At 32.3% G+C, this 111,955-nt stretch carries 133 protein-coding genes, 1 tRNA gene and 1 other RNA gene (2 of these 135 cut by a window edge); 81 read left to right on the forward strand and 54 right to left on the reverse strand.

The genetic code is table 11. The features are described 5' to 3' along the window. The 19 genes from ccmC to SAR11G3_RS02140 all read left to right on the forward strand — a co-directional run. Window positions 1-530: the 3' portion of a heme ABC transporter permease CcmC gene (gene ccmC, locus SAR11G3_RS02050; RefSeq protein WP_013695082.1), read on the forward strand. 187 nt of this gene lie to the left of the window's left edge; 530 of the gene's 717 nt are visible here — the last part of the coding sequence; its start codon lies beyond the left edge, outside the window; the stop codon is at window positions 528-530. Continuing rightward, window positions 527-976, forward strand: a complete 450-nt coding sequence (ccmE, locus tag SAR11G3_RS02055; protein ID WP_013695083.1) for a cytochrome c maturation protein CcmE — start codon at window positions 527-529, stop codon at window positions 974-976. Before ccmC ends, ccmE begins: the two co-directional genes overlap by 4 nt. Beyond that, on the forward strand, window positions 966-2,870 hold the full coding sequence (locus SAR11G3_RS02060) for a heme lyase CcmF/NrfE family subunit (RefSeq protein ID WP_013695084.1): 1,905 nt from the start codon (window positions 966-968) through the stop codon (window positions 2,868-2,870). Before ccmE ends, SAR11G3_RS02060 begins: the two co-directional genes overlap by 11 nt. Continuing rightward, entirely contained in the window at window positions 2,854-3,369 is a 516-nt protein-coding gene (locus SAR11G3_RS02065) for a DsbE family thiol:disulfide interchange protein (protein ID WP_013695085.1), read from the forward strand. The genes SAR11G3_RS02060 and SAR11G3_RS02065 overlap by 17 nt, the downstream gene beginning before the upstream one ends. Then, on the forward strand, window positions 3,366-3,749 hold the full coding sequence (locus tag SAR11G3_RS02070; protein ID WP_041862311.1) for a cytochrome c-type biogenesis protein: 384 nt from the start codon (window positions 3,366-3,368) through the stop codon (window positions 3,747-3,749). The genes SAR11G3_RS02065 and SAR11G3_RS02070 overlap by 4 nt, the downstream gene beginning before the upstream one ends. Window positions 3,750-3,794: 45 nt before the next feature. Continuing rightward, window positions 3,795-4,313: an acyloxyacyl hydrolase gene (locus SAR11G3_RS02075; RefSeq protein ID WP_013695087.1), complete on the forward strand. Its 519-nt coding sequence runs from the start codon at window positions 3,795-3,797 to the stop codon at window positions 4,311-4,313. Between the two features lie 6 nt (window positions 4,314-4,319). Then, window positions 4,320-5,468: an alpha-hydroxy acid oxidase gene (locus SAR11G3_RS02080; RefSeq protein WP_013695088.1), complete on the forward strand. Its 1,149-nt coding sequence runs from the start codon at window positions 4,320-4,322 to the stop codon at window positions 5,466-5,468. Window positions 5,469-5,473: 5 nt separating this feature from the next. Then, window positions 5,474-6,634 (forward strand): pyridoxal phosphate-dependent aminotransferase, encoded by a 1,161-nt coding sequence (locus SAR11G3_RS02085; protein ID WP_013695089.1) that lies wholly within the window; start codon window positions 5,474-5,476, stop codon window positions 6,632-6,634. 63 nt (window positions 6,635-6,697) lie between these two features. Further along, entirely contained in the window at window positions 6,698-8,185 is a 1,488-nt protein-coding gene (locus SAR11G3_RS02090) for an FAD-linked oxidase C-terminal domain-containing protein (protein WP_013695090.1), read from the forward strand. Next, window positions 8,185-9,417 carry an FAD-binding protein gene (locus SAR11G3_RS02095; RefSeq protein WP_013695091.1) on the forward strand — a complete coding sequence of 411 codons (1,233 nt, stop codon included), beginning with the start codon at window positions 8,185-8,187 and terminating at the stop codon, window positions 9,415-9,417. The genes SAR11G3_RS02090 and SAR11G3_RS02095 overlap by 1 nt, the downstream gene beginning before the upstream one ends. Further along, the gene (glcF, locus tag SAR11G3_RS02100; RefSeq protein WP_013695092.1) at window positions 9,417-10,715 is read left to right on the forward strand and encodes a glycolate oxidase subunit GlcF; all 1,299 of its coding nucleotides are present in this window, start codon (window positions 9,417-9,419) and stop codon (window positions 10,713-10,715) included. Before SAR11G3_RS02095 ends, glcF begins: the two co-directional genes overlap by 1 nt. Before the next feature lies 1 nt (window position 10,716). Then, window positions 10,717-11,670, forward strand: a complete 954-nt coding sequence (locus tag SAR11G3_RS02105; protein ID WP_013695093.1) for a 2-hydroxyacid dehydrogenase — start codon at window positions 10,717-10,719, stop codon at window positions 11,668-11,670. Window positions 11,671-11,806: 136 nt separating this feature from the next. Next, complete coding sequence (locus tag SAR11G3_RS02110) at window positions 11,807-12,970, forward strand: TRAP transporter substrate-binding protein (protein ID WP_013695094.1); 1,164 nt, start codon at window positions 11,807-11,809, stop codon at window positions 12,968-12,970. A gap of 78 nt (window positions 12,971-13,048) precedes the next feature. Next, window positions 13,049-13,633 (forward strand): TRAP transporter small permease subunit, encoded by a 585-nt coding sequence (locus tag SAR11G3_RS02115; RefSeq protein ID WP_013695095.1) that lies wholly within the window; start codon window positions 13,049-13,051, stop codon window positions 13,631-13,633. Further along, complete coding sequence (locus SAR11G3_RS02120) at window positions 13,623-14,984, forward strand: TRAP transporter large permease (RefSeq protein ID WP_013695096.1); 1,362 nt, start codon at window positions 13,623-13,625, stop codon at window positions 14,982-14,984. The genes SAR11G3_RS02115 and SAR11G3_RS02120 overlap by 11 nt, the downstream gene beginning before the upstream one ends. A 10-nt stretch (window positions 14,985-14,994) precedes the next feature. Continuing rightward, window positions 14,995-16,329, forward strand: coding sequence for an amidase (locus SAR11G3_RS02125; RefSeq protein ID WP_013695097.1), 1,335 nt, complete (start codon window positions 14,995-14,997; stop codon window positions 16,327-16,329). Next, window positions 16,322-16,501, forward strand: coding sequence for a hypothetical protein (locus tag SAR11G3_RS02130; protein WP_013695098.1), 180 nt, complete (start codon window positions 16,322-16,324; stop codon window positions 16,499-16,501). The genes SAR11G3_RS02125 and SAR11G3_RS02130 overlap by 8 nt, the downstream gene beginning before the upstream one ends. A 77-nt stretch (window positions 16,502-16,578) precedes the next feature. Next, window positions 16,579-17,418 carry a DMT family transporter gene (locus SAR11G3_RS02135; RefSeq protein ID WP_013695099.1) on the forward strand — a complete coding sequence of 280 codons (840 nt, stop codon included), beginning with the start codon at window positions 16,579-16,581 and terminating at the stop codon, window positions 17,416-17,418. Next, a complete protein-coding gene (locus tag SAR11G3_RS02140) occupies window positions 17,415-18,212 on the forward strand; it encodes an alpha/beta hydrolase (protein ID WP_041862313.1) in 798 nt (265 codons plus the stop codon). The genes SAR11G3_RS02135 and SAR11G3_RS02140 overlap by 4 nt, the downstream gene beginning before the upstream one ends. 2 nt (window positions 18,213-18,214) lie before the next feature. Here SAR11G3_RS02140 and ftsY read toward each other — a convergent pair whose 3' ends face one another. Then, window positions 18,215-19,123 (reverse strand): signal recognition particle-docking protein FtsY, encoded by a 909-nt coding sequence (ftsY, locus tag SAR11G3_RS02145; protein WP_013695101.1) that lies wholly within the window; start codon window positions 19,121-19,123, stop codon window positions 18,215-18,217. 2 nt (window positions 19,124-19,125) lie between these two features. Beyond that, a complete protein-coding gene (dapF, locus tag SAR11G3_RS02150) occupies window positions 19,126-19,938 on the reverse strand; it encodes a diaminopimelate epimerase (protein ID WP_041862314.1) in 813 nt (270 codons plus the stop codon). A 170-nt stretch (window positions 19,939-20,108) separates the two neighbouring features. Here dapF and ffh point away from each other — a divergent pair, with 170 nt between their 5' ends. The 19 genes from ffh to lpdA all read left to right on the forward strand — a co-directional run bounded on the left by ffh (window position 20,109) and on the right by lpdA (window position 40,890). Then, on the forward strand, window positions 20,109-21,470 hold the full coding sequence (ffh, locus tag SAR11G3_RS02155; protein ID WP_041862472.1) for a signal recognition particle protein: 1,362 nt from the start codon (window positions 20,109-20,111) through the stop codon (window positions 21,468-21,470). A gap of 11 nt (window positions 21,471-21,481) precedes the next feature. After that, window positions 21,482-22,069, forward strand: a complete 588-nt coding sequence (gene rpsP / locus SAR11G3_RS07870) for a 30S ribosomal protein S16 (protein WP_013695105.1) — start codon at window positions 21,482-21,484, stop codon at window positions 22,067-22,069. Between the two features lie 7 nt (window positions 22,070-22,076). Further along, on the forward strand, window positions 22,077-22,766 hold the full coding sequence (gene trmD / locus SAR11G3_RS02165) for a tRNA (guanosine(37)-N1)-methyltransferase TrmD (RefSeq protein WP_013695106.1): 690 nt from the start codon (window positions 22,077-22,079) through the stop codon (window positions 22,764-22,766). Between the two features lies 1 nt (window position 22,767). Continuing rightward, window positions 22,768-23,151 carry a 50S ribosomal protein L19 gene (gene rplS, locus SAR11G3_RS02170; protein WP_237697297.1) on the forward strand — a complete coding sequence of 128 codons (384 nt, stop codon included), beginning with the start codon at window positions 22,768-22,770 and terminating at the stop codon, window positions 23,149-23,151. Window positions 23,152-23,243: 92 nt separating this feature from the next. After that, entirely contained in the window at window positions 23,244-24,644 is a 1,401-nt protein-coding gene (gene leuC / locus SAR11G3_RS02175) for a 3-isopropylmalate dehydratase large subunit (RefSeq protein WP_041862315.1), read from the forward strand. Further along, a complete protein-coding gene (gene leuD / locus SAR11G3_RS02180) occupies window positions 24,644-25,249 on the forward strand; it encodes a 3-isopropylmalate dehydratase small subunit (RefSeq protein ID WP_013695109.1) in 606 nt (201 codons plus the stop codon). Before leuC ends, leuD begins: the two co-directional genes overlap by 1 nt. Beyond that, window positions 25,250-26,362 carry a 3-isopropylmalate dehydrogenase gene (leuB, locus tag SAR11G3_RS02185; protein WP_013695110.1) on the forward strand — a complete coding sequence of 371 codons (1,113 nt, stop codon included), beginning with the start codon at window positions 25,250-25,252 and terminating at the stop codon, window positions 26,360-26,362. Then, window positions 26,359-27,369, forward strand: a complete 1,011-nt coding sequence (locus tag SAR11G3_RS02190) for an aspartate-semialdehyde dehydrogenase (RefSeq protein ID WP_013695111.1) — start codon at window positions 26,359-26,361, stop codon at window positions 27,367-27,369. The genes leuB and SAR11G3_RS02190 overlap by 4 nt, the downstream gene beginning before the upstream one ends. Then, window positions 27,370-27,750, forward strand: coding sequence for a succinate dehydrogenase, cytochrome b556 subunit (gene sdhC / locus SAR11G3_RS02195; RefSeq protein WP_041862319.1), 381 nt, complete (start codon window positions 27,370-27,372; stop codon window positions 27,748-27,750). Further along, complete coding sequence (gene sdhD, locus SAR11G3_RS02200; protein WP_013695113.1) at window positions 27,747-28,082, forward strand: succinate dehydrogenase, hydrophobic membrane anchor protein; 336 nt, start codon at window positions 27,747-27,749, stop codon at window positions 28,080-28,082. Before sdhC ends, sdhD begins: the two co-directional genes overlap by 4 nt. 3 nt (window positions 28,083-28,085) lie before the next feature. After that, a complete protein-coding gene (sdhA, locus tag SAR11G3_RS02205) occupies window positions 28,086-29,870 on the forward strand; it encodes a succinate dehydrogenase flavoprotein subunit (protein WP_013695114.1) in 1,785 nt (594 codons plus the stop codon). Between the two features lie 3 nt (window positions 29,871-29,873). After that, window positions 29,874-30,647, forward strand: a complete 774-nt coding sequence (locus SAR11G3_RS02210; RefSeq protein WP_013695115.1) for a succinate dehydrogenase iron-sulfur subunit — start codon at window positions 29,874-29,876, stop codon at window positions 30,645-30,647. An 83-nt stretch (window positions 30,648-30,730) separates the two neighbouring features. Continuing rightward, entirely contained in the window at window positions 30,731-32,224 is a 1,494-nt protein-coding gene (locus SAR11G3_RS02215) for a CoA-acylating methylmalonate-semialdehyde dehydrogenase (protein WP_013695116.1), read from the forward strand. A gap of 2 nt (window positions 32,225-32,226) precedes the next feature. Next, complete coding sequence (gene mdh, locus SAR11G3_RS02220) at window positions 32,227-33,189, forward strand: malate dehydrogenase (RefSeq protein ID WP_013695117.1); 963 nt, start codon at window positions 32,227-32,229, stop codon at window positions 33,187-33,189. A gap of 89 nt (window positions 33,190-33,278) precedes the next feature. Further along, window positions 33,279-34,439 (forward strand): ADP-forming succinate--CoA ligase subunit beta, encoded by a 1,161-nt coding sequence (gene sucC / locus SAR11G3_RS02225; RefSeq protein WP_013695118.1) that lies wholly within the window; start codon window positions 33,279-33,281, stop codon window positions 34,437-34,439. Window positions 34,440-34,441: 2 nt separating this feature from the next. Continuing rightward, the gene (gene sucD, locus SAR11G3_RS02230; RefSeq protein WP_013695119.1) at window positions 34,442-35,317 is read left to right on the forward strand and encodes a succinate--CoA ligase subunit alpha; all 876 of its coding nucleotides are present in this window, start codon (window positions 34,442-34,444) and stop codon (window positions 35,315-35,317) included. Between the two features lie 19 nt (window positions 35,318-35,336). After that, entirely contained in the window at window positions 35,337-38,288 is a 2,952-nt protein-coding gene (locus SAR11G3_RS02235; protein WP_013695120.1) for a 2-oxoglutarate dehydrogenase E1 component, read from the forward strand. Beyond that, on the forward strand, window positions 38,281-39,486 hold the full coding sequence (gene odhB, locus SAR11G3_RS02240; protein WP_013695121.1) for a 2-oxoglutarate dehydrogenase complex dihydrolipoyllysine-residue succinyltransferase: 1,206 nt from the start codon (window positions 38,281-38,283) through the stop codon (window positions 39,484-39,486). Before SAR11G3_RS02235 ends, odhB begins: the two co-directional genes overlap by 8 nt. 6 nt (window positions 39,487-39,492) lie before the next feature. Next, a complete protein-coding gene (gene lpdA / locus SAR11G3_RS02245; RefSeq protein WP_013695122.1) occupies window positions 39,493-40,890 on the forward strand; it encodes a dihydrolipoyl dehydrogenase in 1,398 nt (465 codons plus the stop codon). Here lpdA and fsa read toward each other — a convergent pair. Further along, the gene (gene fsa, locus SAR11G3_RS02250) at window positions 40,887-41,540 is read right to left on the reverse strand and encodes a fructose-6-phosphate aldolase (protein ID WP_013695123.1); all 654 of its coding nucleotides are present in this window, start codon (window positions 41,538-41,540) and stop codon (window positions 40,887-40,889) included. The genes lpdA and fsa overlap by 4 nt on opposite strands. A 44-nt stretch (window positions 41,541-41,584) precedes the next feature. Here fsa and SAR11G3_RS07315 point away from each other — a divergent pair, with 44 nt between their 5' ends. The 7 genes from SAR11G3_RS07315 (at window position 41,585) to atpC (ending at window position 48,468) form a co-directional block, all read left to right on the forward strand. Then, complete coding sequence (locus tag SAR11G3_RS07315; RefSeq protein ID WP_013695124.1) at window positions 41,585-41,962, forward strand: hypothetical protein; 378 nt, start codon at window positions 41,585-41,587, stop codon at window positions 41,960-41,962. Window positions 41,963-42,003: 41 nt separating this feature from the next. Continuing rightward, on the forward strand, window positions 42,004-43,557 hold the full coding sequence (gene priA / locus SAR11G3_RS02255; RefSeq protein ID WP_237697307.1) for a replication restart helicase PriA: 1,554 nt from the start codon (window positions 42,004-42,006) through the stop codon (window positions 43,555-43,557). Window positions 43,558-43,636: 79 nt separating this feature from the next. Beyond that, window positions 43,637-44,185 carry an ATP synthase F1 subunit delta gene (gene atpH, locus SAR11G3_RS02260; protein WP_013695126.1) on the forward strand — a complete coding sequence of 183 codons (549 nt, stop codon included), beginning with the start codon at window positions 43,637-43,639 and terminating at the stop codon, window positions 44,183-44,185. Window positions 44,186-44,194: 9 nt separating this feature from the next. Continuing rightward, window positions 44,195-45,730 carry a F0F1 ATP synthase subunit alpha gene (atpA, locus tag SAR11G3_RS02265; RefSeq protein ID WP_013695127.1) on the forward strand — a complete coding sequence of 512 codons (1,536 nt, stop codon included), beginning with the start codon at window positions 44,195-44,197 and terminating at the stop codon, window positions 45,728-45,730. A gap of 6 nt (window positions 45,731-45,736) precedes the next feature. Beyond that, on the forward strand, window positions 45,737-46,618 hold the full coding sequence (locus SAR11G3_RS02270) for a F0F1 ATP synthase subunit gamma (RefSeq protein ID WP_013695128.1): 882 nt from the start codon (window positions 45,737-45,739) through the stop codon (window positions 46,616-46,618). Between the two features lie 17 nt (window positions 46,619-46,635). After that, a complete protein-coding gene (gene atpD / locus SAR11G3_RS02275) occupies window positions 46,636-48,060 on the forward strand; it encodes a F0F1 ATP synthase subunit beta (protein WP_013695129.1) in 1,425 nt (474 codons plus the stop codon). A 6-nt stretch (window positions 48,061-48,066) separates the two neighbouring features. After that, the gene (atpC, locus tag SAR11G3_RS06960) at window positions 48,067-48,468 is read left to right on the forward strand and encodes an ATP synthase F1 subunit epsilon (RefSeq protein WP_013695130.1); all 402 of its coding nucleotides are present in this window, start codon (window positions 48,067-48,069) and stop codon (window positions 48,466-48,468) included. Here atpC and SAR11G3_RS02285 read toward each other — a convergent pair. From SAR11G3_RS02285 to gloB, 11 genes are all read right to left on the reverse strand, one after another. Then, window positions 48,461-48,928, reverse strand: coding sequence for an RNA pyrophosphohydrolase (locus SAR11G3_RS02285; protein WP_013695131.1), 468 nt, complete (start codon window positions 48,926-48,928; stop codon window positions 48,461-48,463). The genes atpC and SAR11G3_RS02285 overlap by 8 nt on opposite strands. 5 nt (window positions 48,929-48,933) lie before the next feature. Further along, window positions 48,934-50,067, reverse strand: a complete 1,134-nt coding sequence (locus SAR11G3_RS02290; RefSeq protein WP_013695132.1) for a S41 family peptidase — start codon at window positions 50,065-50,067, stop codon at window positions 48,934-48,936. A gap of 5 nt (window positions 50,068-50,072) precedes the next feature. Next, window positions 50,073-50,513, reverse strand: coding sequence for a 23S rRNA (pseudouridine(1915)-N(3))-methyltransferase RlmH (locus tag SAR11G3_RS02295; RefSeq protein ID WP_041862320.1), 441 nt, complete (start codon window positions 50,511-50,513; stop codon window positions 50,073-50,075). Then, the gene (gene rsfS / locus SAR11G3_RS02300; protein WP_013695134.1) at window positions 50,514-50,870 is read right to left on the reverse strand and encodes a ribosome silencing factor; all 357 of its coding nucleotides are present in this window, start codon (window positions 50,868-50,870) and stop codon (window positions 50,514-50,516) included. It lies immediately after the preceding gene. A gap of 8 nt (window positions 50,871-50,878) precedes the next feature. After that, window positions 50,879-51,466: a nicotinate (nicotinamide) nucleotide adenylyltransferase gene (gene nadD, locus SAR11G3_RS02305; RefSeq protein WP_013695135.1), complete on the reverse strand. Its 588-nt coding sequence runs from the start codon at window positions 51,464-51,466 to the stop codon at window positions 50,879-50,881. Then, window positions 51,463-52,722, reverse strand: a complete 1,260-nt coding sequence (locus tag SAR11G3_RS02310) for a glutamate-5-semialdehyde dehydrogenase (RefSeq protein ID WP_013695136.1) — start codon at window positions 52,720-52,722, stop codon at window positions 51,463-51,465. Before SAR11G3_RS02310 ends, nadD begins: the two co-directional genes overlap by 4 nt. Next, window positions 52,709-53,833, reverse strand: a complete 1,125-nt coding sequence (proB, locus tag SAR11G3_RS02315; protein ID WP_013695137.1) for a glutamate 5-kinase — start codon at window positions 53,831-53,833, stop codon at window positions 52,709-52,711. Before proB ends, SAR11G3_RS02310 begins: the two co-directional genes overlap by 14 nt. Continuing rightward, entirely contained in the window at window positions 53,833-54,801 is a 969-nt protein-coding gene (cgtA, locus tag SAR11G3_RS02320; RefSeq protein WP_013695138.1) for an Obg family GTPase CgtA, read from the reverse strand. Before cgtA ends, proB begins: the two co-directional genes overlap by 1 nt. A 49-nt stretch (window positions 54,802-54,850) precedes the next feature. After that, window positions 54,851-55,105, reverse strand: a complete 255-nt coding sequence (gene rpmA, locus SAR11G3_RS02325; RefSeq protein ID WP_013695139.1) for a 50S ribosomal protein L27 — start codon at window positions 55,103-55,105, stop codon at window positions 54,851-54,853. Between the two features lie 17 nt (window positions 55,106-55,122). Beyond that, window positions 55,123-55,575 carry a 50S ribosomal protein L21 gene (rplU, locus tag SAR11G3_RS02330; protein WP_013695140.1) on the reverse strand — a complete coding sequence of 151 codons (453 nt, stop codon included), beginning with the start codon at window positions 55,573-55,575 and terminating at the stop codon, window positions 55,123-55,125. 70 nt (window positions 55,576-55,645) lie between these two features. After that, window positions 55,646-56,407, reverse strand: coding sequence for a hydroxyacylglutathione hydrolase (gloB, locus tag SAR11G3_RS02335; RefSeq protein WP_013695141.1), 762 nt, complete (start codon window positions 56,405-56,407; stop codon window positions 55,646-55,648). A 29-nt stretch (window positions 56,408-56,436) separates the two neighbouring features. On the opposite strand from gloB, the gene SAR11G3_RS02340 reads away from it, so the two are divergent. Further along, complete coding sequence (locus tag SAR11G3_RS02340; RefSeq protein ID WP_013695142.1) at window positions 56,437-57,150, forward strand: methyltransferase domain-containing protein; 714 nt, start codon at window positions 56,437-56,439, stop codon at window positions 57,148-57,150. Between the two features lies 1 nt (window position 57,151). On the opposite strand, the gene metW is transcribed toward SAR11G3_RS02340, so the two are convergent. Together metW and metX are read right to left on the reverse strand one after the other, a co-directional pair. Beyond that, a complete protein-coding gene (metW, locus tag SAR11G3_RS02345) occupies window positions 57,152-57,751 on the reverse strand; it encodes a methionine biosynthesis protein MetW (RefSeq protein WP_013695143.1) in 600 nt (199 codons plus the stop codon). After that, the gene (gene metX / locus SAR11G3_RS02350) at window positions 57,741-58,874 is read right to left on the reverse strand and encodes a homoserine O-acetyltransferase MetX (protein ID WP_013695144.1); all 1,134 of its coding nucleotides are present in this window, start codon (window positions 58,872-58,874) and stop codon (window positions 57,741-57,743) included. Before metX ends, metW begins: the two co-directional genes overlap by 11 nt. A 172-nt stretch (window positions 58,875-59,046) precedes the next feature. Here metX and SAR11G3_RS02355 point away from each other — a divergent pair, with 172 nt between their 5' ends. From SAR11G3_RS02355 to SAR11G3_RS02360, 3 genes are read left to right on the forward strand one after another with little or no spacing between them, the layout of a single operon-like run. After that, a complete protein-coding gene (locus tag SAR11G3_RS02355; protein WP_013695145.1) occupies window positions 59,047-59,916 on the forward strand; it encodes a pyridoxal phosphate-dependent aminotransferase in 870 nt (289 codons plus the stop codon). A 32-nt stretch (window positions 59,917-59,948) separates the two neighbouring features. Next, complete coding sequence (locus SAR11G3_RS07475) at window positions 59,949-60,119, forward strand: hypothetical protein (RefSeq protein ID WP_013695146.1); 171 nt, start codon at window positions 59,949-59,951, stop codon at window positions 60,117-60,119. Beyond that, on the forward strand, window positions 60,119-61,021 hold the full coding sequence (locus SAR11G3_RS02360) for a prephenate dehydrogenase/arogenate dehydrogenase family protein (RefSeq protein WP_013695147.1): 903 nt from the start codon (window positions 60,119-60,121) through the stop codon (window positions 61,019-61,021). The genes SAR11G3_RS07475 and SAR11G3_RS02360 overlap by 1 nt, the downstream gene beginning before the upstream one ends. On the opposite strand, the gene SAR11G3_RS02365 is transcribed toward SAR11G3_RS02360, so the two are convergent. The 4 genes from SAR11G3_RS02365 to argH are packed head-to-tail and all read right to left on the reverse strand — an operon-like array spanning window position 61,018 to window position 64,428. Next, entirely contained in the window at window positions 61,018-61,710 is a 693-nt protein-coding gene (locus SAR11G3_RS02365) for a lysophospholipid acyltransferase family protein (RefSeq protein ID WP_013695148.1), read from the reverse strand. The two genes, SAR11G3_RS02360 and SAR11G3_RS02365, sit on opposite strands and share 4 nt — an antisense overlap. 7 nt (window positions 61,711-61,717) lie before the next feature. After that, a complete protein-coding gene (gene lysA / locus SAR11G3_RS02370; protein WP_013695149.1) occupies window positions 61,718-62,953 on the reverse strand; it encodes a diaminopimelate decarboxylase in 1,236 nt (411 codons plus the stop codon). A gap of 3 nt (window positions 62,954-62,956) precedes the next feature. Continuing rightward, complete coding sequence (locus tag SAR11G3_RS07650) at window positions 62,957-63,082, reverse strand: hypothetical protein (protein ID WP_013695150.1); 126 nt, start codon at window positions 63,080-63,082, stop codon at window positions 62,957-62,959. Then, a complete protein-coding gene (gene argH / locus SAR11G3_RS02375) occupies window positions 63,079-64,428 on the reverse strand; it encodes an argininosuccinate lyase (RefSeq protein WP_049775443.1) in 1,350 nt (449 codons plus the stop codon). The genes SAR11G3_RS07650 and argH overlap by 4 nt, the downstream gene beginning before the upstream one ends. Before the next feature lie 62 nt (window positions 64,429-64,490). On the opposite strand from argH, the gene SAR11G3_RS02380 reads away from it, so the two are divergent. After that, the gene (locus SAR11G3_RS02380; RefSeq protein ID WP_013695152.1) at window positions 64,491-65,036 is read left to right on the forward strand and encodes a TlpA family protein disulfide reductase; all 546 of its coding nucleotides are present in this window, start codon (window positions 64,491-64,493) and stop codon (window positions 65,034-65,036) included. Here SAR11G3_RS02380 and SAR11G3_RS02385 read toward each other — a convergent pair whose 3' ends face one another. Beyond that, a complete protein-coding gene (locus tag SAR11G3_RS02385) occupies window positions 65,037-65,240 on the reverse strand; it encodes a twin transmembrane helix small protein (protein WP_041862323.1) in 204 nt (67 codons plus the stop codon). A gap of 45 nt (window positions 65,241-65,285) precedes the next feature. Between SAR11G3_RS02385 and SAR11G3_RS02390 the strand changes: the two genes are divergently transcribed. Both SAR11G3_RS02390 and SAR11G3_RS02395 read left to right on the forward strand, forming a co-directional pair. Beyond that, a complete protein-coding gene (locus SAR11G3_RS02390; protein WP_013695153.1) occupies window positions 65,286-65,933 on the forward strand; it encodes an alpha/beta hydrolase in 648 nt (215 codons plus the stop codon). A gap of 46 nt (window positions 65,934-65,979) precedes the next feature. Further along, the gene (locus tag SAR11G3_RS02395; protein WP_013695154.1) at window positions 65,980-66,549 is read left to right on the forward strand and encodes an HNH endonuclease; all 570 of its coding nucleotides are present in this window, start codon (window positions 65,980-65,982) and stop codon (window positions 66,547-66,549) included. Window positions 66,550-66,552: 3 nt separating this feature from the next. On the opposite strand, the gene SAR11G3_RS02400 is transcribed toward SAR11G3_RS02395, so the two are convergent. Genes SAR11G3_RS02400 through SAR11G3_RS02410 form a run of 4 tightly spaced genes read right to left on the reverse strand, consistent with a single transcriptional unit; the run spans window position 66,553 to window position 68,160 of the window. Beyond that, complete coding sequence (locus tag SAR11G3_RS02400) at window positions 66,553-67,083, reverse strand: demethoxyubiquinone hydroxylase family protein (protein ID WP_013695155.1); 531 nt, start codon at window positions 67,081-67,083, stop codon at window positions 66,553-66,555. Continuing rightward, window positions 67,073-67,432 (reverse strand): disulfide bond formation protein B, encoded by a 360-nt coding sequence (locus SAR11G3_RS02405; RefSeq protein ID WP_049775410.1) that lies wholly within the window; start codon window positions 67,430-67,432, stop codon window positions 67,073-67,075. The genes SAR11G3_RS02400 and SAR11G3_RS02405 overlap by 11 nt, the downstream gene beginning before the upstream one ends. After that, window positions 67,363-67,542 carry a disulfide bond formation protein B gene (locus SAR11G3_RS07875; protein ID WP_081456280.1) on the reverse strand — a complete coding sequence of 60 codons (180 nt, stop codon included), beginning with the start codon at window positions 67,540-67,542 and terminating at the stop codon, window positions 67,363-67,365. The genes SAR11G3_RS02405 and SAR11G3_RS07875 overlap by 70 nt, the downstream gene beginning before the upstream one ends. Then, the gene (locus SAR11G3_RS02410) at window positions 67,543-68,160 is read right to left on the reverse strand and encodes a YqaA family protein (protein ID WP_013695157.1); all 618 of its coding nucleotides are present in this window, start codon (window positions 68,158-68,160) and stop codon (window positions 67,543-67,545) included. 227 nt (window positions 68,161-68,387) lie between these two features. Here SAR11G3_RS02410 and SAR11G3_RS02415 point away from each other — a divergent pair. From SAR11G3_RS02415 to SAR11G3_RS07260, 4 genes are all read left to right on the forward strand, one after another. Continuing rightward, window positions 68,388-68,473: transfer RNA gene (locus tag SAR11G3_RS02415), tRNA-Leu, on the forward strand. Window positions 68,474-68,481: 8 nt separating this feature from the next. Next, window positions 68,482-69,453 (forward strand): AMP-binding protein, encoded by a 972-nt coding sequence (locus SAR11G3_RS07655; protein WP_013695159.1) that lies wholly within the window; start codon window positions 68,482-68,484, stop codon window positions 69,451-69,453. Between the two features lie 56 nt (window positions 69,454-69,509). Further along, the gene (locus tag SAR11G3_RS07660) at window positions 69,510-70,187 is read left to right on the forward strand and encodes an AMP-binding protein (protein ID WP_255346864.1); all 678 of its coding nucleotides are present in this window, start codon (window positions 69,510-69,512) and stop codon (window positions 70,185-70,187) included. Between the two features lie 254 nt (window positions 70,188-70,441). Continuing rightward, window positions 70,442-70,618 carry a hypothetical protein gene (locus tag SAR11G3_RS07260; RefSeq protein WP_013695161.1) on the forward strand — a complete coding sequence of 59 codons (177 nt, stop codon included), beginning with the start codon at window positions 70,442-70,444 and terminating at the stop codon, window positions 70,616-70,618. 52 nt (window positions 70,619-70,670) lie between these two features. Here the strand turns inward: SAR11G3_RS07260 and SAR11G3_RS02425 are convergent, their stop codons facing one another. The 7 genes from SAR11G3_RS02425 to SAR11G3_RS02455 all read right to left on the reverse strand — a co-directional run bounded on the left by SAR11G3_RS02425 (window position 70,671) and on the right by SAR11G3_RS02455 (window position 76,317). Then, window positions 70,671-71,492 carry a CarD family transcriptional regulator gene (locus SAR11G3_RS02425; protein ID WP_013695162.1) on the reverse strand — a complete coding sequence of 274 codons (822 nt, stop codon included), beginning with the start codon at window positions 71,490-71,492 and terminating at the stop codon, window positions 70,671-70,673. 58 nt (window positions 71,493-71,550) lie between these two features. Then, window positions 71,551-71,895 (reverse strand): ferredoxin FdxA, encoded by a 345-nt coding sequence (gene fdxA, locus SAR11G3_RS02430; protein WP_041862324.1) that lies wholly within the window; start codon window positions 71,893-71,895, stop codon window positions 71,551-71,553. Continuing rightward, window positions 71,892-72,317: a tellurite resistance TerB family protein gene (locus tag SAR11G3_RS02435; RefSeq protein ID WP_013695164.1), complete on the reverse strand. Its 426-nt coding sequence runs from the start codon at window positions 72,315-72,317 to the stop codon at window positions 71,892-71,894. The genes fdxA and SAR11G3_RS02435 overlap by 4 nt, the downstream gene beginning before the upstream one ends. 2 nt (window positions 72,318-72,319) lie before the next feature. Beyond that, entirely contained in the window at window positions 72,320-74,791 is a 2,472-nt protein-coding gene (locus SAR11G3_RS02440) for a helicase-related protein (protein WP_013695165.1), read from the reverse strand. Between the two features lie 110 nt (window positions 74,792-74,901). Then, a complete protein-coding gene (locus SAR11G3_RS02445; RefSeq protein ID WP_013695166.1) occupies window positions 74,902-75,189 on the reverse strand; it encodes an acylphosphatase in 288 nt (95 codons plus the stop codon). Next, on the reverse strand, window positions 75,189-75,932 hold the full coding sequence (locus tag SAR11G3_RS02450; protein WP_013695167.1) for a C40 family peptidase: 744 nt from the start codon (window positions 75,930-75,932) through the stop codon (window positions 75,189-75,191). The genes SAR11G3_RS02445 and SAR11G3_RS02450 overlap by 1 nt, the downstream gene beginning before the upstream one ends. 1 nt (window position 75,933) lies before the next feature. Further along, window positions 75,934-76,317, reverse strand: a complete 384-nt coding sequence (locus SAR11G3_RS02455; RefSeq protein WP_013695168.1) for a hypothetical protein — start codon at window positions 76,315-76,317, stop codon at window positions 75,934-75,936. Window positions 76,318-76,477: 160 nt separating this feature from the next. On the opposite strand from SAR11G3_RS02455, the gene SAR11G3_RS02460 reads away from it, so the two are divergent. Continuing rightward, entirely contained in the window at window positions 76,478-77,956 is a 1,479-nt protein-coding gene (locus SAR11G3_RS02460; RefSeq protein ID WP_013695169.1) for a sodium:solute symporter family protein, read from the forward strand. Window positions 77,957-77,983: 27 nt separating this feature from the next. Beyond that, window positions 77,984-78,736 (forward strand): sulfite exporter TauE/SafE family protein, encoded by a 753-nt coding sequence (locus SAR11G3_RS02465; RefSeq protein WP_013695170.1) that lies wholly within the window; start codon window positions 77,984-77,986, stop codon window positions 78,734-78,736. Here the strand turns inward: SAR11G3_RS02465 and SAR11G3_RS02470 are convergent, their stop codons facing one another. Genes SAR11G3_RS02470 through SAR11G3_RS02480 form a run of 3 tightly spaced genes read right to left on the reverse strand, consistent with a single transcriptional unit; the run spans window position 78,737 to window position 81,204 of the window. Further along, window positions 78,737-79,111 carry an EF-hand domain-containing protein gene (locus tag SAR11G3_RS02470; protein WP_013695171.1) on the reverse strand — a complete coding sequence of 125 codons (375 nt, stop codon included), beginning with the start codon at window positions 79,109-79,111 and terminating at the stop codon, window positions 78,737-78,739. It lies immediately after the preceding gene. A 35-nt stretch (window positions 79,112-79,146) separates the two neighbouring features. Continuing rightward, window positions 79,147-80,619, reverse strand: coding sequence for an AmpG family muropeptide MFS transporter (locus tag SAR11G3_RS02475; protein WP_013695172.1), 1,473 nt, complete (start codon window positions 80,617-80,619; stop codon window positions 79,147-79,149). 42 nt (window positions 80,620-80,661) lie between these two features. Beyond that, window positions 80,662-81,204 carry a c-type cytochrome gene (locus SAR11G3_RS02480; RefSeq protein WP_013695173.1) on the reverse strand — a complete coding sequence of 181 codons (543 nt, stop codon included), beginning with the start codon at window positions 81,202-81,204 and terminating at the stop codon, window positions 80,662-80,664. A 91-nt stretch (window positions 81,205-81,295) separates the two neighbouring features. On the opposite strand from SAR11G3_RS02480, the gene kdsB reads away from it, so the two are divergent. The 9 genes from kdsB to truA all read left to right on the forward strand — a co-directional run bounded on the left by kdsB (window position 81,296) and on the right by truA (window position 87,839). Next, on the forward strand, window positions 81,296-82,021 hold the full coding sequence (gene kdsB / locus SAR11G3_RS02485; RefSeq protein WP_041862325.1) for a 3-deoxy-manno-octulosonate cytidylyltransferase: 726 nt from the start codon (window positions 81,296-81,298) through the stop codon (window positions 82,019-82,021). Then, window positions 82,011-82,853: a prephenate dehydratase gene (locus SAR11G3_RS02490; protein WP_013695175.1), complete on the forward strand. Its 843-nt coding sequence runs from the start codon at window positions 82,011-82,013 to the stop codon at window positions 82,851-82,853. Before kdsB ends, SAR11G3_RS02490 begins: the two co-directional genes overlap by 11 nt. A 52-nt stretch (window positions 82,854-82,905) precedes the next feature. Further along, an RNA gene (ffs, locus tag SAR11G3_RS07140) (signal recognition particle sRNA small type) lies at window positions 82,906-83,003 on the forward strand. A 7-nt stretch (window positions 83,004-83,010) separates the two neighbouring features. Then, window positions 83,011-84,678 (forward strand): DNA polymerase III subunit gamma/tau, encoded by a 1,668-nt coding sequence (locus SAR11G3_RS02495; protein WP_041862330.1) that lies wholly within the window; start codon window positions 83,011-83,013, stop codon window positions 84,676-84,678. A 1-nt stretch (window position 84,679) separates the two neighbouring features. Beyond that, on the forward strand, window positions 84,680-84,997 hold the full coding sequence (locus SAR11G3_RS02500) for a YbaB/EbfC family nucleoid-associated protein (protein WP_013695177.1): 318 nt from the start codon (window positions 84,680-84,682) through the stop codon (window positions 84,995-84,997). Between the two features lie 6 nt (window positions 84,998-85,003). After that, a complete protein-coding gene (gene recR / locus SAR11G3_RS02505) occupies window positions 85,004-85,624 on the forward strand; it encodes a recombination mediator RecR (protein WP_013695178.1) in 621 nt (206 codons plus the stop codon). A gap of 46 nt (window positions 85,625-85,670) precedes the next feature. Continuing rightward, entirely contained in the window at window positions 85,671-86,183 is a 513-nt protein-coding gene (def, locus tag SAR11G3_RS02510; protein WP_013695179.1) for a peptide deformylase, read from the forward strand. Between the two features lie 4 nt (window positions 86,184-86,187). Further along, on the forward strand, window positions 86,188-87,102 hold the full coding sequence (fmt, locus tag SAR11G3_RS02515; protein ID WP_013695180.1) for a methionyl-tRNA formyltransferase: 915 nt from the start codon (window positions 86,188-86,190) through the stop codon (window positions 87,100-87,102). Beyond that, entirely contained in the window at window positions 87,102-87,839 is a 738-nt protein-coding gene (truA, locus tag SAR11G3_RS02520; RefSeq protein ID WP_013695181.1) for a tRNA pseudouridine(38-40) synthase TruA, read from the forward strand. The genes fmt and truA overlap by 1 nt, the downstream gene beginning before the upstream one ends. On the opposite strand, the gene dapE is transcribed toward truA, so the two are convergent. The 8 genes from dapE to rpmH are packed head-to-tail and all read right to left on the reverse strand — an operon-like array spanning window position 87,819 to window position 93,782. Continuing rightward, entirely contained in the window at window positions 87,819-88,979 is a 1,161-nt protein-coding gene (gene dapE / locus SAR11G3_RS02525) for a succinyl-diaminopimelate desuccinylase (RefSeq protein WP_013695182.1), read from the reverse strand. The two genes, truA and dapE, sit on opposite strands and share 21 nt — an antisense overlap. Next, window positions 88,980-89,807, reverse strand: coding sequence for a 2,3,4,5-tetrahydropyridine-2,6-dicarboxylate N-succinyltransferase (gene dapD / locus SAR11G3_RS02530; RefSeq protein ID WP_013695183.1), 828 nt, complete (start codon window positions 89,805-89,807; stop codon window positions 88,980-88,982). Between the two features lie 4 nt (window positions 89,808-89,811). Beyond that, window positions 89,812-90,480, reverse strand: a complete 669-nt coding sequence (locus SAR11G3_RS02535) for a pyrimidine 5'-nucleotidase (protein WP_013695184.1) — start codon at window positions 90,478-90,480, stop codon at window positions 89,812-89,814. Next, window positions 90,477-91,331, reverse strand: a complete 855-nt coding sequence (argB, locus tag SAR11G3_RS02540; RefSeq protein ID WP_013695185.1) for an acetylglutamate kinase — start codon at window positions 91,329-91,331, stop codon at window positions 90,477-90,479. The genes SAR11G3_RS02535 and argB overlap by 4 nt, the downstream gene beginning before the upstream one ends. Then, the gene (gene yidC, locus SAR11G3_RS02545; protein ID WP_013695186.1) at window positions 91,332-93,026 is read right to left on the reverse strand and encodes a membrane protein insertase YidC; all 1,695 of its coding nucleotides are present in this window, start codon (window positions 93,024-93,026) and stop codon (window positions 91,332-91,334) included. It lies immediately after the preceding gene. Further along, a complete protein-coding gene (yidD, locus tag SAR11G3_RS02550) occupies window positions 93,016-93,273 on the reverse strand; it encodes a membrane protein insertion efficiency factor YidD (protein ID WP_041862333.1) in 258 nt (85 codons plus the stop codon). Before yidD ends, yidC begins: the two co-directional genes overlap by 11 nt. 10 nt (window positions 93,274-93,283) lie before the next feature. Next, window positions 93,284-93,643 carry a ribonuclease P protein component gene (gene rnpA, locus SAR11G3_RS02555; protein WP_013695188.1) on the reverse strand — a complete coding sequence of 120 codons (360 nt, stop codon included), beginning with the start codon at window positions 93,641-93,643 and terminating at the stop codon, window positions 93,284-93,286. A 4-nt stretch (window positions 93,644-93,647) separates the two neighbouring features. Continuing rightward, entirely contained in the window at window positions 93,648-93,782 is a 135-nt protein-coding gene (gene rpmH / locus SAR11G3_RS02560; protein ID WP_013695189.1) for a 50S ribosomal protein L34, read from the reverse strand. An 88-nt stretch (window positions 93,783-93,870) separates the two neighbouring features. Here rpmH and SAR11G3_RS02565 point away from each other — a divergent pair, with 88 nt between their 5' ends. The 4 genes from SAR11G3_RS02565 to SAR11G3_RS02580 are packed head-to-tail and all read left to right on the forward strand — an operon-like array spanning window position 93,871 to window position 96,318. Continuing rightward, window positions 93,871-94,581 (forward strand): TVP38/TMEM64 family protein, encoded by a 711-nt coding sequence (locus SAR11G3_RS02565; protein WP_013695190.1) that lies wholly within the window; start codon window positions 93,871-93,873, stop codon window positions 94,579-94,581. Window positions 94,582-94,584: 3 nt separating this feature from the next. After that, window positions 94,585-95,178, forward strand: a complete 594-nt coding sequence (locus SAR11G3_RS02570; protein WP_013695191.1) for a superoxide dismutase — start codon at window positions 94,585-94,587, stop codon at window positions 95,176-95,178. A gap of 44 nt (window positions 95,179-95,222) precedes the next feature. Next, window positions 95,223-95,606 carry a CidA/LrgA family protein gene (locus tag SAR11G3_RS02575; RefSeq protein ID WP_013695192.1) on the forward strand — a complete coding sequence of 128 codons (384 nt, stop codon included), beginning with the start codon at window positions 95,223-95,225 and terminating at the stop codon, window positions 95,604-95,606. Next, window positions 95,590-96,318, forward strand: coding sequence for an LrgB family protein (locus SAR11G3_RS02580; protein WP_013695193.1), 729 nt, complete (start codon window positions 95,590-95,592; stop codon window positions 96,316-96,318). The genes SAR11G3_RS02575 and SAR11G3_RS02580 overlap by 17 nt, the downstream gene beginning before the upstream one ends. On the opposite strand, the gene SAR11G3_RS02585 is transcribed toward SAR11G3_RS02580, so the two are convergent. Then, on the reverse strand, window positions 96,304-96,984 hold the full coding sequence (locus tag SAR11G3_RS02585; protein WP_013695194.1) for a uracil-DNA glycosylase: 681 nt from the start codon (window positions 96,982-96,984) through the stop codon (window positions 96,304-96,306). The genes SAR11G3_RS02580 and SAR11G3_RS02585 overlap by 15 nt on opposite strands. Window positions 96,985-97,136: 152 nt before the next feature. On the opposite strand from SAR11G3_RS02585, the gene SAR11G3_RS02590 reads away from it, so the two are divergent. Then, entirely contained in the window at window positions 97,137-97,799 is a 663-nt protein-coding gene (locus SAR11G3_RS02590; protein WP_013695195.1) for a DUF6134 family protein, read from the forward strand. Here the strand turns inward: SAR11G3_RS02590 and SAR11G3_RS02595 are convergent. The 4 genes from SAR11G3_RS02595 to SAR11G3_RS02605 all read right to left on the reverse strand — a co-directional run bounded on the left by SAR11G3_RS02595 (window position 97,792) and on the right by SAR11G3_RS02605 (window position 100,547). Then, on the reverse strand, window positions 97,792-98,019 hold the full coding sequence (locus tag SAR11G3_RS02595) for a hypothetical protein (protein ID WP_041862335.1): 228 nt from the start codon (window positions 98,017-98,019) through the stop codon (window positions 97,792-97,794). The genes SAR11G3_RS02590 and SAR11G3_RS02595 overlap by 8 nt on opposite strands. Window positions 98,020-98,166: 147 nt before the next feature. Further along, window positions 98,167-100,005 (reverse strand): carbamoyltransferase family protein, encoded by a 1,839-nt coding sequence (locus SAR11G3_RS02600; protein WP_013695197.1) that lies wholly within the window; start codon window positions 100,003-100,005, stop codon window positions 98,167-98,169. Next, window positions 100,006-100,155 (reverse strand): DUF5989 family protein, encoded by a 150-nt coding sequence (locus SAR11G3_RS07480; RefSeq protein WP_013695198.1) that lies wholly within the window; start codon window positions 100,153-100,155, stop codon window positions 100,006-100,008. Window positions 100,156-100,157: 2 nt separating this feature from the next. After that, complete coding sequence (locus SAR11G3_RS02605) at window positions 100,158-100,547, reverse strand: SxtJ family membrane protein (RefSeq protein ID WP_013695199.1); 390 nt, start codon at window positions 100,545-100,547, stop codon at window positions 100,158-100,160. 100 nt (window positions 100,548-100,647) lie between these two features. Here SAR11G3_RS02605 and SAR11G3_RS02610 point away from each other — a divergent pair, with 100 nt between their 5' ends. The 5 genes from SAR11G3_RS02610 (at window position 100,648) to typA (ending at window position 104,701) form a co-directional block, all read left to right on the forward strand. Beyond that, window positions 100,648-100,989, forward strand: a complete 342-nt coding sequence (locus SAR11G3_RS02610; RefSeq protein ID WP_013695200.1) for a thiol-disulfide oxidoreductase DCC family protein — start codon at window positions 100,648-100,650, stop codon at window positions 100,987-100,989. A gap of 55 nt (window positions 100,990-101,044) precedes the next feature. After that, window positions 101,045-102,142: a hypothetical protein gene (locus SAR11G3_RS02615; protein ID WP_013695201.1), complete on the forward strand. Its 1,098-nt coding sequence runs from the start codon at window positions 101,045-101,047 to the stop codon at window positions 102,140-102,142. A 216-nt stretch (window positions 102,143-102,358) separates the two neighbouring features. Beyond that, window positions 102,359-102,565: a cold-shock protein gene (locus SAR11G3_RS02620; protein ID WP_013695202.1), complete on the forward strand. Its 207-nt coding sequence runs from the start codon at window positions 102,359-102,361 to the stop codon at window positions 102,563-102,565. Between the two features lie 76 nt (window positions 102,566-102,641). Continuing rightward, entirely contained in the window at window positions 102,642-102,818 is a 177-nt protein-coding gene (locus SAR11G3_RS02625) for a hypothetical protein (RefSeq protein ID WP_013695203.1), read from the forward strand. Between the two features lie 71 nt (window positions 102,819-102,889). Next, window positions 102,890-104,701 (forward strand): translational GTPase TypA, encoded by a 1,812-nt coding sequence (typA, locus tag SAR11G3_RS02630; RefSeq protein ID WP_013695204.1) that lies wholly within the window; start codon window positions 102,890-102,892, stop codon window positions 104,699-104,701. A 121-nt stretch (window positions 104,702-104,822) separates the two neighbouring features. Here the strand turns inward: typA and hemA are convergent, their stop codons facing one another. From hemA to SAR11G3_RS02645, 3 genes are all read right to left on the reverse strand, one after another. Further along, window positions 104,823-106,043 (reverse strand): 5-aminolevulinate synthase, encoded by a 1,221-nt coding sequence (hemA, locus tag SAR11G3_RS02635; protein ID WP_013695205.1) that lies wholly within the window; start codon window positions 106,041-106,043, stop codon window positions 104,823-104,825. Between the two features lie 37 nt (window positions 106,044-106,080). After that, window positions 106,081-106,323 (reverse strand): hypothetical protein, encoded by a 243-nt coding sequence (locus tag SAR11G3_RS02640; RefSeq protein WP_013695206.1) that lies wholly within the window; start codon window positions 106,321-106,323, stop codon window positions 106,081-106,083. Window positions 106,324-106,542: 219 nt separating this feature from the next. Then, window positions 106,543-106,740, reverse strand: a complete 198-nt coding sequence (locus SAR11G3_RS02645; RefSeq protein ID WP_013695207.1) for a hypothetical protein — start codon at window positions 106,738-106,740, stop codon at window positions 106,543-106,545. 354 nt (window positions 106,741-107,094) lie between these two features. On the opposite strand from SAR11G3_RS02645, the gene SAR11G3_RS02650 reads away from it, so the two are divergent. Continuing rightward, window positions 107,095-108,000, forward strand: coding sequence for an AEC family transporter (locus SAR11G3_RS02650; protein ID WP_013695208.1), 906 nt, complete (start codon window positions 107,095-107,097; stop codon window positions 107,998-108,000). Window positions 108,001-108,208: 208 nt separating this feature from the next. Here SAR11G3_RS02650 and SAR11G3_RS02655 read toward each other — a convergent pair whose 3' ends face one another. From SAR11G3_RS02655 to SAR11G3_RS02665, 3 genes are read right to left on the reverse strand one after another with little or no spacing between them, the layout of a single operon-like run. Further along, on the reverse strand, window positions 108,209-108,511 hold the full coding sequence (locus tag SAR11G3_RS02655; RefSeq protein ID WP_013695209.1) for a hypothetical protein: 303 nt from the start codon (window positions 108,509-108,511) through the stop codon (window positions 108,209-108,211). Between the two features lie 48 nt (window positions 108,512-108,559). Further along, window positions 108,560-108,895: a hypothetical protein gene (locus SAR11G3_RS02660; RefSeq protein WP_013695210.1), complete on the reverse strand. Its 336-nt coding sequence runs from the start codon at window positions 108,893-108,895 to the stop codon at window positions 108,560-108,562. Window positions 108,896-108,920: 25 nt separating this feature from the next. Continuing rightward, a complete protein-coding gene (locus SAR11G3_RS02665) occupies window positions 108,921-109,247 on the reverse strand; it encodes a hypothetical protein (RefSeq protein WP_041862339.1) in 327 nt (108 codons plus the stop codon). A gap of 559 nt (window positions 109,248-109,806) precedes the next feature. On the opposite strand from SAR11G3_RS02665, the gene SAR11G3_RS07265 reads away from it, so the two are divergent. The 3 genes from SAR11G3_RS07265 to SAR11G3_RS02680 all read left to right on the forward strand — a co-directional run. Then, a complete protein-coding gene (locus SAR11G3_RS07265; RefSeq protein ID WP_013695212.1) occupies window positions 109,807-109,989 on the forward strand; it encodes a hypothetical protein in 183 nt (60 codons plus the stop codon). A 147-nt stretch (window positions 109,990-110,136) separates the two neighbouring features. After that, complete coding sequence (locus SAR11G3_RS02675) at window positions 110,137-111,570, forward strand: protein adenylyltransferase SelO (protein WP_041862341.1); 1,434 nt, start codon at window positions 110,137-110,139, stop codon at window positions 111,568-111,570. A gap of 255 nt (window positions 111,571-111,825) precedes the next feature. Further along, window positions 111,826-111,955, forward strand: the 5' portion of a protein-coding gene (locus SAR11G3_RS02680; protein ID WP_013695215.1) for an FAD-dependent oxidoreductase. It continues 1,214 nt past the right edge of the window; only the first 130 of its 1,344 coding nucleotides appear in the window; the start codon lies at window positions 111,826-111,828; its stop codon lies beyond the right edge, outside the window.

Consider the following 111,955-nt stretch of genomic DNA (forward strand, 5'->3'; position numbering starts at 1 on the left):
CGCTCATGATTTTTGCTGCAATGGGTATAAGCTCAATTATAACTTTAGTATTTAAAATTAGAGTTTTTACTATTTATGCTAAAAGTTTAGCGCCTATTGGCTTCACTTTTTCATTAATCTCTATTTTTACAGGTTCGTTGTGGGGACAACCTACCTGGGGGACTTTCTGGACGTGGGATGCAAGATTAACTTCCATGCTTGTTTTGGTTTTTTTTTATATTTTTTATATTCTATCTTGGAAATTCATTAGTAACTTTTTTGTAGCTGAAAAATATTCTTCTATTTTAGCTATTATGGGCCTAGCCAATCTTCCAATTATTAAATTTTCTGTTGAATGGTGGAATACTTTGCATCAACCGGCTAGTATCAAACTTACCGAGTCTCCAGCTATACACCCATCCATGCTCATGCCTTTACTAATTATGTTTTTAGGATTTTCTTTATTTGCACTATTTATTTTTTTCATACGATACAAAACTGAAGTTTTGCAGCTACAAGAAAACAAACTAAATAAAATTTTAAAAAAATGAATCCATCCAGAAAAAAAAGATTAGCTTATTTTTTGGTATCTGTAGTAGTGGTTTTGCTATTAGTAAAGTTTATTTTTAATTCTTTGCAAAAAAATACTATATATTTTTTCTCACCAACGGATTTGTCTCTAAGCGTTGAAAATCCTAAAGGGCTCATTAGAGTTGGGGGTCTAGTTAAGAAGGGCTCAGTTCAAGAAAAGAAAAACGAAGCTATCTATGCTTTTGTAGTAACTGACCTAAAGAATGATATTTACGTTGAATACAAAGGGATATTGCCAAACTTATTTCAAGAAGAAAAAGGAGTGGTCGTGGAAGGAACCTTGAAAGATAAAAAATTTTTATTAGGTAAAACTATTTTAGCAAAACATGATGAGAATTATATGCCACCAGAAGTAGCTGAGGCTCTAAAGAAAAGTGGAAATTGGAATAAAAAATATGATCAGTAATTTGGGTGCTGTACTGCTAATTGTATCTTTTTTAACCACTTGTTCTACGCTATTTCTTTATATTAAAAACAATATCATTCAAAAATCATCAATTTATTTTCAATTTTTTTTATTTTATAAAGTTAGTTTTTATTTAATTCTATTTTCATTTTTGGTTTTAATAGTTTGTTTTACTATTTCAGATTTTTCAATAATTTCTGTTTATGAAAACTCTCATACAGATAAACCCTTGTTCTATAAAATATCTGCTGCTTGGGGAAACCACGAAGGTAGTATGCTTTTATTTATTCTTGTCATTTCCCTGTATGGAGTTTTATTTTTGTTAAATAGTAAAAATATTAATGACCCCTTGAGAGCTTGCACTATTTTTTTCCAAAGCATTATTCAGCTAATTTTTTTATCTTTTTTAATTTTTACATCCAATCCTTATAATAAAATATTTCCTATCCCGGCCCAGGGGCTCGGATTAAATCCTATTCTGCAAGATCCTCTATTAGCGATACACCCCCCTTTTTTATACTTGGGGTATGTGGGATTCTCTTTGGTTTTTAGTTTGTTATTAGCAGCTCTTATTTTGAAACAGTACAATTCCGGTTGGGCCTCTATTGCTAAAAAATGGATCATGTTACCTTGGTCATTTCTTTCTTTTGGAATAGCACTTGGGTCCTTTTGGGCTTACTACGAGCTAGGTTGGGGAGGTTACTGGTTTTGGGATCCTGTTGAAAATGCTTCTTTAATGCCATGGATTGCGTCTACAGCTTTAATTCATTCGATTGTGGTTATGGAAAAATTGAAAAAACTTTTTGCCTGGACAGCAATTTTAACCATACTTACTTTCTTGCTAAGTTTATTTGGAACTTTCTTGGTGAGATCGGGAGTTTTGAACTCTGTACATGCATTTGCTAACGATCCGGAAAGAGGAGTTTATATACTTCTAATTATTTCCGCTATTACCCTAGGATCTTTAATAGTTTATATTTTAAAATTCCCAAAAGAATCAGCAAGTAATAATAGTTTTGTTTTATTCAGTCGAGATTTTTCTATTTTACTAAATAACTATTTTTTAATTTTTATTCTAACTGTAGTAATAGTTGGCACCACATACCCAATATTGTTATCAGTTTTTACGGGAGAAACCATTTCTGTTGGGCCGCAGTACTATAATACAATTTTAGCACCTTTCATCTTTGTTTTTCTTATTCTAATGGCCATAGGGCCCTTGATGAAATGGAATGGTAACTCACTAATTCCAACGAAACAAAAAATATTTTTATTTTTTCTAGTTTCTATTTTTTTAACAATCTTAATCAGCTTCTATTTAAGTAAGTCTAATTTTATTTTTTTATTAGGGGTTTTGTGCTCTGTGTATTTGATCACATCAGTTTTTTACGAGATAATTATGTATAAAAAAAATTCTTTTATTAAACAAAATTTTTCAAGGTTATTTTCTCATTTAGGATTTGGATTGTTAATACTGGCAATCACACTCAATCATTTTTTTTCTAAGGAAATAACTACTAAAATAGATCTAGGAGAATCTTTTTTTAAACAAGGAGTTAAAATTAATTTTTTAAAATTAGAATCTAACAAGGAAAAAAATTTTGAAGAGTTATTTGGAAGTTATGAGATAATAAAAGACAATAAAACTTTTATCCTTAAACCTAGTATAAGGAAGTATAAACAGCCTCAGCAATTTACCTCAGAGACAAGTATTCAAAGCGATGGTCTTAGCGATGTTTATATTGCCATGGATTATGCTGGGGACCCAAATGCAGGAATAGGAGTGAGGTTTTATTATAACTATTTTGTCAGGTTAATATGGGTTTCATTCGCCTTAATTACTATTGGGGGAATTATGAGTTTTGTTAGGAGGGGAAATGAAAAAACAATTTAAAATTTCTCTTTTTGTATCTATCATCGTTATTTTTTTTGTAATTTTTTACCATTCTTTAAAAGCCAATAATAAAAATAATCCCAATGTAATGTTGAACAAGGTGTTACCAACAATAGAGCTTACTTCCTTTACCAACTCCAACCTCAAGCAGGTAATGCCCATTATTAATAAAGATAAATATTATTTAATTAATATTTGGTCTTCTTGGTGTGTACCTTGTAGGGAAGAACATCCAATACTAATGAAGCTAAAAAATAAAATAAAAATTTATGGAATTAATTATAAAGATAAAAAGACAAATGCTACCTCCTTCCTAAATAAATTGGGTAATCCATTTTATTTTACTGGATCTGATAAAGATGGTAGTGTTTCTATAGAAATAGGAGCTTATGGTATTCCAGAAACATATGTTGTTAACTCTCAAGGTTTAATTGTTTTTAAGCATGTGGGTCCTCTTAATAAAAAAATTTACCTAAGAATAAGTGAAATGATAAAGTGAGAAATATATTTTTAATTATATTATTTGTTTTTTTCATTCCAGCCCAAATTGCAATGGCATCTGATGAAAGAGAAATAAATATTTATAAAAATATAAGGTGCCTAGTCTGCCAGGGTCAGTCACTCAATGATTCAAATTCTGACTTTGCTGTTGATTTAAAGAAAGTAATTAAGAAAAAAATAACCAACAAACAATCAGATAAGGAAATTTATAAATATTTAATAGAGCGTTATGGAGACTGGATTCTTTTTAACCCTCCTTTAAAAATAAATACCCTGCTATTGTGGGCATTACCCTTTCTTTTTCTTTTTGTGGGGGGACTTTTGATTTATCAAAAATACGTATTTCTTGATAAAAAGCACCAAAACCAAAAATTGTAGAAAATTCACTTTTTTTTTCTAAAATTTAATAGTAGATAGCTAATAATGAAGTACATTTTTAAATTTTTTATTCTTTTGATTTTGATCAGTGGAGCAAAGGCTCATGCAGGTGAGCTGAAAACTTCATTATTTCAATTTGATGTTGAACACGAAGATCAGCAGGCAATTTCATTGGGCTTTAATTATAACTTTGATCGCTCTTATGAAACACCAGTTGGAAAAGTAGAGCCATTGTTAGGTGCATTTATGACAGAATATTATGCCGGAATGGTATATGCAGGAGCTAAAATAGATTATAAAATTGGAAGATTGATTGTTACTCCATCCTTTTCACCTGGGATTTATTCGTATGGGTCTGATAAACGTCAGGAAGAAGGAACAAAAAAAGGGAGATCCAAGAATCTGGGACAAATTCTAAATTTTAAATCTCAGATTGATATAGGGTTTGATATTGGCTCTTTGGGAGTATTATCTTTGGGTCTTAGCCATATTTCTAATGGTGATTTGGCTGAACACAACCCAGGCGTAAATAACTATCATTTTAATTTTTCAAAAGAGTTTTAAGTTTCTATGAAACTCAGTGACTGTCACAATGTCATTGACTTTCGAAAACTTGCAAAACAAAAACTTCCTTCTCCCATATTTCATTATATAGATGGCGGAGCTGACGATGAGGTTACTTTAAAGAGAAATACAGAAGCTTTTGAAAATTGTGATCTGATACCCTCTGTATTGACAGATGTCAGTAATATAGATTTGTCTACAAAAGTATTGGGACAAAAAATAAAATTTCCTCTCTTTTTTTCACCAACGGCAATGCATCAAATGTACCATCATGATGGAGAGGCAGCGACGGCCAAAGCTGCTGAAAAATTAGGAACTTTTTTTAGTTTATCTACGATGGCAACTACAAGTATCGAAGATGTTTCTAAAGCATCTGATGGTCCCAAAATGTTTCAATTGTATATTCATAAAGATCAAGGTTTAACAGACAATTTAATTGAAAGATGTAAGTCATCAGGATTTAAAGCAATGTGTTTAACGGTAGATACGATTGTTGCAGGAAATAGAGAAAGAGACCATAGAACTGGTTTTACTACTCCACCATCTTTAACATTATCTAGTCTCTTAAGTTTTGCAATGCATCCAGAATGGAGTCTTAAATATTTATTAGGAAAAAAGTTTTCTTTAGCAAATATAGCTCACATGACGAACAAAGGAACTAACATTGAAATGTCTATTATGGATTATATCAATCAACAGTTTGATACTACTATGAACTGGAAGCATGCTGAATATGCTATTAAAAAATGGAATGGCCCCTTTGCTTTAAAGGGGATTATGTCTGTAGAGGATGCAAAAAAAGCAATTGATATTGGAGCTTCTGCCATTATGATTTCTAATCATGGAGGAAGACAATTAGATGGCTCTAGAGCCCCCTTTGATCAGCTGCAAACTATAGTAGATGCAGTAGGAGATAAAGTGGAAGTTATATTAGACGGAGGAGTTCAAAGAGGAACACACGTATTAAAAGCTTTAGCTTTAGGAGCCAAAGCTTGTTCTATAGGAAAAGCATATTTATATGGACTTAGTGCTGGAGGACAAGTTGGAGTAGAGCAAGTAGTTGGTAAATTAAGAGATGAGATCCAAAGAGGAATGACCCTGATGGGCTGTAGATCGGTAAAAGAATTAACTAAAAATAAAGTTTTGTTTAGGTAAACGATATGAAAATTGCTCAAAGTTTTTCTAGATTAGGAACAGAGTCGGCTTTTGAAGTTTTAGCTAAAGCTAAAAAGTTGGAATCGGAGGGACAAGAAATAATAAATCTTGGAATTGGCCAACCTGATTTTAGAACTCCACAGCATATTGTGGAAGCAGGAAAAAAAGCTTTAGAAGATGGGCACCATGGCTATACAGCTGCCAATGGAACTCTAGAGTTAAGACAAAGTGTGTCTGTGCATATTAAAAAAATGTATTCAGCCAGCATTGACCCATCCAGAATACTAATTACACCTGGCGGAAAACCAACCATATACTTTGCCACGATGCTTTTTGGAGAGCCTGGTGGAGAAATTGTTTATCCAGAACCTGGATTTCCTATTTATGAATCTATGATTAATTATTCTGGAGCCAGGGCAGTTCCTATGTATTTATCAGATAAAAACAATTTTTCTTTTAATGCCAAAGAAGTCTTGTCCTTAATTAATGATAAGACGAGGTTATTAATTCTAAATAATCCTCAAAACCCGACAGGAGGATTAATTCCGAAAGAGCAAATTGATGAACTGGCCAAAGGATTGGAGCAATATCCTCATGTGGCTATCATGAGCGATGAAATTTATAGTAGACAAATTTATGATGGAAACCAAATGCCATCTTTCTTTTATTATCCAAAATTATATGACAGGTTAATCGTATTGGATGGTTGGAGCAAAACATATGCCATGACCGGATGGAGACTTGGTTGGAGTGTTTGGCCTGAACAATTAATTGAACACGCAACACGAATGGCAATTAACAGTTATTCCTGTGTTTCTGCAGCAAACCAAGTTGCTGCTATAGCAGCTTTAGATGGCCCACATGATTTTCTTGAAGACATGATGAATAAATTTAATAAAAGAAGAAAGCTAATCGTAGAGGGATTGAATTCTATTGATGGAATTAGGTGCAACAATCCAGGAGGGGCATTTTATGTCTTCCCCAACATCAGCAAAACAGGCCTAACAGGAGCTCAGTTTGCTGATAAATGCCTCTATGAAGCTGGTGTGGCAATTGTTCCAGGTACTAGTTTTGGAAAATCAGCCAATGATTTTGTAAGATTTAGCTTTGCAAATTCTTACGAAAACATTGAAAAAGCGCTAGAAAAAATAAAAAAAATTTTATAATTTTCTTCACAATTTGCACGGAATTATCTGTAAAAAGTGTAAAATTTATTATAGTTTTGTGAAATGTCTTTAGTTATGCCAAAGCCTGACGACGCTATTTTATTGAAATCAAGTAGCATTATTAATGGTCTTAAAAAAATTTCCAAACACGTGCTTTCGGAAGAAGAAGAAAAGTCAGTTTATGAAACTGACGGCTTAAGTATTCATCGTCAAAAACCAATTGCGGTAGTGTTGCCAGAGAATACAAAAGAAGTGAGCCAGATTTTAAAATATTGTTTTCATAATAATGTAAAAGTAGTCCCTAGAGGTGCCGGAACGGGCCTTTCTGGAGCAGCATTGCCATTAGAAGATTCGGTATTAGTGGTTTTGGGAAAATTTAATAAAATTTTAGAGATTGATTTTGAAAATAGGTGCGTAGTTACCCAGCCAGGGGTAACGAACTTATCAATTACAGGGGCCGTTCAGCATGAAGGTTTTTACTATGCTCCAGATCCATCTAGTCAGATGGCTTGTTCTATAGGAGGAAATATATCGACTAATGCCGGAGGCGTTCATAGCCTAAAGTACGGAGTTACCACCAACAATGTTCTAGGGGTAGAAATGGTTTTAATAGATGGAACCATTATACGCTTAGGAGGAAAAAATTTGGATGCAGAAGGTTACGATTTGTTAGGAATTGTTACTGGTTCAGAAGGATTGTTAGGTGTTATTACGGAGATTACAGTTAAGATTTTAAAAAAACCACAATCAGTTCGTGCTGTTCTAATTGGCTTTGACACTAATGATGACGCTGGCAACTGCGTAGCAGACATCATTAGCGCTGGTATTATTCCTGCAGGAATGGAAATTATGGACAAACCATTAATCATTGCTACAGATAATTTTGCTAAAGCAGGATACCCAAGAGACGTAGAAATATTGTTAATAGTGGAATTGGATGGAACAGAATCTGAGGTGAATACGTTAATAGAAAGAGTTTTGGAAATTGCAAACAAAAACAAAGCTTCCTACAACCGTGCAAGCGAAAGCGATGAGGAACGTTTGCGTTTTTGGAAGGGAAGAAAGGCTGCCTTTACTGCTTTGGGTGCTATTTCACCAGATTACATATGCATGGATGGTTCTATACCAAGAAAAAAATTAGGTATTGTATTAAACGAAATAACTCGTTTGTCTAAAAAATACGAATTAGCTGTCGCGAATTGCTTTCATGCAGGAGATGGTAATTTACATCCTCTAATTATGTTTGATTCAAATAATAAAAAAGAATTAAAGAAAGCAGAGTCGTTTGGAGCTGATATTTTAAAATATTGCGTTAAAGTTGGCGGTGTTCTTACTGGAGAGCATGGCGTAGGAATTGAAAAAAGAGAGCTTATGTGTGAGATGTTTAATAATGATGATATTCAACAACAGCTCAATTTAAAGAAAGCTTTTGATGAGAAAGGCCTTTTAAATCCTGGTAAAGTTTTCCCAATCTTACATAGATGTGCAGAGGAAGGAAGAGTTCATGTTCATAAAGGAAAAACAAGATTCCCAGACCTTCCCAGCTTTTAATGCCTGGTATTTATTGTCCAAATAATCAAGAGGAAATTTCTCAGTTTATTTATGATTGTTATGAATCGAATAGACCCATAGAAATTACAACTTTAAATTCCAAGCCCATAGGCAGAAGTGTTCAATGTTCACAAACATTAGACCTAAGAAAAAATAGTGGAATTATAGAATACCAGCCAGAAGAACTTTATATTAAAGTGAAAGCCGGAACGCCTTTAATTGATATTCTAGAAGTTTTAAAATCAAAAAATCAAATATTAGGTTTTGAACCGGTAGATCTTGGATATTTGTACAATGGAAAACCAAATTATGGATCCATAGGTGGGATAGTGTCTTGCAATCTATCAGGACCAAGGAGGTTTAAGTCTGGATCTTTAAGAGATCACTTATTAGGATTTACCGCAGTTAATGGAAAGGGAGAATGTATTAAATCGGGGGGAACAGTAGTTAAAAATGTTACTGGATATGATCTTAGCAAATTATTAGCTGGGTCTTATGGAACATTATCAGTTCTGACTGAGCTAACTCTTAAGGTGGTGCCCAAGCCAGAATTTTCTGAAACTTTTGTGATGTATGGTTTGACACCAAAAGAAGCTTCGGAAGTTTTTTCTAAAGTCATGAAAACTTCTTTAGAGATTTCAGGAGCATGCTATTACCCAAAAAAGAATATTGATTTTCTCCGTTTAAATGATTTAGACAACTCAAAAACAATCACTGCTTTGAGAATTGAGGGTCCAAAAAACTCAGTACAAGAAAGAATTGAAAGTTTAAATAAAATGTTCAAAGACACAAAAGAAAAAACAATTTTAGAAATTTATCAGTCAGATTTATTCTGGAAGATTAGCGCAAACCTTGAATGCTTTAACAATTCACAAAAGATAGTAGCCAAAATCTCTCTTCCACCAACCGAAACTACTGGTTTTATCAGTCAATTTTGCGAAGATGAAATGATGGATATTAATAATAAATATTTTGTAGAGTGGGCGGGTGGATTAATTTTCTTAGAGATTGGTAATGAAGATCCTTCTTATCTGATATTAGAAAAAATGAAAAAATTTTGCAAAGAAAAGAGTGCACATATTACGATTATGAAAGCCGACAATACATTTAGAACCACTGGATTTTTTCTTTCTAGCTCTGATGAAAATATCAAAATTTTAGCATCTAGAGTTAAAACTAGTTTCGATCCAAAAAGTATTTTAAACCCAGGGAAAATTTATGCAGGTATTTAATGCAAACTAATTTCACAAAAAAACAGCAAGAAGATCCCGAAATAAAAAATACGGAAGATATCTTAAGAAAATGCGTTCACTGCGGAATGTGCAACGCAACCTGCCCGACATTTCAAGTATTGGGAGATGAATTGGATGGTCCAAGAGGTCGAATTTATTTAATCAAAGATATGATTGAAAACAACAAGGCTCCTACTGAAAAAGTAGTAAAACACATAGACCGTTGCTTATCTTGTTATGCATGTATGACCACTTGTCCCTCCGGTGTAAATTATATGCACATTATAGATCATGGAAGAAATCACATTGAAAGAAATTACAAAAGGCCTTTTTTAGATAGATTCTTAAGGAACATGCTCTCCTATGTTCTTCCTAGACCCAATATATTTCTTTTGCTTGGTTGGTTAACTAAAATTACAAAGCCACTCTCATTTTTTATGCCAGGAAAAATTAAAAATATGGTTGCATTGATGCCAACTAATTTTCCAAAGGCACAACATAAAGCAAAAAATATTTTTAAACCTGAAGGCAAGACAGTTGCTAGAGTAATTTTATTAACTGGATGTGTTCAAAAGGTAATATCACCACAAATCAACGATTCTACTATAAATATTTTAAACAGACATGGTGTAGAGGTTCATGTGTCCCAAGAGGTGAGCTGCTGCGGTTCATTAAATCATCATTTGGGAAAAGAAAAATTAGCTCACAATTCTTTTATTCAAAACATTAATGCTTGGACAAAAATTTCTGAAAAAAACCCTATAGATGCAATTATTGTTAATACATCAGGGTGTGGGACAACTTTAAAAGACTATGGCTTTATTTTTAAAAACCATCTAGATACAAATCTTAGAAAAAAAGCCAAGCAAGTTTCGGAATTGGCAAAAGATGTTACGGAATACTTAGGAAAAAATATAAAACTTAATTTTATTGAAAATAAAAAACAATATAAAATTGCTTATCATTCCGCTTGTTCCATGCAGCATGGTCAAAATGTTCACCAACAACCAATAGATTTATTAAAAAAATCAGGGAATACTATTTTGGAGATACCCGACGGACATTTATGCTGCGGTTCTGCTGGAACTTATAATTTGTTACAAGAAAAAATGGCAAGTGAGCTTCTGAAGAGAAAAGTAGAAAATATTGATAAAATTAAACCAGATTTTATTTCAGCAGGAAATATTGGCTGTATTACACAAATTGCAACAGGCTCATCCATACCAATAGTGCATACTATAGAATTATTAGATTGGTTTACGGGTGGCATCAAACCAAAGCAAATAAACACGGAATAAAATGAAAAAAATATTAGTGACCAGAAATTTATTACCAGAAAATGAAAAAAGAGTTTTAGATTTATTTAATGCAACACTAAACAAAGAAGATAAAGTTTTATCACCAGAAGAAGTAATTTCTTTATCTAAAGACTGTGATGGAATTTTGTGTGTTGGCGGAAATAAATTCGATAAAGAAATTATAAGCAAACTTTCGTCTAGTGTTAAAATAATAGCAAATTATGCAGTAGGATATAACAATGTAGATGTTGATGCTGCAGAGGAACGAGGAATAGCAGTAACCAATACGCCAGAAGTTTTAACAGACGCTACTGCAGACATATCTATTTTACTTTTACTTGGAGCTTCTAGAAGAGCTTATGAAGGAAGAAAGCACGCGGAAGCACAAAGTTGGAACTGGTCTACTAATTTTTTAATGGGTAAACAAATGTCGAACAAAAAATTAGGAATTTTAGGAATGGGCAGGATTGGAAGAGCAGTAGCCCAAAGAGCCAGAGGTTTTGGAATGGAAATACATTATCATAACAGAAATAAATTAAGCAGTGATTTAGAATTGGGTGCTATATATCATAAAGATGCCAAGTCTCTTTTTGTAGAAAGTGAATTTTTATCTATTAATTGTCCTGCAACTGCTGAGACTACAAATTTACTTAATGAAGAAACAATTAAATTTTTGCCAGATAAAGCTGTTGTTGCGAATGCTGCTAGAGGAGACATCATCGATGATAGGGCTATGATCCAAGCAATGAAAAGCGGAAAAATTTTTGCTCTTGGTTTGGATGTTTATAATGGAGAGCCAAGAATAAACAAAGAGTATCTAAAGCTTGATAATCTTTTTCTACTTCCGCACCTTGGAAGCTCCACTAAAAGAACTAGAATCGATATGGGTGATAGAGCTATAGATAATTTAGAAGTTTTTTTTTTAGGGAAAAAACCTAAAGACCAAGTTAACTAAACAACTTTAAGTTGAAAAACAAAAAAATTTCATTCTTTAGTGTTTTTTTTATAAAAAATATTATTATTTATGAAGACTCGGGCAAGCTTAAGTGATTAAATATTCTTAACTTAAAACTAACACGGGAGAAAACAAAATGTCAAAAAAAACTATTTCGTCTAACTCAAGACGAAAATTTTTTAAAGTGGCAACTAGCGCAGTTGTTGCTGGAGGATTGCTTGCAGCCTGTAAGCCAGAGGATAATACGAAAAAGTCTGGTGCTGCAGAAAAATCCGTTAAACTAACTATGCAGGCAGCTTGGCCATCTGGAGCTAATATATTCTTTGAAATGGCTCAAGATTATTGCAACATGGTGAGAGATATGTCTGGCGGAAGCTTGACGATCGATCTTAAGCCAGTTGGTGCGGTAGTTAAAACTTCAGAAATTGGACAGGCAGTAAGTTCAGGCATAGTTGATATGGGTCACTGGGTGACTGCATATTGGTATGGTAAGAACGCTGCAGCCTCTCTTTTTGGAACCGGTCCTTCATATGGAATGTCATCACAAGAAGTAATGGCATGGATGGAGTACGGCGGAGGAAGAAAGTTATATGAAGAAGCAACTGCTAAAGTTGGGTTCAATTATACTGGGTTCTTTCATATGCCTATGCCAGCACAACCTTTTGGTTGGTTCAAAAAGAATGTAACTAAAGTGTCTGATGTTAAAGGAATGAAATACAGAACAGTTGGTCTAGCGACTAACGTTTTGACTGCTATGGGAATGGTCGTAAGACAATTACCAGGTGGTGAAATTCAACCAGCAATGAAAACAGGTTTGATTGATGCTGCTGAATTTAACAATCCAACATCTGACTCACAGTTTGGAATGCAAGATGTGTCTAAACATTATCACTTAGGAAGTTTTCATCAATCTCAAGAGATGTTTGAAATTCCTTGTAATACGAAAAGACTCAAAAGCCTTTCACCTGCTCATCAAGCTATCTTAAAAAACGCTGCTTATGCTGCGAACTCAGATAACTACTTTAAGGCACTAAGCAGATATTCTGAGTCTTTATCTATGTTGATGAACAAGCATAATGTTAATGTATACCAAACATCTGATGAAATCTTAGCTGCACAATTAAAAGGCTGGGATAAAGTAATCGGTGATTTTGTTAAGAAAGATGCATTCTTTGCAAAAGTGGTAAAATCTCAAAAAGACTATGCTCGAAGAACTATGAAGTATTTGCTGATGAATCAGCCGAACTACAAGTTAGCATATGAAAATGAGTTTGGACCTATCGGACAAGTTAAAATCTAATTAACTTTACAAAATTAAAAAGGGGAGATACCAATCTCCCCTTTTAAATACACTACAAAAATATTTTTTAGAAAATTAATGAAACATTACATCAAGTTTGCAGATGCTTTGAGTACCTCAATGGGGAAAGCGTTTTCATGGTGCATAGTAATATTAATGGGTGGAACTGTGTATGAGGTGATTATGGCGTATGTATTTAACGCTCCCACACTTTGGAATTTTGATTTTAGCATGCAGATGTATGGAGCAATTCTTATGATGTCTGGAGCTTATACTTTAGCTCAGGAAGCTCATGTACGAGGAGACGTTATTTACAGATTATTTACCAATAGAGTTCAAGCTTCAATCGATTTCGTACTTTATTTTATTTTCTTTTTTCCAGGAGTGATAGCTCTTGCATTTTATGGGTATGAATATGCTGCGTTAGCTTGGAAAATAAAAGAAACAAGCTGGAGCAGTCCTGCGCAAATTCAAATTTATATGGTAAAGGCAATGATACCATGTGCGGGAGTTTTATTAACAATTCAAGGACTTAGTGAACTATTTAGATGTATCATTTGTATTCGCACAGGACAGTGGCCTGCAAGAATGGTAGTTGCCGAAGAAACAGAAAAAATTTTAATGAAAGCAGCTGAAGAAGGAAACGTAAAAGATGTTGTTTAGTTTAACCAACCCAGAAGTGGCCATCTTGATGATGGGTATATTCCTATTTACAGTTCTGCTTGGTTTTCCGATTGCGTTTACATTAATGGCAATGGGAATTGGCTTTGGATACTATGCTTATTATGATTCAGCCTTAATGGAGCATCTATTTGACAATAGGATTTTTTCTTTATTTGTTCAGAATACTTATACGGTTATGGATAATAATGTCTTAACCGCCGTACCTCTATTTTTATTTATGGGATACTTAGTTGAGAGAGCTGGAATTGTAGCAAAATTATTTTTTGCAATAAGGCTAGCTGCTCATAAATTGCCAGCTTCCATGGCGGTGGCTGCGTTAATAACTTGCACTTTATTTTCTACAGCAACTGGAATTATTGGTGCTGTTGTAACTTTAATGGGTCTACTTGCTTGGCCAGCAATGATAAAAGCTGGGTACGATAAAAAATTTGCTTCAGGAATAATTTGTGCGGGGGGATGTTTAGGAATTTTAATACCACCTAGCATTATGTTAATTGTTTACTCTGTTATTGCTCAACTATCTCCACTAAGATTATTTGCAGCTGCAATTTTCCCTGGATTGTTGCTTGCAGGCTTGTATGTGACTTACGCTATTACTAGAGGGTGGTTAGATCCTTCTATCGCTCCCAAGCCTAAAGCAGAGGACATACCTCCACAATCTGAAATTTTAAAAGAAGTGCTAGTTTCATTTTTACCCCTCTTTGGTTTGATCATGTTAGTGCTTGGAACAATATTAGCAGGTATTGCGACCCCTGCAGAAGCTGCAGCAGCTGGAGCATTCGGTGCACTTGTGTTGTCTTATTTTTACAAAACATTGAAGTGGAAAAGTTTTAAAGAATCGGTTTTTTTAACAGCTAAAACTACAGCAATGATTATGTGGCTGTTTATTGGTTCATGGACATTTTCTTCAGTATTTTCTTATCTTGGAGGACATGAAATATTTGAGTATTTCTTTAAATCTATAGACATAGCTCCTTGGCAGTTCCTGGTTATTACACAAATAATTATTTTTCTTTTAGGTTGGCCATTAGAATGGACAGAAATTTTAATTATTTTTGTTCCAATCTTTTTACCACTGTTAGAAGTCTTTGGAGTGGATCCTTACTTCTTTGCTATGTTAATCGCTTTAAACTTGCAGACATCCTTCTTAACACCTCCCATGGCCATGTCCGCCTACTACTTGAAAGGTGTTCAAAAAAGCAATGTTGAGCTAATGGAAATTTTTGCTGGCATTATGCCATTCCTTGGAATTGTTATTTTTGCAATGGTGCTCATGTACATGTTCCCTGGCATAGCTTTGTGGTTACCAGAAACATTATTTCCAAATTAAATAATATATTATGCCAGACATTTTATCTCTTTCGGCCAATGAATTAGCTGCACAACTAAGAGAAGGCGAAATTTCCTCTGTCGAAGTTTGCTCGCAGTATATTGAAAGAATAGGTAAGTTTGAAAAAGATGTGAAAGCTTGGTCACATTTTAATAAAAAACTACTTTTAGAAAAGGCTGCAGAAGCAGATGAGCATAGAATTTCAGGAAAACCATTGGGATTATTACATGGATTGCCTATAGCTGTTAAAGACATAATTGGAACTTTAGATATGCCGACAGAATGTGGAACTACCATAAGAAAAAAAATGACAGCCTCCCAAGACTCGGAAGTTGTTAATCTCCTTAAAGTAGCGGGTGCTATTATTATGGGAAAAACAGAGACAACAGAACTTGCCTATTTTCATCCAGGAAAAACTACCAATCCTCATGACTACAAAAGGACTCCCGGAGGTTCTTCAAGTGGATCTGCAGCAGCAGTGGCAGCCTATATGACACCCCTGTCAATTGGTTCGCAAACTAATGGCTCAACTATTAGACCAGCATCTTACTGCGGTGTTGTTGGGTACAAACCATCATATGGCCTAATCTCTAGATACGGAATTTTAAAACAATCAGATAAATTAGATCAAGTGGGTATTTTTGGAAAATCTGTAGAAGATGTGGCGCTATTAGCAAAGGTGTTAATTAAAAAAGATTTATTTGATCCATCAACAATTCATTATTCCGCGGAGGAAATGATGGATGTGTGCAGAAAAGGTCCACTTTTTGATCCCAAATTTATTTTTTACAAAACTAAGAACTGGAAAAATCTTGATAAAGAATCCCAAGAATCTTTTGAAATTTTTATAAAGACTTTTAAAAAAAATATTGAAGTATTTGATACCCCTTCTTATTTTGATGACATTCCAAAATATCATAAAATAATTCATGAGACGGATATGGCTAATAATTTCCAACTATATTATAAAAAATATAAAAAAAAACTTTCCAAAGAGATGGTAAGCGCAATTGAGCGAGGTCTTAAAAATTCTGCAACAGAATATGCAGAAGCAATTGATTTTATGAAGAGAAGTTATGATTCTTACAAAGAGGTATTTGAAGATTACCATGGAGTTTTAACACCAGCTTCTTCTGGGGTCGCTCCTAAGGGATTGGGAAATACTGGTAGTCCAGAATTTAGTACAGTGTGGACTTACTTGGGTCTTCCATCAATTTCATTACCTTTACTTACCGGAAAAAATGATCTACCATTAGGCATCCAATTAATCGGCGACAAGTATGATGATTTAAGGTTTTTGGGTGTTGCTAGTTGGGTAGAAAAAAATTGCAAACAAAATGATTAATAAAATAACAACAACTTTAGGAGTAGGTCTAGCAATTGCCTTCCTAGTAGGCTTGGCTACTACATTGCAGAGATCTTCCATGATTGGTTTTTTCGATGTTTTACCTGTTTTTATTTTAATGGCTATCGCTATTGGCATGATGGTCTACGAGGCTTTCTTCGATAAAAAATAATTATTTTCTTTACCGTTGTGTCTAATCTTAAAAACAACTTTTTACATTTCTCTTTACTATTTATTCAACCAATCTTTATGACTAGCAATATTGCTATTGGTAAAGGAGCTCTTGGTTTTATTCCTCCTATCTCATTGGCATTTTGGCGCTGGTTTATAGTTTTTTTGTTTATGCTTCCATTTGTACTTAAGGAAATAAAAAAGAAAAGGGATTGCCTAAAAAGCGAACTTCCCAATCTGGCAATTCTTGGGTTCACAGGTTTTTCAATTTGTGGTGCATTTCCATACATTTCAGGATTCACAACTACCGTAACCAATATGAGTATTATTTATGCATTAGCTCCAATTATAATTGTCCTGTTGTCTTCGGTGTATTTTAAGGAAAGGTTAAAGTTAATTCAGCATTTCGGTATATGGATTAGTTTTGGAGGAGTAGCCTTTGTGATATTTAAGGCTGATATTGAAAATTTATTAAGTTTAGTCTTTACCTATGGAGATTTGTGGATGCTTATATCTGCAACCAGTTGGGCAGTTTTCTCTATCAGTCTAATTCATCGCAAGAGTCAATTTTCTATTCTTGCAAGGTTTACTTTAATGAGCTTTATGGGAGCTGTATTTCTTTTACCTTTTCTTATAATAGAAAATATTTATTTTATTCCTACAACTTACGATTTAGGATTTCTTTTTTTTGTATTACTAGCAGCAGTATTTCCAGGCGTAATAGCATTTACTATGTACACTAAATTACAACAATTAATTGGAGCTTCTCTTGCGGGACTAACGGTATATTTAATGCCAATTTATGGATCAATATATGGCATGATTTTATTTGGGGAAAAGCTAGAAGTTTATCATTTTTATGGAGCTTTGCTGGTGTTAGTGGGAATTTATCTCGCAAATAAAAAATACTCTAAATGATTTTTTATAAAAAAATTCTAATTTTACTACTCATTTCTTATTTTGCTATCTGTCTATTTATGTTTTTGTTTCAGAGAACTTTTATGTACCATCCAGATATTAATAGCTATGACGACACAGGTATTCAGTTTGAGTTTAAAAAAGTTGAAATCTCTTCAACAGAAAATATTGTTCTAAATTCTTGGTATTCTTTTAAAAATTCAAACTACAAGACACTAGTTTTTTTTCACGGCAATGCTGGAAATCTTAATAATAGAATTTATAAACTTAACAAAATTAATCAATTAAACTTAAATTTTTTAATTATTTCTTGGAGGGGATTTAGCGGTAACCAAGGAAAACCAACAGAAGATGGATTATATCAAGATGCCAAAAGTTCAATACGTTGGTTAGAGCAGAAGGGTATAATAAAAACAAATATTATTCTTTATGGAGAATCTTTAGGAACAGGCGTAGCTTTAGAGCTTGCTAAAGATTCTAAATATGCAGGAATAATCTTGGAATCTCCCTACACTTCCATGGTGGCAATGGCGAAAAAGATTTATCCATTTCTTCCAGCGTCCATCCTTGTAAAAGATCGGTTTGAATCTCTTTCTAAAATTAAAAAAAATGTGTCTCCTATTCTAATCATGCATGGAGAAATGGACACACTTGTTCCAGCTCATATGGGGAAAACATTATTTCAAGAAGCAAATAATCCAAAGTATTCTTATTTTCCAAATTCTGATGATCATATGATGAAATACGATATAAAATTAGTATCCGTATTGAGAGATTTTATTAGCGCTCTTTAGATTTATTTTATCAGGGCCTGGCTATATTCTGAGGCAATAAATTGATTCAAATCTTCTTCTTTTTCTCCAACACCAATAGCAACAATTGGAATTTTAAATCGATCCGCTATGGCAACCAAAATACCACCTTTGGCAGTACCGTCTAGCTTGGTCATAACAATTCCAGTTAAAGGAGTAATCTTTTGAAATTCTTCAATTTGCGTAATAGCATTTTGTCCTGTCGTCGCATCTAAAACAATCCATGTTTCTTGCGGAGCATCAGGGTCAATTTTTTTTAGAACCCTTACAATCTTTGCAAATTCTTCCATCAAATTCTTTTTATTTTGAAGGCGTCCAGCAGTATCAATTATGCATAAATCTTTATTATTATTTTTTGCGTATTCAAGAGTCTTAAATGCTACAGAGGCAGGATCTGCACCAACTTCCGATTGAATCATCTCTGTATTATTTTTGTCACACCATACCTTAAGCTGGTCTATTGCAGCAGCTCTAAAAGTATCTGCAGCTCCAACAACAACTTTTTTATTATGATTTTTAAATAGTTTAGATAACTTTCCAATGGTGGTTGTTTTTCCAGTACCATTAACACCACATACAATAATTGTCTTAAAGTCCGATTCAGTGTTTACAATTTTTTTTTCGAGAGGTTGTAAAATTTTTATCACTTCTTCTGAAAAAATATTATAAAAGTTTTCTTTTTTTAGCTCTTCTTCAGAAAATTTTTTATTTGCTAAAATTAATTTAAACTTACTTGCAACATCAATTCCAAAATCACATTGAATCATAAAATCTTCAATCTCTTCTAATATTTTTTCATTAGGCTTAGACTTTAGAAAAATATTAGAGACACCCTCAGATATGTTTGATGAAGATTTAAACAACCCTTCTTTTAAATTTTTTAAGAATCCCATTTTTAGATACTAATATTAACTTCTTGGATATCAGAAACGGGCCCAGACATGTGTATGCGATTGTTTTTTTTCCAATCAATAGATAACTTTCCAGTTTGAAAATGTATATTAACAAGTCTTTCAGTAAGATTTTTTTTAGCAGAAGCCACAGCAGTAGCACATGCGCCAGTTCCACATGCTTTTGTTAGCCCTGCGCCGCGTTCCCACACATTCACTTTAATATTATTTTGATCTATGATTTTAGCGAATGTAACATTACACTTTTTGGGAAAAGTTTTATGATTTTCAATTTCAGGACCAATTATTTTTAATTTATCTGTTTCAATATCATTAAAGAAAATTATGTGTGGATTTCCCACACTCAGAGCATAACCATCAAAACTAGAATTGTCTTTAAGTGTTATACAAACGTTGGAAGGATCCATTTCTTCAGATAATGGAATTTTTTCCCAATCAAATATTGGCTCACCCATATCTATAGTTATATTTTTGTTTCCATTATCAATAGAATTTAAAATACCACTTTTGGTATTTATAGAAATTTTCTTTATTTTTTTTTCTTCCATTAGAAAGTGCGCCACACACCTACTCCCATTTCCGCAGGCCTCAGCTTCTTCACCGTCGGAATTATAAAATAAAATATTATGAGCAGAATCATTCCCAGATTCAATTATGATTAGTTGATCAAAACCAATATTATTTCTATTGGCCAAATGCCTAATCTGCACATTAGATAGAATGGTAGGCTTGGTTCTATTATCCAAAATTAGGAAATCATTGCCTAAGCCATTCATTGTATAACCTTTAAAATCCATAACTTTAGGTATTACTCCAGTTTTCTTGACATTTAAATTGTTACTATATAGCTTCTAAACACTTCCACAAATTATTACAATTTTGTGGTGTCCTCTTTGGAGGAGATCAACACTAGTCAGCGAGGATTCGCCCACTAGTGCCTTTTTTGTTGGGAGAAAGAAAGAAAATTATGTTTGAGAGTTTAACAGATAAGATTGAAAGTGCTTTTTCGTTTTTTAACCGAATAACACGACTAGACGAAAAGCAGGCTGACGAAGGATTGCGGAAGATTAGGCAAGCTTTACTGGAGTCAGATGTTTCTCTTTCTGTAGCTAAAGAATTTATTAATAATATTAAGCCTAAAATTGTCGGGCAAGAAGTTTTAAAATCTGTAACGCCTGGACAAATGATCGTCAAAATAGTTTTTGATGAATTGGTAAAAGTTCTTGGAGACGAAAAAAAAGAACTTAATTTAAAAGCAGTGCCCCCAATTAAAATTCTAGTAGTTGGTTTGCAAGGGTCTGGAAAAACCACGACATCTGCAAAGTTAGCTAAATATTTAGAAAAACAGTATTCAAAAAAAAGTATGTTAGTAAGTTTGGATATTTACCGACCAGCAGCACAAAGACAGCTGGAGGTACTCGGAAATAGCAATTCTATTAAAACACTTCCAATAATGGACGGACAGTTTCCTCTAGAAATATCTAAAAGAGCTATTAATGCAGCCTCTCTATCCGGAGAAGATGTAATCATTTTTGATACTGCAGGTAGAACTCAAATCGATCAACAAATGATGATGGAGTTAAAACAATTAGAAAACGATATTCAGCCAAGTGAAATTATATTAGTGGCCGACTCTTTAACAGGTCAAGATGCAGTCAATATTGCTTCTGAGTTTAAAAAAACTGTCTCCCTAAGTTCAATTATATTGACCAGAATTGATGGAGATGGAAAAGGTGGTGCTGCATTAAGTATGAAATCAACAACCGGATGTCCAATAAAATTTCTTGGAACTGGAGAGGGTATTGATGAAATGGAAGTGTTTCATCCAGATAGAATAGCCAATCGAATTTTGGGTATGGGGGATGTTGTTTCCCTTGTAGAAAAAGTTTCAGAGGGATTGGAAAAAGAAAAAATCGAAGAACTTGAAGAAAATTTTAAAAAAGGATCTTTTACTTTTAGTGACTACCTAAAACAAATTCAACAAATGAAAAAAGCAGGGGGTATGAGTGGGGTATTGAGTATGTTGCCCGGTGTTTCTAAAATTAAAAAACAAATGGAAGACTCTGATCTGGATGAAAGTTTGCTTGCAAAACAAGAAGCTATTATTTTATCTATGACAGAAAAGGAAAGAGATAACCCAAGAGTTATAGATGGTTCAAGAAAAAAAAGAATTGCAAATGGATCTGGCACAGACATTTCAATGGTAAATAAGCTTCTAAAGCAACATAAAATGATGACAACTATGATGAAAAAAATGTCAAAAGGCGGAAGAGGTGCTCTTGAGGGAATGGATAATGTTCCTCCTGAGTTATTCAATAATCTAAAATAGAAAGGAAACGTATGTTAAAAATAAGAATGTCCAGAGGAGGAGCTAAAAAAAGACCCTTCTATAAAATTGTAGTAGCCGATTCTCGAAGACCAAGAGACGGTAAATTTATCGAGAAAGTTGGTTTTTTTAATCCATTACTTCCCAAGGACAAAAAGGAAAGACTAAATCTTGATATCGAGAGAATAAAGTATTGGTTAGCACAAGGCGCACAACCGTCGGAAAGAATAGCAAGATTTTTAGGTCAAGCAGAAGTAATACCTATGCCGGCTCAAAGAAATAATCCGATTAAAGCTAAGCCAAAAAAGAAAGCTCAAGAAAAATTAAAAGCAGCAGCTGAAGCAAAAAAAGCAGCAGAAGCAGCACCAGCAGAGACTCCAGCAGCAGAAGCAGCACCAGCAGAGACTCCAGCAGCAGAAGCAGCACCAGCAGAGACTCCAGCAGCAGAAGCAGCACCAGCAGAGACTCCAGCAGCAGAAGCAGCACCAGCAGAGACTCCAGCAGCAGAAGCAGCACCAGCAGAGACTCCAGCAGCAGAAGCAGCACCAGCAGAGACTCCAGCAGCAGAAGCAGCACCAGCAACTGAGGAGGAAAAAAAATAAAGATATAATGTGGTCAGCTAAAATATTTACGCTTTATCCAGATTTTTTCCCAGGCTTACTTGATATGGGTATGTACAAGAGAGCTAGGGAAAAAAAAATTTGGAATTTAGAAACTATAAATATAAGAGACTACGCCATAGATAAGCATGGGTCTGTCGATGACAAACCTTTTGGCGGAGGTAGTGGTATGATAATGCGAGCAGATGTTATTAACAACTGTTTGGAAAAAAATCTAAATACCAATTCAACTATTTATCTATCTCCCAAAGGTAAAAAATTAACACAACAAATGGCAAAAAATTTTTCTTTAGAAAAAGGATTAAATATTTTATGTGGTCATTTTGAAGGTGTGGATCAGAGAGTAATTGATAAAAATAATATAGAAGAAATAAGCATTGGAGACTATATCCTGTCAGGAGGCGAAACAGCATCAGTTGTTTTGCTAGATAGTATTTTAAGATTATTGCCAGGTGTTTTAGGTGGGGAATCTTCCTTACGAGAAGAAAGTTTTAATGGACATTTATTAGAATATCCTCAGTATACGCAACCTAGAGAATGGGGGGGTCAAAAAGTTCCAGACGTTCTATTATCGGGAAACCATGCGGAAATAAAGCACTGGCGTTTAGAACAGTCCAGGGGTATAACACAGCGCCTAAGGCCAGATTTATGGCAAAAGTATAACAAAAATAAAAATTAAAATGAGTTTAGACATGAAAAACATTGAAGACATAAATAAAGAAGAGATTAAAAAATTATTAGCTAACAAATCAATTACAGACTTCAATCCTGGAGATACAGTAAAAGTAAATGTTAGGATAATTGAAGGTAAAAAACAAAGAATTCAGGCTTATGAAGGTGTTTGTATAGCAAAAAAAAATAGAGGAATTAATTCAGCTTTCACAGTTAGAAAAATTTCATTTGGAGAGGGTGTGGAAAGAGTATTCCAGCTTTACAGTCCAAACTTAGACTCTATTGAATTAATTCGTTCTGGAAAAGTTAGAAGAGCAAAGCTTTACTACTTAAGGGATAGAAAAGGTAAATCTGCTAGAATTAATGAGAAAATTAAAAAAAGATTGGTTTAGATCTTACTAAGAAGGAAGATAGCGTAAAAATTGAAGAGAGTATTAACGAAAAGTCTCAAGATAAAAAAGAAGATTTAAAAAAATAAGGTCTAATGCCCCAAACCCTATACGATAAAATTTTTGAAAGTCATCTAGTCCACAAACAAGATGACGGTACTTGTTTAATTTATATAGATAGACATCTTGTGCATGAAGTCACAAGCCCCCAAGCTTTCGAGGGACTGAGAATGAACAACAGAAAAGTTTTTTCTCCAGAATCAACTTTGGCAGTTGCGGATCATAACGTCCCTACTACAGACCGTTCAAAACCAATTGAGAATAAAGATTCTAAATTACAATATGAAACTTTAGAAAAAAATTGCAAAGATTTTGGTCTTAATTTTTTTGCTCTTAATGATATTAGACAGGGCATTGTTCATGTTATTGGTCCTGAGCAGGGTTTTACACAGCCCGGAATGACCATTGTATGTGGTGATAGTCATACAGCTACCCACGGAGCTTTCGGAGCCATAGCAGCTGGCATAGGCACTTCAGAAGTTGAGCACGTTTTAGCTACTCAAACGCTATTACAAAGTAAGCTTAAAAATATGAAAATTGAGGTTAATGGAAAACTATCTACCGGAGTAACCGCTAAAGATATTATTTTGACAGTTATTGGAATTTTAGGAACAGCTGGAGGAGGAGGATATGCCCTTGAATTTTCTGGAGAAGTTATAAAAAGTCTTACTATGGAAGAAAGAATGACGGTTTGCAATATGGCAATTGAAGCCGGTTCAAGAGTTGGGATTATAGAACCCGATGAAAAAACATTTGAATTTTTAAAAGGAAAACCTATGGCCCCAAAAGGTGAACAATGGGACAAAGCGATGGAACATTGGGTTACTTTGAAATCAGACCCAGATGCAAAATATGATAAAACTATTACATTAAAAGGCGAAGAAATTGTTCCTTCAGTTACATGGGGTACAAGTCCCGAAGATGTTTTGCCAATTAACGCAAGCATCCCCAGTCTAGATGAAATTCATGATAAAGATAAAAAACAAGCTGTAATAAGATCCTTAGAATACATGGGTCTCAATCCCAAGGATAAATTAGAAGATATTTCTATTGATAAAGTATTTATTGGATCCTGCACCAATGGAAGAATTGAAGATTTAAGAGCAGCAGCAAGCATACTAAAAGGCAACAAGGTTTCAAAAAATGTTACTGGTTATGTTGTTCCAGGATCAGGATTAGTAAAAAAGCAAGCTGAAGAAGAGGGTTTGGATAAAGTGTTTATTGATGCAGGTTTGGAGTGGAGAGAGGCAGGATGTTCTATGTGTTTAGGGATGAATCCGGACCAGCTTAAACCAAAAGAAAGATGCGCATCTACTTCAAATAGAAATTTTGAAGGAAGGCAAGGCATGGATGGTAGAACTCATTTAATGAGTCCTGCTATGGCAGCTGCAGCTGCAATTGAAGGAAAACTTGCAGATGTTAGAAAGTTTTTATAATGGAAAAGTTTAAAAATATAAAAAGTATACCAGCGTACTTACCTATTGTTAATGTGGATACAGACATGATTATTCCAAAACAATTTCTCAAAACAATTAAAAGAACAGGACTTGGTGTAAGTCTGTTTTTTGAAATGAGATATGACAAACAAACACACGAGCCTATTAAAGATTTTGTTTTAAATGTTGACCCGTACACTAGTTCAAAAATTCTTATTGGAGAAAATAATTTTGGATGTGGATCTTCAAGGGAGCATGCTCCGTGGGCGCTGTTAGATTTTGGAATTAAAGTAATTGTAGCCCCAAGCTTTGCAGATATTTTTTATAACAATTGTTTTAAAAACGGAATCTTACCAATTTCTTTGCCAGAAGAAAAGATAAAGGAATTGTCAAAATTTTCATTAGAAAAAAAAGAAATAGAAGTTAATTTAGAAGAACAAAAAATTACAAAAGGTGACAACCAACCTATTGAATTTGAAGTAGAACAATTTAGGAAAGAGTGCCTAATCAATGGCTATGATGACATTGCTTTAACTTTAAAAAAACAAACTCACATAGATAGTTTCATAGAAAAACAAAAATCCAAAACACCTTGGCATTTTTAAATGGCTAAAAAAGATATTTTGTTATTAGCCGGTGACGGCATTGGACCTGAAATAATGAAAGAAGCTAAAAAAATAATTAGCTGGTTCAATAAAAATAAAAAATTAGAGATTGAAATATCAGAAGAATTAGCTGGAGGAATTTCTTATGATGAAAATGGGACTCCTCTAACAGATCAGGTTTTGTATAAAGCCATGGATAGCGACGCAGTCCTTTTGGGAGCTGTAGGTGGCCCTAAATGGGATAATCTTGAATTTTCAAAAAAACCAGAAAGAGCACTTCTTAGATTGAGAAAAGAAATGAGATTATTTGCGAATTTAAGACCAGCTATTTGTTTTTCTGAACTCGTAAGCGCATCTAGTTTAAAAGCAGAAATTATATCCGACCTGGACATCCTGATAGTCAGAGAGCTTACAGGAGGAATTTACTTTGGAGAACCAAGGGGAATCGAGCCAATTGAAAATGGAGAAAGAAAAGGTGTGAATACCCACACGTACACTACTAAAGAAATTAAAAGAGTCGCCAAAGTTGCTTTTGATTTGGCCCTAAAGAGAGGTAAAAAAGTTACTTCAGCTGACAAATCTAATGTAATGGAAGCAGGACAGCTGTGGAAAGAGGAAGTTCAGGCTCTCTACGATGAAAATAAAGCCTATAAAGAGATTGAGTTAAGTCATATGCTAGCAGATAATTGTGCTATGCAATTAGTAAGAAATCCAAAACAGTTTGATGTTATCGTAACAGATAATTTGTTTGGAGACATGCTATCCGACGAAGCTGCAATGTTAACAGGGTCTCTGGGTATGTTGCCATCTGCATCTCTTAGCGAAAAAGACAAAAATGGAAGAATTCGATCAATGTATGAACCTTGTCATGGATCGGCACCTGATATTGCTGGAAAAGGAATAGCCAATCCAATCGCAATGATATTAAGTTTTGCTATGGCTTTAAAATATTCATTAAATTTTGATAAAGAATCTGAGTTATTAGAATCTGCTATTAAACTTGTATTAAAAGATGGTTTAAGAACAGCTGATATTATGGAAGACGGAAAAAAAAATGTATCAACTTCAGATATGGGTGATGCGATAGTTGCAAAATTAGAACTTCAAAAATGAAATTAAATATAGCAATTGCTGGAGCAACGGGAAACGTTGGTAGGAAAATAATAGAAGTTTTAGAAAAAAAAAATTTCCCCGTTGATAATCTTTATCTATTGGCATCCAAAAATAGTGAAGGTAAAAAAGTCAAATTTTTTAAGAAAGAAATTGTAGTAGAAGATTTAACTAATTTTGATTTTTCCAAAGCTGCCATTACTTTTTTTTGTTGTGGATCGGAAATGAGCAAAGAGTGGGCTCCTATAGCTGCAAAAAAATCTATAGTTATTGACAATTCTAGCTTATTTAGAATGGATCAGGAGATACCCCTGATAGTTCCAGAGGTGAATGCTGATGATATTATGCAGTTTAAAAATAAAAATATAATTGCGAATCCAAATTGTTCTACAGCCCAATTGGTGGTTGCGCTGAAACCACTGCATGATTTGCTAAGTATTGAAAGAGTGGTTGTCTCAACTTATCAGTCTGTATCTGGAGCTGGCAAAGACCCTATGAATGAATTAGCAAAGCAGACCAAACAATTTTTAAATAAGGAAAAAATTATTTCAGAAAATTTTACAAAACAAATAGCATTTAATGTTATTCCCCACATAGATGAATTCACAGATGAGGGCTATACAAAAGAAGAATTGAAAATGGTAAATGAAACCCAAAAAATTCTAAGCGATAAAATTAAATTGACAGCAACCTGCGTTCGCGTTCCAGTTTTAGTCTCTCACTGCGAATCTGTAAATATTCAATTCGAAAGATCATTTACTTTAGATCAAATTTACTCAACTTTATCATCTGCCAAGGGTTGCAAAGTTATAGATGAAAGGAAAAACGGAGGATATATTACTCCTATTGAAGCCGAAGGTCAGTTTGATACTTACATCTCTAGGATTAGAATAGATTCAACCCAAAAAAATTGTTTGAATATGTGGGTTGTGTCAGATAATTTATTAAAAGGAGCGGCATTAAATGCAGTTCAAATCGCAGAAACATTAGTAGATAAACAATTAATCTAAATGGATGATTTAAACAAAAATAGACCGCTATCGCCTCATCTGCAGGTTTATAAGTGGCAATTATCTTCTCTTCTTTCTATTACTCACCGCTTAACATCAATCATAAACACAGCTGGCATAACCCTTATTTGTTTTTGGATACTCTCGTTATCCATGGGTGAGAATTGTTATAAATATTTTACAATGTTTTCTTCAAGCATCGTAGGGAAATTTATTTTAGTCGGTTTTACCTGGTCATTTTGCTACCATTTGCTAAATGGTTTAAGGCATTTGTTTTGGGATATGGGCTATGGATATGAAATTAAGACTGCGAACTTCTCAGGAATTTTTGTTTTAACAAGTTCTTTCTTATTAACTATAATATTATGGGTTGTATCATGAGAAATATTGCAGTTACCAAGTGGATTTTACAAAGAGTTACAGCAGTTATCCTTTTGCCTTTGCTTATTTGGTTTTTATCAGTCTTTATCGGTTTAGTTCAAAAAGATTTCACAACGGTTATAATTTTTTTTGAAAACAATATTAATTTTTCTTTTTCAGTAGTTTTTTTAGTTTTAGTGTTTTCTCATATGAAGATTGGAATGGGAGAAATATTTGAAGATTATATACAAGATAGCCGATACAAAAGTGTCGCAAATTTAATAATTTCTATCTTCGCTACTGTTCTTCCTTTAATAACTATTGTATCTTTAATCTTAATTAAATTTAATTAAATTATGAGCAAATACGAAATTATTGACCATGAATATGACGCTATTGTAGTTGGCGCAGGTGGCTCAGGCTTAAGAGCAGCTGTTGGACTGTCTGAGGCAGGTTTAAAAACTGCATGCATATCAAAAGTTTTTCCAACTAGAAGTCACACAGCTGCAGCTCAAGGAGGAATATCTGCTGCATTAGGAAATATGGGTGAAGACGATTGGCGATGGCACATGTACGATACAGTTAAAGGTGCAGATTGGCTTGGAGATCAAGATTCGATTGAATTTTTATGTAAAGAAGCACCCAAAGCGGTTATTGAATTAGAAAAGTATGGTGTGGCTTTTAGCAGAACAGAAGAAGGAAAAATTTATCAGAGACCTTTTGGTGGTATGACTAAAAATTATGGAAATGGTGTTATCCAAAGAACATGCGCAGCAGCAGATAGAACTGGTCATGCAATATTGCACACTCTTTATGGACAGGCTTTAAAAAAGAATACGGAGTTTTTTATTGAGTACTTTGCTTTAGATTTATTAATGCACAATGGTAAGTGCCATGGTGTTTTAGCATGGTCGTTGCAAGATGGAAAAATTCACAGATTCAGATCAAACATGACTATTCTTGCTACAGGAGGATATGGTCGAGCTTATTTTTCAGCTACTTCAGCCCACACTTGTACTGGAGACGGTGGAGGAATGGTTTTGAGAGCAGGATTACCACTGCAAGATATGGAGTTTATACAATTTCATCCCACAGGAATTTACGGTGCAGGCTGTTTGATTACCGAAGGAAGTAGAGGTGAGGGTGGTTTTTTAGTTAACTCTGAAGGGGAAAGATTTATGGAAAGGTATGCACCTTCCGCAAAAGATCTTGCTTCGCGAGATGTTGTTTCACGATCAATGACTGTAGAAATTAATGAAGGAAGAGGAGTTGGAAAAGATAAAGATCATATTTATCTTCATTTAAATCATATAGATCCAAAAACTTTACATGAACGACTTCCGGGAATTTCAGAGTCGGCAAAAGTATTTGCTGGAGTGGATGTTACTAAAGAGCCAATACCAGTCATGCCAACAGTTCATTATAACATGGGAGGAATTCCAACTAATTATCATGGAGAAGTTTTAACAAAAGACGCAGATGGATCTGAAACAATAGTAGACGGTTTAATGGCAATTGGTGAGGCAGCATGTGTCTCGGTTCATGGAGCAAATAGATTGGGATCCAACTCATTAATTGACTTAGTCGTTTTTGGAAAAGCTGCCTCAGTTCGTACAGCCCAAGTTGTTAAACCCAATTCTAAGCATGAAACTATTCCAGAATCAGAGACACAAAAATCCCTAGACCGATTTGATAAATTAAGAAATGCTAATGGAAGTACTCCTACGGCAGTTTTGAGAGATAAAATGCAAAGAACTATGCAAAGCAAATGTGCCGTTTTTAGAACAGACAAGACCTTAAAAGAAGGGCTTCATGACATACAGCAGCCTTGGGATGGAATGAAGGATATTCGCGTTCAGGATAAATCCTTAATATTTAACACGGACTTAGTAGAAGCTTTAGAGTTTGATAATTTAATTAGACAATCAATGGTTACAGTTTCTTCTGCAGAAAATAGAAAAGAAAGTAGGGGCGCACATTCAAGAGAAGACTTTAAAGATAGAGACGACCAAGAATGGATGAAGCATACACTAGCTTGGCAAAAATCAGACGGAAAAGTTGAAATTGATTATAGAGATGTCCATACTTACACGTTAAGTACAGACGTTCAATATTTTCCCCCTAAAAAAAGAGTTTACTAAATTATGGTACAATTTGCTTTACCAAAAAATTCAACGATAGAAAAAGGTAAGCATTTCTCTTCCGATTCTAAATCAAAAAATTTGAAAAAAATTAATGTATATCGATGGAATCCAGAAGATACTAAAAATCCTAGAGTAGATTCTTACGAAGTTGCTATGGACGAATGTGGTCCAATGGTTTTAGACGTTCTGATAAAAATTAAAAATGAAATTGATTCTACTGTAACCTTTAGAAGATCTTGTAGAGAAGGAATTTGCGGAAGTTGTGCGATGAATATTGATGGCTCTAATACACTAGCTTGTTTAAAACCAGCAGAAGAGATTAGTGGGGATATAAATATTTATCCATTGCCACACATGCCAGTTATCAAAGATTTGGTTCCAGATTTAAAGCAACTATATAAGCAATATGAATCTATTGAGCCATGGATGCAATCAGAGACCACTGGAAAAGAAGCTGAAAAATTACAATCTATTGAAGATCGATCCAAAATAGATGGTTTGTATGAATGTATACTATGTGCTTGCTGCTCAACATCTTGCCCTAGCTATTGGTGGAATGGGGATAAATATTTGGGACCCGCAGTCCTCTTGCAAGCTTATAGATGGATTGTTGATAGTAGAGACGACGAAAGAAAAAAAAGATTAAAAAAAGTAGCGGATGAATTAAAACTATTTAGATGTCATACCATTATGAATTGCACCAATGCGTGCCCAAAAGGACTAAACCCAGCAAAAGCCATTGGTTCAATTAAAAAAATGTTAGTTTCTGTATAGTGGTAACTATCAAAAATCAATAAACCTTAAGTTTTCTTATTAAATTGACAGTTTAAAAACCAAGCTATACTTTCTTTTTTCTTATGAAAAAAATTCACCATTTTGTTAATGGCAAAGCATTTGAAGGAGATTCTAAAAAAACTTCCGATGTTTATGACCCTTCAATTGGAGAAGTAAGTGCCAAAGTCACTCTAGCCACAAAACAAGATGTAGATAAAGTTGTTGATATTGCTCATAGCGCATTTCACTCCTGGTCTAGCACGCCGGCATTACAAAGAGCTAGAATTTTATTTAAGTTTAAAGAGCTAATTGAAAAAAATTCTGATGAATTAACCAAAATAATAGTTGCAGAGCACGGAAAAGTTTATGACGATGCAAAAGGATCTCTTACCAGGGGTTTAGAAGTTGTTGAATTTGCCTGTGGCATCCCTCATCTATTAAAAGGAGAATTTACAGAAAACGTTGGTAGAGATGTTGATAGCTGGTCTATTCGGCAGTCACTTGGAGTATGTGCTGGAATAACACCTTTTAATTTCCCTGCAATGGTACCAATGTGGATGTTCCCTATTGCAATTGCATGTGGAAATACATTTATATTAAAACCATCCGAAAAGGATCCTTCATGTGCATTGATGTTAGCTAAGCTATTGACAGAGGCTGGCTTGCCCGATGGGGTTTTTAACGTTGTCAATGGAGACAAGGAAGCGGCAGATGCATTGCTAGAAAACAAAAAAATTAGTGCAATTAGCTTTGTAGGATCTACGCCAGTTGCAAAATATATTTATGAAAATGCTGCCAAGAATGAAAAAAGAGTTCAGGCATTAGGAGGAGCTAAAAATCATTGTGTGGTTATGCCAGATTCTGATTTAGATCAGGCAGTTAATGGATTAATGGGAGCTGCATACGGATCTGCAGGAGAAAGATGTATGGCTCAATCCGTTGCAGTAGCAGTAGGGGACATTGGAGATAAACTTGTTCAAAAACTATCTGAAAAAGTTAATGCATTAAAAGTAGGTCCTGGGATGGATTTGAATTCAGAAATGGGACCGCTTGTAACCAAGGAACATTTAGAAAAAGTAAAAAACTATGTTGATATTGGAGTAAAAGAAGGAGCAAAACTAGCTGTAGACGGAAGAAACTTGAAATTACAAGGTTATGAAAAGGGGTTTTATATAGGGGGCTGTTTATTTGATCATGTGACCGATCAAATGAGAATTTATAAAGAAGAGATCTTCGGACCTGTTCTTTCTATTGTCAGGGTTAAAGATTTCGAGAGTGCTGTAAAGCTAGTTAATAATCACGAATATGGAAATGGTGTTAGTTTATTCACAAGAGATGGAGATTCTGCTAGAACTTTTGTGAATAAAATACAGGTAGGAATGGTAGGTATCAATATACCCATTCCAATTCCTATGGCATTCCATAGCTTTGGAGGCTGGAAAAGGTCTTTATTTGGAGATCATCACATGCATGGCATGGAAGGTGTTCGATTTTACACCAAGTTAAAAACAGTTACATCTCGTTGGCCCTCAGGTATAAGGAGCAACCCAGAATTTACAATGCCAACTATGAAGTAACTATGAGTAGAAAAAAAATATCATTAATCGGTGCAGGACAAATTGGTGGAACATTAGCTCATTTGATTGCAACTAAAGAACTAGCGGACGTGGTACTTTTTGATGTAGCAGAAGGAGTTGCAAAAGGAAAAGCATTGGATATTGCTCAATCTCTTGCGGTCGATGGATCAAGTGTAAATTTAATTGGGACAGACAATTATGAAGATACTAAAAATTCAGATGTAATTATTATTACTGCTGGTGTTCCTAGAAAGCCAGGAATGACTCGTGACGATCTTTTAGGCATCAACTTAAAAATTATTAAACAAGTTGCAGAAGGAATAAAAAAAACTTCTCCAGAAGCCTTTGTGATTTGTATCACTAATCCTTTAGATGTTATTGTAATGGCATTGCAAAAATATTCAGGGCTCCCAAAGAATAAAGTAATTGGAATGGCTGGAATATTAGACACATCACGATTTAAAAGATTTTTATCTCAAGAACTAAAGGTTTCAATTAAAGATATCGATTCTTTTGTTCTGGGTGGTCACGGAGATACTATGGTTCCCATGCCTAACAGGACCATGGTTGGTAAAGAAAAATTATCAGATCTAGTCTCTAATGGAAAAATATCTCAAGAAAAGTTAAATGAAATAGTAGACAGAACGAGAAATGGTGGAGCAGAGATTGTAAAATTTTTAAAAACTGGATCTGCATTTTACGCCCCAGCTGCGGCAGGAGTTCAAATGGCAGAGTCTTATTTAAAGAATGAAAAGAAAACCCTTCCTTGTGCTGCATATTTAGATGGAGAATATGGCATCAAAGAATTATATGTTGGAGTTCCCGTAGTGATTGGATCACAAGGTATAGAAAAAGTAATTGAACTAGAGCTTGATGAAGAAGAAAAAAAATATTTTGATATTTCTATTGCAGCCGTTAAAGATCTCTTCGAGGCAGCTAAAAAAATTGATCCTAGCCTGTCATAAATAAAGAATGTTTAGTATTGGTAAAAAAAAATTAATTAAAACTATTAAAATTGACAGCTTAGAAACCAAGTTGTAGTTTCAGATTTCTTATGAACATTCACGAGCATCAAGCCAAGGACATTCTAAAAAAATTTGGAGCAGAAGTTCCCAATGGAGAGCCCATTTTTTCACTAGACGAAATAGATGAAAAGTTTAAAAAAATAAAAACAGATAAAGTTGTCCTTAAAGCCCAAATCCATGCTGGAGGAAGAGGTAAAGCAGGTGGGGTTAAAATTGTTGATAATCTTGAACAATTAAAGGAAGAGGCTAAAAATTTACTAGGGAAAGTTCTTGTCACTCATCAAACAGGGCCCCAGGGTAGGGAAGTAAAAAGACTGTATATTGAAGAGGCTTCAGATATTTCAAAAGAATTCTACCTATCTTGTCTTGTAGATCGTGCAAGTTCTAAAATTGCTTTTATTTCAAGCGCTGAGGGAGGAATGGATATAGAAGAAGTTGCTAACAAAACTCCAGAAAAAATTACCACTACTCGTGTTAGTCTTTCTAAAGGATTAACAAAAGAAGACATAACACAAGTATTAAAGCCATATCAGCTTCCTTCAGAATCTATCGAGCAAGCTGAAAAACTTATTCAATCTATTTTTAAGGCTTTGCTAAATACAGACGCAAACTTAATTGAAGTAAATCCTTTAATTCTAACAAAAGAAAATCAAGTATTGTGTCTTGATGCAAAAATTAATTTTGATGCAAATGCATTATATCGTCATCCAGACATTTTGGAATTAAGAGATTTTGATGAAGAAGATCCTGCAGAAATAGAAGCAAGTAAATATGATTTGGCCTACATCAAATTAGATGGAGAAATTGGTTGTATGGTAAATGGCGCAGGACTTGCCATGGCTACTATGGATATTATTAAGCTTTATGGTTCAGAGCCTGCAAACTTTTTAGATGTAGGAGGAGGAGCAACTAAAGAAAAAGTGTCGGCAGCTTTTAATATTATTTTATCTGATAAAAACGTTAAAGGTATTTTGATTAATATTTTTGGAGGAATAATGAGGTGTGATGTAATTGCCGAAGGTGTCATTGCAGCCGCAAAAGAAACAAATCTTTCTGTACCTTTAGTTGTTAGACTTGCCGGAACTAAATTTGAAGAAGGAAAAAAAATATTAGAACAGTCAGGATTAAAAATTATTCCTGCAAATGACTTGTCAGAGGCTGCTCAAAAAATAGTTGAGGCAATAAAATAAATATGTCTGTTTTAATTAATAAAGATACAAAAGTTATCTGCCAAGGTTTCACAGGCACTCACGGTACGTTCCATTCAGAACAGGCTATTGAATACGGAACTAATCTAGTAGGCGGTGTTACCCCTAATAAGGGTGGACAAACTCATTTAGGAAAACCAGTTTTTAATACTGTAGAAGAGGCAGTTAACCAGACGAAAGCTGATGCAACAATGATTTATGTGCCAGCTAAATTTGCTGCTGCAGCCATCATAGAAGCTATAGAATGTGAAATGCCTTTGATTGCTTGTATTACTGAAGGAATTCCAATTCTAGACATGATTAAAGTTAAAGAAAAATTAAAAGGATCAAAATCAAGATTGATAGGGCCAAATTGCCCCGGAATCATTACTCCTGAAGAATGTAAAATTGGTATTATGCCAGGTCATATTCACAAAAAAGGTTCGGTTGGTATTGTTTCTCGATCTGGAACTCTTACATATGAGGCCGTTGCCCAGACCACTGCAATTGGTTTAGGACAATCTACATGTATTGGTATAGGCGGCGATCCAGTAAATGGAACAAATTTTATAGACTGTTTGGAGCTATTTTTAAATGATGAAAAAACAGAATCTATAATCATGATTGGTGAAATAGGCGGAGACGATGAAGAGCAAGCAGCTCAATTTATTAAAGATTCTAAGATTAAAAAGCCAACAGTGGGTTTTATTGCAGGATTAACAGCACCCCCAGGAAGAAGAATGGGTCATGCAGGAGCTATTATTGCTGGCGGAAAAGGTGGAGCACAAGATAAAATAGAAAAAATGAAATCTTGTGGAATTACTGTGACAGAGTCACCAGCTGATATTGGAAAAACATTAAAGACTAAATTACAAGGGTAATATATATTTAGACTACAAAATGTCATCTTCTAAAAACAAAATATTCCAAACAACATCTTTCCTATCTGGCATGAATTCATCTTATATAGACGATCTGTATGAGAAATATGTAAAAGATCCACAATCTATCGAAGAAAGCTGGAGAGATTTTTTTTTCGGTTTGGCAGAAAAAAAAGAGTTAATACAAAAAGAAAAAGATGGTGCGTCTTGGTCACCTCAAAAGTTAAGAAATAAACATAATGAAGATCTAGATTCTTATGAAAAACTTTTACCAAAAATCAATGTTACAGAAGTACAAAATGAAATTATCAAAGAAGCTCCAAAGATTGTAAAAAAAGAATCCACTGAAGATGTAGAAACAGCCACTAAAGACTCGGTAAGAGCAATTATGATGATTAGAGCTTTTAGAATTAGGGGTCATTTGATTGCAGACCTAGACCCTCTTAAATTATTTGAAAATAAAGATCATCCTGAATTAAATCCAGAAACATATGGTTTTACAAAAAAAGATAATAATAAAAAAATATTTTTAGACAATGTTCTTGGACTTAAATACGCAACAATAGACGAAATTTTAGAGATCTTAAAAAGAACCTATTGTTCTAAAGTAGGTGTTGAATTTATGCACATGGAAGACCCAAGTGAAAAGAGTTGGGTTCAAGAGAGAATTGAAGGTAAGGAAAAAGAAATCTCTTTCACCCCAGAAGGAAAAAAAGCCATGTTAAATAGGGTATTAGAGGCAGAAGGTTTCGAAAAATATTTACATACAAAATATGTCGGTACAAAAAGATTTGGCTTAGATGGATGCGAATCTTTAATACCAGCGATGGAACAAATTATTAAATTAGGAGGTTCGCTAGGAGTAAAAGAGGTTAAAATTGGAATGCCTCACAGGGGGAGGCTTAATATTCTAACAAATGTAATACAAAAGCCTTTAAAAAAAATATTTAAGGAGTTTGCAGGAGAACCAGGACCTGCAGATATAGGTGTTTCAGGAGATGTAAAATATCATTTAGGAGCATCCGCAGATAGAGAGTTTGACGGTAACTCAGTGCACGTTAGCTTGACTGCCAACCCCTCTCACTTAGAGGCAGTTAATCCAGTTGTATTAGGGCAAACTAGAGCTAAACAATTTTTTCACAAAGATATAAAAAGAGACAAGGTAATTCCTATATTGCTTCATGGGGATGCTGCTTTTGCAGGACAGGGAGTAGTCGCAGAATGTTTTGCAATGTCAGGAGTTCCTGGCCACAATATTGGTGGAACTATACATATTATTGTTAATAATCAAATAGGATTTACTACAACACCCTCTTTTGCCAGATCATCACCTTACCCTTCTGAAGTAGCAAAAATGGTTCAGGCTCCTATTTTTCATGTAAATGGAGATGACGTGGAAGCAGTTGTATATGTAACAAAAGTTGCAACTGAGTATAGACAAAAATTTAAAAGAGATGTTGTAATAGATATTTTTTGTTACAGAAGGTTTGGTCACAACGAGGGTGATGAACCTTCATTCACGCAGCCCTTAATGTACCAAAAAATCAAAAATCACCCTTCCATTTTGACTGCTTATTCAAAGCAATTAATTGAAGAGGGATTGTTTACTAAAGAGCAAATTGAAAAACAAAAATCTGATTATAAAAAAAAATTAGATAAAGAGTTCGAAGAATCTAAAAAATATATTAGTAATGAACATGATTGGTTTACTGGAACCTGGTCTAAATTTTCTACTGAAAAAGGTTCAGATAGAAGAGGGGTTACAGCAGTAGACTTAAAAATAATTAAAAAAATAGGAACTAAGCTTACTTCACTTCCTAATGATTTTAATACCCACCCTACTATTAATAGAATTTTTGAAGCAAAGAAAAAAATGTTCGAAAGTGGAAAAGGCTTTGATTGGAGTACGGCTGAGAGCTTAGCTTTCGCAACACTATTAGAAGAAGGATATCCAGTAAGATTAGTAGGGCAAGATTCTGTTCGTGGAACTTTTAGCCAGAGACATGCTGGACTTACAGATCAAAATACAGGTGAAAAATACTTTCCTTTAAAAAATTTAAGTAAAAAACAAGCCAATGTAGAAATCGTAGATAGCTTACTTTCGGAAATGGGAGTTTTAGGATTTGAATATGGATACTCGTTAGTTGAACCAAATGCTTTAGTGGCATGGGAAGCTCAATTTGGAGATTTTGCAAATGGTGCACAAATTATATTTGATCAATTTATAAGCTCCGGAGAAAAAAAATGGACACGAGCAAGTGGATTAGTAATGTTATTGCCTCATGGTTATGAAGGTCAAGGTCCAGAACATTCATCAGCAAGAATCGAAAGATACCTTCAATCTTGTGCGCAAGAAAATTTACAAATAGTTAACTGCACAACTCCAGCAAATTACTTCCATGTTTTGAGAAGACAAATTCACAGGTCATTTAGAAAACCTCTAATCATTTTTACTCCTAAATCTTTATTGAGACATAAGAAATGTATTTCAGAAATAGAGGACTTTTCAAACAAGAATTCTTTCCACAGAGTTCTGCCAGACCATGCTGAAAATCCACAGCATAAGTTAATTAAACTAGCTCCAGATAAGGAAATTAAAAGAATTGTGATTTGTTCAGGTAAAGTTTATTTTGATCTTTTGGAAAAAAGACAAGAAATTAGAGAAAAAAGAGTGCAACTTGTCAGAATTGAACAAATATATCCTTTTCCTGCAAAAACTTTAGCTAAGCTTATAAAAAGGTTTGTAAATGCAGAGGAATATATTTGGTGTCAGGAAGAGCCGCAAAATATGGGGTGCTGGAACACAGTTGAAAGATATATTAATTGGACATTAAATCATATTAAATCAAAGGCAAAAAATATAAAATACATTGGTAGAGGTCCAATGGCCTCAACAGCCACTGGTTATTTAAAAAAACATGTTGCCCAACAACAGGAAATTGTTACAAAAGCGTTAACTATAAATGGCTGACAAAATTACTGTACCAACACTAGGAGAATCTTTAACTGAAGCAACTGTTGCAAAGTGGTTGAAAAAAGTAGGTGATAGTGTTCAAGAAGATGAAGAGATTGTTTCCTTAGAAACTGACAAGGTAAGTATTGATGTTACGGCTCCAAAATCTGGAATTTTGTCGGAAATTGTTGCTAAAGATGGAGCTACAGTTGAGGTAGGAGCACACCTTGGCTCTATAGATGCTTCAGCCTCACCTGCCAAAAAGAAAGAAGTGCAGCAAGATAAACAAGAAACAACAGTGGTTGAGATTAAAAAAGAAGAAAATATTTTAGAGAAAAAAATAGATAATCAAAACAAAAAGAAAGAATTGTCTCCATCTGTAAAACGTATAATTAATGAAAAAAATATTAATATAGAAAGTGTTGATGGGACAGGAAAAGATGGAAGAATTTTAAAAGGTGATTTGATAGGACTTATGGGATTTAGTCCTGCACCCAACACAAAAAAAATTGAAATCGGAGAAGAGGAAAGAGTTAAAATGACTCGTCTTAGGTCGACAATCGCAAAAAGATTGAAAGAAGCTCAGAATAACGCAGCAATTTTAACTACCTTTAATGAAATTGACATGTCCATGATCATTCAAATTAGAAAAGATAACAAAGATGAGTTTGAAAAAAGATATGGAACTAAACTTGGCTTTATGTCTTTTTTTGTAAAAGCGTGCGTTAATGCTTTGCAAACGTATCCTTCTGTAAATGCCGAAGTTCAGGGAGAAGAAATTGTTTATAAAAACTATTATAATATTGGAGTTGCAGTAGGGACAGAGAAGGGTTTGGTCGTACCTGTTCTGGGAAATGCAGATGAACTTTCATTTGCCGAAATTGAAAAAGAGATTATCACTCTTGGAACAAAAGCTAAAAACAACCAATTATCTATTGAAGAATTGCAGGGTGGAACATTTACAATCACAAATGGAGGTATATATGGATCTATGCTTTCTACTCCAATAATTAATCCTCCTCAATCTGGGGTTTTGGGTATGCACAATATCGTTCAAAGGGCTGTGGTAATAAATGGAAAAATTGAAATTAGACCCATTATGTATCTTGCTCTTTCATACGATCATAGAATTATCGATGGTAAAGAGGCGGTGTCTTTTTTAGTAAGAGTAAAAGAAATATTAGAAGATCCTAGAAGATTATTTTTAAACTTATAAATTAATATGGAAGAATTTGATGTTGTAGTTATTGGTGGAGGCCCGGGAGGGTATGTTTGTGCAATAAGATCTGCACAACTTGGAAATAAAACAGCCTGCATAGAATCTCGTGGAGCTTTAGGTGGAACCTGTTTAAATGTTGGATGCATTCCCTCTAAGTCGTTGCTACATGCTTCTGAGATGTATCATAAAGCTAAAAATGAATTTAAAACTATAGGTATTAATACTGGAGACCTTTCATTAGATCTTGACAAAATGATGGGACATAAGGAAAAATCAGTTGATGGCCTAACCAAGGGAATAGAATTCTTATTTAAAAAAAATAAAGTTAGTTATTTAAAAGGACATGGAAGCTTTAAAGATAAAAACACTTTAACAATCAAGGATGCTTCTGGTTCAACACAAGAGATCAAAGCTAAGAATATTGTGATTGCCACGGGCTCCTCTGTGCTTTCTTTGCCTAATATAGAAATCGATGAAAGCTCAATAGTATCCTCAACAGGCGCCTTGTCTTTAAAGCAAGTTCCCAAAAAACTAATTATTATTGGAGGAGGTTATATTGGCTTGGAAATGGGCTCTGTCTGGTTACGATTAGGCTCAGATGTAGAAGTTATTGAGTACATGGATCACATTACACCAGGCATGGATAGAGAAGTTAGTGATAATTTTTTAAAAATATTAAAAAAACAAGGGATGAAATTTCACTTATCAACCAAAGTATTGGATGTGACAAAAAATTCAAATGGAGTAACAGTTTCAGTTGAGCATAACGGAGAAGCGTTAGAAATGACAAGTGATGTTGTTTTGATGTCAGTTGGTAGAAAACCAAATACGGATGGTCTAAATTTGGAAGCTGTAGGGATTAAAAAAGATCAAAAAGGTAGAGTTTTAATTGAAAAAAACCTTAAAACGAGTGTAGACAATGTGTTTGCAATTGGTGACGTTATAGAAGGTCCTATGTTGGCACATAAAGCTGAAGACGAGGGTATGGCTGTCGCTGAGTCCATCTCAGGAAAACATGGACATGTAAACTACGATGCAATACCCGGAGTTGTCTACACCTCTCCAGAAGTTGCGGCTGTGGGAAAGACAGAAGAGCAATTAAAAGAATCCGGGATAGAATATAATGTTGGAAAATTTCCTTTTATGGCAAATTCTCGAGCAAAAATTAATAATGATGCAGATGGATTTATTAAAATTTTAGCTGATAAAAGCACAGATAAAATTTTGGGTGTTCACATGATAGGGCCAGACGTTGGCACTATGATTGCAGAAGTGGTTTTAGCAATGGAATTTGGAGCAAGTGCAGAAGATATAGCTAGAACATGCCATGCCCACCCGACTCTTTCAGAGGCTGTAAAAGAAGCGGCTCTAGCAGTAGATAAAAGAGCTATACATTTTTAACTAATTTGTTTCCCGCTTTTTTTCCAGTCAGATAAAAAAGATTCTAAACCTTTGTCTGTTAGTTCGTGACGGTATAGATCCCCAAATATCTTGGGAGGTATCGTTATTATGTCAGCCCCAATTTGCATTACTTGCTGTACGTGTTCTAATGACCGGATTGAAGCTGCTAAAATTTCTGTTTTAAAATTATAGTTTTTATAAATAGTTTTTATATCCTGGATCAGTTGCACCCCATTCTCACCAAGATCATCTAACCTTCCAATAAAAGGAGAAATAAAAGTTGCACCTGCTTTTGCTGCAAGTAATGCTTGAGATGGTGAAAAGCAAAGAGTGACATTTACTTTAAATTTTTTACTAGTTAAATATTTGCAAGCAATCAATCCATCTAAAGTTAAAGGAATCTTAATAACAATATTTTTTGCAATCTTTTGAAGTATTTTAGCTTCTTCAATCATTTTGTGTGTGTGTGTGGCAGTCACCTCTGCACTAATTGGTCCTTTAACTTCTGTAGCTATAGTCTTTAAAATCTTTTTGAAATCTCCTTCTTGTTTGGCAAGTAAAGAAGGGTTGGTGGTAATACCGTCTATGAGGCCACTTTTATTTATAAGCTTTATTTCACTTATATTAGATGAATCTAAAAAAATTTTCATAATACTGTAACTTATTATCTAAAAAGATATAAATCAATTTTTATATGAATATTAACATTCTATTACCAATTAAGTTTGATCAAGCATTTACATACTTATGTGATATTTCATTAAATCTTGAACAAGGGGATTATGTTTTAGTCCCTTTTCGGAATAAAGAAATTGTAGGAATTGTCTGGGAGAAGAATGTTCCTAACCCAAAAAAAATAAAACTAAAAAAAATTATCAAAAAAATTAATTTTCCTAAATTAACTAAAAACAACATTACTTTTATTAATAAGTTTTCCCAGTACAATATTTCTAGTTTAGGCATGACTCTTAAGCTTTTTTTATATGAAAAAGGCTTAGCTACAATATTAAAAAAAAAATTAGTGGTGATTATAATGAATATAAAATTCAAAATTTTAAAAAAAATAATCTAAGTGCTCTACAAACAAAATCATATCAAGAAGTCTCTCAAAATATAAACTTCTCAAGCTACTCAACCACCCTTGTTCATGGTGTTACAGGGTCCGGCAAAACCTTAATTTACTTTGAGATTATTAAGGAAGCGCTTAAGAAAAACAAGCAAGTCTTAGTATTATTGCCTGAAATTGCATTAACAAAACAAATAGCTGAGAGGTTCAAGGATTATTTTGATGCAGAGCCTGCACTTTGGCATTCAAGTATAGGTGAAAAAAAGAAAAAAAATATTTGGAAAGGTGTATCTGAAAATAAAATAAAATTAGTATTGGGAGCCAGATCATCTATCTTTTTACCTTTTCAAAATTTAAAATTAATTGTGATTGATGAGGAGCATGATTCTTCCTACAAGCAGGAAGAGGGAGTTTCATATAATGCTAGAGACATGTCAATCTTAAGAGCTTCGATTGAAAAATTTCCTATCTTATTAATTTCAGCCACCCCCTCTATTGAAAGTTATTATAATAGTAAAAATAAAAAATATTTTTACGTAAGTTTAACAGAGCGATATAAAAATATTTCATTACCTAATATTGAAATAGTTGATTTAATAAATGCTCCTGCTGATAAAGGAAAATTTATTTCTAATCAGCTCATTCCAAAATTAAAAAAAATTATTAAAGAAAAACAACAAGTGTTGTTTTTTTTAAATAGAAGAGGGCATTCTACATACATCATGTGTTATGAGTGTAAAAAAAGATTAGTTTGTCCGAATTGCTCAATAGGACTAGTTTTTCACCAAACTTCTAAAAAAGCGATATGTCATTACTGCGATTACAAAACAAGCTTAACCCAGAAATGCACCAATAATAAAGATTGTGAATTTACTTTTTATGGTCTTGGGATTGAAAGAGTATTTGAAGAAGTTCAATTAATTTTTCCTGAAATAAAAATACAAATTTTTTCTTCTGACTCTATAAATAATAACAAAAATTCTGAACAGATTATTAATGACATAGAAAAAAATAAGATTCCAATTTTAGTAGGTACACAACTAATTTCTAAAGGATTTCACTTTCCGAGCTTAAACTATATAGTTGTTATTAATTCTGATACCAATTTCTTAGGAAGTGACATAAGAGCCTCTGAAAAAAATTTTCAGTTATTGCAGCAGCTTTCTGGAAGGGCAGGCAGAGAAGAAAATAAAGCTAAAGTTTTTTTACAAACTAACGATCCTAATAATAAAATTCTCCACTCCCTGTCTAACAGTGACCCCAAAGTGTTTTACGAAGAAGAGCTTTTATTTAGAGAAAGGGCTTACTTGCCTCCATTTTCAAAACTTGTTTCTATAATTGTATCTGGAGCAAATCAGTTTGAAGTGGAAAAGATATCTAAGAAACTAAAGCAATCTTTTTTATTGCAAGAAAAAATAAAAATTTATGGGCCAGTAACAGCTCCAATATTTAAAATTCGTGGTAAATATAGAATGCGATTACTACTTAAATACGATGTTTCTCTGTTTCCTCAGAAATTTATCAAAAATTGGCTTGATATGAACATCGTCAGCAAAAATATAAAACTTGAGGTTGATGTAGATCCTGTCAGCTTCCTTTAAGTCGCCCAATTAGCCAAAATATCACACTTGATCGATATTTTTCATTGTGTTACGAACTCAGCATTAATTAAGGATAATCTTGGAAAATCAAGCTAACTCATTTTCAAACGTAACAGGTAGATACGCAAAATCCATCTTTCAATTGGCTAATGAAAAAAAAATAATGAATGAAGTTGAAAAAAATTTTTTACAGATTCACTTTTTATTTAATGATTCTAAAGATTTTGTAAAATTTGTTACCAATCCTACTATTCAAAAAAATACTAGGCTTAAAATCATTGAAAACCTATCAAGTAAATTAAATTTTAACAATTGTTTTACTAATTTTCTTAAGCTAATAAACGAAAAAGGTCGTTTTTTTTATTTAGAAAGAATAGTAAAAGATTTTTTTTCAATCCTATCTATTAGCAAGGGAGAGATATCTGCGGAATTAATTGTGGCTAATGAGATTTCTGAAGATAGGAAAAATGATATTAAGAAAGAGCTTTCTTTAATATATAAAAAAGATATGAAATTGAATTTTATAATTGATCCAAGCCTAATTTCAGGATCAATATTAAAAGTAGGTAGTAAAATGATAGATAGTTCAGCAAAAAGTAAATTTAACAGAATTTTAAACAATATTTAGGAGAAAATAATGGACATAAACCCTTCAGAAGTAACAAAAGTAATTAAAGAGCAAATTGAAAACTTTGGATCAGAAACAGAAGTTTCTGAGGTAGGACAAGTTCTTTCAGTTGGAGACGGAATTGCAAGAATTTTTGGATTAGATAATGTGGAAGCTGGAGAAATGGTAGAATTCTCTGAAGGCACTAAAGGCATGGCCTTAAATTTAGAAAATGACAATGTTGGGGTAGTTATTTTTGGAGACGATTCTAAAATTAAAGAAGGAGATATTGTTAAAAGAACAGGAAAGATTGTTGATGTTGCAGTTGGAAAATCACTTTTAGGAAGAGTTGTAGATGGATTAGGAAATCCTATAGATGGAAAAGGCCCAATTGATCCCAAGTCTGAAAGAAGAAGGGTGGATGTTAAGGCTCCAGGAATTATTGCAAGAAAATCAGTTCACGAGCCTATGCAGACTGGTCTTAAAGCAATTGATAGTTTAATTCCAATTGGAAGAGGACAAAGAGAGCTGATTATTGGAGACAGACAAACAGGAAAAACTGCTATTGCAATCGACACAATTATAAACCAAAAAGAAATAAACAAATCCGACGATGAGTCAAAAAAACTTTATTGTATTTACGTTGCTATCGGACAAAAAAGATCAACAGTAGCTCAAATAGTAAAAACTTTGGAAGAATCGGGAGCCTTGGAATACACCATCGTTGTAGCTGCAACTGCCTCAGATCCTGCACCACTTCAATTTTTAGCACCATATATAGGCTGTACTATGGGAGAATATTTTCGAGATAATGGGATGCATGGACTGATTGTGTATGATGACCTTTCAAAACAAGCTGTAGCTTATAGACAAATGTCTTTGTTATTAAGAAGACCTCCGGGACGTGAAGCTTTTCCAGGGGATGTATTTTATTTACATAGTAGACTATTGGAAAGAGCAGCAAAACTAAGTGAAGATCAGGGTGGTGGATCTCTTACAGCCTTGCCGATCATTGAAACGCAAGCAAGTGACGTTTCTGCTTATATTCCTACAAATGTTATTTCAATTACTGATGGACAGATATTTTTAGAAACCGAGTTATTTTTTAAAGGTGTTAGACCAGCAGTAAACGTCGGAATTTCCGTATCTCGAGTTGGATCTTCAGCACAAATTAAAGCAATGAAGCAAGTTGCAGGGTCTATCAAATTAGAGCTAGCTCAATATAGAGAAATGGCAGCATTTGCCCAGTTTGGTTCTGATTTAGATGCTTCTACTCAACAGCTATTAAACAGAGGAGCCAAGTTAACTGAACTTTTAAAACAAGGACAATACTCACCACTAAAAGTTGAAGAGCAGGTTATTTCTATTTTCTGCGGTGTTAGAGGGTATTTGGATAATATTGAGACTTCAAGAATTAAAGATTTTGAGAGTGGTTTACTAAGTCAAATAAAATCTGATTCTCCCGATATATTAGAAAATATAAATAAAACAGGAAAATTAGATGAGTCTAATGAAGCTAAATTAAAATCTTTTATAGAAAATTTCAAAAATAAATTCGAAAACTAAAAATTAATGGCAACTCTAAAAGACTTACGTAATAGAATTAAAAGCGTAAAATCTACACAGAAAATTACCAAGGCAATGAAAATGGTTGCTGCTGCTAAATTAAGAAAAGCTCAAGATAGAGCCGAAAAGGGAAGACCTTATTCAGACAAAATGAATAGTATCATTACTAATTTAAAAGCATCAATAGTAAATCCATCCTCTGCACCTAAGCTTTTAGTGGGCAATACAAAAAGTCATAAACATTTATGTGTAGTAATGACTGCAGATAGAGGTTTATGTGGTGGGTTTAATACTAACATATGCCGAAGAGCTCGAATATTTTTTAATGACATTATAAATTCAGGAAAAGAATTAAAAATTATTACTGTAGGTAGTAAAGGTAATGATCAACTAAAGAGAGTGTATGGAAAATATATCGTTGAAAAAATTAGTTTTAAAGATCTAAAAAAAATTACAATCAATGAATCAGATGAGATTACCACAAAAATTATAGACATGTTTAAAGAAGAAGAGTTTGACGTATGTACTATTTTTTATAGTAAGTTTAAAAGTGTCATTTCTCAGGATCCTCAGGCTCAACAAATTATTCCTATCCCATCAGAAGATACTTCAGAAGATGAGGTAAGCACTCAAACTCAGTATGACTATGAACCAGAAGAGGAAGAGATTTTGGAGAATTTGTTACCAAAAAACATTTCTACTCAAATATTTAAGGGTTTCTTAGAAAATGATGCTAGCGAACAGGGTTCAAGAATGTCTGCAATGGACAACGCGACAAGAAATGCAGGAGATTTAATTAACAAGTTAACTATAAACTACAATAGAAGTAGACAAGCAGTGATCACGAAAGAGTTGATTGAGATCATTTCAGGTGCTGAATCTTTGTAGACAATTAAGGAGAAAAAATGACGAATAAATTTGGAACAATTACTCAAGTTATCGGAGCAGTTGTAGATGTAAAGTTTGAAGAAAACTTACCTGAAATTTTAACAGCCTTAGAATGTGACAATTCTGGAATAAGATTAGTTTTAGAGGTAGCTCAGCATCTTGGAGAAAACACCGTAAGAACTATTGCTATGGATACCACAGAGGGTTTGAAGAGAGGAGACAAGGTGACAAACACAGGATCTTCTATTCGTGTTCCAGTTGGACCAGAAACTTTGGGAAGAATTATGAATGTTATTGGAGAGCCTATCGATGAAAGAGGACCCATTAAAACAAAAGAAAATTGGCCAATTCATAGGGCCGCACCTTCTTTTGTTGAGCAATCAACGGAAACAGAAGTGCTAGTTACAGGAATTAAGGTAGTTGATTTGTTAGCTCCCTATTCTAGAGGTGGAAAAATTGGATTATTTGGTGGAGCTGGAGTTGGAAAGACTGTTTTAATTATGGAATTAATTAATAATGTTGCAAAAGCTCATGGTGGTTATTCAGTGTTTGCTGGAGTTGGAGAACGAACTAGAGAAGGTAATGATCTTTATCATGAAATGATGGAATCTGGAGTTATTAAATTAGATGGTCCTGGATCAAAAGCTGCACTGGTGTATGGACAAATGAACGAACCTCCTGGAGCAAGAGCAAGAGTTGCTTTGTCAGGCTTGACTGTAGCAGAATATTTTAGGGATCAAGAAGGACAAGACGTTTTGTTTTTTGTTGATAATATTTTTAGATTTACGCAAGCAGGATCAGAAGTTTCTGCATTACTTGGAAGAATACCTTCAGCAGTGGGATATCAGCCTACATTAGCTACTGACATGGGTAACCTTCAAGAAAGAATAACAACTACAAACAAAGGATCAATTACTTCTGTGCAAGCTATTTATGTTCCTGCAGACGATCTTACAGATCCTGCTCCAGCAACATCTTTTGCTCACTTGGATGCTACTACAGTTTTATCTAGACAGATTGCAGAGCTTGGTATTTACCCAGCTGTGGATCCATTAGATTCTACATCAAGAATTTTAGATCCTAGAATTGTTGGTGATGAGCACTATAGGGTGGCGAGAGAAGTTCAAGAAATCTTACAAACCTATAAGTCTTTACAAGATATTATTGCTATTTTAGGTATGGATGAATTGTCAGAAGAAGACAAATTAGTAGTTGCTAGAGCTAGAAGAATACAAAGATTTTTATCTCAACCATTCTTTGTTGCAGAGGTATTTACAGGATCGCCTGGAAAATTAGTTGATTTAGAGTCAACGATTAAAGGTTTTGCTGCAATTTGTAAGGGTGAATATGACCATTTACCAGAAGCTGCTTTTTATATGGTAGGCACTATTGAAGAAGCAGTAGAAAAAGCTGATAAAATGGCAAAAGAATCTGCAGCATAATTATAAATGAGCGAGACAATCCAAGTTGATATTGTAACACCAGAAAAAAAAATTTTTTCAAAGGACAATGTTTTGTCTGCTAATGTTCCTGGGATTGAAGGTGATTTAGAAATATTAAGTAATCACATTCCTATTATTACTTTTTTAAAACCTGGAAGAATAAATATTGAAGTAGATGGATCCAAAAAATCTTTTTTTATTTCTGATGGAGTTTTAGAATTTAATAGCAACGTGTTAACTATTCTGGTTTCTGAGATATTCGATACTATGGCAATAGATAGCACAACTCTTGATTACTTAAGAAATAAGTCTAAAGAAAAATCTCAAAGACGAAATCAGACTGATAATGAAGCGTATTTATCTGGCAGATTTGAAGAAGAGGTCAGTCGATTATCTTCAGTTAAATAAAAGGCTTAAATTCTTTTGTTATTTCCTGGTAAAGATCTTTTTTAAAAGGGACTATCAAATTTTCTAGCTCTTCAACCAATACCCATTTCCAGTCTTTAAATTCGGGATTTTTTTGCTCTAAGTTAATTTCTTTATCTTCACCTAAAAATTTTACTAAAAACCAAGTTTGCTCTTGACCTTTAAATTTTCCTTTCCAAATTCTTTCCCTTATAGATTCAGGAAGGTCATATGTATATTGTTTTTTTGATTGTTTAATTATTTGAATAGAAGTTATGCCTGTTTCTTCTTGCAATTCTCTTTTTGCAGTTTCTAATACGTTCTCATTGCCATCAATACCACCTTGAGGCATTTGCCATGCAGATTGATTATCTAATCTTTTACCAACAAAAATTTTCTTTTCTTTGTTGAAAAGCATAATACCTACTCCTTTTCTATAAGGTAAATCTTTAATTGTGTTCATGCATCTTATTTTTGTAGAAGATTTAAAGCATAAACAAGCTGATTATCATTTTTGCCATCATTAATTTTAAAATTTTCTTTTTGTTCTTTGATTGTGATGTCTGGTTCTACTCCGATTTCAGAAATAGATTGTCCCGAAGGTAAATAATATTTTGCTATAGTAAGTCTCAAAGCTCCATTTTTTTTTAGGGGGATGATGGATTGAACAGAACCTTTTCCAAAGGTTTTTTCACCAAGCAATATTGCTCTTTTGTGGTCTTTCAGAGCTCCAGATACAATTTCTGACGCTGATGCTGAGCCTCGGTTAATCAGTACTATTAGAGGTTTTCTTTTTAATATATCGCCTTTTTTGGCCGTGTAAATTTTAATATCATTTTTATCTCTTCCTCTTGTAGAAACTATTTCTCCGCTATCTAAGAAAGCGTCTGTTATTTTAATGGCTTGGGATAAGAGCCCGCCAGGATTGTTACGAAGGTCTAAAATATAACCATTTAGATTTTTTTTGGATAGATCTTTAATTTTTTTTCTTAGTTGCTTAGAACTCTGTTGGTTAAACGCTCGCAATCTTATGTAGCCGACATTTTTCATTACGGACGATGAAATTTCTCTCACTTTTACATTGTCTCTAATGATAGTAAATTTCAAATCTTCATCTTCATCTAGGCGTCTAATCGTAATATCAATGGAAGTCCCTATTTTTCCACGCATTAGGTTTACAGCTTCTTGCAAAGTTAGACCCTTAACTTGATCTTCATCAATTTTAATTATGTAGTCTCCTGGCTTTACCCCAACCTCATCTGCAGGAGATCCTTCAATAGGAGTAATTACTTTTATAAATCCTGATTCCATAGTGATCTCAATACCCAAGCCACCAAACTCTCCTTTTGTCTCAATGTTCATATTCCTGAAACTTTCAGGATTCATATATGCGGAATAAGGATCGAGCGATTGAAGCATTCCATTAATAGCAGCATCAATCACCTTACTTTGGTCAACGTCTGTTACATATTCCTTGTTAATTTTTTCCAAGACATCACTAAATAAATCTAACTTTTCATAAAGAGGGTGTGTATTTTTAGAACTTGCACTAGGAACAAGCAAAACTAGAAATATTAAAATTAATCTTATAAAGAATCTCATATGTTTTAATATTTATGGTATGGATGATTAGTTATAATTGTAGCACATCTGTAAAATTGTTCACACAAAATTACTCTAGATAAAGAGTGTGGAAAAGTCATTTTACCTAAAGATATTTTTTCACATTTTCCTGTATTGACCGAAATTCCCTCTGGTTTTCCTATAAGAAGATATAATTCTTTACTGCCATTGTTTAATGTTTTCTGAATGTATTTTGAGAATTCTATACTAGAATATATTTTTCCAATTTCACTTAGGATTAATATTTTAGTGTTACTATTTTTATTGTTAATTATTTTGATAATTTCTTTTGATGTAGACTGTTTGATTGAAAAATTACTAAAACCACTTTGTTTTATAGAATTTATTCTTTGTTGGTAGAGCGTACATAATTCTTTCTCAGGACCTTTGTTAACTCGTCCTTCGCACAAAATTGTCACCTTCATTTAAATGGTAATATTTTGCTGAGGGAGTATGTCCTCCCACATTTTTTCAAGATTATACAAAGATCGTTTTTCTGGATGAAATATATGAACCACCACTTCTATTGCATCTAGCAGCTTCCAGTCATCACTTTCTTGCCCTTCAATATTACAACCTTTAATCCCAATATTTTTCAACTCTTGCGCGGTTATTTCTGTAATTGATTGTATGTGCCTAGAGGAAGTTCCGCTTGCTACAATCATATAATCAGCAATTGAACTCTTGTCTTTCAAGTCAATTGTAACAATATTTGTTGCCTTGTTGTCATCTAGTATTTTTTTAATTATTGATACTAAACTTGTTTTTTTTTCACTTACCATTTTAATAATTATTTATATAAACTAATTCTAAGTCTTGAAGAAGATACATTAATACCCTTGTTGTTAATATACACCCATTCCTTTTGTTTAGGGCCTATTTTAAGCAAAGTATCCAAGCTTATTTTTGTTTTTCTAAATTTTTTAGCTGCGGGAGAAGTTAGTGCGGGTTTTTTATAACCAATTCTATTCATGACTACCACAGTACATAAAGAAAATATTTTTTTATAATCTTTCCACTGATGTAGCCGAATCAAATTATCTGCCCCGATAATAAAAAACAAATTTGTTTTTTTAGTAATTTTCTTTTTTATTTTTCGTAGAATATTTATAGTAAGGTTAGAATTTTTAATATCACCTGTATTAAGTAATTTTATTTTTTTTTCACTCCTTGTCAGCTGCCTACATAGTGTTTTTCTTTTATTTTCATTATTATGTGGGCTTGTTTTTTTAAGAGGGTTTTGTTTGGTGATAGCCCAATACAAAAGCTTAAGATCCAACTTTTTAATAACTAGTTTGGATATATGCAAATGACCTTTGTGTGGTGGGTCAAAAGTTCCCCCTAAAATTCCTAAGTTATTTTGGATTCTTAGTTTCAAGCTCTGATTTGGCCTTTGCCTTTAACAATATATTTGTATGAGGTTAGCTGTTCTAATCCTACAGGCCCTCTTGGATGAAGTTTGTTTGTGGAAATTCCCACTTCAGCACCAAGACCGAATTCATATCCGTCTGCAAATTGGGTAGAAGTATTATGCATGACTATTGAACTGGTAACTTCATTTAAAAATTTTTGTGCACTTTGTTTGCTATTAGTAATAATAGATTCCGTATGGTTTGTTCCATATTTGTGAATATGTGAAATGGCTTCATCTATACTATCCACAACTTTTACTGAAATAATAGACTCTAAATATTCAGTCTTCCAGTCCATTTCTTTTGCAAGGCTAGCTTTAGCAAAGTGCTTCTTGACCATTTTATCACCTATAATTTTGCAACCACTTTTATGTAGCAAATTTAGAATAGGTAGCAAGTGTGTGCCCACAACTTTTTTATGGATCAATAAAGTTTCGACTGCTCCGCATATACTGGTTCTTCTAAGTTTTGCATTAAATACAACTTTCCTGGACATTTCTAAGCTAGCCTTTGAATCAACATATATATGACAAAGTCCCTCTAAGTGACCAATGACGGGAACTTTGGATAAATCTAATACTTTTTTAACAAGACTTTTCCCACCTCTTGGAACTATTACGTCGATGTAAGATCTCATATTGGATAATAAATAATCCACATAATCTCTATTGGTTTTATTTATAAGCTGAATGCAATCAGGATTGATTTTATTTTTTTTTAATATTTTTCTAAACAAATTGCATAAAATGGTATTGGAATAAAAAGCTTCTGTTCCGCCACGAAGAATAGCGCAGTTACCAGACTTAAAACAAAGAATAGAAACATCTGCAGTCACATTAGGTCTTGCCTCATAAATGACACCAATCACCCCAATTGGCATTGTTATTTTTTGGATAACAAGACCATTAGGTCGTTTAGTGGAGCTTATAATTTTATTAGTAGGATCTTTAAGTTTTATTACTTCTTTAATTGACTGAATGATACTTTCAATTCTATCATTATTTAAAATTGACCGTTCTATTATATTTGCTTTAATTTTTTTGATTTTAGCATTTTTAATATCTAACTCATTAGCCTTAAGAATTGCTTTTTTATTTTTTTTTATTTCACTAATATAATCTTTCAACACTTTATTTTTGCGGATTTCTGTTAAGTGCACTATCGTATTAGATGCTACTACAGCTTTTTTACCTAGTTGTTCTAAGTAGTTATTTTTTTTCATTCTTTTCTTCTCTTACTAAATTATCTATATGAATTACCTCTCCACGTGAAGAATATCCAAGTATTTTGTTTATCTGATCACTTTTAAGACCTTTAATTTTTTTAATATCACTATTAGAGTAAGAGGATACTCCTATTCCCAATTTTTTTTTATGATCGCCAAAAATAGATACCGTATCCCCTCTTTGAAAGGTACCATTGGTGTCTAGTATTCCTACTGGCAATAAACTTTTTCCATTAATGATAGCTCGAGCAGCTCCTTCATCTACAAAAATAGATCCTTTTGTTTTGATAGTCCCCATAATCCATCTTTTTTTTGCATTACGGGAATTTATCTTTGGAACGAACCACGTAAATTTTTTACTCTTAATCATTTTTTGAATAGGATTGTTTATCGTCCCCGATCCAATAAGCATATTACAGCCTGCATCCATACAAATTTTTGCAGCTTCAATTTTAGTAATCATTCCACCCGACCCATAATCGCTAATACTTTTGGTTGCTATTCTTTTTATTGATTCATTAATTTCTGTAACTTTTTTTATATAGACAGAATCCTTAAATTGATTTGGGTTTTTAGAATACAGTCCGTCAATATCAGAAAGCATAATGAGTGTGTCAGCATTAATTATTTGAGCAACTCTTGCTGCAAGTCTGTCATTGTCTCCATATCTAATTTCAGATGTCGCTGTAGTATCGTTTTCATTTACAATAGGAACAATATTCATTTCAAATAGGTTAGAAATAGTATCTTTTGCATTTAAAGACCTTCTTCTGTTTTCTGTATCTTCCAGGGTAAGTAAAATCTGTGCGATTTTTATTTTTTTTCTTAAAAATGATTTTTTAAACAAATTCATTAATTCTATTTGTCCAACTGCAGCAATAGCCTGATGTTCTTTAAGCCTTAATTTTTTTTTATTTTTTTTTAGAAGTTTGCAACCCAAGGCAATAGCTCCAGAGGTTACTATAATAACTTTAATTTTTTTTTTGATCAAAAAATGGACATCATCGATTAACTTGTTTATCCAATCTTTTTTAAAGTTGTCTGTCTTATCTACCAACGTAGAAGAGCCAATTTTAATTATCAATAGTTTTGAATTTAAAATATTCATTATAAAATTCTTAATATTGTATTAATATTTTCTTTTTTGAGAATAGAAATTTCATAAAACTTCTTTTTAAAAAATTTCTTAAATTCTTTAAGTTTTTCATTTTTTTCTTTTTCTTCTAATAAATCAATTTTATTAAATACTACTATTTCTTTTTTTTTAATAAGCTTTTCACTATATTGTTTTAATTCTTCTCTGATTACCTTGTATTGTCTAATCAAATCATCCTCATTTATATCTATAATGTGTAATAAACTTTTGCATCTTTCAATGTGTTTTAAAAATTTATCTCCAAGTCCTATGCCTTTGTGTGCACCTTCGATTAACCCAGGGATATCGGCTAATACAATTTCTTTATCATCAATTTGAACTACTCCTAAATTTGGATTTATTGTAGTGAACGGGTAATTGGCTATTTTTGGCCTAGCTCTAGTTGATATGTTCAAAAAACTAGATTTTCCTGCATTAGGAAATCCAATCAACCCAACGTCTGCAATAATTTTTAATTCCAGCCATATTGAAATTTCCTCACCGAGTTTGCCCTTGGTAAATTTTCTGGGTGCACGATTAGTAGAACTTTTAAATTTTGTATTTCCAACTCCTCCAAAACCTCCTTTGGCCAAAATAAATTCTTCATCTTCTTTAGTAAAATCATAAATTAAAGTTTTCTTATCTTCTGCATATACTTGTGTTCCAAGAGGAACTCGTAAAATTAGATTTTTTCCTCCATGACCTGTTTTATTGCTAGACCCTCCCTTTTCTCCATTACCTGCTTTAAAATGTTGGGCATATCTAAAATCTATTAAAGTATTAAGACCATTCACAGATTTTAAAATAATAGACCCTCCCGATCCTCCATCACCACCATTAGGACCCCCAAATTCAACAAACTTTTCTCTTCTAAAGCTTGAAAGACCGCTTCCGCCATTTCCAGCTTTTACATAAATTTTAGCTTGATCTAAAAATTTCATAATTTAGGGAATTATAGGGGAATTGCTTCTTAAAAAAAGAAGTGTTTATCTAGTGAGGAATGACAGAAATGTATTTTTTTCCAAACTTTTTAGTTTGAAATTTAACTCTACCGCTTACTTTTGCAAAGATTGTGTGATCTTTTCCCATTCCAACATTTTGACCAGGATGCATTTTAGTGCCTCTCTGTCGTAGGATAATGTTACCAGGAATAACTGATTGTTCGCCATATTTTTTAACTCCCAGTCTTCTACCAGCACTATCTCGACCGTTTCTTGTAGAACCACCTGCTTTTTTCGTTGCCATAATATTATAATTTTAGTTTATTTTTTTTTAGATTCAACCGTATCTTTAGTTTTTATTTTTGTTTTTGTTTCTTTTTCCTTAGCAATAGAGGCTTTTGTTTTGGCTATAATGCCAACTTCAACTTTCTTATCTGCTTCAGATAGAATTTTTCCATCCTTTCCAAATATCTTCATAATTTGGATTACAGAAACTTGCTGTCTATGTCCTTTTTTTCGTCTTGAATTTTGTCTTCTTCTTTTTGTAAAAGATATAACTGTTTTATTTTTGGTTTGTTTAATAACAACGCCTTCAACTTTTGCTCCTTCTAAAAGTGGAGCTCCAATTTCGATATTGTCATCTTTGTTAGTTAGCAATACTTGATCAAAGTTAACTACGTTTCCAGCTTCGCCAGAAATTTTTTCTAAACGCAACGTATCATTAGCTGATACTTTGTATTGTTTTCCACCTGTATGTATTACTGCAAAAGTCATTGTATGTTTTTTAAAGTAGAGGCAATATATCCAGCAAGCTTATCATGTCAAGGCGTTAGATCAGTAAATACTAGAAATTATCCTTTAATTCCCTCAGTTTTGTAAAGACTTCTAGGTCTGTAGCATTGTTTAATGAGAGGGACTTTCTAACCGTAAGGTCGTCTAGTCTGAAAAAAATATTAGTTTTAAGCTCCATGCCAATAGTAGTTGGAATAGTAGGCTTATTCTGCCTTCTTAAGCTCTCTATCTCAGTGGCCCTTTTTTTTAAATCATCATTATACGGATCAACCGACATACAAAATGCTAGATTTGATTCTGTATATTCATGGCCACAAAACACTTTTGTTTCTGGAGGCAGTTTTCTTATCTGGTCTACAGAAGCCAACATTTCTTCATAGGTACCTTCAAAAATTCTTCCACACCCCAAAGAAAAAACAACATCTCCAACAAAAGCTAAATTATTTTTTTTGAAATAATAAAAAATATGTCCAGAAGTATGCCCTGGTACATGATGCACTTCTACTTCAGTATTAGCAAATTTCCAAACTTGACCATCGTCTAGCAGTATATCAATTCCCGGTATTCTATTGTGGTCAGGAGCAAATCCTACAATTTTACAGTTATATTTTTTTTGCAAAGATCGGTTTCCATCCACATGGTCTCCATGATGATGTGTATTTAATATAAAATCCAAAGATAAATTATTTTTTTCTAAAAAGGAATCTACAGCATTAAATTCTGCTGGATCAACGATTGCTACTTTTTTAGTCTCTGGATCTACAATGCAATAAGAGTAGTTGTCAGTTAGGCATGGAATTACATTTACAATCATTAAGTTTTTTTTGTATTATATAAGACCCAATGTATCAAGATATTATTAAACTAGAGAAATTTTATCAGTCTGAATTAGGCAAGGCCGTTCAAGATAGAATTTATTCTAAATTAAAAAAATACATCTATTTGCACGATGAAGAGAAGCTAGGAAGCTTTGGTTTTGGAGAGCCCTACCTATCTCTTTTACCTAAAAAAAAAGCGTCTATATTTAATTTTTTTTCTCAACAGATGGGAATTAAAAAAAACATTATAAACGAAAGATTTTCTAATGTATTGTTAGATGAAGAACAGCTACCCATTGAAGATCTTTTTTTGAATCATATTATCTGTATTCATTGCCTGGAACATTCAGAAAACTTAAAAAAAACCTTAAGAGAATTGTGGAGAGTTCTTTCGCCAGAGGGAAAAATTTACATTATACTACCCAACAAAAAATCTTCATGGAGCTTTTCATCTAAAAGTCCTTTTTCATCAGGGTTTGGTTTTTCTAAAAACCAAATTACTCGAGTTTTAGAAGACAACTTTTTTGAAATCCAATCTATTGACCGGCTGGTTTATTTCCCAAGCTGGAATAGTAGATTGCTTTTGAATAATAGATTTTTTTTAGAAAAAATAGGCTCTTACTTTTGGAGGTTTTTTAATGGATTTTACTTATGTGTTGCTACAAAAAGAATTTATGCAAACTCTAAGGCAAAAAAATTTTCTTTTATTAAAAAAAGAAGTAGTGCTGAACAAGTTTAGCTTAACTCTTTCTTACTAAAAAAATTCCAATTTCAGATGTTAAATTTTTTATTTCCAAATTACTTTTTTGAATGTTCCCAATTTTACCAGAGGAGACTGAAATAGATTTTACTATATTGATATTGTCCAATTCACACAAATTGTGAAAATCCTTAATAGTACACATGTGTAAGTTTGGAGTATTATACCAAAAATTAGGAAGATTTTCAGTAACTGGCATAGTGCCTTTCATTAGCAAGCTTAATCTAACTTTCCAATATCCGAAATTAGGAATAGTGATAATAGCACTTTTTGCTATTCTCAAAAGTTCATTAACAACTTTCCTGGGATCATAAAATTGCTGCAGAGATTGATTTAAGATTGCAAAATCAAATGAATTGCTAGGATAGTCAACCAAATCTTTTTCTGCATCACCTTCTATAACCGCAAGACCTTTAGCCACACTTTCTTGAACTAATTTTTGATCAATTTCCAAACCTCTTCCATCTACACGTTTATTTTTTTTAAGATGAAGCAATAAACTTCCATCACCACATCCCACATCAAGAACTCTAGAGTTAATATCTATTAATCCTGATAAAATATCATCTTCAAATTTCATTTTTAAAATCCTCATATGCAGAATCTACAAAACCCTTTAAGGTATTGAAGAAAGCTGGTTCATTGACTAAAAAAGAATCGTGACCATTATTGGTAATGATTTCTACAAAACTAACTTCAGCTCCAATTGCATTTAGGGCAATGACAATTTTTTTGCTCTCAGAAGTAGGGTAGAGCCAATCAGTTGAAAATGAAATAATACAGTATTTAATTTTTGAATTTTTAAATGCATTGGATAGATTACCATTATTTGCTTTATACAAATCAAAGTAATCCATAGCTCTTGTAATATACATGTAAGAATTTGCATCAAACCTATCGACAAAAGAATATCCCTGATATTTTAAATAACTTTCGACTTCAAAATCAGCATCAAAAGAAAACTTGAGATCACTTTTTTCTTGAAGCTTTCTTCCAAATTTATTCTGTAATCCTTGCTCTGATAAATAACTAATGTGTCCAGCCATTCTAGCAATCGCCAATCCTTTTCTAGGTATTTTTCCTGAAGTTAAATAGTTTCCACCATCCCACTCTTGGTCAGCCATAATAGCTTGCCTGGCTAGCTCATTAAATGCAATGTTTTGAGCAGAATGACTTGCTGTACATGCAATTGGAATTGATGAAAATGTACGTTCTGGAAAAAGAGTACAAAACTGCAGTGCTTGCATTCCACCCATAGAACCACCAATGACAGATAAAGTTTTCTTGATACCCAAGTAATCGAGTAAATGAACTTGAGCAGAAACCATATCTTTAATGGTAACTACTGGAAAATTTAGTCCATAAGGTTTTCCTGTGGAGGGGTCAATTTCTTTTGGGCCAGTACTCCCCATGCATCCGCCCAAAACATTTGCACATATCACAAAATATTTATTAGTATCTACGGCTTTCCCCTTGCCAATTGCATAACTCCACCAACCATCTTTGCCAGTTACAGTATTTGTTTCTGTTGCAAATTGATCACCAGAGAGAGCATGGAATACAAGAATTGCATTACTCTTATTTTCATTGAGAGCACCGTAAGTTTCGTAAGCAATATCGAACCCTTTTAATTTTACACCGCAGTCTAAAGCTAGGGTCTTATCAAGGGTAATTTTTTTAATATTGTTAAAATTTAAATTCATTTCAAATAAAACCATTTTATTAATGGTTCTCCTCTTTAGCAGTTTCGCTCGCAATTCGGTTAAATCAGCGAATGAAGTTGTACTAAAAGGCAAATTTATTGTCAAACAATCAATGTTTTTTTGATAAACAGTCACACATATTGTATGAAGAAAATTAACTAATTATTTTGAAATGAACTTTCCTAAAGCAAAAAAAATAACAACTCAGAGATATGAAGGTGGCCTTTCCAAAATACCTGGAGTGACCAAGTCAATCAAGTTATCTTCCAATGAGTCTGCTCTGGGCTGTTCTTCTTTAGCATTGGAAGCTTTTATCAAAACAAAAAATAAAATTTCCAAGTACCCAGACTCAAAGAGTAGTTTGTTAAAAAAAACGATTGCCAGCAAATTTAAAATTAACACAGATAGAATAATAGTGGGGTGTGGGTCGGACGAAATTATAAGTTTTGCATGCCAAGCTTTTTTGGAAAAAAAAGATGAAGTAATTGTTCCTCAATTTAGTTTCCTAATGTATAGAATTTATTCTCAAATTAATGGAGCCAAAGTTGTAGCTGCAAAAGAAAAAAATTTTAAAACTGACATATATGCAATTCTAAAGTGCGTTACAAAAAAAACAAAAATTGTTTTTTTAGCCAACCCTAATAATCCAACAGGAACATATTTAAACAAGTCAGAACTAAAAACTCTTCGAAGCAAGCTTCCCTCTCGAATTTTGTTGTTAATAGATGATGCATATTGCGAATATATGCAAAATAAAGATTACACATCTGGACTAGAGCTTTTTAAAAATAGTAAAAATGTTCTAGTGACGAGAACTTTCTCAAAAATTTATGGACTAGCCAGTTTACGTTTAGGGTGGGGATACGCATCTAAAGATGTTATTTCTTCTTTAATGAATGTAAAGCCTCCCTTTAACGTAACAGCAGGAGCTGAGGCAGCAGGTGTGGCTGCGTTGAAAGATACCAAGTGGATTAAGAAGAATATAAAACACAACAATATTTGGAGCTTACAAATATATAAAAAATTAAAAGAAAAAAAATAAAATGCAATTTTCCTTCTGCTAATTTTTTTCTAATGCAATTTAACAAATCTAACGATGCTAATAATGTTTTTAAAAAATTTGCCCAATCAAAAATTATTTTAAGAAAAATGAATAACTATAAAATTAAAAATAGCTTAAGAGTAACGATTGGAAATGCCCAAGAGTGCAGGCTGTTTATTAAGCTATTGGATAGGATTTTTTAATGTTTAATAAAATAACCATAGTCGGGTGTGGCCTGATTGGATCCTCCATAGCAAGAGAAATAAAAAAAAGAAAATTAGCTAAAAATATTAGTGTTTGTGATATTTCTTCTAAAGCACTTAAAGATGTAAAGTCCCTTAAATTAGCAAATGAAATATCCTCTAATTTAAAAGTATGTTGCAAAAACACGAATATTATCTTTATTTGTGCGCCTCTAAGTACTTACGAGCGAATTTTTAAAACTATTCGTGATCATGCGCCTATCAGCGCAATCATTACAGACGTGGGATCTTCAAAATCTAATATAATTAAATTATCAGAAAAAATTTTAAATAAAAAATCTAGCTTTATTCCAGGCCACCCCATTGCCGGCACTGAAGAGAGTGGACCAAAATCAGGTTTTTTAAACTTATTTAAGAACAGGTGGTTTATCACCACTCCTTGCAAATTAAGCAAAAAGAAAGATCAAAAAAAAATTGAACAATTATGGAGCAAATTTGGCAGCAAAGTAACTTCAATGAATGCACGAAGTCACGATAATATCATGGCTATCACCAGTCATATCCCCCATTTAATTGCTTACAATATTGTAGGAACCGCATCCAAGTTAGAGGCCAAGATTAAGTCTGAGGTTATTAAATTTAGTGCAAGTGGATTTAGAGATTTTACTAGGATAGCTTCTTCAGACCCAACAATGTGGAGAGACATAATGATAGGAAACAAAAAACAAATTTTATTTATGCTCAAAAGATTTAGCAAAGATCTCAAGCACTTAGAAACAGCTATCCAAAATAACGATAAAAAAGAATTATTTAAATTTTTTCAAAAAACCAGAAGCATTAGGGCAAAAGTAGTTAAGGCAGGACAGGATACAAAAGCTTCTAATTTTGGAAGAAAAAATTAGTTATAAATTTTTCTTTCTAGTTCCTTTGTAAAAGTAGCACTATCCAGTCCTGGCTCTATAGAATCTTTAAACTCAAATACAATTTTTCCAGGATATTTATAAAAACTATTACGAGGCCAAACAGATCCTGTGTTTAATTTGACAGGAATACAGCTAATATTTAGACCTTGATAAATGCGGCTAGCCCCTTTTTTTAACATAGGTTGCTCCTCTGGATGTACCCTAGTTCCTTGCGGAAAAATAATTAATGTTCGGTTACTTTTTTGAATTCGGTCAAAAATTTGACCAAAAGAACTAACGTTATCCTTAGTAGTTTTTCCTCGATTAATTGCGATATATTCTAATTTTTTTAAATACAGTCCATACAAAGGTATCGAAAGTAATTCTTTTTTAATTACAAAGGTGCAATCTGGTATTAAAAAATTATATAAAAAAGTTTCAAGCATCGATTGGTGGGCTGAAGCTATAAAAAATTTTTTATCCTTTGGTATTTTGTCCATTCCAACAAATTCTATTTGAGTTCCCAATACATATTTAGTTAAAAAAATTAAGTAATATCCTAAGAAATAAGAAATTTTACTCAAAAATTTTTTTCTCGGAAGAAGAAGGGTGGGAAGGGATACAATACAAGCAATGGCTATTCCCACGTAAGTAAAAAAATTGAATACTAAAGAGCGTAAAAAATTCACAATGTTTTTATTTGATAAGATCTTTTAGCTTTTGTCTAGGTCTTATAATGGTGTAAGATTTTTTATTAATGGCTATCTCTGCTGCCAATGGTCTGACGTTGTAGTTGGACGAAAGAGATCTTCCATAAGCTCCAACATTCGTGAAACAAACATAACCACCCTCCTTTAATCTGGGGTAGTTATTGTAAGTAATAAACTTATCAGTGCTTTCGCATATAGGGCCCACAAATTCTATTTTTCTATTAAATTTTTTCTTATCTTTTTGGATAGGCAAAATATCGTGTTTTGCACCATACAATGCTGGTCTCATTAAATCATTCATTGCCGCATCTAGTATTACAAAATTTCTATCTTGAATTTCTTTAACATAGGTTACTTTAGAAACTAAAAGAGCTGTATTGGCAGACATATATCTTCCTGGCTCAAATATAATTTTGCATTTATGATTTTTATTAAATGCATGAACAAGGTTAGCATATTTTTTTAAATCAAATTCTGTTTCTAATGCTGAATAAGGTATTCCCATTCCACCACCCAAATCCAGGTATGAAATTGTGATTCCTTCATTTTTTAATTTTAAAAGGAATTTATTTATAACATCTAATGTTTTCTTAAAAGGTGCCAATTCTTTAATCTGGCTTCCAATGTGAACACTTAACCCTTCAATCTTAATATTTTTATTATTGCTATTTTTCTTAAGAATTTTAAAACACCTATCTAGGCTAATTCCAAACTTGTCACTTTTTTTACCTGTAGATATTTTTTTATTAGTTTTTGCCGAAATATTTGGATTTAATCTGATACCAATTGTAACTATTTTCTTCTTTGATCTTGCAATTTTTATAATTTCATTAATCTCATTTTCAGATTCTGTATTAATTAGTAAAATTTTTTTTGACACTGCGTAGGATAGTTCCTCTTTTGTTTTCCCGACTCCTGAAAAAACTATTTTTTGTGCATTGATCCCAGCCTTTAGAGCAAGTTGTAGCTCTCCAATAGATACTACATCAGCTCCAGAGCCAAGTTTCTTTAGTTTTTTTAAGAAAAATAAATTGGTGTTTGATTTAACAGCAAAGCAGATAAGTGGATTGATAGACTTAAAAGACTTATGAAAAAAATTAAAATTATATTCTAACTGCTCAAAAGAATAGAGGTAAAAAGGTGTTATATTTTTTTTGGCAATTTTCTTGACGGAGACATTCTCAAAGTAGAGATCATTGCCTCTATATTTTATTAAATTCATTGTTTAAGAAAAATATTTCTGAATTATATTGGTAGAGCTAGTTTTTTTTTCTTCATATACAGGAGGTCCTTTTTTTCCACAAGAAAAGAAAAAAACACCAGATATAATAATGATCAATAGCTTTTTCATTTAAATTCTTTTTTAATTTTTTTTATCATACTAACAACATTTTTAGTTCCAGTTCCACCGTAAGAAATTTTTTTTTCAATTGAATTTTTTATATCAAAAATTTTCATTACATCTTTTTCAATTAATTTATCTACTTCTGCTACAGTTTTAAAATCTAATTGATCTAATCTAAGGCCTTTTTTTTCAGCAATATTAACCAGTTCAGCCGATTTTTTGTATGCATCTCTAAAAGAAATTCCTTTTTTAACCAAATAATCCGCAAAATCAGTAGCGGTGGTAAATCCATCTTGCGCTGCATGAAAAAGCTTTTGTTTGTTGGGCACGATGCCCTTAATCAACTGGCTTGCAAGATTCAAATTCAATTTTAAATTATCATAAGCATTAAATACAGCCACCTTGTCTTCTTGCATATCTTTGAAATAAGATAACGGCAATCCTTTCATCGTTATAAGCAGAGAATTTAAGTTTCCATAAATACCACCTGTTTTCCCTCTGATTAATTCAGCAGAATCCGGATTCTTTTTTTGAGGCATCATTGAAGAGCCTGTTAGTAGGCTGTCTTTAATTTTAATGAAATTTAACAAATCAGAATTCCAAAGAATAATTTCTTCAGCTAGTCTAGAAAGATGCATGGCGCATAAGCTGGATACAAATAAAAATTCTATAGCATAATCTCTATCTGAAACGGAATCGATTGAATTTTTTGTAGGAGACTTAAATCCCAATAACTTGGTAGTTAAGTTTCTGTCGATATTATACGAGGTTCCAGCCAGAGCACCGGATCCTAATGGATTTTCATCTAAATTGTCTATGACATTTTGAAATTTAATAAAATCTCTCTTAAACATCTCAACATAAGCCAGAAGATAATGAGAGAACAAAACAGGCTGGGCATTTTTTAAATGAGTAAATCCTGGCATCACAACGTCAATATTTTTATCAGCAAGATTTGCAAAATCTTTTATTAGCAAGTGAATTAGACTTTTCATTTCATAAGAAGATTTTTTAATCCATAATTTAAAATCGGTAGTAACTTGGTCATTTCTTGATCTGGCAGTATGTAAAAAACCAGCATCCGAACCAATAATTTCAAACAGTCTCTTCTCAATATTTAAATGAATATCTTCATTCTTTATTTCAAATTTAAATTTTTTCTTATAAATTTCTTGCTCAATTTTTTTTAATCCTACAATAATTTTTTTAGATTTTTTTACATCAATAATTTTTTTTTTTGCCAACATAGTACAATGAGCAATAGATCCTTGAATATCTTCTTGATATAATCTCTTATCTATCTCTATAGAAGAATTGGCAGCCTGAAGAACAGAAGAAACTTCCGATTGCATTCTAGTGCCCCAAACAGAATTTTTTTTGTTTTTTTCATCTTGAAATACTGTATTTATTATCTGTGAATATTTTTTCAATTTTTTTACAAAAGTTAAGTATTTTAATTACTTTATTATTACTTATTACTAATTATTGCTTATCTCAACCCAATATCCCCCTACCTTCAAAAAATATAATTTTACACGAAAAACCAAAAGATTTTCCAAAAATAACTCTAGAAGACAAAAAAACAGGTAGTGATATTGATGTTATTTTTAATAAACAAATCACCGTTATAAATTTTTGGGCTACCTGGTGTGCTCCGTGTAAGGAAGAAATGCCTTCTCTCGATAGACTGGTAGATATTTTAGGTCCAGAATATATAGAAATTATTGCAGTCAATGTAGAGACTGTTGATTATAAAAAATCTAAACAGTTTCTAGATGATTTAAAAGTTAAAAACTTTGATAGCTATTTTGATAAAGATTTAAAAGTTATTAAAAAACTTAGACTTAGAGGAGTTCCCACCACTTTATTAATAAATAAGGAAGGCAAGGAATTTGCTAGAATTGTTGGGTCTATAGATTTTGCAGATAAGAAATTTATTAGCTGGATTGGAAACTTTTAATTATTTACCGTATATAAATGCGAGTGCCATTAATATTATTATGGCGCAAAACTGTAGAAAGACCCTTAGCTGCATTAACTGGTTACTTTTTCTTTTTTCTTCAATAGATCCACCTTTAAAAAAAGATTTTAAACCACGTATTAAAACAACTAATACTGCTAGAATTACAAGTATGGCAACGAAACTCAGTGTATTTTGACTCATAAGTAGTAATTAACATAATATTTTTATAATGATAGATAAAATCTAATGTCTCTACACTTTAAAAAATTAAACTCCAATTCTACCCAAGCAAAAAAAATGGTAATTTTGTCCCACGGGTATGGAGCAGACTGTAATGATCTATTGTCTATAGGAGAATATTGGCAAAAATCTCTTCCCGACTTTTGTTTTATTGCGCCCAATGCTCCTACGCCTTGCCAAATTAATCCATCAGGTTTTGAATGGTTTGATTTAATGCAAACCTCTCAAGAAAAAATTATTGAAGAATTTCAATCCTCTTTGCAATTACTAGATCTATTTATTAATACACAACTAAAAGAACAAGGACTGGAAAAAAAAGATTTATATCTCATGGGATTTAGTCAGGGAACCATGATGTCATTGCAGCTTGCTCTGTCCTATAAAGATCCAATCGCAGGAATCTTGGGTTACTCAGGAAAAGTATATGATTTTAACTTTCTTGAAAAAAATATTCTTTCTCAATGTCCTATCCTGTTATTACACGGAAACACAGACACTGTTATTACATTAGAAGAAATGTATGCAAGTTATGAATTTTTAAAAAAAAAATCTTTAGATATTAAATATAAAGTTTTTGAAAATTGTGGCCACTCTATAACACCTGAAGGTTTAAGTGTGGGGTTAGAATTTTTAAAATTAAAAGTTGATTTATAAAAAATTTTTCTTGAAGATATTGTAAAACTTAGATAGTTTTCATCTCATGATTATTAGTCATACTAATGAATTACCTCTAGAAAAATGTCCTGCGTTAGTCTTGAATGCGGACTACCGACCCTTAAGTTATTACCCTTTATCTTTATGGTGCTGGCAAGATGTGGTCCGAGATGTTTTTTTAGATAGGGTTAATATTGTTTCTGAATATGATAGAGAGATCAGAAGCCCCTCCTTCTCTATGAAATTGCCAAGTGTCATCTCTCTTAAAACTTTTATCAAACCATCAGAACATCCAAATTTTACAAGGTTTAATGTTTTTTTAAGAGATAAGTTTTCATGTCTTTATTGTGGTGATGTAAAAAATTTAACTTTCGATCACTTAATACCAAAATCTAAAGGTGGTATCACTTCCTGGGAAAATGTTGTTACAGCTTGTACAACTTGCAATGTTAAAAAAGGAAACAAGCTTTGTAGAGAATGTGGGATGCATCCTAAAATTAAGCCGTATAGGCCTACAGACGAACAACTACATAAAAATGGAAGAAATTTTCCACCTAATTTTTTACACCAAAGTTGGTTAGATTATCTCTATTGGGATGTTGGCTTGGAGCCTTAAGATTTAAATTTTTTTTGATATTTCTATCGCTACCTTGGACCCTGTTTTGATAATTACATCCAGCAATCCATAGACACCTTCTTTGCTTGCCCCTTCTTCATAGGCAATATCGCGATGATCTAGCTCATCTTGTCTAAATTTTTTAACTTTAGCTAACAAATCTTTTTCTTTTTTTTCATTTTTACTTAAATAATCAATTTGCTCTAAGTAGTGTTTGTCGATTACTTCTTCTACTGAAGCAGTACAAAGCATGGCTGCTTTTTTACCCAAAACTGCCGTACCAAATCCAAGGGCGGTTCCAAGCAAATCCCATAGAGGGAGAAGTAGAGTAGGTCTAATTTTTCTATCCGCTAACTGTTGTTCAAAGTATTTTAAATGTTCTTTTTCATGCTCTTTCATTTCTGCAACTTTTTTTTCCAAATCAGGATCACCTTTAAGAAACTGCAAAGCCAGTAACTGACCATCATAAATTTTAATCGCACCACGTTCCCCGGCGTGATCTACCCTTATCATTTCTTCGATTTTATTTTTCATATTTCAATATAAGAGAATAAAATAATACTAGAGCTATATTTGCAAGAAAGTTTAATGTCGCAAGGGAAAAGCCATAGATCCTAAAGCTAACTTCCTTGCAAGACACTATACCCTTATTGCTTAATTCTTTTAATAGATCTTGAGTATTATTAGCACCTACATCGTCTTTACAACTATTTAGTTCTTGAAAAAAACCCTGTTCTATACCTATATGATAAAAACTAATTGCAATACTTAAGGAAGATAAAAAAATTAAAATTAAAATTAATTTCTTAAAATTTACAATATTAAAAAAAAAATTCCCAGCGTAACGACTATTAGATAGTAAGGTATTCTTTGATATTGACACATAGGACAAGGAGGAACTCTTAAAACATATTGAATGTAGTATGCCGATAAAAGAATAGAAATATTAATAAATAATAAAGTAGATATTATTTGGGTTCTTGAGGCCGTCATTTATTTTATAAAGTACTCATAGTTTTGATAAATTAAATAGGCGATTGCAAATCCAACTAAGAGCAAAATTGACATTATAATTAAGATTTTTATAGACCTTTTTTCTATGTAGGGAACAATTTTTTTTCCAAAAAATCTAATAACACCGGCTAAAATAAAAAATCTACAACCTCTAGTTAGCGCAGAAACAAAAATAAAAACAAAGAAATTAAAATGAATAAATCCACTAGAAATTGTTAAAAGCTTGAAAGGAACAGGAGTAAATCCTGCTATAGCTAGAAGCACTACCCAAGCCCAGAAACCTTTTCCAATTGATATTTGATCTTTAAAAGCTACAAATCCATCAAATCCATAAAATTCAAAAATAGGAATTCCAATTTCCTTGTAAAAAAAACTACCAATTGCGTATCCTGCGCAACCACCAATTACAGAAGTTATTGTTGCCGTTGAAGCTATTTTGATCCATTCTTTACTTTTTGCGATTGTCATTGGAACAATCATGACATCTGGAGGAATGGGAAAAAAAATACTTTCGAAAAAACAAACAATCCCTAAATAAATTTTAGCACTTCTGTGTGCCGCTAATGCTACAGTTTTTTTTAAAAGATTTTTGAACATTGTAATTTTACTATTTACATCTTTACCATTATAATAACTACTATGAATTATTTCAGAACAATTAAAGATCTCTTGATAAGTCTTATCCTGTCACCAGTCATTATCTATATTATCTTAGGTATTGCCAAGGCTTTTGGGGCAACATACACCATGGAGCATGGTGATACTTTTATAATCTGGCTTTTGATGGCAATTTTGATTAAAAATTGTTTACCCAAGTAATTATTGCGGATGTGGTGGAATGGTAGACACGTCAGACTCAAAATCTGATGCGCGCAAGTGTGTAACGGTTCAAGTCCGTTCATCCGCACCATTAAAAATATGAATATATCTAATTACAAAAGCCTACCGGAGCTCTTTTTAAAAAAAAGTGAAGAGAATAGTCACAAAATACAACTAGTTAGAAAAAACAAAGAAACAGGTAACGATTTTATTTATAGTTGGGCAAAAACAAAAAAAGAAGTTTTAGCATTCGCAAACTTTCTTTCTCAGCAAAACATAAAAAAAGGAGACAGGGTCATGCTTGTATCTGAAAATAGACCTGAGTGGTTAATTTCAGATATTGCAATTATGTGTCATGGCCTGGTGACAGTTCCTAACTATACCACCTATTCCGCTAAAGACTTTGAGCATGTTATTAACGATTGTAGTCCTGTTGGCTTGATTGTTTCTAGTAAAGCTTTATTAAAAAAAATTATAGAAGCAAAAAATAATCTAAATCATGCATTTAATTTTATCATTCATTTAGATCCTTTTGAAATGGATTTTCCTGGAGAAAAGTTGATTTCATATTCATCGGCAACACAAATATCTTCCGAAGAAAATAGTTTTTCTTTTGATAGAAATATTTTGTCTAGAAAAGATCCTGCTTGCATTATTTATACATCAGGAACTGAGGGAAATCCCAAAGGAGTAGTTTTAAGTCATGGAGGAATTTTAAGTAATTGCGAAGGTGCCTTAGAATTGTTGAGTGATATTAAAATAAATAATCATACTTTTTTAACGTGGCTACCATTGTCTCATTCCTATGAACATACTATTCAATTTGTGCAAATAGCGCTTAGTGCAAAAGTATTTTATGCAGAAAGTTTAGAAAAGTTGCTAATTAATTTAAAAGAAGCAGCTCCGACTATTATGACAGCCGTACCAAGATTCTACAATAATTTTTACAATAAGATTCTTATAAAATTAAATAAAGAAAGTTATCTAAAAAAAATCATTTTTAATAAAACTATTGAAATTGGAACCAAGATAATTTTAAAAAAAAAATCTCTTTTATCGAAAAAATATTAAATTTTGCCTTAACTATTTTAGTTAGAAAAAAAATCCAAAAAAGTTTAGGAGGAAATATTCAAACATTTGTTTCTGGAGGAGGACCTTTAGACCCAAAGATTGGACTATTTCTTAATGCTCTTGGATTAAAGACCATGCAAGGATATGGTTTAACGGAAACTTCACCAGTGGTTAGTTGTAATCCTATTAATTCTATTAAAGTAGAAACGGTAGGGACGGTCCTAAAAAATTGCAAAGTAAAAATTGCCAAAGATGGAGAAATTTTAGTCAAAGGTGAAAACGTTATGCTTGGATACTGGAACAATGAGGAGGCAACCAAAAAGGTTCTTATTGATGATTGGTTATATACAGGAGATATTGGAGAAATTGATTCCGATGGTTATTTAAAAATTACTGATCGAAAAAAAGATATCATTGTAACTTCCGGAGGAGATAATATTTCTCCCGCTAAAATTGAAAACTTGTTATGTAATCACCCAGAAATTGATCAGGCATTTATTTATGGAGATAATAGAAATTATTTAGTATCTTTAATTGTCGCAAATAAAGAATTAAACCCGACCAAACAAAAAATTCAAGAAGTTGTCGATAAAACTAGTGAAAATCTTACAGCAATTGAAAAAATAAAAAATTTTTCTATACTTGAAGAATCTTTTTCAGCAGAGAATAATATGCTTACGCCGACATTAAAAATGAAACGCTACATCATAAAAAAAACTTTGAGAACCTCTTAAATAGTTTTTATAAAAAAAAATAGATTTAAGAGTCTTCATTTAGTCCTTTAAAATCAACGTTAATAGCAATTTAATTTTATTTTTTATTTTTTTATTTTTTTAAACTCTAAATTGTATTTTTTATTTTTTTATTTTTGAATTTTTCAAAACATTTAAGGTTTGACAATGATAGTTATTTATTTTTATATGATTTTAATAACGAATCACTTAAAAAAAATTTTAAGTGAAACTCCAAACTAAAAAGGAGACTAAAGATGGCTAAAAAAAGAAAAAAAGCAGCAAAGAAAAAAGTTGCTAAAAAACCAGCAAAAAGAAAAGTAGCTAAGAAAAAACCAGCTGCAAAAAAGAGAAAACCAGCTGCTAAGAAAAAAGCACCTGCTAAGAAAAGAAAACCAGCTAAAAAGAAAACTGCTAAGAAAAGAAAAAGATAGTTTTTAATCTAGTTTTACAAAAAAAACGCTCTCTACTTAGGGGGCGTTTTTTTTATGTGACAAGAGCTTGTTCAGGTTTTTTACCAAGGGCTTTATTTAGTTTTTCTTTAGCCTCTTCTTCAGTTGCTTCCAATACCACAGTAACTTCTCCCAAAAGTCTTTCAAAGGCTTTCTCAAAAAGTTGTCTTTCACTGTAAGATTGATCAACTGGCATATCAGTATTTTTATTTAAATCTCTTACCACTTCAGCAATTTGGTAAATCTCTCCAGAATTAATTTTTTGCTCATACTCTTGTGCTCTCCTACTCCACATAGTTCTTTTTACTTTCGCCTTGCCTTTTAAAATAGAGATAGCTTTAGCAACTTGTCCTGTGCTTGATAGAGATCTAAGATGACCCTGCTGATTGGTTGGAATAGTTAAGACCAACTTATCTTTTGTAATTTCAATTTTATAAAAGTTAATATCAATTCCTGCTATAGTGTCTTTTTCAACAGCTGTGATTTGACCAATTCCATGCTTTGGATAAATCACGTAATCTTTAATTTTATAAGTTCTTTTTTCATTATCTTGTTTTTTAATTTTTTTTATTTCTATCAAAGGATCTTGACTAGAATGAGATGTGTATACTCTACCTGTTTTAATAACCGGCTTATTTTCAATTACTTTTTTATTTGGATTAATTTTATCGCCTTTAATTTTTTTAACGTTAACAGTTTTAACTTTCTTTACCTTAACAGCTTTAACTTTTACGATCTTAGCTTTCTTGACTTTAGCAGCTTTAGTTTTTTTAACCGTAACAGATTTGGTTGGTTTTGGTTTTGACATTTTTTTACCAGATACTTTGGAAAGAGTTTTTTTTAATTTATTTAGCATGAGTTTTTTGTAAGGCGAAGGAAGTACCTTATATTTATTGTCTTTTCAATATATTTAATTATTTTTTATCTCCGGGCCCAGCTTTTTCACTGTAATACTTGTCTAGTTTATTTTCCATATCCTTGAACTTTTCCCAATCAGGTAAAGGATCCTTCTTTTTGGTAATAACAGGCCAAGTTTCTGATAATTTTTTGTTAAGCAAAACAAGTTTCTCTGCACCATCATTTGTGTCAGGTTCAATGGCACCAATGGGGCATTCTGGTTCGCAAACACCGCAATCAATACACTCATCAGGATTGATTACTAACATATTGTCTCCTTCATAAAAGCAATCAACAGGACAGACTTCTACACAATCAGTAAGTTTGCATTTAATGCACTTATCATTCACTACGTAGGTCATAACGTTAATTTCTTTTTAATATTTTCTTTCATAGGACCTACATCAGCATTCTCAACATAAACTAAGCCACAAACTCTTCTTATTAAATTATCTTCAAATTCGTCCATTTTTCCATCTGCATACACAACTTGAACAAGCACTTCAATTATTTTTAGCCTATCAGCATACTTTAATTTCTTAATCTCTTGGGTAAGATGTAGAATTTGATTGATTTCTTTTTCTAGAACTTCACAACGATCCATTAATTCTTTAACCTCTTCTTTTTCTCCAAAACCCAGCTCTACTAAACATTTATTTATAATTATTTTTTCATCTTGACTGTAGTTTTCATCTAGCTTAGCCGCATGTATTAATAAAGTAGTTACAGACGTTTCCAAGGATTCAGAATTAGCATCTTGTTTATTTTTTGAAAACCAGCTCATTATCAAATAATCTTTAATTTTTTTAGTTCGTCAAAAGGACTGTCTGTAGTTTTTAATTTACCTTTGTTGGATACGTTTGTATTCGAATAATATTTAAAAAATATTTTTTCTTCTTTCACGATACACCTATAATTCATTTTTTTCATTAGTTCTCTGAAATCTTCTTTTGTACACCCAAGCAAATTAAGTATTTCACTATTAAGCTCAAACTTATATTGTTTACTTAGTTCAATAATTTTTAAAAATAATCTTTCTAAAATATCTATTCTTATTATTACATTATCAAAAGTTTCAAAACCACAAATTAAAAGATATTCCTTATTTTTGTTAGAAAAATTCTTAATAAAATTTAAACCGAAGGTAGGACTTTCATTCTTTGGAAGATTGTAAAAACAATTCCATAGAATAGATTTAAAAGTAATAGCTGCAGGTTTTATCATTCTAGGCTGATAGATATGATAGCGGCCGATCTTAATTCCAAGCTGTCTTAATAGGTGTCGTTCTTTTTTATCAATCTGTTTTAAAATATCATCAACATTTTCTCTTTTGAGAACCCCGTTATTTTCAAACAATTGAAAACATAAGGCCCTAACGAATCTGTTTTCTATTTTAGGATCTTCAATTTTAATCAAATCTTGCAATAGCCTTTCTTTTTCTTGTTTTAACCAATATGTCATTGATGAGATAATTATATGCTCATCCTTAGACTGTAGACTTTCATCAGAAATAATTTTAATTTCAGGATTTAGGTAATTTCTACCTGGGATAATTTTTCCAATAATTTTATCTTTCCAATAAACATGATTATCTTTTTCTAATTTAAAATGTTCTAATGATTGAGTTATTTCCAAAGCCCTTTTAGCCAATTCAGATGCAGCTCCGTTTCTTGCAGCTTTTCTAATAGACTTAATGTCTGTATCTAGTGCTGTCTTAGAATAATCTAAATTAATTTTAAGTCCGTTAATTTTTCCAACCAACTGTCCGTTGATAATAATTTCATCTTCTTCAGAAATTTTGGTTTTTAGTTCAATATTTTGCTTAATACCTTTTGAAAGAATGCTGATTCTTTTATCTACAAAACTTTTAGAAAGTTCTTCATGCAACTTGTCAGACAGCTGGTCTTCTATATGCTTAGTTTTTGCAATCCAGTAGTCATGATTTTCTACCCAATTTCTTTTATTAGCTACGTACGACCAGGTTCTTACATGAGATATTCTGTTTGCTATTGCATCAATATTCCCAATCATGTTGTCTAAACTTTCTACCTGTTTCTTCATCCAGTCATTAGTAATTTTACCCTTGTCAGATATTAAAAACTGAAAAACATTTGTAATTATTTCAGTGTGTTCGTTATAAGAGCTTTTGGTAAAATCGGGTATTTGACAACATTCCCATAATGTAGAAATATGGTTTGCATTATTTGAAGATTTTAAAAAAGAGGTGTCTGAAACTAAAAATTTAAATATATTTTCATCCATTAATTCTCTATTTCTAGTTAGAGACGCAATAGGAGGAAGTTGGTTTATGCTTGCTGTAAATCGAGAAATATTTGAAAAATCTAAATCAGAATTTCTCCAATAAATGTTTATTACACTGTCAAATTTATGATTTTCTAATTTTTCAATTTGTTCACTAGTTAATGCTTCGCAATTTCCAGTAATTCCAAAACTACCGTTATTTATATATCTTCCAGCTCTACCACTTATTTGACCGATCTCCGTGTTTCTAAGTCCTCTAATTTTTTTCCCGTCATACTTTCTTATGCTATTAAAACTAACATGATCAATATCCATATTAATACCCATACCAATTGCATCTGTTGCTACCAAAAAATCAACATCTCCAGACTGATATAGCTCTACTTGAGAATTTCTTGTTTTAGGACTTAAAGATCCCATTACAATTGCTGCACCGCCCCTCTGTCTTCTCACAAACTCTGCGAGCGCGTAGACTTCATCCACAGAGAATGCAACGATAGCACTGCGTGGTTGGATCCTAGATATTTTTTTATGTCCAGTATAAATGAGTTTAGATAATCTATCACGATAGACAAATTCACTAGAAGGTACTAAGTCAGAGATAATATTTTTCATGATATCAGCACCTAAAAACATGGTTAGCTTGTCACCTCTGTAATTTAGCAGTCTGTCAGTAAAAATGTGTCCTCTTTCTGGATCAGCACACATTTGTATTTCATCAATTCCTACAAATTCAAAATTCAAATCTAAAGGCATCGACTCCACAGTACATAAATAATAGTTTGCAGTAGGGGGAATGATTTTTTCTTCTCCTGTGATTAAAGCAACGTTATTTGATCCTAATTTTTGAACGCACTTATCGTAAACTTCTCTTGCTAACAGCCTTAGTGGAAACCCTATAACTCCTGTTTCAAATTGGAGCATTCGCTCAACCGCAAAATGGGTTTTGCCTGTATTAGTTGGTCCAAGAACGGAGATTATTTGCTGATTCATCATTTATGGTTTAAATTTTTTGGACCCACTATATTTAGATTTGGATTTAGAACAAACTAGGCATAAAACATGACCGAATCAATCAAAAAGATGTTCTCGTTTTAAGTGTATTTTTATTTTTTAATTTCAAAGATACTTGTTTCATTTTTTTTTAAATCAAAGTCCTCAACAAGTATATTTTCAACAACAGATTTTTTTGGCCCTAAAAAACAATTAGATAAGATAGTTTTAAATAGTACCGCATTGGCATTAAACAATACAGCCTCCACTTTTCCATCTTTTTTATTTAATACCCAGCCATTTACATTATTAGCATCACATAGTTCTTTTAACCACCATCGATAACCCACTCCCTGAACAGTTCCTGAAATTGTAATTTTCTTGTTAACTATATGACTCACTAGGGTCTCCTAATTGACAAAACTTTTAATTTTTTAATTTTTAAAAGATGAATAGTTTTAAGTATAGGCATTATTAAAACTTTTTTTTTAGGACCATAAGCATGAATTAATAGTTTTTTATTCAATGCAATCGCAACATGCCCTTTCCAAAATATCAAGTCTCCTTTTTTTATTTTTGATAGCGAAATTTTTTTTTTAAAGAAAATTAACTGATCTTTACTATCTCTAGGACATTTTTTATTAATGCTTTTCATTAATTCTTGTATTAGGCCTGAACAATCAATTCCTGAAATACTATTTCCTCCCCACAGGTATCTAGTACCTAAAAAAAAATAAATATTTTTTAAATAATTGCTAGATTTATTATTAATCTTTGAAATAGATTTTCTTTTAACCCAATATCTACCTATTTTTGCAAAAGTCTTTTTATATTCTAATATAGAAACTTTAGAATTAAAAAATAATGTTTTCTTTGAAATTTTATTATTGTTAGGAGAGGTATAAAAAAAAGATTTTTTTACTATTATTCTATGACTTTTTTCTTCTTTATCCTCTAGAAAGTTATTGATGAGCACATACCCAGGGTAACAATCGTAAGACGAGAAACCCTTGTAAAAATTTTTCATTTTTTTTGTTACAATAAACTTCTCTCCAAAAAGCATTTGAGAAGCAAGTTCTGATTTAATATTTGGTTTTTTATAAATTTTTGTAATTTTATTTTTACAAGTAGTGGATAAAAGCATTTTACTTTTTAAATAAATTTTGAACTATTTCCTTTGCCCAATTTATATTTTGCATAACAATTTCTTTCAAGATATCTGCAGATTCAAAAAATCCAAGAAGGTTAGGATGTTTATTTAAAATTAGATCTCGATTAAATATCATTCCAATAAACAGAACTATTAAAAAAAGTATAAGAATAAAGCCTATTGGTTTTTTACTTGGCTTTGTGGTTCTTTTAGATATTTTTTTTAAGTTTTTATCAGGTAATGGAAGATCAGTGTTGGCAACAAGTCCATTATGAGGCCATTCTTCACCACAAAAACTACATTTGAGAAGCTTACCGTATGGAATGATTTCATCATTTGGAATTTGAAATTTTTTCCCACATTTGCACTCAATGATCATATTAATAGAATAAATCTTAAAAAAAAATAATCAATTGTAATTTGTAAATAAGTCTTGATTTTTTTTCCCAAATAGTGTGAAACGGTTTTAGTTCAGGGGTGCGAAAACGCTGAGATTATACCCTACGAACCTGATGTTTAATTACAACGAAGGGAGAACCATGGTTTTAAATATTTATACGTTCATTTTAATTTTTTTATGTGGAGCATTTGCAATTGGAGGATTTTTTTTTTCCAAAAAAGAAAAGTCAGTTCCAGCCTATTTAAATGCTAGTCGTTCTATACGATCACCATCTTTAACCGCATCTATTGTTGCTTCATGCTTTGGGGTTTGGATTTTAATAGGGCCTGCAGAGGCTGCAACATGGGGAGGCATTGGTGCTATAACTGGTTACGCACTTGGCCAAGCCACTCCTTTTTTAGCAATGACTGTTTTTGGTAAAAGATTAAGGAAAATTATGCCGGAAGGTAACAGTTTAACTCAATTTGTTTATGCTCGTTACGGTTCAAAAATGCTTAAGATAGTATTGGTTTTATCTCTTTTTTATGTATTTATTTATTTGTGTGCTGAAGTTACAGCAATTGCAAAAATTGTTAATTTAATTGCAGGAGTGGAGCTGTGGAAAACCTCTTTGCTCATTTTAATTTCAACCTTAATTTACACATTGAGAGGTGGATTAAAAATATCAATTATTACTGATAAATTGCAATTTATTATTATTTCTATTTTTTTAATTTTAATTTTTTACTATCTGTTTATTTCTGGTGAAGTTAACATTTCATCTGAATTAATTAGCTTAAAAGCAGGAAACTTGATTGATCCTAAATACTTTTCTGGATATACGGCTGGAATAACTTTCTTCATTGCGGTGTTTGCAACAAACCTATTTGATCAAGGTATCTGGCAGCGAGTATATGCTGCAAAGTCCGATCAAGATTTGCACAAGAGTTTTGTTAGTTCTTTTTTTATTGTTTTACCAGTTATCTTAATTTTAGGTTTTTGTGGAATTGTTGCAGTATCTTTAGGTCAAGCAAAGGATCCTAGTATAGTGATCTTTTCTTTGTTGCTTAAAAATGGAACCGTATGGTTATCAATTTCTATTTTAGTTTTAGCGTTAACTTTAGTAATTAGCAGCATGGACACACTAATTAATGCAATTTCTAGTCTATTTATTATTGAGAGTAAAAAAATTATAAGATCTAAATCTAGCGATTTTTATCTTAGTATCTCTAAAATATTTTTGATATTAATTTCTTGTTTGGTCTTTATGATAGCCTCTCAAGGAATGAGCGTTTTATATATGTTTTTGTTAGCAGACTTATTATGCTGCGCAGCAGCAATTCCTGTTTTTTATGGAATGTTTAAAAATGATATTAGTGGTTCAAATTCAATGATTTGTGTTTGCGCTGGATTGATAGCTGGGCTGTTGTTATTTCCAGATCTGAGCTTTCAAAAAAGCATATTAGTCGGGGGGTTGTTTAATTTACAATCTTTTCCAATATGGATTTCTTCATCTTTGTTATTTTGGTCTTTTGTATCAGCTACTCTTATTCCTTTATTTGTGATTGTAGTTTTAAGAAGTAAAAAACAAAAATTTCAATTTGAAAAAATTAAGGTATTAATTACTGAATTAAAGTAGTTTTGTTTATTTAGTAATTATTATTTTATGGAATTAATCACATTTGATTATCTCTTTTTTATATACCTAGGTATTTTTTTCTTAGGGGGTCTAGTTAAAGGTACCATAGGAGTTGGATTACCGACTGTTACTCTGACGCTATTGTCTTTTTTTTTTGACATAAAAGACTCAATTTCTTTTATTTTAATTCCCGTTATCTTGACCAACCTAGTCCAAATGCTAGATGGTAAGGAATTAAAATCTATTTTTCAGCAAACAAAATTTTTTTTATTTACTTCAGTTGCATTTGTCATCCCTGGTTTTTTGGTTCTAAGGGCTATTAATTCTAATACAATATTACTAATTCTAGCTAGTTTGCTTGTATTGAATTCTTGCTTAGTTTTATTTAATAAAATCATTACGATTAAGAGACACACTTCCTTTCAGACACAGTTTTGGATAGGAGCTCTAACTGGAATTACAACGGGTGTCACAAGTATATATACGATGCCATTTATTTTTTTAATTCAATCTCTTAAATTTAATAAAGAGAAATTAATCCAATTGATGGGCTTGAGCTTCTTTTTATATTCTTTAACTCAATTTACTCTTTTTTATAGCTTTTCAATGATTAATGAAAAAGTCTTGTTATTTTCTTCTGTAGCTTGTGTGCCGATTATATTCGGAGTTATTAGTGGAAAATATTTAAGAAAAGTTTTAAGTGAACAAGCTTTTAAGCTACTATTTAATTATATGCTTCTTATAAGTGGAATCGTAATTATTATTAAAAGCAGTATTTAATTATTTTTTGGTTTTATTTTTATTGTAATAATTTTCTTGTTCTTTAGGAGTAACGGAGCCATCTTTATTAACATCCATTTTTGTTAAAAGTTTTTTTTCTTCATCCTTTGAGATCTTTCCGTCTTTATTGATATCGGCTAGTATTGCGAGGTTCCTTCTCAGTAATCGTGCTTTTTGCACCCTTTGAACATATGCCCTTTCTTCTGCAGGAGTCATCTTTCCATCCTTATTAGAATCAATTGCATTAAACTGCTGTTCTAATTTCTTAATATTGGAATCAATAAATTCTTTTTTAGTAATAGATTTTTTTTCAGCAGCTAATGACGCTGTTGAAGCGACTACAGATACAAATAGAATTAAAAATATTTTTTTCATAAATTTTTTTAACACCTATCGAATAAATTGTAAAATTAAGACTTTATTTGAGATTGTTTTTTTATTCTATATATCAAAACCAAGACAGGAAGGCCAAGCACAGCAGTAAAAATAAAAAACTGAGAATAGCCTATAAGATCAACTATTCCTCCAGCATATCCAGCGATTAATTTTGGAACAAATAACATCATAGAACTAAACAATGCGTATTGTGTAGCTGTAAATTTTATAGAAGTCAGAGAGGAAAGATAAACAACAAAGGCCGCACCTGCAAAACCACTGGCAATATTGTCTGCCGTAATTACAACTATTAAAAATGTAATATTGATATCGCTCACGGCTAACCAAGCAAATAATAGATTGCTGAAAGCAGCAACAATTGCTCCAACTAACAAGCTTTCAATGACTCCTTTATGCATTGAATAAAGACCACCAAGAAACCCACCAACAATAGTTGCAAATAAGCCAAAAAATTTGGAGTAGGTAGCAATTTCACTAATTTGATATCCTTTTTCCAAATAGAATACGTTTGCCATCACACCCATTACAATATCTGCAATCCTGTAGAGACCAATTAAAACTAAAATTAAAATAGCAACTTTTTTATACCGACTAAGAAAATCTTGAATAGGATCAATATAAGAAAGTTTAACTTCTTTTATTGAAATAAATTTTATTTTACTCAAGAGTGACAGAATGAATAGCGAGCCACCGAATGAAACTCCAATTCTTAATAAAGTATCTAGAGAGTTAAGAAAAATAGATTCATTGGTAAATATTTTTGGTATCAAATTATAAGTTACAAAGAAAATAGCTATTGCTCCAATTAAAGACATTAAGAACTTAATAGAATTAGATGTATTTTTATTTTTTACTTTGTGGACAGTTGGTTCTTTAGAAAAAAGTGTTGTGACTACACCAATCAACATTAAACAGCCCATAATTTGATATACTTTTTTCCAAGTGTTAGCATTGTAAACATCTACACCAAAATAAGATGCTAACCATAAGCTTCCAGCTCCAGATACAATCATGGCAATTCGATAGCCCGCGAGGTACATTGAGGAAAGGGCACCTTGTTTTTGAATTGGTTCGGATTCTATCCTAAAAGCATCAATCACAATGTCTTGAGTGGCACTTGAAAAGGCAATGAGAACAATACCTATTGCAGTATAGAGTAGATTTTTACTTGGGTCGGAATAAGAGGTAATAAAAATAGAAATGATAATTAATATTTGAGATAGAAGAAGCCAACTTTTTCTATGACCAATTTTAGAAAGCAAAGGTAAGCGATAATGATCTACAATTGGTGTCCATAAGAACTTAAATGAATATGCAAATCCAGCCCAGCTAAATAAAGTTATAGTACTTCTTTCGACACCCGCTTTTACTAACCATACAGATAAAGTAGAAAAAATAAGAAGCAGTGGTAAACCAGCAGAAAAACCCAATAAGGACATTCCTAAAGATTTTTTATTCAGAAGTGATTTAATCTTTAAAGAATTCATTAATTAATAATGAAATTATACAATAAATAAATTATTTAGGTATTATTTTAAGGGAGCTGGATTATCGCTTATACTATTGAGATAGGCTATTACATTAGCTCTATCACTATCTTTTCTTAGTCCTGCAAAAGCCATTTTAGTTCCTTTGATATATTTAGAAGGCTTGATTAAGAATTTGTTTAGCTCTTCAAATGTCCAGTCTTTACCATGAGCCTTTAGAGCAGATGAGTATTTATAGTCTGCTTGAGAAGCTGATTTTGTATTCACTATATTCCATAAAGCTGGACCAATCTTGTTGGGGCCACCTTTAACTGCGCTATGACAGGCAGCACATTTCTTAAACTTATTTTTCCCCGCATCTATACTGGCAGATGCAAGCATAGGAGTTATGGGACTCAGTTGCACTTCTTTTTTTACAGCTACCAAATTTGTATTAGCCTTTGTTTCCACACCCTCTATTTTGTAGGCTGATTGTTTAGGCTTCTCGACATGAAAAATTACATGCGAAACTTCTTTAACCCCAATAAGTAGTAAAATAGTAACTAGCACGGCTGCAGCAATCTTATTAAATTCAAAACTATCCATAAATATAAAATGAATTCATATAGTATTTTGAGATAGTTTTAGAGTATAAAATAAAGTTATAGATGTCGCAGTGTAAGAATTTATAAAACATATGAAAACAGCCATAATTATCCCTAGTCATTTAAATGCAAAGAGATTGCCAAATAAGCCCTTACTACTAATCAATAATGAACCTATGATTTTACACGTTTGGAGACAAGCAAAGAAAACAAATATTGATAGCGTAATTGTAGCAACATCTGACAAGGAAATTTTTGATGTCATTACTAGCCATGGAGGAATAGCTATTATAACCAGAAACAATCACACCAATGGGTCAGATAGAATTTTTGAAGCTATAGAATCTTTAGAAAACAAACCTGAACTTATAATAAATGTTCAGGGTGATATGCCATTGATTAAACCAGAGGCTATTAGTCATTTAGAGAAATTTATGAAAACCAATGCATCAGAAATGGGGACTTTAGCCAGCAAACTGAATGAAAAAGATGTGAGCAATCCTAACGTCGTTAAAGTTGAGACGCAGCAAGAGTTAAAATTAGGTAATTTTTCCCAAGCAGTAGATTTTTTTAGAATAAAGGAGCAGAAATCAAAAAACTTGTACCATCATGTAGGAATTTATGCATATCAGTATTCTATTTTAAAAAATTACGTTGGATTGCATAAAACTAAAAATGAGCTAGAAAGAAGCCTGGAGCAAATGAGAGCCTTAGATAACAATATAAAAATTCAAGTGGGATTTATTCAAGACTATCCTTTGGGGGTAGATACACAAGAAGATTTGGAACAAATTAGACTGTTGTACAATGAAAAATAAAATCGCAATTCAGGGAGAGCTAGGAGCTTATTCGCATCTTGCAGCAAGTAAATTATTTAAAAAAGTTAATGTGCTAGCTTGCAAAACTTTCGAAGATGTATTTGAAGCGTGCAAAAAAGATAAAAATATAATTTCAGTAATTCCAATCGAAAATTCTTTAGCAGGGCGAGTAGCAGATATTCACTACTTATTACCAAAATATAAATTAACAATTGTGGGTGAATACTTTCATAAAGTAGAGCATTGCCTTTTAGCAAATAAACAAGTTAAATTAAAAGATATTAAGTTTGTAAGAAGTCATGCACATGCAATTGGTCAATGTCAAAAAAACTTAAAAAAATATAAGTTAACAACAATAGTTGCCGCAGATACAGCCGGTTCCGCTAAACACATTGCTGACAATGCTAGCAAAACGGAAGCTGCAATTGCCTCTTCTCTAGCAGCTAAAATTTATAATCTTACTATCCTAAAAAAAAATTTTGAAGACAAAAAAGGAAACACTACAAGATTCTTGATTATGAAAAAAAAACACAAATTTCCAAAATTATCTAAAGGAAAAAAATTCATTACCACCTGTATATTTATGATTAAAAGCACTCCTGGTGCTCTTTTTAATGCGCTAGGAGGTTTTGCAAAAAATAATGTTAACCTTACTAAATTAGAGAGCTTTTCGGTGAATAATACATTTATGCAAACAATATTTTATTTAGATATAGCAGGTCATGCACAAAATAAGCAGGTCAAGCAATCCATCCAAGAGTTAAAAAAATATACAAAAAAATTAGATATTTTGGGTATTTATCCAGTAGATAAATTTCGATACAAAAAGTAATACACAGAATCTTTTCTATCGTTTTTTCTCTATCTTGTTATACTATCGCATTGGGGAATTGGTAGTAGGTGGAGGTTGCGCTAATCCGGTCAGATTCGAAAGAAAGCAGCCGTAACGTTAATTTTTCAGGTTGTTATTCAGTTCCCCGTTTAATGTTATGAATAATCGAAAAGTTTTATCACTTAAATACCGACCTCAAAATTTTGATCAGCTTATAGGCCAAGAGTCAATGAGCACGGCTATACAAAATGCCATAGAAATGGATCGAGTTCCCAATGCTTATCTGCTTACGGGTATACGAGGCGTAGGCAAAACCACCACAGCTAGAATTATTGCTAAAGCAATTAACTGTAATAAAAAATTTGGAAGTGAAGAGAAGTGTTCTAAAGAAGAATATTGTCATTGCGAGGCTATTGTCGATTCTAGTCATATGGATATTTTGGAAATGGATGCTGCCTCCAAAACTGGAATTGATGATATAAGAGAAATTTTAGAGTCAGCACAGTATTTGCCTGCGAGTGCAAAATATAAAGTTTTTATCATAGATGAAGTTCACATGTTATCAAAACAAGCTTTCAATGCTCTGCTAAAAACCTTAGAAGAACCACCGCCTCATCTTAAATTTATTTTAGCAACCACTGAAGTAAAAAAAATACCTGTCACTATTTTATCTAGATGTCAGAGATTTGATTTACGTAGAATTAAAATGGAGGAAATGCAGCTTTTCTTAAGAGACATTGCCATTAAAGAACAAGCTAAAGTAGACGACAAGGCACTAGCGATCATTGCTAAATCTTCTGAAGGATCTGTTCGTGATGCCTTGTCCGTCTTGGATCAGGCAATTATTACTTTCAATCTTCAAGATCAGGACATAACAGAACAAAATGTAAGAGACATGCTAGGGTTAGCAGATCAGTCTAGAGTGATAGAGCTACTGTCTTTTATTGTAAGAGGCTCACAACAAGATGCATTAAGAGAAGCCGAGGATATTTTTGATATAGGTGCAGACCCTAAGTTAATTTTACAAAGTATGTTGGAAATTATCTATCTAATCTCTCGAACAAAAACTTTTGGGAAGATAGAAAATGATCTCAGTGTATCTGAGTCAGAATCTATTTTAATTAAACAAATATCAGATGAGATTGATCTAACGTATGTATCGATGCTTTGGCACTTCACCCTTAAAGGTATTGAAGAACTAAATTCTACACCCAATCCTTTTCTATCCTTTCGCATGCTTCTTATTCGATTGGCCCATTTAAAAAATATGCCAGATCCTCAACTTTTATTAGAAGAGGATGATTTTGATAATGAAATAGAAACAGAAACCTACAATAATACTACAGGACTCAAAGCAGAGCCGTTGATTTCCAAAACTCAAATCAAGAACACCATTCAAGAAAAAAAAGAAGTACCTAAAATCAAGCCTGATACAGTAAATTTAGCTTCCAGCACTCAAGAAATACATTCTTTTCAAGAGCTAGTAGACTTGACTAACAAGCATAAAGAGATTGAATTGAAATTTGATTTAGAAAGAAATGTGCGTTTGGTAAAATTTGATCAAGGAAAAATTGATATTTCTTTTAATGAAAGTTTATCAAAAGACTTTATTAAGAATCTTTCTTTAAAGCTAAATGAGTGGACTGGTAAGCGATGGATGATTACTTTGTCCAAAGCAGAAGGAGAAACGAGTATTTATGAAACAAAGAGTCAATTAAAAGAAGAAACTTTAAAAGATATTAAACAGACTGAGGCTTATAAAAAAGTTTTAGAAGCATTTCCAGATGCTGAACTAATAGATGTACAAGAGGAGGACCAGAAATAATATGGATTTTAGTAAAATGTTAGAGCAGGCACAAGAAATGCAAAAAAAAATGGCAGATGCAAAAGAGTCTCTTAAAAATATTTCAGTAGAAGGAGAATCTGGTGGTGGGGGAGTAAAAGTAATATTAAATGGAAATGGCGAGATGATTTCTATTCAAATCGATCCTAAAATCTTAGCAGAAGAAAAAAGTGTTATTGAAGATTTGATTGTAGCCGCAACCAATAATGCAAAAAAAAATGTAGAATCAAAAACCCAAGAAGAAATGTCTAAATTGACAGGAGGGCTTCAATTGCCTGCTGGCTTTAAGCTTCCCTTTTAGTATTAAATGAATTTTTCAACCGAACCAGATCTAGATGAACTTATAGCCTTAGTTTCAAAATTACCTGGCCTCGGACCAAAATCTTCAAGAAGGATTGCGCTTTATTTATTAAAAAATAGAGAAAATGTCATGAAGCCTCTTTCTAAATCATTGGAAAAAGTTCATGCAAAAATCATTAGGTGTAATTTGTGTGGGAATATAAAGTCCAAAGAAGTAAAGTGCGATATTAAAAAATGCTCTTATTCTCCCAAGAATTATGAACAGATATGTGTAGTTGAAAATATTGCAGACATGTGGGCTATGGAAAGTACCAATGTATTTCAGGGTCATTATCACATTCTAGGTGGAACTCTTTCAGCTCTTGGAAATTCAAGTCCTGAAGATCTACTCATCAATTCATTGCTAAATCGGATAAAAGAAAACAAAATAAAAGAGGTAATACTTGCAACTTCAGCTACAATTGAAGGCCAAACTACAGCTCATTATATTAACGATAGTATTAAAGATTTGGGTGTAAAAGTTACGAAATTAGCACATGGGTTGCCTGTAGGTGGTGAAATTGAGTATTTAGATGACGGAACTTTATTCTCAGCTTTTAAATTCAGAAGTTCCTTAGTTTCTGATTAAACTTTCGAACTTGATGTAAATTTATATCTATTTTAGTCTTATTTTTATGAGCATTCTTACAATTGTAAAAGAGCCAGATCCTATTCTTAGAAAAAAGTCCCTACCTGTCAAGGAAGTCAATGGGGAAATAAAAAAGTTAATGAAAAATATGCTGGAGACTATGTATGCGGCTCCAGGAATTGGCCTAGCTGCAGTACAGGTAGGTATTTTAAAAAGAATTATTGTTATTGATATCTCGGGAGAAACGAGTCTAAAAAAACCAATTTTTTTTGTTAATCCAAAAATAGTTTGGAAATCAGATATTCTTGAAACAAAACAAGAGGGTTGCCTTTCTATACCTGGGCATTTTGGAAATATAAAGAGACCGGAAGCGTGTCATGTTAAATATTTAGATTATAGTGGAAAAGAAAAAACTTTAAAAGCAGATGGATTGCTAGCAACATGTATTCAACATGAAATAGATCACTGCAATGGAACATTGTTTATAGATTACCTTTCAAAATTAAAAAAAGCTTTTATTATAAAAAAATTAACTAAAGCTCAAAAAAATCAAGAATAAAATTATGACACTTAAAGTTGTTTTCATGGGTACGCCTCAGTTTGCCGTACCTGCTTTAAAAAAAATTTGTGAAAGTGAAATAGATATCGTTGCTGTGTATTCGCAGCCGCCTAGAAAATCTAATAGAGGAATGAAGATTGAAAAAAGTCCAGTTCATGAATTTGCAGATAATAATAATTTAAACATTAGAACTCCTAGTAAACTAGATAATGATTGGGAATATTTTAAATCACTAACCTTTGATTTGGCTATTGTAGTTGCGTATGGTCAAATTATTTTAAAAAATTTTTTAGAAATTCCAGAGCATGGATTTTTAAATATACATGCATCTATTTTACCTAAATGGAGAGGAGCAGCACCAATACAAAGATCAATTATGGAGCAAGATACTTTCACAGGGATATCGATTATGCAGATTGAAGAGCAATTGGATGCTGGTCCAGTATTAATTAAACAGGAAATTGAATTAAATGAAAATAGTACCACAGGGCAGGTCGAGCAAAACTTATCTGAAATAGGAGCCGATAAAATTTTAGAAGCTATTCATTTAGTTGAAAAAAAAGAAGCTGTATATATTCCTCAAGACGACAACGCAGCAACCTATGCCAAAAAAATTAAAAAAGAAGATGAGACAATTGATTGGAGCAGAGATGCCAAAGCAATCATTGCCCAAATTAATGGGTTAAATCCTAGACCAGGAGCATACTTTGAATATAGGGGTGAAAAAATAAAAATTTGGAAAGCTAGCTATGGAAGTGGAGAAGGAGAACCAGGCACGGTTATGAATGATAATCTTCAAATAGCTTGTGGAAAAGGATCAATTTCTGTTAAAGAAATACAGAGACCTGGAAAAAAAATTCAACCAATAAAAATATTTTTATTAGGATTTGCCATTCCAGAATCTACACAACTTAAGTAATGAGAAGATATAAGTGTATTGTTGAATATGATGGGACATCTTTTGTGGGGTGGCAAAGACAAACAAACGGATATTCAGTTCAAGAAGCTGTTGAAAAAAGTTTAAAATCTATTACGCAAGAAAAAATTAGAATTCATGGATCTGGGAGAACGGACACGGGAGTTCATGCAAAAGGGCAGGTTATTCATTTTGATTCCAACACAAATTTAGATGAATATACAATTACTAGTGCACTCAATCATTACTTAAAAAAAGAACTTATTAGTATTTTAAGCACAGAAATTGTTGATGATAATTTTGATGCACGACGAAGTGCCATTCTAAGAACTTATGAATATTTGATTATCAATAGAGCTGCACCATTAGCCATTGATAAAAACAAAGCATGGCATATCTCAAAACCCTTAAATGAGAAATTAATTTTTGCTGCAATAAAAATTTTTGAAGGGACCCATGATTTTACTACTTTTCGTGCAGCCTCTTGTGAAGCCTCCTCGCCTATTAGAACCATTGAATACACAGAGGCATTTGCTCGTAATGAAGAAATTTTAATTACTTTTCAGTCTAAATCTTTTTTGCAACATCAAGTGAGGTCTATGATTGGTGCATTGAAACTTATTGGAGAGGAAAAGTGGAGTATACGTGATTTACAATCCGCTTTAGATTCTAAAGATAGATCTAGGTGTGCCGCGCTTGCTCCAGCCTGCGGATTGTACTTACTTAAAGTAAGTTTCTAATACTTTGTAGTATATCTTTTTTAATTTTTTTAAATCATTTACGGACACACATTCATTAATTTTATGCATAGTGTTGCCAACTAAGCCAAATTCTACACAGGGAGCAATGTCTTTAATAAATCTTGCATCAGAAGTTCCACCACTGGTGGAAAGAACTGGCTTTTTATTTGTAATTTTTTTAATTACTTGAGACATCATGCGTACGGTCTCTCCCGGCTTTGTAATAAAGGCTGTTCCAGTTTCTGAAAATTTAACAATAGGTTTGCACTTATATTTTTTGGCTATTGTCTGAACGATAGTAGAAATCTTTTTTTTTAAAGAAGAGTGGTTATGCTTGTTGTTAAATCTAATATTAAAAGTTGCAGAGGAAGTTGCTGGAATAACATTGTCAGCATGGCTATCAGTCCCAATTTTGGTAATTTCTAAATTCGAAGGTTGAAAATTATTTGTTCCATTATCTAATTTAGTTGATTTTAATTTATCTAGTATTTTTATTAAAGGAGTAGAAGGGTTACATGCTTCATGAGGGTAAGCAACATGGCCTTGAATTCCTGATAGGGTTAGATGTGTTGTAATACTTCCTCTTCTCCCTATTTTCATCATTTGTCCTAAAACTTTTCTATTAGAAGGTTCTCCGACAATACAAAAGTCAATTTTTTCTTTTTTCTTTTTTAAATAATTCACCACTTTTTTGGTTCCGTTGATGGCTACTCCTTCTTCGTCTCCAGTAATAATAAAACTAATTGAACCTTTAAATTTTTTTTGGTCTTTTATAAATTCGCTAACTGCAGCAATAAAGCAAGCAATTCCACCCTTCATATCGCTAGCGCCTCTTCCATAAATTTTTCCATTTTTTACTATTCCTGAAAATGGACCCGCATCCCAAGACTTTGCGTTTCCTGTTGGAACTACATCAGTATGTCCTGCAAAACAAAAATTGGGAGAAGATGTGCCCAGTCTCGCATATAGGTTTTTTATGGGAGGTGTATTTTTATCTTTAAAGTTAAGAATTGTGCATTTAAACCCTAGAGATTTAAGTCGCTTTGTAACAAGATCAATTGCTCCCGCATCAATCGGTGTAACACTTGGTATTTTGATTAGTTCTTTAGTGAATGAAAGTTCGTTAATAATTTTTGCCATTTACTCTCTTAGTAAATCATTAACAGAAGTTTTGCTTCTTGTTTTTTCATCTACAGTTTTTACGATGACCGCGCAGTATAAGTTTGGACCATCTTTATCATTGTTGCTTGGCATGCTACCGGCTACCACCACTGAGTAGGGAGGTATTTTTCCGTAAGAAATTGATTTTGTTTTTCGGTCATAAATTTTTGTAGAAGCCCCAAGATAAACACCCATAGAAATAACAGAGCCTTCTCGAACAATGACACCTTCTGCAACTTCTGATCTTGCTCCAATAAAACAGTTGTCTTCAATGATCACCGGACTGGCTTGAAGAGGCTCTAGGACTCCACCAATTCCAACTCCACCACTGATATGGCAATTTTTTCCTATTTGAGCACAAGAACCAACGGTGGACCATGTGTCAATCATAGTACCTTCATCTACATAACCGCCTATATTAATAAAGCATGGCATAAGGACAGCATTTTTTCCAACAAAGGATCCTTTTCTAACAGGAGAGTTTGGTACCATTCTAAATCCTGCTTTAACGTGATCTTCTTTGTTCCATCCTGCTGTTTTCCCTTTTATTAAATGAGCTTTATCGTACCAGCTGCTATAGGGACCACTTAAAGTTTCCATTTCATTAACCCTGAAGCTTAAAAGTATCGCTTTTTTAATCCATTCGTGAACGATCCAATTGTCACCTTTTTTTTCTGAAACTCTTATTTTGCCCTGGTCAAGAGATTCAATAGTATGCTCAATAGCCGTAATAATTTTTGAGTCGGAGTCTTTAGAAATAGTGTCTCTTACTTCCCAAGCTTGATTGATTGTGTTTTCTAGTTCCATAATTTTAATTAATGTTTTTATTTATTTCAGTTAAAAAATCAATGAGATTTTTTACCTTATAATGAACATGCTTTCCATCATATCCTTCTTTACAGTAGCTATCATCATTTTCAATCCAGGCCGTTTTCATTCCCAAGTTATGAGCAGGTAATAAATTTTTAGCAATATCTTCAAAAAAAATACTCTTTTTTGGATCTAGATTGTGGGTAGAAATTAACAAATGATAAGGTTCCACCTCTGGCTTAGGCATAAATTTTGAGTCAACTATATCGAACATTTTAGTAAAATGTTTTTCTATACCCAGTCGTTCAGTTACTTTTTTAGCATGTTTTCTAGTACCATTCGTAAAAATAACTTTCTCTCCTGGCAATTTCTCGATTTGGATCCCTAACTCTTCATCTTTATTAAGCAATGTATAGTCAATATCATGTACAAATTCTAAAAATTTATCTGGATCAATATCGTGCTTTTTCATTAAGCCATTAAGTGTAGTTCCGTGGTCATGAAAATAAGTATTTTTAATTTTTAAAGCTTCTTCCTTAGATACACTTAGGTTTTCTTCTATAAACTGACACATTAAATCATCAATCTTGTCAAATAAGTTAGTAGTATTTGGATAAAGAGTATTATCTAAATCAAAAATCCAATGACGAATATTTTTAAGTTCTATCATTGAATAATTAATGTTCCTGCTCCAGTGCTGGAAAATAACTCATGTAAAACAGCATGAGGTTTTCTTCCATCAATAATTACAACGCCTTTCACACCTCCTTGAATAGCAGATACGCAGGTTCTAATTTTAGGAATCATTCCACCGGTAATTGTTTCATTTTGTATTAGCTCTTCAGCCTCTGCAATAGTCAGTCTTGATATTAAATTTCCATTCTTATCATTTACACCAGGAACATCAGTCATTAGCAACAATCTTTCAGCATTAATTTCATTTGCTATGGTTCCAGCAGCAGTGTCCGCATTAATATTATATATTTGTCCTTTAGAATCCATTCCCATAGGAGCTACTACTGGAACTAATCCTTTTTCAATAAAAGTATTAAGTAGTTCTATATTTATATTTTCTGGCTCAGCGACAAATCCAAGCTCAGGATTAATAGCTTTAGTAACATGAATAATATTGTTTTTTTTAACGGTTACAGATTCAGCTTTAGCTCCATATTGTTGAATAGTGTTTACCAAATCTGGGTTAATTTCATTAAGCAAAACTTCTTCTACTATTTTAATAACTTTTTCATCTGTTACCCTTAAACCTAAAATAAATTTAGATTCAATATCATGTTTTTTTAATTTTATTTTGATTTGAGGGCCACCACCATGAATAACAATTGGCTTTATACCAATTCTCTTACAGACGGCAGCGTCTTGGGCAAAAGCCTTGGTTAACTGGTCAGTTGCCATAACCTGGCCACCGTACTTTAAAATAATTTTTTTATTTTGATATTTTTCAATGAACTTAGTTGCTTCTTTTAGGGGAGGAGCCTCTTTGGGCCAAAACTCAGAAAAATCCATCTAGACTGTTTTGATTGTAGTTTTTCTAATAATTACATATTGCTGAGCCATAGTTAGAACGTTGTTAACCGTCCAATAGACTACCAGTCCCGAAGGAAACGAAGCTAGCATTACAGTTAAGAATAGAGGAAAGAATGCAAATATCTTAGCTTGTATAGGATCAGTTGGAGCAGGATTTAGCTTCTGCTGAATCCACATGCTTACACCCATTAAAATAGGCCATACACCAATCATTAAAAATGAAGGAGGATCCCATGGTATTAAACCAAACAAATTAAACAACGAAGTTGGGTCAGGTGCTGACAAGTCTTGAATCCAACCAAAGAATGGAGCGTGTCTCATTTCTAAAGTTACAAATAGCATTTTGTAAATAGCGAAAAAAAATGGAATTTGAATTAGCATCGGTAAACAACCAGAAACAGGATTGATTTTTTCTTTTCTATATAGCCCCATCATTTCCGTTTGAATTTTTTGTTTATCATCTTTATATAAATCTTTCATTCTAGCTATTTCTGGCTGTAGAGCTTTCATTTTAGCCATAGATGCAAAAGAGTAGTTTGCAAGTGGAAAAAATAAAATTCTTATTCCAGCAGTCAATAAAACAATGGCCCATCCAAAATTACCTGAAAAATTATATAAATAATCGATGATAAAAAATAAAGGTTTTGTAAAAAAGTAAAACCATCCCCAATCAATCGCTAAATCAAATTTGTTGATATTCGCAGATTCTGCGTATCCATCAATTGTCTTTACTTCTTTAGCTCCTATAAAAAATTGAGAAGAGCTTGAATTTATTTTCCCAGATGGAATGGATGTTGGGTTAGTTAAAATATAATTAGCCTTGTAAGCAGTGTCGTAAATAAATTCTGCATTAAAGGCTTGTTTTTTTTGTGGAACAATTGCTGTGAGCCAATATTTGTCTGTAATACCAAGCCAACCTGAAGTCCCTTGGTATTTTTGGTTCTTGTCCTTAACATCGTCATAATCTTCTTCTTGAAGGGTTTCATCAATCACTCCAACTAAACCCTCATGCAGAATGTAAAAATCTTGAACTTGTGGTTTTTCTTTTCTAGTTATTTGAGAGTAGTGAAAAAGATCAACATTAGCTTTAGAATTGTTTTTAATACTTTCGGTAATAGAGAATAAATACTGATCATCAACCTCAATTTTTTTTGTAAAAACTAAGCCGTTTTGATTGTCCCATTCTAATTCTATAGGAGTTCTGGGGGTAAGAGTTCTGTTTCTAGTAAGTTTCCAAACACTATTGTTATCAGGGACATTAATATTATTAGCACTGGCCCAGCCACTTTCTAAATAATATCCTTTGTTAATTTTTTTAGGATTTAGAATAACTACTTGTTTGCTATTTTCATCAAGGCTTTCTTGGTAATTTTTTAATGTGACATCATCAATCAGTGCACCTACTAAAGAAATAGAACCAGTAATTTTTGCATTGTCTAATTTTACTCTTTGATCTGTTAATAGGGCTTCTTGTCTAGATACTTTTTTTTTCTGTACTTGAATTTTTTTATTTAAAGATGGAGCCGATGGCTTTCCCGCGGTTGGTTTTGTTTGTATGGTTTTTTCTACTTTTGCCTGTTCTTTTTTTATTTCAGGATCTATTACAAGCACTTGCCAACCTACAATAATAATAGTGGAAAGAATAATGGCTGTTAAAATATTTTTAGTATCCATTATATATTTTTTCTTTCTGTACAGGGTCGTATCCAGCGCTACCACCCAACCAAGTTAGAGGATGACATTTTAATATTCGAAGAATTCCCTTGCCACAACCTTTAAGACAACCATGCACTTTAACTGAATCTATAAAATAATCAGAACATGTCGGTTCAAATCTACAAGAATGATGCAACAAAGGAGAAATTAAATATTTATAACCCTTTATTATACCGATGACGCATTGACTCAAGAATTTATTCATAAATGTACTTTTAATTTGCTTCTTTAAATTTGCTCTTCAGCTCTTCTACTAAATTTTGAAAGTTCTCGTCATATACTTTTGCTTTTGCAAAAATTGCGTATTTATATTTTTTGTTAAACGAAGAGCTCAGTTCTACAATTGCTTTTCTGGTTGCCATTTTTAATCTTCTTCTAATTTTATTTCTTTTGACTGCGTTACCAAGTTTTTTTGCAGAAACACAGCTTAACACTACTTTTCGATTATTGCTTAGTTCTTGCTCTAGTTTTCTATAATAAATCGTAAATAATTTTGATATTATTTTTTTACTTTTTAAAATCTGTTTAAATTCAGTATTGCCAGAAAGACTTTCAAATTGGATGGAAGCTGCCATTACACTAAGCAGATATTCTTTTTCTACCTTTTGCTCTTCTTCTTGCTATGACTTTTACTCCACTTTTAGTAGCCATTCGCGAACGGAATCCGTGTCTTCTAGCTCTTACTTTTTTGCTTGGTTGAAATGTACGTTTCATTGCTATATTTGCTATATTTAAATTTTCGCTATTTATAGGTAATTAGATTTAGGATGTACAGGATAAATTAAGTATTAAATATCAATATATGAAAAAATTTTCCAAGCTAAAAATAGTGATAGGCCTTGCCTATTTATCCATTGTGACTTTGGTGGTTGTCTTGTTTTTTTATTATGGAGCCAATTCCTTTTTAGATCTGGAGTTTTTAAAAAACAATAAAGAAAGAATATTCAATTTTAGAGATCAAAACTTTATTTTATTGTCAGTTATCTATTTTTTAGTAGCCATTATATGGGTATTTCTAATGGGCTTTGGATTGCCTTTGGTAATTATTGCTGGCTTTGCTTTTGGAGTGGTGTGGGGATCAGTACTTTCTATTGTTTCATTTTCTATAGGAGCCTCGCTTCTTTATGTGTTTGCCAATCATTATTTTAAAGATTTAGTTCATCAGTATCTAAGCAGCAAATTTTCTTCATTAACAAAACACTTTAACGAAAATGAATTTAGTTATTTCTTTTTTATTCGTGTCATTCCTGGAATTCCTTTTCCAGTTAAAAATGTCATGCCAGTTTTGTTTAATATGAAAGTAAAGAATTTTTTTTTAGCCACTTTTTTTGGAGAATTGGTGCCCATCATTATCTCTGTTAGTATTGCCAGTGGATTTGCTGGGGCATTTGAAAATAACAAACAATTGAGTTTTGATTTGTTTTATACTCCAGAAATATTTCTTCCTTTATTAGGAATGGGTTTTATGGTATTATTTTCTAACTATTTAAAAAAAAAATATTTTAGAAAATAAATTATGACATTTGAACTTCCAACTTTAAACTACCCAAAAAATGCTTTAGCTCCAGTAATGTCTGAGGAGACTCTTGATCTTCATCACGGCAAACATCATCAAACATACATTACTAACTTGAATAACTTTGTTAAAGACACAGATCTTTCTGGATTGTCCTTAGAAGAAATTATTAGCAAGACTGCAGCGGACACGTCTAAAGCTGGGATTTTTAATAATGCAGGACAGCATTGGAATCATATTTTATTTTGGAATTGCATGAAGCCAAAAGGTGGTGGAGCAATGCCGCCAGAACTAGAAAAAAGAATTATTTCAGACTTTGGAAGTGTAGACCAATTTAAACAAGATTTTATTCAAGCAGGTACCACACAGTTTGGGTCTGGTTGGGCTTGGCTAGCAATTAATAACGGAAAGTTAGTAGTTACCAAAACTGCAAACGCATCTAATCCTTTGGTCGACAATATGAAACCTATCTTTGGTTGTGATGTGTGGGAGCATTCTTATTATGTTGATTATCGAAATAGAAGACCTGACTATTTAAAAGCTTTTGTTAATGATCTTGCTAACTGGGAATTTGTTGCCTCTCAATTAGATTAGTTTTTATATTTCAGACATAGTCGATCACAAATAAGAGAAAGAGAATGTTAAAAAGTATTTTTATAATTTTTCTGTTTCAGCTTATTGGAGAATCCGTTCAAAAATATTTCGAACTTACTATTCCAGGACCAGTTATTGGCTTAATTCTTTTATTAATTAGCTTTATATTATTAAAAAATAGTAAAAATATTTTTGTTAATAAAGCAAAAAATGAAATCGTTTCTACAGCTACTCATATTTCTAATTACCTTTCCTTGCTGTTTGTCCCAATAGGAGTGGGTGTTGTGATGCATCTTTCTTATTTAGAAAAAAATTATATCGAGGTTTTGGGGGTAATTTTTTTTAGTACCATTTTAACTATTGGTTTTACAGCGCTTGTTATGGAAGCCATCAATAATCGATTTAAAAAAAATGATAGAAAAAAATAAATTATATAATATTTGGGTTTATTTACAGGCAGAATCTCTGTTTTGGCTTACTTTAACCATTGGCGCTTTTTTAATTGGAGATTATTTTTATAAAAAATCCAAGCTAAACCCATTAGTGAATCCAGTTGCTATTTCTATATTAATTGTGTCGGGCATTTTAATTGGTACGGATGTTTCTTACGAAAGATATTTTAATGGAGCAAAGTTTATTCATTTTATGTTGGGACCAGCTACCGTTGCTTTGGCCATACCCATTTGCAAACAAATTCATCTAATTAAAAAAGAATCAGGAAGTATTTTTATTTCACTTGTCCTAGGTTCTTTATTTGCAATTTTCAGCACTTACTTTTTTGCAAAATTAATGAATTTAGATCTTGAAATTATTTATAGTATGATACCACGATCTGTCACCGCTCCTATTGCCATGGGTATCTCGGAGCTTATAGGGGGTGTTCCTTCTTTAACCGCAATTATTACAATCATCACAGGAATTGTAGGAGCTTCTTTTGGTACATTTGCTTTAGATGTATTGAGAGTAAAAGATATGACCGCACGAGGATTTGCTTTTGGACTTGCTAGTCATGGAATAGGGACTGCTAGGGCTATGAGCAAAAATAAAACCGCAGGTGTATTTGCTGCATTAGCTCTGGGTTTAAGTGGAATTGCGACATCTATTTTAATACCACTATTATTTAAACTAATTAATTTTTAATTTTTTTACTAATTTAAAAAGATTTGTAATTTTCCTTTCATTTATTAAGCCTGTATTAAAATTTCTTGGAGAGGTGTGGTAAGAGCTTACCAACAACTTCCCATCTGGAAGTTTATATTTTTTACCATGACCAAAAATATAATTTTTTTTATCAAGCGAATACTTCCTTTGATAAAATTTTAATATTTCATCAAAAGCCACTTTACCAATTGTAACCAAAATTTTGGCCTCTCTTAGGATATGTAGTTCTCCTTCCAAAAACTTAGAACAGTTTAATAATTCTTTTAATTCTGGCTTATCTCCTGGAGGCACACATTTTAAAACATTGGTTATAAAGCAGGATAGTTTTAAACCATCGTTAATATCAGTAGAGGTTGACTGATTAGATAGACCCGCTTTGTAAAGGCACTTAAACAGAAGATCTCCTGATTTATCTCCTGTAAATACACGGCCCGTTCTAGTAGCTCCGTGAGCTGCTGGCGCGAGACCAAAAATGATTATTTTTGATTTTTTATCGCCAAATCCAGGAGTAGGTTTCCCCCAGTAGATTTGATTACGGTATTGTTTCCTTTTTTCTTTTGAAATTTTTTTTCTAAAAGCAACTAATCTCGGGCACTTAGAACAATTGGTAATTGTTTGATTTAAATTATCTAAACTTATCTTCATAGAATTTTTAATATAACACCTTAGATTTTGGCGTATAGATTTAAGACAACGTAAGAATTAACAGTATCCATGCCTGCGGTATTTTGTTCAAAATAGCATGTAACTTATTTTTAATTTTTTTTACAATTAAATACAAAGTATAAGTTTTCTTAATGAGTAAAATTATTTCTTTAATAATTGTTTTTGTGCTTATGCTTATTGGAATATCCAATGCTCATATTCAGCATTATGAAAATTTAAACGAAATAAAATTTGAAATATATAGAAACGATAACAAGGTTGGTTATCATAATATTATTTTTAGTAGAGACAAAGGAATGTTAACGGTTAAAAATGAGATCCAGTTTGAAATTAAAAAACTAGGGATTTCATTTTATAAATACCAATCTGAAGGCACAGAAATATACGATCAGGACGGACTTCTATTTAGATTTAATTCTAAAACTTCCGACAATGGAAAATTGAAATTTTGCAATATAGAGGCACAAAATAATAAAAATTATTTAATAGAGGGAACCAATTATAAAGGCTCTTTAAATAAAGATTTTGCAATTTCTTCTTATTGGAACCATGAAATTTTAAAAAAAAATACACAAATTTCAGGTATCACTTGTAAGATGCGAAATCAAAAAGTTACTTTTCTCAAAAATGAAACAATAGAAGTAAAAGGGCAGGTAACCAAAACTTCAGTTTTTAATATCAGGGGAGAAGGACTAGATACCCAAATATGGTATCGAAAAAAAGATATGGCTATTGCAAGACAAATTCTTAATCAAAAAGGAGTTTGGCGTTATGAAATAATAAGTCTTAATTAGGATTCTCTTTTAAGAATTCAATATAATCCGTTACTTCATTAAACTTTTCATCCTCAATATCTTTGTAGCTATTGTTAAATTTATTTTTAACGCAAAGGGCAACATGTGCGTAAGGATTTCTACCTTTGGGATGATTGAGGTGATCTGGTAACTGACCTTGTAAATAATCACCAGCTTCTTGTATCATTTTCCACATTTTACTGGCGTTTTCTTTATTCATACTAAAAATACTTTGTTTTATCTCTTTTGTTGTTGGTTCACCAGGTAAAATTGTAAGACAAGTCTCAAGTGAAGGGGCAAAATCAATTGCTGAAAATGCAATTCATTACCAGGATAATTGGAAAATTATATCCATTAATTTATTAAACTAATCTAACTCAAATTGTGTTGAGTAATTTTTTTTTAATGAATGGTTCTGTTTTTTTTTATCTAGGTAACAATTACCGATAACCAGTTTATCTAGATCTGTTCCCATAAAACAATTGAATGCATCTTGTGGTGTGTTAACAATAGGTTCCCCCCTGACATTAAAGGATGTGTTTATAAGAATGGGGCAATTTGTTTTTTCTTTAAACTTTTCAATTAACCTAAAATATTTTTCATTTGTTTCTTTAAAAACAGTTTGTATTCTTGCAGAATAATCAACATGAGTAACAGCTGGTATTTCTGATCTTTTCACATTTAGTTTATCTATACCAAATAAGTTTTTTTGATCTTCTGTCATCTTAATGGTTTTATTTTTATTAATATTTGCAACCATTAACATGTATGGGCTATTCACATTAATATCGAACCAATCTGACAAATCTTCTTTTAATATTGATGGTGCAAATGGACGAAAACTTTCTCTATATTTAACTTTTAAATTTAAATTCTTTTGCATTTTTTCTGATCTTGGATCACTTAGAATAGATCTTCCTCCAAGTGCACGCGGTCCAAATTCCATTCTTCCTTGGAACCATCCAATTGCTTCTTCTTTTGATAAATCTGTAGCAGTTTTATCTAATAATTCTTCATCTTTAAAAATTTCATACTTTGCACCAGCTTTATCAAGCTGTTCTTCAATTTCTTTTTGTGAATATTCTGGTCCTAGATAAGAACCTTGCATACTGTCATTATGATCAACTTTTCTGGGGTTATTTTGCTCAATATGCCATAAAGCTAGAGCAGCACCCAGAGATCCACCAGCATCGCCTGCAGCAGGCTGAATCCAAATATTATCAAATATTTTTTGTTTTAGGATCTTTCCATTCGCAACACAATTAAGGGCAACACCCCCAGCTAAACATAAGTTGGGTATATTAAATTCTTCTTTTAAAGATTTAGCAATTTTAATCATTATATCTTCTGTTACTTTCTGAATGGATGCAGCAATATCCATATGAAATTGAGTTAGCTTTTCGTGTTTAGCATCTCTAACTTTCTGGCCAAATAAGTTATCAAATTTTTTATTAGTCATTGTTAGACCAGTTGCATAATTAAAATATGCTTGGTCGAGATGAAATGATCCATCTTCCTTTATGTCGATAAGATTATTTTTAATTTTGTCTACATAAATTGGCGCTCCATAAGGAGCCAAGCCCATAAGTTTATATTCACCACTATTTACTTTAAAACCCGTGTAATAAGTAAATGCCGAATACAGTAACCCTAAAGAATGAGGGAAATGTATTTCTTTTTTAATCCCAAGGCTGTTACCTTTGCCAATAGCAACCGTAGTTGTTGCCCATTCACCAACACCATCAGCAGTTAATACTATAGCTTCTTCAAATGGGGATGGGAAAAAGGCACTAGCAGCATGACTTAAGTGATGATCTGAAAAGAAAATTTTTTTATTATCATTAAAATTATTATCATGTCTCTTCAATTCATTAAAAAGCATTTTTTTTTGAAAAAGTTTGTCCTTTAACCAAATTGGCATTGCCATACAAAAAGACCTAAAACCTCTTGGTGCAAAAGCAACATAAGTCTCAAGCAATCTCTCAAATTTTAAAAAAGGTTTCTCAAAAAAAATAATTTGATCAACATCATTAAGTTTAAGTTTTGTAAAATTTAAAACAAATTCGATTGCGTTAAATGGGTAACTAGAATCATGTTTTTTTCTTGTAAATCTTTCTTCTTGGGCTGCTGCAATAATCTTACCATCAACAAGAATAGTTGCAGCGCTATCATGATAGAATGCTGAGATACCTAAAATAGTTTTCACTTAAAAAATTGTATAAATAAATGGAGCCACAGCTGTACCTTGACTTAAGACAATCAATCCACCAAATAATGCCAAAGTTAACAATATCGGAAGTAACCAGTATTTTTTTCTATATCTTATAAATTCAAAAAATTCTTTTAAGAAGTCCATAATTAAAATTGATTTTTCATCTTGCTTTTAATATCAGATCTCTCAATCCAATAAGTTTTTTCATTATTTTTTTTTAAATTTAATAAATTTTTCCCTAAAATTTTCATAACAAAAGAGATCGGCGAAAGAATTGTAAAAAAAACCAAACTCATTACAATTGGAGAAACAAAACTACCTAGCAAAATACCAAATTTAAACCATAATTTATTTAATGGAGATAAAATACTTGAATTCAATAAACCCAAAACTAAAAATAAAAAAGAAATGACCATAGACCAAATTCTAATAGTTTCACCCTTGAATAATGGTAGTGTTGAAATAATTAAGAAAACTATAAAAAAAACTAGTCCGAAACTTCTGTTACTGCTTACTTTAATATTATCTTTTTTCAAATTATTACAATCATAGTTAAATTTTTTTTGTTTTTAATATCTTGTTAGTTGTTTAGTTTTTTCTTTAGTTTATTTAGATGTACTATAAAGAACTAATATTATGATCACAAAAGTTTTTTATAATAATTCTTGCAGTATTTGTAGGACAGAAATTAATCATTATAAGAAGATTGCTAAAGATGAGTTTGTTTTTATTGATATCACAGATAATTCTGAAGCAACCAATATGACCAATTTAGACAAAACTAGCTTATTAAGAAGAATGCATGTAATCGAAAATGGAACATTATATTCTGGAGCAAAAGCTTTCTTAATTATTTGGTCTAAAATTCCTAGATATCGAATTTTATCAAAAATATTCAACTTGCCGGTTATATTTACATTGTTTCATTTATTTTATGAAGCAACAGCATATTGCCTGTTTTTAAAAAATAAAAACTAACTAAGCATTAAAAATTAATTTTGCTCTTTAATTAATTTGACATATTTTTAAACTTATGAGGAAAAAAATATTTATTGCAATTATAATTGTGTTTAATTTAATTCTTCTTGAGTTTGCTTGTTATTTTTTAATAAAGCCAATTCAATTAAAATATAGCAATGTAGAAAAGTATCTAAACATAAGTGGAAATATTAAAGATAAAATAATCAGCAAGGAGTATAGAAGTTTTATTCCCTACCTAAGAAGCAAAGATCAGTATGATGACAAAGAATATATCACATTAATTAAAGAGCAAGATTATTTTTTTAATCAATTACAATCTTTTTCTAAAAAAAAGAAATTAAATATTTTAATACAAGGTGACTCCTGGGGAGAGTCTTTAAATATGAAAGATGTATTTAAAACATATTCAGATGTGTCTAAAAAAAATAATTTTGGTTTAATCAATGCATCAATATCTAGCTACTCAATAACACCTTACTATCATCAAGTTAAAATTTTATACGATCAATTTGGTATTAATCCAAATATAGTGATTTTGATTTTTGATCAAACTGACATTGGAGATGAACTATATAGATACAATACTTTTTTAAATAAGGATCAAAATATACTATTTGAGTATTTCAATAATAAAATTTATACAGATTTAAGTATTAACAATTTAAATTCTGTTAAAATTTTTTTATTCCTTAAAAATTTTTACTTAAAAGAAAAAAATAGATATAACTATTCTCATTTTCAGAATATCAATAATATTTGTAAAAAATTATTTTTTCGTTTTTTCATCAAAACACCTATCGTATTAACACCACTAACCTATGGTATTAATGGCGAAGAAAAGCTTCTTATTTCAAAAGTTATAGAAAATTACATAAATGCAGTTTTTAATAATAAAGAAGTAGAGAAATTGTTTTTTGTTATTCACCCGTTAAAAAAACATACAACTGGAGAGTACAAGTTTAGTAATAGATTAATACTAAAAGATGTCATAAATAAAAGTAAATATAAAAACAAAATTAGATTAGTTGATTTTTTTAACAAACCAGTAAACTCTTATGAGTTTAAAAAAAATGACATTTTTAGCCATCCAACAAAAAAATATTATAAAAATAAATTTTGGCCTACAATTTTTGAAAAAATACTAAATTAGTATACTTTTTTTTAATGTTATTAATTATTGTATTTTGAAAAAACAAAGATTAGTTAGTTATTAAAGAGTAATTATACTCTTCTATTTTGTAATCATAGCAGTGCTTATTTACCCATCAAAGATCAGTGTTTGACTTTGTTGATGTTTTTCTATTTAAAACGGTTTGTATTTGTTTATACAAATACATAATTACTAATACTAACAAGAAAGTACAAAATGAGTCTAAAAGGAAAAGTAAAATGGTTTAATGAAAAAAAAGGTTTTGGTTTCATTGAACGTGAAGACGGAAAAAAAGATGTTTTCGTTCATATCTCTGCAGTCCAAGCGGCTGGCTTAGATTACTTAGATGAAGGAAGTTCTATTAATTTTGACGTAGAAGACGGCCCTAAAGGACCTTCTGCAGTAAATCTAAAGCAAGAATAATCCCAATCGTAAAATAGTTAGGAGGCCCGTTTTGGGCATACACTACAATTACAAAGCAAAGCGTGGTGAACGTGCTATGCAAAAGGAGCAAAAACGAAAAAGTCGTTTAGCTTCTAAAAAATTGAAGCGGGCCCCCTTAACTACCACTACCACCACTCCATCTTTTACAAGTGCTCCGAGAGAAAAACGTGTAGAGATGCACGATATTAATAAAATAATTACTTTGGACGATCTAACCAATCCTGACAATTAATTTTTTTCAATAAACGAAATTAAAAAATTCACTGGATTTTAAAAAAACAACATGTATTAACAATCGAAAATATGGAATTAAAGTTAAGAAATATCGCTATTATTGCCCACGTTGACCACGGGAAAACAACCTTGCTTGATAATATTATGAAGCAAAGTGGAATGTTTCGAGACAATGAGGCCGTAGCTGAACGGTTAATGGATTCTGGTGATTTAGAAAAAGAAAGAGGAATTACTATTCTTGCAAAACCTACATCAGTGATGTGGAAAGACGTTCGAATGAATATTATTGACACGCCAGGTCACGCAGATTTTGGTGGAGAAGTAGAGCGTGTTCTTGGAATGACAGATGGTGTTATTCTTTTGGTTGATGCAGCAGAAGGTCCAATGCCGCAGACAAAATTTGTTTTAGGAAAAGCATTAAAGCAAGGCCTAAGACCCATTGTCGTTATTAATAAAATTGACAGACCTGATGGCAGACCCAAAGAAGTTATTGATGAAGTTTTTGATTTATTTGTTTCTCTAGACGCAACAGACGAACAGTTAGATTTCCCTATTTTGTATGCATCTGGAAGAGCTGGATGGTGTGCAAAAGAATTAGAAGATCCAAGAGAAAATTTACACCCATTATTAGATTTAATTTTAGAGCATGTGTCAGAACCAAAAGTCGACAAGGAAAGACCTTTTGCGATGTTGGTTACATTGCTTAGTGCAGATTCTTATTTAGGCAGATGTTTAGTAGGACGGGTTATTCATGGAACTGCAAAAATGAACGATAATGTAAAAGCTATTAATTTAAAAGGCGAAGAAGTGGATACTGGAAGATTAACCAAACTTTTTACTTTTGCTGGTACAGAAAGAATTCCTGCGGAAACGGTTTCTGCTGGTGATATTGTTTGTATTGCTGGATTAGCAGATGCTTCGGTTGCAGACACTATTTGTGATGTAGCAGTTGAAGAACCATTGCAATCTACTCCAATAGACCCTCCAACTATGTCAGTAACCATTACGGTTAACGATTCTCCTTTTGCAGGTAAAAATGGTAAAAAAGTTACCTCTACAGTTATTCGTGAGCGGTTAATGAAAGAGGCAGAGAGCAATGTTGCAATTACTTTCAGAGAAAATGATGGAAAAGACGCTTTCGAGATTGGTGGTAGAGGAGAACTTCAAATTGGAGTTTTGATTGAAACCATGAGAAGAGAAGATTTTGAATTGACAGTATCAAGACCAAAAGTTTTATACAAAACAGAAGATGGTCAAAAATTAGAACCAATGGAGGAAGTCACTATTGATGTGGATGAAGAATATGCAAGTAGCGTAATCGATAATATGAATCAGCGTAAAGCTGAGATGACAGACATGAAAGACACTGGAGCTGCCAAAAAACGTATTATTTTTAAAGCACCATCTAGAGGGCTAATTGGATATCAAAGTAGATTTTTAACAGATACCAAAGGTACAGGAGTTCTAAACAGAATTTTTCATTCTTATGGACCATTTAAAGGTGAAATTATTGGAAGAAGAAGTGGAGCTTTAATATCAATTGATACAGGAAAGGCAGTTGCTTTTGCTATTTGGAAACTTCAGGAGAGAGGTAAAATGTTTGTTTCTCATAACACAGAAGTATACCAAGGAATGATTGTTGGAGAACATTCTAGAGAAAATGATCTAGTTATTAATGTCATGAAAGGAAAGCAGCTTACAAACATGCGTACATCAGGCCATGACGAAGCAGTATCTCTGATACCACCGGTTATTATGAATTTAGAGGAGTTAATGGCTTACATCAATGAAGATGAGTTATTAGAGGTCACTCCTCAACACTTGAGACTAAGAAAAAAATTCTTACTAGAGCACGAAAGAAAACGTGCTTCTAAAAGCTAATCCACAGGCTCTGTTAACAACTCGCGCAAAATAAGACGAGTGTTCTCCTTTTGATTCTATTTAGGACTCTAAATGAAACTTCTAGATGTTTGGTTTATACACTTTGTGAATAATTAATAAATCAAGCAGCTCTGGATAACTTTAGCTCACTCCAAATTTGATCCAGACAATCCACTAAATACTGCATCTTTTGATTGTCGTGGTAGGGGGTTGGTGTGAATCTTAGTCTCTCAGTTCCTTTGGGAACAGTTGGATAGTTAATAGGTTGTACGTAAATTGAAAATTCATTTAACAAAATATCAGAAATCTCTTTGCATCTTGCAGAATCTCGGACTAACAAAGGAACTATATGGCTATCATTTTTAATAATTGGCAGATCTCTTTCCAGCATTAATTCTTTGAGTTTACAGGCTCGCTCATGGAGCTCTAACCTTAAAGAATGGTTATTTTTTACTACACGAATACTAGCAATGGCTGCTGCTGCAATACTTGGAGGCATAGATGTTGTAAAAATAAAACCAGGTGCAAAAGATCTAATAATATCAGCAATATTTTTGTTGGCAGCAATATAACCACCCATAATTCCAAAACCTTTAGCAAGCGTTCCTTCAATAATATCTAACTCATCAGTAACACCCATTTTTTCAGATAAACCACCACCATTATCTCCATATAGGCCAACACCATGAACTTCATCCAAATAAGTAAGAGCATTATATTTTTTAGATACTCTAATAATATCTTTGATAGGACATAAATCACCATCCATAGAATAAACAGATTCAAATGCTACAATTTTAGGTTGTTCCTTGGGTGATTGCTTTAATAAAAATTCTAAATGATCTACATCATTATGTCTCCAGATATGCTTATCTGATCTTCCATTTTTTATTCCTTCAATCATAGAAGCATGGTTGTTTGCATCAGAATACACAATGCATCCTGGCAAAAATCTAGCCAGTGTACTCAAAGCACATTCATTTGCGATATAACCAGAAGTGAAAATAAGAGCAGCTTCTTTATGATGAAATTTACAAAGTTCTCTTTCTAACTCCACGTGATAGCTAGAGGTTCCAGAAATATTTCTGGTACCACCAGCTCCTGCACCAACGGCTTTAGCAGCATTCACAAATGCCTCAATAACTTCCGGGTTCTGACCCATTCCAAGATAGTCGTTGCTGCACCAGATAGTAACATCCGATTTAATTCCTAATTCATTGTTAAAAACAGCCTTTGGAAACTCACCATTTTTACGAGTAATATTATTAAACACTCGGTAGCGACCTTCGCTTCTTAATTGATTAAGAGCATTTTCAAAAGTATGGTTATAGTCAAATGTCATTATTAATTTAATTTATACTAAGAATTTCATACATAATCTATTGCACTTTTGGCGCAACTATCTCTCCATTTTCTAACTTGGGAGGGGTATATTGTTGTCCAGCTGGGAAACTATTGGTGAAACGATAATATACAAGAACACTTAAAAGCAAACAAAGACTGACAATAGACAATTTAATAACAGGCCATTCAGGTTTAGTTTTTTTTGCCAAATAACAAGAAATATAAAACATAAGAAAAGGAACGGCGATCGAAGCTAGAATAATAATCTTTTTAATCATGGTTTAAAATAACAATTTAAGTTTCTTAATTAAAGACATATTGCGAATATTTGGTTGGTCTCAGCACAACTCCTAAAGGATAAGATGGCCAAATAAGGAACGAATACTGAGACCAATATTATTACTAGCAAATAAATTTGTGCAAATTGTGACAATAGTTTTTTCTTTTATAATGTTGGGTTTTAGCAACCACAAAAGCAACAACCCTTGATTGTATAATTATTTTTGATTCTGGAGGAAAGAAATAAGACTGGCAAGACCAGCGATTAAAACTTGGGCCTGCAAAGTGAAAAGAATTTCAGTCCCCACACCAATAATCCACCAAATAGCAGATATAGAAATATACCAAACTAAGCTAAATGCAAAAGTACGAACAATTTTTTTCCAGTCAATTTCTTTTGGATTTTCTTCACTCATATTACAACTTTAAATTAATCTTGTGATAACATAAAGTATATAAACTATTGAGAAATAAATAATAAAATAATTAACATTAACTAGTGAGTTATTATGGGAAAAAGCAAAGACGTTAAAAAAGAAAAAAAGAAAGCAAAAAGTACAGCTCCAAAGGTTAGTAAGTCTAAGAAGCAGTATTAGTTTTTTGAAAAGGACGCTATTCATATAGTTCGCGTCCTTTTTTATTTTTAACCAGAGAAATAATCAGTAGTAATAATTTATGTTAAAAGAAAGTCTTCACTGGATCTTACTTGGATTGGCGATTGGATTTGCTCTTTATTTAGCGGATAAATATATTTTTCTTTAAGCCATTTAATGGAAATAGAGATTCTAAAAAAATTATTCGAGGTTATTTTTCCTGTATTTTTTATTATTGGAATTGGATATTTATTCGGGAAAAAAAATCCAGATTTTGACTCCAACGTTATTACTTCCTTTGCTGGAACCGTAGGAGTTCCCAGTCTTTTGTTTTATTCACTTACCTTAAGTAATTTGGATTTTAATATTTTTTTAAAATTTGCAGGCATTACTCTTCTTTGCATAGGGTTATTTACGCTTATGGGAGTTATATTACTAATAATTCTTAAGAGAAATATTTTGCGAGAATTGCCGCCTATTATTTTACCCAATATGGGAAATATGGGTATGGCCTTTTGTTTGTTTGCCTATGGGGCGAAAGGTTTTTCAATTGCAAGCGCGATTGCATCTGTAATTATGATTCTGCACTTTACGGTAAATATTTTTTTAGCAAAAGGAAAGTTTAGTATAGAGCCTTTATTAAAATCCATACCTCTTTATGTCATTTGTATTGCAGGTATTTTTTTATATTTTAAAATTCCAGTTCCTAAATTTGTTTCCAACACGACTATGCTCCTGGGATATACCACTATTGTTCTGGTGCTCAGTTCATTGGGAATAGCTTTGAGTAGTTTAAGAACAGTAAGCATTAAGAAAACATTAATTATTTCTTTCGCGAGACTAATTGGAGGCCCAATTATTGCATTTGCAGTGATCAAATTTTTTGGTCTGACGGGGTATCAAGCAGGAGTTTTATTTATTCAATGCTCTATGCCAGCTGCAGTACTTACCTACCTTTTAGCTAAAATGTATTCACCCAAGGAACAGGCAGATAATATTGCTAGTGTCATTGCAACATCTACCTTTATATCTGTTGTTACTATTCCCGTTATAGTTTTTATCGCACTAACTGCTTTTGATTAAGTTATTTGTTTTATGATTTTTAAAATACCTTTGGTATTTTTCTTCTGGCGCTTTTTTTTTATTTTTTGTTGATAAGTTTTTTTCTTCTTTTTTGGCATACCAAATTAAAAATGATCTTTTTTTTCAGCTTTTTTAGAAATTATTAAAGGAAAAATAATGAGTACGAATACAATTATAATTGCAATAATTACAATTAAGGACACTTTCATTAAGACTTTTCAAAATTTTTAAGAATAGATTCTACTTTTTTATAATTATCAGCGGAAAGTGTTTTTTGGGGATCAAAGTAAGCTTTTTCAATTTGGCTCATGTCGTAATCTATTTCTTTAAAAAGATTAATGGCAAGTTCGTAATTTTTTTTCAAAGAAAAGGCTAAATTACTTAGCTTGGTCACATTCTTTTCTGCTGCAATTTGTTTAGAAATAGAGCTAACTTTTTGAAGATAAAGAAATGCCTCCTCTTCAATCTTTTTATTTTTGGATTTAAATATATTGGAAATAAATTTTAACAAAGTAACCTCTTGATTTATGAATAAAATATCAAACTATGGATCTAATGTCTAAAACAAAGATACAATATATTTGTGAGCAAAAAATCCCACTATTAAAAGACCAATACCTATGGAGTAAATAAGCCAAAAATTCATACCAAGACTTTTTGCAAAAAAGAAAGGAAGAAAAAACAAATAAGAAACAGGCACACCAACCAGAATGCTTTTGGCAAAAGTAATCGAAGTTTCCGGGTTTTTGTGTTCCAGGTAAGAAAAAATAAGTGCCATTAAACTTGCCAAGGGAAGTGCAATAAGAAAACCCGACAATTCTGGTTTTTTTCCAGACAGCCAACTAGCAAACGCTATAACTATTGCTGCAAATAAAATTTTAAGAAAAAAAAACATTTTTTTTCAAGATAGTTAATAATATTTATTTAAAAGAATCTTTGGGCATAAACTGCAATACGTTACCTCGATAATATTCGAATAAAGAAGCGCTCTCTCGATAAATATTCGCACAAGCAAAGTTTTTTTCTTGTTCTGTAAGTTTAGCTTGACCAGCACTTAAGTGATTAATGCAGTTGTCCATATTTCGTATTCCACGATACTGTTCTTCAATTTGAAGACCTACCAACATGAATAAAGCAATGGCAATTCCTACTCCTGCATATGCTTTTAAAAAATACCCCATACATTTGATGATTTGTGGGCAGGTACTAGACCAAGGACAAGATTTGTTTTGCACTTTTTTTTTCATATCCAAATAGATTAACGCTATTTGTTAATTAAACAAACAAAATTTGAACGTGATTTAAAGGGAGGTGTATTTTCTAATTTAATATTACCAGTTAACTAACTTTCTGGGGAGAAAACATTCTTAACTGGTAAAATTAAATTAAATAATGATTGTTTACTAAGGTAATTTTACGCAGGGAGTATTGTTTAAATTGCATGACAGCTAGTGGCCTTAGTGAGGCGCTTAATTTATTTTACAATTGTTTCTACAAAGAAGAAGTGTTTCAAATTTACAAAAAAAAGCTTCATTAAGTGAGCAATTAAGGAACAAATAAATTCATGCAATTAATACATGGAAATATATTTCACTTATATCAATTAGGTGCTCATGTGATAGGAATAGTTAAGTAAAGATAAGCTTAATCAAAAAAACTTAATTTTTCCTTAAACAAACTTAATTAAAAAATAATTATGGAAGTAGCTGTAGGCGTAACATTGTTCCTAGTTGGTATCTTAGCCACCGTTGTTTTTATGTTTTTTTTAATCTGGTGCCAAAGTCCTAAAGAAGAAGAAGAATAAATATGTTTAGAGTTTCAATATATAAAGAGGGTGGAACCAAAAATAACAACATAAGTTTGGAAGAAATCTCAAAGGTTATATGCCCACAACTAGTAGAGATGCTTCAGCAAAGGAAATTACTCAGTACTGCTATTTCTAAATCCTCTGCTGTGATGTATACTTTTTCGTATACAGACAATGCTTAAATATCTCCATAAATTTTTATCATCTAAAAACCTGGAATTAATTGAAAATAGTTTTTTATGGTTTTTTTTTATAGGACTAATGGTTTGGTGTGCTTATCATCTTTTTCAATAGATTATTTTATAAAAATATTTTAAATAAATATTAATATGACACAAAATAATATTGGATGGAATTTTCAAAATAGTTATCTAAAGCTTGCGGATATAATGGTATCAAAATTACCGCCAGTTCCCGTTAAGAATCCAAAGGTTGTTTTGTACAACGCTCAACTAGAGCAAGAGTTAGGCTTAAACTTTTCTAGCTTAGATGAACAAGAAAAAGCTTCTTATTTATCTGGTAACACTATTCCAGAACAAACCACTCCTTGGGCAGAAGCTTATGCAGGGCATCAGTTTGGGCATCTTACCATGTTAGGGGATGGACGAGCAGTGGTGCTAGGAGAACACATTGCCCCCAATAAAAAAAGATTTGATATTCAATTTAAAGGATCTGGTGTTACACCATATTCGCGATCAGGAGATGGTAGGGCTGCATTGGGACCTATGCTACGCGAATACATTATTAGCGAAGCAATTCATTTTTTAAATATTCCAACTAGCAGAAGCTTAGCGGTGGTAACAACTGGAGAAGATGTAGTGAGAGAAACTATTCTGCCAGGAGCTATTCTTACTAGAGTGGCGGCTAGTCATATACGCGTGGGAACTTTTGAGTTTGTAGCCGCACAAAAAGATATCAATACTTTACAAGAATTAATTATGTACTGCATAGATAGACATTACCAAGAATTAAAAGGACAAAAAAATCCTGCACTTCAATTATTTCGAGCTGTTATGAATAGGCATGCGGATTTGATTGTTAATTATATGAGAGTTGGTTTTATTCATGGAGTTCTGAATACAGATAACGTTGCCATATCTGGAGAGAGTATAGATTACGGACCATGTGCATTCATGGATTCTTACGATCCCAAAACTAAGTTTAGTTCTATTGATCAGCAAGGAAGATATGCCTATGGAAATCAACCTATCATTGCCAAATGGAACATGGCTCGTTTTGCAGAAACACTTATTCCTTTGATTGATGTAGATTTAAATAAAGCAATTGAAATGCTTGAAGAGGAAGTAAATGAATTTAGTAAAATTTATATTAACAAAAGCCTGGAAATGATGAGAAATAAATTGGGAATTAAAGGTGGCGTCGAAGAAGACAGTCTTCTAATCAAGGAGCTGCTTACGTGGATGCAAAATAATAAAGCAGATTATACCAATACTTTTGTATCAATCATGAACGAAACTTTTGACCAACCAGTATATCAAGACCAGGCATTTCAAGAATGTTACAAAAAATTAAGGATAAGAAAGCCGAATAGAGAAACTATGCGAAAGAACAATCCTTTGGTTATTCCAAGAAATTATCAAGTAGAAGATTCATTGAAATTAGCTCATGAGGGTAACTTTGAATCAGTAGCATCTTTGCTTTCTGTTCTAAGAAATCCTTACAATAATTCAAATAATATTAAACAATTTCAAGACCCAGGCCCTGCTAGCAGCATTCCTTATCAAACCTTTTGTGGAACTTAATTTACATGATACATACAGTTTTGCTCATTACGCATTTAGCAGCAACTTTAAATCACTATTATGCTAGAAAAGACCTGACCTTAAAAAGAATGTTATTTTTAAAATAAATGAAGCTAGACATGAAAAAACTAATTCTCAAAAGAAAAGAATTAGACACAATTCACAAGCAAAGAAAAGCAAGAGGCAAAGCTAGGTTAAAAAAATTACTAAAAAAATAGATCGTATTAAGTTAGCACTATTAGAATAATATTAAGTATGAAAAAAAAATATGATTATATTGTAGTCGGTGCAGGATCAGCAGGAGTTCGTTTTGCGCGCTTAATGGCAACTAAGGGTTACAAAGTATGTATTTTAGAAAAAAGTAGAGTGGGAGGCACGTGTGTCA

The organism is Candidatus Pelagibacter sp. IMCC9063, from assembly GCF_000195085.1.
Classification (GTDB): domain Bacteria; phylum Pseudomonadota; class Alphaproteobacteria; order Pelagibacterales; family Pelagibacteraceae; genus IMCC9063.

Bases quoted from the DNA above. Each gene is read 5' to 3' on its own strand.
- SAR11G3_RS02575 (WP_013695192.1), top strand. From the start codon at position 95,223: ATGTTAAAAAGTATTTTTATAATTTTTCTGTTTCAGCTTATTGGAGAA.
- SAR11G3_RS02095 (WP_013695091.1), top strand. From the start codon at position 8,185: ATGCCTGGTATTTATTGTCCAAATAATCAAGAGGAAATTTCTCAGTTT.
- rpsP (WP_013695105.1), top strand. From the start codon at position 21,482: ATGTTAAAAATAAGAATGTCCAGAGGAGGAGCTAAAAAAAGACCCTTC.
- SAR11G3_RS02410 (WP_013695157.1), bottom strand. From the start codon at position 68,160: ATGTTCAAAAATCTTTTAAAAAAAACTGTAGCATTAGCGGCACACAGA.
- SAR11G3_RS02060 (WP_013695084.1), top strand. From the start codon at position 966: ATGATCAGTAATTTGGGTGCTGTACTGCTAATTGTATCTTTTTTAACC.
- atpA (WP_013695127.1), top strand. From the start codon at position 44,195: ATGGACATAAACCCTTCAGAAGTAACAAAAGTAATTAAAGAGCAAATT.
- SAR11G3_RS02490 (WP_013695175.1), top strand. From the start codon at position 82,011: ATGAAAAATAAAATCGCAATTCAGGGAGAGCTAGGAGCTTATTCGCAT.
- SAR11G3_RS02480 (WP_013695173.1), bottom strand. From the start codon at position 81,204: ATGGATAGTTTTGAATTTAATAAGATTGCTGCAGCCGTGCTAGTTACT.
- SAR11G3_RS02295 (WP_041862320.1), bottom strand. From the start codon at position 50,513: ATGAAGGTGACAATTTTGTGCGAAGGACGAGTTAACAAAGGTCCTGAG.
- atpD (WP_013695129.1), top strand. From the start codon at position 46,636: ATGACGAATAAATTTGGAACAATTACTCAAGTTATCGGAGCAGTTGTA.
- SAR11G3_RS07875 (WP_081456280.1), bottom strand. From the start codon at position 67,542: ATGACGGCCTCAAGAACCCAAATAATATCTACTTTATTATTTATTAAT.
- lpdA (WP_013695122.1), top strand. From the start codon at position 39,493: ATGGAAGAATTTGATGTTGTAGTTATTGGTGGAGGCCCGGGAGGGTAT.
- rplS (WP_237697297.1), top strand. From the start codon at position 22,768: ATGAGTTTAGACATGAAAAACATTGAAGACATAAATAAAGAAGAGATT.
- sucC (WP_013695118.1), top strand. From the start codon at position 33,279: ATGAACATTCACGAGCATCAAGCCAAGGACATTCTAAAAAAATTTGGA.
- SAR11G3_RS02125 (WP_013695097.1), top strand. From the start codon at position 14,995: ATGCCAGACATTTTATCTCTTTCGGCCAATGAATTAGCTGCACAACTA.
- SAR11G3_RS02440 (WP_013695165.1), bottom strand. From the start codon at position 74,791: ATGATGAATCAGCAAATAATCTCCGTTCTTGGACCAACTAATACAGGC.
- SAR11G3_RS02190 (WP_013695111.1), top strand. From the start codon at position 26,359: ATGAAATTAAATATAGCAATTGCTGGAGCAACGGGAAACGTTGGTAGG.
- SAR11G3_RS02270 (WP_013695128.1), top strand. From the start codon at position 45,737: ATGGCAACTCTAAAAGACTTACGTAATAGAATTAAAAGCGTAAAATCT.
- metX (WP_013695144.1), bottom strand. From the start codon at position 58,874: ATGAATTTAAATTTTAACAATATTAAAAAAATTACCCTTGATAAGACC.
- truA (WP_013695181.1), top strand. From the start codon at position 87,102: ATGAGAAGATATAAGTGTATTGTTGAATATGATGGGACATCTTTTGTG.
- SAR11G3_RS02590 (WP_013695195.1), top strand. From the start codon at position 97,137: ATGAGTAAAATTATTTCTTTAATAATTGTTTTTGTGCTTATGCTTATT.
- SAR11G3_RS02140 (WP_041862313.1), top strand. From the start codon at position 17,415: ATGATTTTTTATAAAAAAATTCTAATTTTACTACTCATTTCTTATTTT.
- SAR11G3_RS02425 (WP_013695162.1), bottom strand. From the start codon at position 71,492: ATGCTAAATAAATTAAAAAAAACTCTTTCCAAAGTATCTGGTAAAAAA.
- SAR11G3_RS02595 (WP_041862335.1), bottom strand. From the start codon at position 98,019: ATGAATAAAGAAAACGCCAGTAAAATGTGGAAAATGATACAAGAAGCT.
- SAR11G3_RS02395 (WP_013695154.1), top strand. From the start codon at position 65,980: ATGATTATTAGTCATACTAATGAATTACCTCTAGAAAAATGTCCTGCG.
- SAR11G3_RS02615 (WP_013695201.1), top strand. From the start codon at position 101,045: ATGAGGAAAAAAATATTTATTGCAATTATAATTGTGTTTAATTTAATT.
- SAR11G3_RS02215 (WP_013695116.1), top strand. From the start codon at position 30,731: ATGAAAAAAATTCACCATTTTGTTAATGGCAAAGCATTTGAAGGAGAT.
- SAR11G3_RS07655 (WP_013695159.1), top strand. From the start codon at position 68,482: ATGAATATATCTAATTACAAAAGCCTACCGGAGCTCTTTTTAAAAAAA.
- kdsB (WP_041862325.1), top strand. From the start codon at position 81,296: ATGAAAACAGCCATAATTATCCCTAGTCATTTAAATGCAAAGAGATTG.
- SAR11G3_RS02660 (WP_013695210.1), bottom strand. From the start codon at position 108,895: ATGTTTTTTTTTCTTAAAATTTTATTTGCAGCAATAGTTATAGCGTTT.
- rpmH (WP_013695189.1), bottom strand. From the start codon at position 93,782: ATGAAACGTACATTTCAACCAAGCAAAAAAGTAAGAGCTAGAAGACAC.
- SAR11G3_RS02120 (WP_013695096.1), top strand. From the start codon at position 13,623: ATGTTGTTTAGTTTAACCAACCCAGAAGTGGCCATCTTGATGATGGGT.
- sdhC (WP_041862319.1), top strand. From the start codon at position 27,370: ATGGATGATTTAAACAAAAATAGACCGCTATCGCCTCATCTGCAGGTT.
- dapD (WP_013695183.1), bottom strand. From the start codon at position 89,807: ATGGAACTAGAAAACACAATCAATCAAGCTTGGGAAGTAAGAGACACT.
- SAR11G3_RS02065 (WP_013695085.1), top strand. From the start codon at position 2,854: ATGAAAAAACAATTTAAAATTTCTCTTTTTGTATCTATCATCGTTATT.
- SAR11G3_RS02585 (WP_013695194.1), bottom strand. From the start codon at position 96,984: ATGAAGATAAGTTTAGATAATTTAAATCAAACAATTACCAATTGTTCT.
- SAR11G3_RS02450 (WP_013695167.1), bottom strand. From the start codon at position 75,932: ATGCTTTTATCCACTACTTGTAAAAATAAAATTACAAAAATTTATAAA.
- SAR11G3_RS02080 (WP_013695088.1), top strand. From the start codon at position 4,320: ATGAAACTCAGTGACTGTCACAATGTCATTGACTTTCGAAAACTTGCA.
- dapE (WP_013695182.1), bottom strand. From the start codon at position 88,979: ATGGCAAAAATTATTAACGAACTTTCATTCACTAAAGAACTAATCAAA.
- SAR11G3_RS02500 (WP_013695177.1), top strand. From the start codon at position 84,680: ATGGATTTTAGTAAAATGTTAGAGCAGGCACAAGAAATGCAAAAAAAA.
- SAR11G3_RS02310 (WP_013695136.1), bottom strand. From the start codon at position 52,722: ATGAAAAAAAATAACTACTTAGAACAACTAGGTAAAAAAGCTGTAGTA.
- SAR11G3_RS02470 (WP_013695171.1), bottom strand. From the start codon at position 79,111: ATGAAAAAAATATTTTTAATTCTATTTGTATCTGTAGTCGCTTCAACA.
- odhB (WP_013695121.1), top strand. From the start codon at position 38,281: ATGGCTGACAAAATTACTGTACCAACACTAGGAGAATCTTTAACTGAA.
- SAR11G3_RS02285 (WP_013695131.1), bottom strand. From the start codon at position 48,928: ATGAACACAATTAAAGATTTACCTTATAGAAAAGGAGTAGGTATTATG.
- SAR11G3_RS02565 (WP_013695190.1), top strand. From the start codon at position 93,871: ATGAAAAAATTTTCCAAGCTAAAAATAGTGATAGGCCTTGCCTATTTA.
- SAR11G3_RS02460 (WP_013695169.1), top strand. From the start codon at position 76,478: ATGGTTTTAAATATTTATACGTTCATTTTAATTTTTTTATGTGGAGCA.
- SAR11G3_RS02115 (WP_013695095.1), top strand. From the start codon at position 13,049: ATGAAACATTACATCAAGTTTGCAGATGCTTTGAGTACCTCAATGGGG.
- dapF (WP_041862314.1), bottom strand. From the start codon at position 19,938: ATGGATTTTAAAGGTTATACAATGAATGGCTTAGGCAATGATTTCCTA.
- SAR11G3_RS02675 (WP_041862341.1), top strand. From the start codon at position 110,137: ATGACACAAAATAATATTGGATGGAATTTTCAAAATAGTTATCTAAAG.
- argB (WP_013695185.1), bottom strand. From the start codon at position 91,331: ATGGATTTTTCTGAGTTTTGGCCCAAAGAGGCTCCTCCCCTAAAAGAA.
- rpmA (WP_013695139.1), bottom strand. From the start codon at position 55,105: ATGGCAACGAAAAAAGCAGGTGGTTCTACAAGAAACGGTCGAGATAGT.
- rsfS (WP_013695134.1), bottom strand. From the start codon at position 50,870: ATGGTAAGTGAAAAAAAAACAAGTTTAGTATCAATAATTAAAAAAATA.
- leuD (WP_013695109.1), top strand. From the start codon at position 24,644: ATGGAAAAGTTTAAAAATATAAAAAGTATACCAGCGTACTTACCTATT.
- ffh (WP_041862472.1), top strand. From the start codon at position 20,109: ATGTTTGAGAGTTTAACAGATAAGATTGAAAGTGCTTTTTCGTTTTTT.
- gloB (WP_013695141.1), bottom strand. From the start codon at position 56,407: ATGATTGTAAATGTAATTCCATGCCTAACTGACAACTACTCTTATTGC.
- SAR11G3_RS02385 (WP_041862323.1), bottom strand. From the start codon at position 65,240: ATGAGTCAAAATACACTGAGTTTCGTTGCCATACTTGTAATTCTAGCA.
- SAR11G3_RS02535 (WP_013695184.1), bottom strand. From the start codon at position 90,480: ATGATAGAACTTAAAAATATTCGTCATTGGATTTTTGATTTAGATAAT.
- fmt (WP_013695180.1), top strand. From the start codon at position 86,188: ATGACACTTAAAGTTGTTTTCATGGGTACGCCTCAGTTTGCCGTACCT.
- SAR11G3_RS07265 (WP_013695212.1), top strand. From the start codon at position 109,807: ATGTTTAGAGTTTCAATATATAAAGAGGGTGGAACCAAAAATAACAAC.
- yidD (WP_041862333.1), bottom strand. From the start codon at position 93,273: ATGAATAAATTCTTGAGTCAATGCGTCATCGGTATAATAAAGGGTTAT.
- ccmE (WP_013695083.1), top strand. From the start codon at position 527: ATGAATCCATCCAGAAAAAAAAGATTAGCTTATTTTTTGGTATCTGTA.
- SAR11G3_RS02435 (WP_013695164.1), bottom strand. From the start codon at position 72,317: ATGAGCTGGTTTTCAAAAAATAAACAAGATGCTAATTCTGAATCCTTG.
- SAR11G3_RS02090 (WP_013695090.1), top strand. From the start codon at position 6,698: ATGTCTTTAGTTATGCCAAAGCCTGACGACGCTATTTTATTGAAATCA.
- SAR11G3_RS02495 (WP_041862330.1), top strand. From the start codon at position 83,011: ATGAATAATCGAAAAGTTTTATCACTTAAATACCGACCTCAAAATTTT.
- SAR11G3_RS02610 (WP_013695200.1), top strand. From the start codon at position 100,648: ATGATCACAAAAGTTTTTTATAATAATTCTTGCAGTATTTGTAGGACA.
- argH (WP_049775443.1), bottom strand. From the start codon at position 64,428: ATGCAATCGGAAGTTTCTTCTGTTCTTCAGGCTGCCAATTCTTCTATA.
- SAR11G3_RS02085 (WP_013695089.1), top strand. From the start codon at position 5,474: ATGAAAATTGCTCAAAGTTTTTCTAGATTAGGAACAGAGTCGGCTTTT.
- SAR11G3_RS07315 (WP_013695124.1), top strand. From the start codon at position 41,585: ATGAATATTAACATTCTATTACCAATTAAGTTTGATCAAGCATTTACA.
- yidC (WP_013695186.1), bottom strand. From the start codon at position 93,026: ATGGATACTAAAAATATTTTAACAGCCATTATTCTTTCCACTATTATT.
- trmD (WP_013695106.1), top strand. From the start codon at position 22,077: ATGTGGTCAGCTAAAATATTTACGCTTTATCCAGATTTTTTCCCAGGC.
- SAR11G3_RS02360 (WP_013695147.1), top strand. From the start codon at position 60,119: ATGTTTAATAAAATAACCATAGTCGGGTGTGGCCTGATTGGATCCTCC.
- SAR11G3_RS02210 (WP_013695115.1), top strand. From the start codon at position 29,874: ATGGTACAATTTGCTTTACCAAAAAATTCAACGATAGAAAAAGGTAAG.
- SAR11G3_RS02075 (WP_013695087.1), top strand. From the start codon at position 3,795: ATGAAGTACATTTTTAAATTTTTTATTCTTTTGATTTTGATCAGTGGA.
- SAR11G3_RS02130 (WP_013695098.1), top strand. From the start codon at position 16,322: ATGATTAATAAAATAACAACAACTTTAGGAGTAGGTCTAGCAATTGCC.
- atpC (WP_013695130.1), top strand. From the start codon at position 48,067: ATGAGCGAGACAATCCAAGTTGATATTGTAACACCAGAAAAAAAAATT.
- metW (WP_013695143.1), bottom strand. From the start codon at position 57,751: ATGAAATTTGAAGATGATATTTTATCAGGATTAATAGATATTAACTCT.
- fdxA (WP_041862324.1), bottom strand. From the start codon at position 71,895: ATGACCTACGTAGTGAATGATAAGTGCATTAAATGCAAACTTACTGAT.
- rplU (WP_013695140.1), bottom strand. From the start codon at position 55,575: ATGACTTTTGCAGTAATACATACAGGTGGAAAACAATACAAAGTATCA.
- SAR11G3_RS07260 (WP_013695161.1), top strand. From the start codon at position 70,442: ATGGCTAAAAAAAGAAAAAAAGCAGCAAAGAAAAAAGTTGCTAAAAAA.
- SAR11G3_RS07480 (WP_013695198.1), bottom strand. From the start codon at position 100,155: ATGGACTTCTTAAAAGAATTTTTTGAATTTATAAGATATAGAAAAAAA.
- leuC (WP_041862315.1), top strand. From the start codon at position 23,244: ATGCCCCAAACCCTATACGATAAAATTTTTGAAAGTCATCTAGTCCAC.
- typA (WP_013695204.1), top strand. From the start codon at position 102,890: ATGGAATTAAAGTTAAGAAATATCGCTATTATTGCCCACGTTGACCAC.
- SAR11G3_RS02645 (WP_013695207.1), bottom strand. From the start codon at position 106,740: ATGAGTGAAGAAAATCCAAAAGAAATTGACTGGAAAAAAATTGTTCGT.
- sucD (WP_013695119.1), top strand. From the start codon at position 34,442: ATGTCTGTTTTAATTAATAAAGATACAAAAGTTATCTGCCAAGGTTTC.
- lysA (WP_013695149.1), bottom strand. From the start codon at position 62,953: ATGAATTTAATAAAATATAGAGGCAATGATCTCTACTTTGAGAATGTC.
- SAR11G3_RS02290 (WP_013695132.1), bottom strand. From the start codon at position 50,067: ATGAGATTCTTTATAAGATTAATTTTAATATTTCTAGTTTTGCTTGTT.
- hemA (WP_013695205.1), bottom strand. From the start codon at position 106,043: ATGACATTTGACTATAACCATACTTTTGAAAATGCTCTTAATCAATTA.
- SAR11G3_RS02110 (WP_013695094.1), top strand. From the start codon at position 11,807: ATGTCAAAAAAAACTATTTCGTCTAACTCAAGACGAAAATTTTTTAAA.
- SAR11G3_RS02665 (WP_041862339.1), bottom strand. From the start codon at position 109,247: ATGAAAAAAAAAGTGCAAAACAAATCTTGTCCTTGGTCTAGTACCTGC.
- def (WP_013695179.1), top strand. From the start codon at position 85,671: ATGAGCATTCTTACAATTGTAAAAGAGCCAGATCCTATTCTTAGAAAA.
- SAR11G3_RS02135 (WP_013695099.1), top strand. From the start codon at position 16,579: ATGACTAGCAATATTGCTATTGGTAAAGGAGCTCTTGGTTTTATTCCT.
- SAR11G3_RS02570 (WP_013695191.1), top strand. From the start codon at position 94,585: ATGACATTTGAACTTCCAACTTTAAACTACCCAAAAAATGCTTTAGCT.
- SAR11G3_RS02455 (WP_013695168.1), bottom strand. From the start codon at position 76,317: ATGATCATTGAGTGCAAATGTGGGAAAAAATTTCAAATTCCAAATGAT.
- SAR11G3_RS02465 (WP_013695170.1), top strand. From the start codon at position 77,984: ATGGAATTAATCACATTTGATTATCTCTTTTTTATATACCTAGGTATT.
- SAR11G3_RS02400 (WP_013695155.1), bottom strand. From the start codon at position 67,083: ATGAAAAATAAAATCGAAGAAATGATAAGGGTAGATCACGCCGGGGAA.
- SAR11G3_RS07650 (WP_013695150.1), bottom strand. From the start codon at position 63,082: ATGAAAAAGCTATTGATCATTATTATATCTGGTGTTTTTTTCTTTTCT.
- recR (WP_013695178.1), top strand. From the start codon at position 85,004: ATGAATTTTTCAACCGAACCAGATCTAGATGAACTTATAGCCTTAGTT.
- sdhA (WP_013695114.1), top strand. From the start codon at position 28,086: ATGAGCAAATACGAAATTATTGACCATGAATATGACGCTATTGTAGTT.
- SAR11G3_RS02355 (WP_013695145.1), top strand. From the start codon at position 59,047: ATGAACTTTCCTAAAGCAAAAAAAATAACAACTCAGAGATATGAAGGT.
- SAR11G3_RS02390 (WP_013695153.1), top strand. From the start codon at position 65,286: ATGTCTCTACACTTTAAAAAATTAAACTCCAATTCTACCCAAGCAAAA.
- SAR11G3_RS02620 (WP_013695202.1), top strand. From the start codon at position 102,359: ATGAGTCTAAAAGGAAAAGTAAAATGGTTTAATGAAAAAAAAGGTTTT.
- mdh (WP_013695117.1), top strand. From the start codon at position 32,227: ATGAGTAGAAAAAAAATATCATTAATCGGTGCAGGACAAATTGGTGGA.
- glcF (WP_013695092.1), top strand. From the start codon at position 9,417: ATGCAAACTAATTTCACAAAAAAACAGCAAGAAGATCCCGAAATAAAA.
- SAR11G3_RS02625 (WP_013695203.1), top strand. From the start codon at position 102,642: ATGCAAAAGGAGCAAAAACGAAAAAGTCGTTTAGCTTCTAAAAAATTG.
- SAR11G3_RS02475 (WP_013695172.1), bottom strand. From the start codon at position 80,619: ATGAATTCTTTAAAGATTAAATCACTTCTGAATAAAAAATCTTTAGGA.
- SAR11G3_RS02640 (WP_013695206.1), bottom strand. From the start codon at position 106,323: ATGATTAAAAAGATTATTATTCTAGCTTCGATCGCCGTTCCTTTTCTT.
- cgtA (WP_013695138.1), bottom strand. From the start codon at position 54,801: ATGAAATTTTTAGATCAAGCTAAAATTTATGTAAAAGCTGGAAATGGC.
- leuB (WP_013695110.1), top strand. From the start codon at position 25,250: ATGGCTAAAAAAGATATTTTGTTATTAGCCGGTGACGGCATTGGACCT.
- SAR11G3_RS02340 (WP_013695142.1), top strand. From the start codon at position 56,437: ATGTATCAAGATATTATTAAACTAGAGAAATTTTATCAGTCTGAATTA.
- SAR11G3_RS02235 (WP_013695120.1), top strand. From the start codon at position 35,337: ATGTCATCTTCTAAAAACAAAATATTCCAAACAACATCTTTCCTATCT.
- ftsY (WP_013695101.1), bottom strand. From the start codon at position 19,123: ATGGGATTCTTAAAAAATTTAAAAGAAGGGTTGTTTAAATCTTCATCA.
- proB (WP_013695137.1), bottom strand. From the start codon at position 53,833: ATGAATATTTTAAATTCAAAACTATTGATAATTAAAATTGGCTCTTCT.
- SAR11G3_RS02580 (WP_013695193.1), top strand. From the start codon at position 95,590: ATGATAGAAAAAAATAAATTATATAATATTTGGGTTTATTTACAGGCA.
- SAR11G3_RS07475 (WP_013695146.1), top strand. From the start codon at position 59,949: ATGCAATTTAACAAATCTAACGATGCTAATAATGTTTTTAAAAAATTT.
- rnpA (WP_013695188.1), bottom strand. From the start codon at position 93,643: ATGGCAGCTTCCATCCAATTTGAAAGTCTTTCTGGCAATACTGAATTT.
- SAR11G3_RS02105 (WP_013695093.1), top strand. From the start codon at position 10,717: ATGAAAAAAATATTAGTGACCAGAAATTTATTACCAGAAAATGAAAAA.
- fsa (WP_013695123.1), bottom strand. From the start codon at position 41,540: ATGAAAATTTTTTTAGATTCATCTAATATAAGTGAAATAAAGCTTATA.
- SAR11G3_RS02650 (WP_013695208.1), top strand. From the start codon at position 107,095: ATGGAAATAGAGATTCTAAAAAAATTATTCGAGGTTATTTTTCCTGTA.
- sdhD (WP_013695113.1), top strand. From the start codon at position 27,747: ATGAGAAATATTGCAGTTACCAAGTGGATTTTACAAAGAGTTACAGCA.